The organism is Maribacter sp. HTCC2170 (assembly GCF_000153165.2).
Classification (GTDB): Bacteria; Bacteroidota; Bacteroidia; order Flavobacteriales; family Flavobacteriaceae; genus Maribacter_A.
This window is the reverse complement of record NC_014472.1, coordinates 2,809,044-2,924,386: the sequence shown is the minus strand read 5'-3', so window position 1 is coordinate 2,924,386 and position 115,343 is coordinate 2,809,044. Positions and strand designations below refer to the sequence as shown.

The 115,343-nt window shown below is 36.7% G+C and carries 105 protein-coding genes (2 of these 105 cut by a window edge); 44 read left to right on the top strand and 61 right to left on the bottom strand.

The window, feature by feature from the left end; genetic code table 11:
- Positions 1–39: the 3' end of a hypothetical protein gene (locus FB2170_RS12820; RefSeq protein ID WP_013306996.1), read on the top strand. 1,212 nt of this gene lie to the left of the window's left edge; only the last 39 of its 1,251 coding nucleotides appear in the window; its start codon lies beyond the left edge, outside the window; it ends in the stop codon at positions 37–39.
- A 301-nt stretch (positions 40–340) separates the two neighbouring features.
- On the opposite strand, the gene FB2170_RS12815 is transcribed toward FB2170_RS12820, so the two are convergent.
- From FB2170_RS12815 to FB2170_RS12795, 5 genes are all read right to left on the bottom strand, one after another.
- Positions 341–2,152, bottom strand: coding sequence for a CocE/NonD family hydrolase (locus tag FB2170_RS12815; protein WP_041633224.1), 1,812 nt, complete (start codon positions 2,150–2,152; stop codon positions 341–343).
- A gap of 13 nt (positions 2,153–2,165) precedes the next feature.
- Complete coding sequence (locus FB2170_RS12810; RefSeq protein ID WP_013306994.1) at positions 2,166–2,774, bottom strand: hypothetical protein; 609 nt, start codon at positions 2,772–2,774, stop codon at positions 2,166–2,168.
- Positions 2,775–2,891: 117 nt separating this feature from the next.
- A complete protein-coding gene (locus FB2170_RS12805; protein ID WP_013306993.1) occupies positions 2,892–3,614 on the bottom strand; it encodes a LytR/AlgR family response regulator transcription factor in 723 nt (240 codons plus the stop codon).
- On the bottom strand, positions 3,601–4,692 hold the full coding sequence (locus FB2170_RS12800) for a sensor histidine kinase (protein WP_041632848.1): 1,092 nt from the start codon (positions 4,690–4,692) through the stop codon (positions 3,601–3,603). Before FB2170_RS12800 ends, FB2170_RS12805 begins: the two co-directional genes overlap by 14 nt.
- A 345-nt stretch (positions 4,693–5,037) precedes the next feature.
- Positions 5,038–7,014, bottom strand: a complete 1,977-nt coding sequence (locus FB2170_RS12795; RefSeq protein WP_013306991.1) for a serine hydrolase — start codon at positions 7,012–7,014, stop codon at positions 5,038–5,040.
- 176 nt (positions 7,015–7,190) lie between these two features.
- Between FB2170_RS12795 and FB2170_RS12790 the strand changes: the two genes are divergently transcribed.
- Positions 7,191–8,192 (top strand): sensor histidine kinase, encoded by a 1,002-nt coding sequence (locus FB2170_RS12790; RefSeq protein WP_049782653.1) that lies wholly within the window; start codon positions 7,191–7,193, stop codon positions 8,190–8,192.
- Complete coding sequence (locus FB2170_RS12785) at positions 8,189–8,872, top strand: LytR/AlgR family response regulator transcription factor (protein ID WP_013306990.1); 684 nt, start codon at positions 8,189–8,191, stop codon at positions 8,870–8,872. The genes FB2170_RS12790 and FB2170_RS12785 overlap by 4 nt, the downstream gene beginning before the upstream one ends.
- 207 nt (positions 8,873–9,079) lie before the next feature.
- Here the strand turns inward: FB2170_RS12785 and FB2170_RS12780 are convergent, their stop codons facing one another.
- The 10 genes from FB2170_RS12780 to FB2170_RS12730 form a co-directional block, all read right to left on the bottom strand.
- On the bottom strand, positions 9,080–10,372 hold the full coding sequence (locus FB2170_RS12780) for an alpha/beta hydrolase family protein (protein ID WP_013306989.1): 1,293 nt from the start codon (positions 10,370–10,372) through the stop codon (positions 9,080–9,082).
- 406 nt (positions 10,373–10,778) lie between these two features.
- Positions 10,779–11,129 (bottom strand): hypothetical protein, encoded by a 351-nt coding sequence (locus tag FB2170_RS12770; protein ID WP_013306987.1) that lies wholly within the window; start codon positions 11,127–11,129, stop codon positions 10,779–10,781.
- Positions 11,129–11,575: a GNAT family N-acetyltransferase gene (locus FB2170_RS12765; protein WP_013306986.1), complete on the bottom strand. Its 447-nt coding sequence runs from the start codon at positions 11,573–11,575 to the stop codon at positions 11,129–11,131. Before FB2170_RS12765 ends, FB2170_RS12770 begins: the two co-directional genes overlap by 1 nt.
- 14 nt (positions 11,576–11,589) lie before the next feature.
- Entirely contained in the window at positions 11,590–12,264 is a 675-nt protein-coding gene (locus tag FB2170_RS12760; RefSeq protein WP_148232111.1) for an outer membrane beta-barrel protein, read from the bottom strand.
- A 130-nt stretch (positions 12,265–12,394) separates the two neighbouring features.
- Positions 12,395–13,525 (bottom strand): helix-turn-helix domain-containing protein, encoded by a 1,131-nt coding sequence (locus FB2170_RS12755; RefSeq protein ID WP_013306984.1) that lies wholly within the window; start codon positions 13,523–13,525, stop codon positions 12,395–12,397.
- Positions 13,526–13,856: 331 nt separating this feature from the next.
- Complete coding sequence (locus tag FB2170_RS12750) at positions 13,857–14,657, bottom strand: SOS response-associated peptidase (protein ID WP_013306983.1); 801 nt, start codon at positions 14,655–14,657, stop codon at positions 13,857–13,859.
- A 440-nt stretch (positions 14,658–15,097) separates the two neighbouring features.
- Positions 15,098–16,249, bottom strand: a complete 1,152-nt coding sequence (locus FB2170_RS12745; RefSeq protein WP_013306981.1) for a hypothetical protein — start codon at positions 16,247–16,249, stop codon at positions 15,098–15,100.
- 149 nt (positions 16,250–16,398) lie between these two features.
- Complete coding sequence (locus tag FB2170_RS12740; protein WP_148232110.1) at positions 16,399–17,097, bottom strand: galactosamine-6-phosphate isomerase; 699 nt, start codon at positions 17,095–17,097, stop codon at positions 16,399–16,401.
- Positions 17,084–18,889 (bottom strand): sodium:solute symporter family protein, encoded by a 1,806-nt coding sequence (locus tag FB2170_RS12735; RefSeq protein ID WP_013306979.1) that lies wholly within the window; start codon positions 18,887–18,889, stop codon positions 17,084–17,086. The genes FB2170_RS12740 and FB2170_RS12735 overlap by 14 nt, the downstream gene beginning before the upstream one ends.
- Before the next feature lie 32 nt (positions 18,890–18,921).
- Positions 18,922–20,295, bottom strand: a complete 1,374-nt coding sequence (locus FB2170_RS12730; RefSeq protein WP_013306978.1) for an alpha-glucosidase/alpha-galactosidase — start codon at positions 20,293–20,295, stop codon at positions 18,922–18,924.
- A 114-nt stretch (positions 20,296–20,409) separates the two neighbouring features.
- Here FB2170_RS12730 and FB2170_RS12725 point away from each other — a divergent pair, with 114 nt between their 5' ends.
- Together FB2170_RS12725 and FB2170_RS12720 are read left to right on the top strand one after the other, a co-directional pair.
- A complete protein-coding gene (locus tag FB2170_RS12725; protein ID WP_013306977.1) occupies positions 20,410–21,225 on the top strand; it encodes a helix-turn-helix domain-containing protein in 816 nt (271 codons plus the stop codon).
- 204 nt (positions 21,226–21,429) lie between these two features.
- The gene (locus tag FB2170_RS12720) at positions 21,430–23,457 is read left to right on the top strand and encodes an NADPH-dependent 2,4-dienoyl-CoA reductase (protein ID WP_013306976.1); all 2,028 of its coding nucleotides are present in this window, start codon (positions 21,430–21,432) and stop codon (positions 23,455–23,457) included.
- 32 nt (positions 23,458–23,489) lie between these two features.
- Here the strand turns inward: FB2170_RS12720 and FB2170_RS12715 are convergent, their stop codons facing one another.
- From FB2170_RS12715 to FB2170_RS12705, 3 genes are all read right to left on the bottom strand, one after another.
- Complete coding sequence (locus tag FB2170_RS12715; RefSeq protein ID WP_158306094.1) at positions 23,490–24,098, bottom strand: 2'-5' RNA ligase family protein; 609 nt, start codon at positions 24,096–24,098, stop codon at positions 23,490–23,492.
- Between the two features lie 260 nt (positions 24,099–24,358).
- Positions 24,359–25,456 carry a nickel-binding protein gene (locus FB2170_RS12710; RefSeq protein WP_013306974.1) on the bottom strand — a complete coding sequence of 366 codons (1,098 nt, stop codon included), beginning with the start codon at positions 25,454–25,456 and terminating at the stop codon, positions 24,359–24,361.
- Between the two features lie 84 nt (positions 25,457–25,540).
- The gene (locus FB2170_RS12705) at positions 25,541–25,912 is read right to left on the bottom strand and encodes a DUF4242 domain-containing protein (protein WP_013306973.1); all 372 of its coding nucleotides are present in this window, start codon (positions 25,910–25,912) and stop codon (positions 25,541–25,543) included.
- A gap of 395 nt (positions 25,913–26,307) precedes the next feature.
- On the opposite strand from FB2170_RS12705, the gene FB2170_RS12700 reads away from it, so the two are divergent.
- Positions 26,308–26,574, top strand: coding sequence for a hypothetical protein (locus FB2170_RS12700; RefSeq protein ID WP_013306972.1), 267 nt, complete (start codon positions 26,308–26,310; stop codon positions 26,572–26,574).
- Here FB2170_RS12700 and FB2170_RS12695 read toward each other — a convergent pair.
- Positions 26,566–27,948: a transglutaminase-like domain-containing protein gene (locus FB2170_RS12695; protein WP_041632845.1), complete on the bottom strand. Its 1,383-nt coding sequence runs from the start codon at positions 27,946–27,948 to the stop codon at positions 26,566–26,568. The two genes, FB2170_RS12700 and FB2170_RS12695, sit on opposite strands and share 9 nt — an antisense overlap.
- A gap of 114 nt (positions 27,949–28,062) precedes the next feature.
- Between FB2170_RS12695 and FB2170_RS12690 the strand changes: the two genes are divergently transcribed.
- Complete coding sequence (locus FB2170_RS12690; RefSeq protein WP_013306970.1) at positions 28,063–28,725, top strand: DEAD/DEAH box helicase; 663 nt, start codon at positions 28,063–28,065, stop codon at positions 28,723–28,725.
- Positions 28,726–28,786: 61 nt separating this feature from the next.
- Here the strand turns inward: FB2170_RS12690 and FB2170_RS12685 are convergent, their stop codons facing one another.
- The gene (locus tag FB2170_RS12685; RefSeq protein WP_013306969.1) at positions 28,787–29,200 is read right to left on the bottom strand and encodes a c-type cytochrome; all 414 of its coding nucleotides are present in this window, start codon (positions 29,198–29,200) and stop codon (positions 28,787–28,789) included.
- A gap of 84 nt (positions 29,201–29,284) precedes the next feature.
- Between FB2170_RS12685 and FB2170_RS17070 the strand changes: the two genes are divergently transcribed.
- The gene (locus FB2170_RS17070) at positions 29,285–29,767 is read left to right on the top strand and encodes a heavy metal-binding domain-containing protein (protein WP_013306968.1); all 483 of its coding nucleotides are present in this window, start codon (positions 29,285–29,287) and stop codon (positions 29,765–29,767) included.
- 100 nt (positions 29,768–29,867) lie between these two features.
- On the opposite strand, the gene FB2170_RS12675 is transcribed toward FB2170_RS17070, so the two are convergent.
- From FB2170_RS12675 to FB2170_RS12665, 3 genes are read right to left on the bottom strand one after another with little or no spacing between them, the layout of a single operon-like run.
- Complete coding sequence (locus tag FB2170_RS12675; RefSeq protein ID WP_013306967.1) at positions 29,868–30,638, bottom strand: phosphatidylinositol-specific phospholipase C/glycerophosphodiester phosphodiesterase family protein; 771 nt, start codon at positions 30,636–30,638, stop codon at positions 29,868–29,870.
- Positions 30,639–30,662: 24 nt separating this feature from the next.
- Positions 30,663–33,794 carry a VPS10 domain-containing protein gene (locus tag FB2170_RS12670; RefSeq protein ID WP_041632844.1) on the bottom strand — a complete coding sequence of 1,044 codons (3,132 nt, stop codon included), beginning with the start codon at positions 33,792–33,794 and terminating at the stop codon, positions 30,663–30,665.
- Between the two features lie 23 nt (positions 33,795–33,817).
- The gene (locus tag FB2170_RS12665) at positions 33,818–36,763 is read right to left on the bottom strand and encodes a WD40/YVTN/BNR-like repeat-containing protein (RefSeq protein WP_013306965.1); all 2,946 of its coding nucleotides are present in this window, start codon (positions 36,761–36,763) and stop codon (positions 33,818–33,820) included.
- A gap of 241 nt (positions 36,764–37,004) precedes the next feature.
- On the opposite strand from FB2170_RS12665, the gene FB2170_RS12660 reads away from it, so the two are divergent.
- A complete protein-coding gene (locus tag FB2170_RS12660; protein ID WP_013306964.1) occupies positions 37,005–38,225 on the top strand; it encodes a DUF418 domain-containing protein in 1,221 nt (406 codons plus the stop codon).
- A 3-nt stretch (positions 38,226–38,228) separates the two neighbouring features.
- Here FB2170_RS12660 and FB2170_RS17065 read toward each other — a convergent pair whose 3' ends face one another.
- From FB2170_RS17065 to FB2170_RS12640, 4 genes are read right to left on the bottom strand one after another with little or no spacing between them, the layout of a single operon-like run.
- On the bottom strand, positions 38,229–39,275 hold the full coding sequence (locus tag FB2170_RS17065; protein WP_013306963.1) for an adenylate/guanylate cyclase domain-containing protein: 1,047 nt from the start codon (positions 39,273–39,275) through the stop codon (positions 38,229–38,231).
- Positions 39,272–40,414 carry a P1 family peptidase gene (locus FB2170_RS12650; RefSeq protein WP_041632843.1) on the bottom strand — a complete coding sequence of 381 codons (1,143 nt, stop codon included), beginning with the start codon at positions 40,412–40,414 and terminating at the stop codon, positions 39,272–39,274. Before FB2170_RS12650 ends, FB2170_RS17065 begins: the two co-directional genes overlap by 4 nt.
- A 10-nt stretch (positions 40,415–40,424) precedes the next feature.
- Positions 40,425–41,462: a DUF1611 domain-containing protein gene (locus tag FB2170_RS12645; RefSeq protein ID WP_013306961.1), complete on the bottom strand. Its 1,038-nt coding sequence runs from the start codon at positions 41,460–41,462 to the stop codon at positions 40,425–40,427.
- A 3-nt stretch (positions 41,463–41,465) separates the two neighbouring features.
- Complete coding sequence (locus FB2170_RS12640; protein WP_041632842.1) at positions 41,466–42,512, bottom strand: dipeptide epimerase; 1,047 nt, start codon at positions 42,510–42,512, stop codon at positions 41,466–41,468.
- Between the two features lie 90 nt (positions 42,513–42,602).
- Here FB2170_RS12640 and FB2170_RS12635 point away from each other — a divergent pair, with 90 nt between their 5' ends.
- Positions 42,603–43,193 (top strand): pseudouridine synthase, encoded by a 591-nt coding sequence (locus FB2170_RS12635; RefSeq protein WP_013306960.1) that lies wholly within the window; start codon positions 42,603–42,605, stop codon positions 43,191–43,193.
- A gap of 79 nt (positions 43,194–43,272) precedes the next feature.
- Complete coding sequence (locus tag FB2170_RS12630) at positions 43,273–45,465, top strand: amino acid permease (protein WP_013306959.1); 2,193 nt, start codon at positions 43,273–43,275, stop codon at positions 45,463–45,465.
- Positions 45,466–45,648: 183 nt separating this feature from the next.
- Here FB2170_RS12630 and FB2170_RS12625 read toward each other — a convergent pair whose 3' ends face one another.
- From FB2170_RS12625 to FB2170_RS12615, 3 genes are read right to left on the bottom strand one after another with little or no spacing between them, the layout of a single operon-like run.
- A complete protein-coding gene (locus FB2170_RS12625; RefSeq protein ID WP_041632841.1) occupies positions 45,649–46,878 on the bottom strand; it encodes a M14 family metallopeptidase in 1,230 nt (409 codons plus the stop codon).
- Entirely contained in the window at positions 46,875–47,513 is a 639-nt protein-coding gene (locus FB2170_RS12620; protein WP_049782652.1) for a GNAT family N-acetyltransferase, read from the bottom strand. Before FB2170_RS12620 ends, FB2170_RS12625 begins: the two co-directional genes overlap by 4 nt.
- Positions 47,514–47,538: 25 nt before the next feature.
- Positions 47,539–48,225, bottom strand: a complete 687-nt coding sequence (locus FB2170_RS12615; protein ID WP_013306958.1) for a DUF1080 domain-containing protein — start codon at positions 48,223–48,225, stop codon at positions 47,539–47,541.
- Between the two features lie 151 nt (positions 48,226–48,376).
- Here FB2170_RS12615 and FB2170_RS12610 point away from each other — a divergent pair, with 151 nt between their 5' ends.
- Entirely contained in the window at positions 48,377–49,027 is a 651-nt protein-coding gene (locus tag FB2170_RS12610) for a Crp/Fnr family transcriptional regulator (protein WP_013306957.1), read from the top strand.
- 15 nt (positions 49,028–49,042) lie between these two features.
- Here FB2170_RS12610 and FB2170_RS12605 read toward each other — a convergent pair whose 3' ends face one another.
- The 7 genes from FB2170_RS12605 to FB2170_RS12575 all read right to left on the bottom strand — a co-directional run bounded on the left by FB2170_RS12605 (position 49,043) and on the right by FB2170_RS12575 (position 57,434).
- The gene (locus tag FB2170_RS12605; RefSeq protein WP_013306956.1) at positions 49,043–49,960 is read right to left on the bottom strand and encodes an EamA family transporter; all 918 of its coding nucleotides are present in this window, start codon (positions 49,958–49,960) and stop codon (positions 49,043–49,045) included.
- A gap of 119 nt (positions 49,961–50,079) precedes the next feature.
- Positions 50,080–50,976, bottom strand: a complete 897-nt coding sequence (locus FB2170_RS12600; RefSeq protein WP_013306955.1) for a DUF4382 domain-containing protein — start codon at positions 50,974–50,976, stop codon at positions 50,080–50,082.
- Between the two features lie 183 nt (positions 50,977–51,159).
- Positions 51,160–52,257 carry a hypothetical protein gene (locus tag FB2170_RS12595; protein ID WP_013306954.1) on the bottom strand — a complete coding sequence of 366 codons (1,098 nt, stop codon included), beginning with the start codon at positions 52,255–52,257 and terminating at the stop codon, positions 51,160–51,162.
- A 170-nt stretch (positions 52,258–52,427) separates the two neighbouring features.
- Complete coding sequence (locus FB2170_RS12590) at positions 52,428–53,537, bottom strand: MBL fold metallo-hydrolase (RefSeq protein WP_041633211.1); 1,110 nt, start codon at positions 53,535–53,537, stop codon at positions 52,428–52,430.
- Positions 53,538–53,684: 147 nt separating this feature from the next.
- Positions 53,685–54,614 carry a nuclear transport factor 2 family protein gene (locus FB2170_RS12585; protein WP_013306952.1) on the bottom strand — a complete coding sequence of 310 codons (930 nt, stop codon included), beginning with the start codon at positions 54,612–54,614 and terminating at the stop codon, positions 53,685–53,687.
- Positions 54,615–54,831: 217 nt separating this feature from the next.
- On the bottom strand, positions 54,832–55,287 hold the full coding sequence (locus tag FB2170_RS12580) for a cold-shock protein (RefSeq protein WP_013306951.1): 456 nt from the start codon (positions 55,285–55,287) through the stop codon (positions 54,832–54,834).
- 242 nt (positions 55,288–55,529) lie between these two features.
- Complete coding sequence (locus FB2170_RS12575) at positions 55,530–57,434, bottom strand: cytochrome c family protein (protein ID WP_013306950.1); 1,905 nt, start codon at positions 57,432–57,434, stop codon at positions 55,530–55,532.
- A gap of 161 nt (positions 57,435–57,595) precedes the next feature.
- Here FB2170_RS12575 and FB2170_RS12570 point away from each other — a divergent pair, with 161 nt between their 5' ends.
- The 11 genes from FB2170_RS12570 (at position 57,596) to FB2170_RS12520 (ending at position 67,791) form a co-directional block, all read left to right on the top strand.
- Positions 57,596–59,836 (top strand): molybdopterin-dependent oxidoreductase, encoded by a 2,241-nt coding sequence (locus tag FB2170_RS12570; RefSeq protein WP_041633210.1) that lies wholly within the window; start codon positions 57,596–57,598, stop codon positions 59,834–59,836.
- Positions 59,833–60,366, top strand: coding sequence for a 4Fe-4S dicluster domain-containing protein (locus FB2170_RS12565; protein ID WP_013306948.1), 534 nt, complete (start codon positions 59,833–59,835; stop codon positions 60,364–60,366). Before FB2170_RS12570 ends, FB2170_RS12565 begins: the two co-directional genes overlap by 4 nt.
- Positions 60,367–60,370: 4 nt before the next feature.
- Positions 60,371–61,312, top strand: coding sequence for an NrfD/PsrC family molybdoenzyme membrane anchor subunit (nrfD, locus tag FB2170_RS12560; RefSeq protein WP_013306947.1), 942 nt, complete (start codon positions 60,371–60,373; stop codon positions 61,310–61,312).
- Between the two features lie 10 nt (positions 61,313–61,322).
- On the top strand, positions 61,323–61,853 hold the full coding sequence (locus FB2170_RS12555) for a YeeE/YedE thiosulfate transporter family protein (RefSeq protein ID WP_013306946.1): 531 nt from the start codon (positions 61,323–61,325) through the stop codon (positions 61,851–61,853).
- A 19-nt stretch (positions 61,854–61,872) separates the two neighbouring features.
- On the top strand, positions 61,873–62,463 hold the full coding sequence (locus tag FB2170_RS12550) for a DUF6691 family protein (protein ID WP_013306945.1): 591 nt from the start codon (positions 61,873–61,875) through the stop codon (positions 62,461–62,463).
- A gap of 9 nt (positions 62,464–62,472) precedes the next feature.
- Complete coding sequence (locus FB2170_RS12545; RefSeq protein ID WP_013306944.1) at positions 62,473–63,138, top strand: rhodanese-like domain-containing protein; 666 nt, start codon at positions 62,473–62,475, stop codon at positions 63,136–63,138.
- Positions 63,139–63,148: 10 nt separating this feature from the next.
- A complete protein-coding gene (locus FB2170_RS12540) occupies positions 63,149–63,760 on the top strand; it encodes a rhodanese-like domain-containing protein (protein ID WP_013306943.1) in 612 nt (203 codons plus the stop codon).
- Positions 63,761–63,784: 24 nt separating this feature from the next.
- Positions 63,785–64,432 carry a Crp/Fnr family transcriptional regulator gene (locus FB2170_RS12535; RefSeq protein ID WP_013306942.1) on the top strand — a complete coding sequence of 216 codons (648 nt, stop codon included), beginning with the start codon at positions 63,785–63,787 and terminating at the stop codon, positions 64,430–64,432.
- 289 nt (positions 64,433–64,721) lie between these two features.
- Complete coding sequence (locus FB2170_RS12530) at positions 64,722–65,699, top strand: rhodanese-like domain-containing protein (RefSeq protein ID WP_013306941.1); 978 nt, start codon at positions 64,722–64,724, stop codon at positions 65,697–65,699.
- 28 nt (positions 65,700–65,727) lie between these two features.
- Positions 65,728–66,726, top strand: a complete 999-nt coding sequence (locus tag FB2170_RS17060) for a rhodanese-like domain-containing protein (protein ID WP_013306940.1) — start codon at positions 65,728–65,730, stop codon at positions 66,724–66,726.
- A 21-nt stretch (positions 66,727–66,747) separates the two neighbouring features.
- Complete coding sequence (locus tag FB2170_RS12520; protein ID WP_013306939.1) at positions 66,748–67,791, top strand: porin; 1,044 nt, start codon at positions 66,748–66,750, stop codon at positions 67,789–67,791.
- A gap of 108 nt (positions 67,792–67,899) precedes the next feature.
- Here FB2170_RS12520 and FB2170_RS12515 read toward each other — a convergent pair whose 3' ends face one another.
- The 7 genes from FB2170_RS12515 to FB2170_RS12485 all read right to left on the bottom strand — a co-directional run bounded on the left by FB2170_RS12515 (position 67,900) and on the right by FB2170_RS12485 (position 76,662).
- The gene (locus FB2170_RS12515) at positions 67,900–68,268 is read right to left on the bottom strand and encodes a GerW family sporulation protein (RefSeq protein ID WP_013306938.1); all 369 of its coding nucleotides are present in this window, start codon (positions 68,266–68,268) and stop codon (positions 67,900–67,902) included.
- Between the two features lie 11 nt (positions 68,269–68,279).
- Positions 68,280–68,780, bottom strand: coding sequence for a hypothetical protein (locus FB2170_RS12510; protein WP_013306937.1), 501 nt, complete (start codon positions 68,778–68,780; stop codon positions 68,280–68,282).
- A gap of 921 nt (positions 68,781–69,701) precedes the next feature.
- On the bottom strand, positions 69,702–71,807 hold the full coding sequence (locus FB2170_RS12505; protein WP_013306935.1) for an elongation factor G: 2,106 nt from the start codon (positions 71,805–71,807) through the stop codon (positions 69,702–69,704).
- Between the two features lie 425 nt (positions 71,808–72,232).
- The gene (locus tag FB2170_RS12500) at positions 72,233–72,925 is read right to left on the bottom strand and encodes a DUF2490 domain-containing protein (protein WP_013306933.1); all 693 of its coding nucleotides are present in this window, start codon (positions 72,923–72,925) and stop codon (positions 72,233–72,235) included.
- 18 nt (positions 72,926–72,943) lie between these two features.
- Positions 72,944–73,549, bottom strand: coding sequence for a DUF4956 domain-containing protein (locus FB2170_RS12495; RefSeq protein WP_013306932.1), 606 nt, complete (start codon positions 73,547–73,549; stop codon positions 72,944–72,946).
- Position 73,550: 1 nt separating this feature from the next.
- Positions 73,551–74,306, bottom strand: coding sequence for a polyphosphate polymerase domain-containing protein (locus tag FB2170_RS12490; protein ID WP_013306931.1), 756 nt, complete (start codon positions 74,304–74,306; stop codon positions 73,551–73,553).
- Positions 74,307–74,493: 187 nt separating this feature from the next.
- The gene (locus FB2170_RS12485) at positions 74,494–76,662 is read right to left on the bottom strand and encodes a DUF5916 domain-containing protein (RefSeq protein WP_013306930.1); all 2,169 of its coding nucleotides are present in this window, start codon (positions 76,660–76,662) and stop codon (positions 74,494–74,496) included.
- Positions 76,663–76,825: 163 nt separating this feature from the next.
- On the opposite strand from FB2170_RS12485, the gene FB2170_RS12480 reads away from it, so the two are divergent.
- Positions 76,826–77,458: a GntR family transcriptional regulator gene (locus tag FB2170_RS12480; RefSeq protein WP_013306929.1), complete on the top strand. Its 633-nt coding sequence runs from the start codon at positions 76,826–76,828 to the stop codon at positions 77,456–77,458.
- Positions 77,459–77,467: 9 nt separating this feature from the next.
- On the opposite strand, the gene FB2170_RS12475 is transcribed toward FB2170_RS12480, so the two are convergent.
- The 5 genes from FB2170_RS12475 to FB2170_RS12455 form a co-directional block, all read right to left on the bottom strand.
- Positions 77,468–78,067 (bottom strand): hypothetical protein, encoded by a 600-nt coding sequence (locus tag FB2170_RS12475; protein ID WP_013306928.1) that lies wholly within the window; start codon positions 78,065–78,067, stop codon positions 77,468–77,470.
- Between the two features lie 4 nt (positions 78,068–78,071).
- Entirely contained in the window at positions 78,072–78,560 is a 489-nt protein-coding gene (locus tag FB2170_RS12470) for an RNA polymerase sigma factor (protein ID WP_013306927.1), read from the bottom strand.
- 326 nt (positions 78,561–78,886) lie between these two features.
- Positions 78,887–79,975 (bottom strand): amidohydrolase family protein, encoded by a 1,089-nt coding sequence (locus tag FB2170_RS12465; RefSeq protein ID WP_013306925.1) that lies wholly within the window; start codon positions 79,973–79,975, stop codon positions 78,887–78,889.
- Positions 79,976–80,581, bottom strand: a complete 606-nt coding sequence (locus tag FB2170_RS12460) for a nucleotidyltransferase family protein (RefSeq protein WP_041632840.1) — start codon at positions 80,579–80,581, stop codon at positions 79,976–79,978.
- Positions 80,581–81,591 (bottom strand): XdhC family protein, encoded by a 1,011-nt coding sequence (locus tag FB2170_RS12455; protein ID WP_013306924.1) that lies wholly within the window; start codon positions 81,589–81,591, stop codon positions 80,581–80,583. The genes FB2170_RS12460 and FB2170_RS12455 overlap by 1 nt, the downstream gene beginning before the upstream one ends.
- 215 nt (positions 81,592–81,806) lie before the next feature.
- Between FB2170_RS12455 and FB2170_RS12450 the strand changes: the two genes are divergently transcribed.
- Positions 81,807–82,904: a vWA domain-containing protein gene (locus FB2170_RS12450; RefSeq protein ID WP_013306923.1), complete on the top strand. Its 1,098-nt coding sequence runs from the start codon at positions 81,807–81,809 to the stop codon at positions 82,902–82,904.
- 188 nt (positions 82,905–83,092) lie between these two features.
- The gene (locus FB2170_RS17390) at positions 83,093–83,260 is read left to right on the top strand and encodes a hypothetical protein (RefSeq protein ID WP_013306922.1); all 168 of its coding nucleotides are present in this window, start codon (positions 83,093–83,095) and stop codon (positions 83,258–83,260) included.
- 39 nt (positions 83,261–83,299) lie between these two features.
- On the opposite strand, the gene FB2170_RS12445 is transcribed toward FB2170_RS17390, so the two are convergent.
- From FB2170_RS12445 to FB2170_RS12435, 3 genes are read right to left on the bottom strand one after another with little or no spacing between them, the layout of a single operon-like run.
- Positions 83,300–84,769 (bottom strand): M14 family zinc carboxypeptidase, encoded by a 1,470-nt coding sequence (locus FB2170_RS12445; RefSeq protein WP_041632839.1) that lies wholly within the window; start codon positions 84,767–84,769, stop codon positions 83,300–83,302.
- A 1-nt stretch (position 84,770) separates the two neighbouring features.
- Positions 84,771–85,433: a peptidoglycan recognition family protein gene (locus FB2170_RS12440; RefSeq protein ID WP_013306920.1), complete on the bottom strand. Its 663-nt coding sequence runs from the start codon at positions 85,431–85,433 to the stop codon at positions 84,771–84,773.
- A complete protein-coding gene (locus tag FB2170_RS12435) occupies positions 85,430–85,885 on the bottom strand; it encodes a 3D domain-containing protein (RefSeq protein WP_013306919.1) in 456 nt (151 codons plus the stop codon). The genes FB2170_RS12440 and FB2170_RS12435 overlap by 4 nt, the downstream gene beginning before the upstream one ends.
- Before the next feature lie 129 nt (positions 85,886–86,014).
- Here FB2170_RS12435 and FB2170_RS12430 point away from each other — a divergent pair, with 129 nt between their 5' ends.
- The gene (locus tag FB2170_RS12430) at positions 86,015–87,346 is read left to right on the top strand and encodes a serine hydrolase domain-containing protein (protein WP_013306918.1); all 1,332 of its coding nucleotides are present in this window, start codon (positions 86,015–86,017) and stop codon (positions 87,344–87,346) included.
- A 220-nt stretch (positions 87,347–87,566) separates the two neighbouring features.
- On the opposite strand, the gene FB2170_RS12425 is transcribed toward FB2170_RS12430, so the two are convergent.
- Positions 87,567–88,409, bottom strand: coding sequence for a 1,4-dihydroxy-2-naphthoyl-CoA synthase (locus tag FB2170_RS12425; RefSeq protein ID WP_013306917.1), 843 nt, complete (start codon positions 88,407–88,409; stop codon positions 87,567–87,569).
- A 311-nt stretch (positions 88,410–88,720) separates the two neighbouring features.
- Between FB2170_RS12425 and FB2170_RS12420 the strand changes: the two genes are divergently transcribed.
- The 11 genes from FB2170_RS12420 to FB2170_RS12370 all read left to right on the top strand — a co-directional run bounded on the left by FB2170_RS12420 (position 88,721) and on the right by FB2170_RS12370 (position 103,709).
- Positions 88,721–92,071 (top strand): glycoside hydrolase family 2 TIM barrel-domain containing protein, encoded by a 3,351-nt coding sequence (locus FB2170_RS12420; RefSeq protein ID WP_013306916.1) that lies wholly within the window; start codon positions 88,721–88,723, stop codon positions 92,069–92,071.
- Positions 92,071–93,249, top strand: coding sequence for a PQQ-binding-like beta-propeller repeat protein (locus tag FB2170_RS12415; RefSeq protein WP_013306915.1), 1,179 nt, complete (start codon positions 92,071–92,073; stop codon positions 93,247–93,249). Before FB2170_RS12420 ends, FB2170_RS12415 begins: the two co-directional genes overlap by 1 nt.
- Positions 93,250–93,355: 106 nt before the next feature.
- Positions 93,356–94,549 (top strand): DUF6786 family protein, encoded by a 1,194-nt coding sequence (locus FB2170_RS12410; RefSeq protein ID WP_013306914.1) that lies wholly within the window; start codon positions 93,356–93,358, stop codon positions 94,547–94,549.
- 48 nt (positions 94,550–94,597) lie between these two features.
- Positions 94,598–95,641: a family 43 glycosylhydrolase gene (locus FB2170_RS12405; protein WP_013306913.1), complete on the top strand. Its 1,044-nt coding sequence runs from the start codon at positions 94,598–94,600 to the stop codon at positions 95,639–95,641.
- Between the two features lie 158 nt (positions 95,642–95,799).
- On the top strand, positions 95,800–96,198 hold the full coding sequence (locus FB2170_RS12400; RefSeq protein WP_013306912.1) for a nuclear transport factor 2 family protein: 399 nt from the start codon (positions 95,800–95,802) through the stop codon (positions 96,196–96,198).
- 40 nt (positions 96,199–96,238) lie between these two features.
- A complete protein-coding gene (locus tag FB2170_RS12395; RefSeq protein WP_013306911.1) occupies positions 96,239–98,074 on the top strand; it encodes a phytoene desaturase family protein in 1,836 nt (611 codons plus the stop codon).
- 17 nt (positions 98,075–98,091) lie between these two features.
- Positions 98,092–98,775, top strand: a complete 684-nt coding sequence (locus tag FB2170_RS12390; protein WP_013306910.1) for a DUF4386 domain-containing protein — start codon at positions 98,092–98,094, stop codon at positions 98,773–98,775.
- Positions 98,772–99,533 carry a flavodoxin family protein gene (locus FB2170_RS12385; RefSeq protein ID WP_013306909.1) on the top strand — a complete coding sequence of 254 codons (762 nt, stop codon included), beginning with the start codon at positions 98,772–98,774 and terminating at the stop codon, positions 99,531–99,533. The genes FB2170_RS12390 and FB2170_RS12385 overlap by 4 nt, the downstream gene beginning before the upstream one ends.
- A gap of 65 nt (positions 99,534–99,598) precedes the next feature.
- Positions 99,599–100,225 (top strand): DUF4386 domain-containing protein, encoded by a 627-nt coding sequence (locus FB2170_RS12380; RefSeq protein ID WP_013306908.1) that lies wholly within the window; start codon positions 99,599–99,601, stop codon positions 100,223–100,225.
- Positions 100,226–100,390: 165 nt separating this feature from the next.
- On the top strand, positions 100,391–101,800 hold the full coding sequence (locus FB2170_RS12375) for a hypothetical protein (protein ID WP_013306907.1): 1,410 nt from the start codon (positions 100,391–100,393) through the stop codon (positions 101,798–101,800).
- A gap of 310 nt (positions 101,801–102,110) precedes the next feature.
- Entirely contained in the window at positions 102,111–103,709 is a 1,599-nt protein-coding gene (locus FB2170_RS12370; RefSeq protein ID WP_148232108.1) for a glycoside hydrolase family 32 protein, read from the top strand.
- 99 nt (positions 103,710–103,808) lie between these two features.
- On the opposite strand, the gene FB2170_RS12365 is transcribed toward FB2170_RS12370, so the two are convergent.
- Positions 103,809–104,102: a hypothetical protein gene (locus FB2170_RS12365; RefSeq protein WP_013306905.1), complete on the bottom strand. Its 294-nt coding sequence runs from the start codon at positions 104,100–104,102 to the stop codon at positions 103,809–103,811.
- Between the two features lie 347 nt (positions 104,103–104,449).
- Here FB2170_RS12365 and FB2170_RS12360 point away from each other — a divergent pair, with 347 nt between their 5' ends.
- Positions 104,450–104,776, top strand: coding sequence for an ArsR/SmtB family transcription factor (locus tag FB2170_RS12360; RefSeq protein ID WP_013306904.1), 327 nt, complete (start codon positions 104,450–104,452; stop codon positions 104,774–104,776).
- A gap of 42 nt (positions 104,777–104,818) precedes the next feature.
- Positions 104,819–105,706 carry an arsenite methyltransferase gene (locus tag FB2170_RS12355; protein ID WP_013306903.1) on the top strand — a complete coding sequence of 296 codons (888 nt, stop codon included), beginning with the start codon at positions 104,819–104,821 and terminating at the stop codon, positions 105,704–105,706.
- A gap of 94 nt (positions 105,707–105,800) precedes the next feature.
- Here FB2170_RS12355 and FB2170_RS12350 read toward each other — a convergent pair whose 3' ends face one another.
- Positions 105,801–106,043 (bottom strand): hypothetical protein, encoded by a 243-nt coding sequence (locus FB2170_RS12350; protein ID WP_013306902.1) that lies wholly within the window; start codon positions 106,041–106,043, stop codon positions 105,801–105,803.
- Between the two features lie 249 nt (positions 106,044–106,292).
- On the opposite strand from FB2170_RS12350, the gene FB2170_RS12345 reads away from it, so the two are divergent.
- Entirely contained in the window at positions 106,293–106,514 is a 222-nt protein-coding gene (locus tag FB2170_RS12345; RefSeq protein WP_148232107.1) for a hypothetical protein, read from the top strand.
- Positions 106,515–106,565: 51 nt separating this feature from the next.
- On the opposite strand, the gene FB2170_RS12340 is transcribed toward FB2170_RS12345, so the two are convergent.
- Complete coding sequence (locus FB2170_RS12340) at positions 106,566–106,808, bottom strand: hypothetical protein (RefSeq protein WP_013306900.1); 243 nt, start codon at positions 106,806–106,808, stop codon at positions 106,566–106,568.
- A gap of 159 nt (positions 106,809–106,967) precedes the next feature.
- Between FB2170_RS12340 and FB2170_RS17385 the strand changes: the two genes are divergently transcribed.
- Together FB2170_RS17385 and FB2170_RS12335 are read left to right on the top strand one after the other, a co-directional pair.
- Complete coding sequence (locus tag FB2170_RS17385) at positions 106,968–107,141, top strand: hypothetical protein (protein ID WP_013306899.1); 174 nt, start codon at positions 106,968–106,970, stop codon at positions 107,139–107,141.
- Positions 107,125–108,333, top strand: coding sequence for a winged helix-turn-helix domain-containing protein (locus tag FB2170_RS12335; protein ID WP_013306898.1), 1,209 nt, complete (start codon positions 107,125–107,127; stop codon positions 108,331–108,333). Before FB2170_RS17385 ends, FB2170_RS12335 begins: the two co-directional genes overlap by 17 nt.
- Positions 108,334–108,338: 5 nt before the next feature.
- Here FB2170_RS12335 and FB2170_RS12330 read toward each other — a convergent pair whose 3' ends face one another.
- The 4 genes from FB2170_RS12330 to FB2170_RS12315 form a co-directional block, all read right to left on the bottom strand.
- Positions 108,339–109,580 carry a glycosyltransferase gene (locus FB2170_RS12330; protein WP_013306897.1) on the bottom strand — a complete coding sequence of 414 codons (1,242 nt, stop codon included), beginning with the start codon at positions 109,578–109,580 and terminating at the stop codon, positions 108,339–108,341.
- Positions 109,581–109,664: 84 nt separating this feature from the next.
- The gene (locus FB2170_RS12325) at positions 109,665–111,176 is read right to left on the bottom strand and encodes a DEAD/DEAH box helicase (RefSeq protein WP_041633205.1); all 1,512 of its coding nucleotides are present in this window, start codon (positions 111,174–111,176) and stop codon (positions 109,665–109,667) included.
- 208 nt (positions 111,177–111,384) lie between these two features.
- On the bottom strand, positions 111,385–112,314 hold the full coding sequence (locus FB2170_RS12320; protein ID WP_013306895.1) for a 2-hydroxyacid dehydrogenase: 930 nt from the start codon (positions 112,312–112,314) through the stop codon (positions 111,385–111,387).
- A 9-nt stretch (positions 112,315–112,323) separates the two neighbouring features.
- A complete protein-coding gene (locus FB2170_RS12315; RefSeq protein WP_013306894.1) occupies positions 112,324–112,833 on the bottom strand; it encodes a DUF6155 family protein in 510 nt (169 codons plus the stop codon).
- Between the two features lie 177 nt (positions 112,834–113,010).
- Between FB2170_RS12315 and FB2170_RS12310 the strand changes: the two genes are divergently transcribed.
- On the top strand, positions 113,011–113,874 hold the full coding sequence (locus FB2170_RS12310) for an RNA polymerase sigma factor RpoD/SigA (protein WP_013306893.1): 864 nt from the start codon (positions 113,011–113,013) through the stop codon (positions 113,872–113,874).
- Between the two features lie 518 nt (positions 113,875–114,392).
- On the opposite strand, the gene FB2170_RS12305 is transcribed toward FB2170_RS12310, so the two are convergent.
- A protein-coding gene (locus FB2170_RS12305; RefSeq protein ID WP_013306890.1) for a YaiO family outer membrane beta-barrel protein crosses the window boundary here: on the bottom strand, positions 114,393–115,343 show its 3' portion. It continues 291 nt past the right edge of the window; 951 of the gene's 1,242 nt are visible here — the last part of the coding sequence; the start codon falls outside the window, past its right edge; its stop codon occupies positions 114,393–114,395.

The following is a 115,343-nucleotide window of genomic DNA, read 5'->3' as shown; positions in this document are numbered from 1 at the left end:
TCTGATGTGATTCTTTATGGTAATTATAGAGATAATTAATCTACATAGTAAAATTCTTCCATTGTAATCGAGACAGCAAATATGAGTAAATGAACTTTTAATAATAATCTCATTCCACACACATTACACTCCCCTCCTATCGTCGGCTCGTATAATAAGTGTTCCATTACCTTTTTAAAGAAGATTTAGAAAGAAAAAAAGGGAAGATTGTAACAACTTTCGCTTTTAACCAAAGCTCAAGTTACATAACGCGGAACATTATGGAACAAAATTGTTTCATAATCCAAGGTTATATTAAATGGCGATAAGTTATATGTAATTCAATACTATTTAAAAGAAGTCAATACCTGTTAATTGGAATCGTAATATAACTATCATGATACCATTTAATTAGTAAAGGTTCTTTAGCATCTAAAATAGTTTCCTCACTTACCTCCTTGCCTGTTCCGTAGTTAATTTGTGTAAAAGGATTTTTAATTCCGTTTATTAGAACAATAATTCGACTTCCTTTTTTAATTTTTTTACTGGTCATTCTAAAATTGCGAATGGGTATTGAGGTCTTTTCATTTGGGTTAAGTAATTTTCTGTTTTCTATATCCTTAGATAAACTAGCTCTAGTAGTAAAAGGCAATGTTAAGCTGAAAAATTTTCCATCTGACGTTTGCTCGTAAAGTAATACGTTGCAATCAAAATCTTTTTTATTAATGGAGACATTTAAAACTCCGCTTACAGCACCACTAAGTTCTACATCTTCTTCAAAGGGGTCTGTTACAAAAGAAAATCCTTCTCCCACTGTCAAACTTTCTAGTACTATGCTGCGATCTCCGCTTAAATTCCAAGAAAATCGACCACGATCTGAAAAATCAATTTCTTGTTGAATATAACTCGTAGCGTCTGAATCATTAGACAAACTAAAATGTTCATTAATACCCAAATTCCCAGTATTGTAGGTTGATTTAAATGCTACGCCAGAACGCTGTTTACCAAAATATACCTTTAATGAATCTGTAGCTATTTTATCTAATGATGATACGTGTTTCCAAGTATTTGCTCCCATCACTTGATAATTTATTTTATCCTTTAAAATTGTAGGTTTAGGAGCATCTTTAAAAATATAATCGAACCAATCGAAAATTAAATTGGTAATATTTATTTGCGCTACCGGATCTATGGAATACCCTAAAATGTTTTTTTCAGGAATCTGTTGCGCTCCAAAATGTGAATATGGACCTATCACGAGATAGTGTTCAGCGTTCTTATTGTATTTGTAATGAGATTTTAAGTAGTACATAGATCCAAACTGTCCGCCATCATAATACCCTGTAGTACTTAAGACAGGAATATTAATTTGAGAAAAATCTTCTTTATACAAGGTTATACTTTTCCAATAATCATCAAATGCAGGATGTTCTAATTTTTGATTGAAACCGGGGTTTGGTGTTCCTTCTAAACTATCCAAACGCTTATAAGCTACTCCTTTTTTATACCAATCGAAATACAAATCATTCCAACGTTTGCCATTATAATAAGAAACAGTATCTAAGGTTTTGTTATTGGTTACATAATGCCACCAAGGATAATGAAAGTTTAAATTAACGCCGTTTTCCATGGGCTCGGCAATACCAGGAGCAGCAGCTACAGATGGTACAATAGTTTTTAACGCTGGATGCACTTTATCTTTCATAGAAGCCCATTGCACATAACCTACATAGCTACCACCATACATACCTACTTCATCATTGCTCCACTCCTGCTCTGTAATCCAATTTATGACATCGTACACATCGTTACCTTCATGAACATAAGGAGTTATTTTATTTGGACTTAAGTTTTTACCTCTTGTATAAGATACAACACCTACATATCCTTTCTCTGCAGCTTCAAAGGCTTTATTAATATCTGATTTACGTGTATATATAGTGTGAAATAATATGGCTGGTTGTAGTTCTTTTTTAGCTTTACTTCTAACTATTATTGCAGATATTTTAGCACCGTCTCTAGTTGAAATTAGAATAGAATCTTGCACAAAATACTCTTTGCCTTCTCTACTAACTTTTCTTGGCTCTTGCTGTACTTCTTTTATAGAATTACAAGAAGCCAACGATACAATTAGCAGGAATAAAATGACCTTAAATATTTGAATTGATTTCATTTTAATGATTGCTTTATTTTGAATATTCAATTAATTCCTCGGTATAAGAAAAACCGTCTTGAACTTGAGTCATTTTAATAAAGTTTTTAATTGCTGGAGCGTACAACCAAACTTCATCTGTTTTTGCATTGTAACCTCTAGAATTTGAAACAGTTCCTTTGTATTGAATAGTATAAGCCATAAAGATTCCTGCGCCAACGGTTTCTTCTTTAAAGGATAGCACTTCTACATCTTGACTTTGCGCTCCTGTAGTTCCATCTTGACTTGTCCAATTTTTCTCATATTTCCACTTCTTTCCTACTTCTAAAGGCCATTTGTATTTTGGTGTTTCGCTTTCTTCCGGCTTTACTATGTCTGCTAATGGAATAGTGTCGTTGTCTATTGTCATGCCTAATACACCATCCGAAATCACTATTGCTCTAGTATCTTCTCCGTCTGAACGTATTTCTCCTGCAGTTGTTTCTCCTTTGTATTTCCAAGTCCATTTTTCTCCAATAGTATAGTCGGATAGCGTTGGTTGTTTTGCGATTGCAGCATTATTTTCACAGTAAGAAAATGACAGTGAAATTAGAGTTAAAGAGATAACTTTCGTGAATTGATATGCTATTTTAAAATAATCCATAATATGATTTTTAATTAGTATAGCACAAAGTAAGCGTGTTGGTTTTAATCAAAAAAGGAAAAGTACAGGAGCGTAAATAAAGGCAATTGAGCGTTAGAAATCTAATCGATTATTCCTTTATAAACTATTCCAGTTTTTAAACTTAACAGATTGCCTACTAGATACTTCTACTTTTTCTCCAGTAGTTAATATAATTTGTAATTTATTATTGAAGTATGGGTGGATTTCTTTAATGTAATGTATGTTAATTATTTGGCTTCGATTAACACGGAAAAAAACTTTTGGGTCTAATTTCTCAGCTAATAAATTTAAAGAACGCTTAATCATCGCCTTGTCCAATCCAAAATAAAGCCGTGCATAGTTATCTAAAGATTCAATAAAATGAATATCGGATAGTGGAATAAAATGACAATTTTCACCGTCTTTTATGAATATCTTTTGGTGCATTGATAAGGTTCTAGGTTCTGATGTTACCCTTTTTGATAGTTCTGTCTTTACCTTTTCAATAGTTTTAGAAAAACGTTCATCTCTCAAAGGTTTAACTAAATAATCCAACGCATTCATCTCAAAAGCTTTTACGGCATACTGGTCATATGCTGTTGTAAAAACTACGTTTGGCACTTTTGTTAATTCTTCCAATAAATCAAAACCAGATTTCCCTGGCATGTGAATATCTAAGAACAATATATCGGGCTCTAATTCTTCAATTGCAGCTATGGCTTCATCTACATGACTTGCTTCACCAATAATTTCAAACTCTTGATGTTTTTCTAATGCACGCTTTACTTCTTCTCTCGCCAAACGTTCATCATCAATGATTATGGTTTTATATCTTTTCATTGTCTATGTTCATTGGAATTATTAATTCAGCGCATACAAGGTCATTTTCTTTCTCTGTTAGACTAAAACTAGCCCTTCCTTTATATTGAATCTCTATGCGCTTGTTTAAGTTTTTTAGACCTAACCCAACACTTTCATTATGATTCATAATTCCAGGGCTCTCAACTGAAATTTGAATATTGTTATGATGTTTTTTAATCTTTAGGAAAACTACACCACCACCTACGGTTAAATCGATTCCATGTTTAATCGAATTTTCGACTAGCAATTGAATACTTAAAGTAGGAATCATATAATTTATTACTTCGTCATCAATATTAGTTTTTAGTTGAAGTCGTTCTTCAAAACGCATTTTTTCTAATTCAATGTAATCATAAACTAAAGAAAGTTCATTTTTAATAGGTATTAAACCTTTGTCTTTTTCATATAACGATGAACGTAATAAATCTGATAATAAATCAATAGCTCTTCTAGCAACTTTAGGGTTTTCGATTACTAATGATTTAATAGAGTTTAAAGAGTTGAATAAGAAATGTGGATTTAATTGAGCTGATAAATTATCTAATTGGGTTTGTTTAACTATTAAAGATAACTGTGCATTTTCTTTAGCTGTTACAACTTCTTTTTGATAATAATGATACAAGTGATATGCCAATATCCAAATTGACATTAAACGTAGTCCAGTTAGTAATATTGGATCCCAAAAAAGTATAGATTCTATAAAGTTTTTATCCTCGCCAGCAATAAAAGTCCAGTAAGCATGCCATTTTAAATTGTTCATTAACACATATAGAACAGCTAATAAAAGTATAGTAGGCACTAAACGGAATAGTAATGGTTTAATAGGTAAATTACTCCATTTTGCTTTTAAGGCAAATCGCCTGTAGCTATGTGTCAATACTATACCTATAGAGATGTCTAATATATAATTTAACAACGTATAAAAAACGCCATAACTATCTCTTGTATATACAGTATATGCCCAATACAAAGAAACGATACTCCAGCCTAATAATTGGCATTTCCAATAAAGAGATATTCTAGTATTACTATTATTTGTTTTTTTGATAATATCCATTCTTAGGTAAAACAACGAAATACTTTTAAATAGTGAAAGGAAAAGTACAGGAACGTAAGATATAAGGTTTAGGTGCTTTTTTATATAATGTTATAGATTCTAGCTCAAGAGACAAGAAGATTAAAGAAAACCTAATACCATTTTACTTAAACTTTGCATCCGCATCTCTGCCTTTTTAACAAAAAGAGTATTCCATTAAACCGAAGAAGAAACTTTATAGATGAAAATTATAATGAAAGTGAAGTGTCCTACCGTAACACAGTATGGTACAATTGTTTTAATACATAAACCCGATACAAAATCGGGTTTATGAATGTAATGTTAGGTTTATTGTTTTTATGACAATTATTGTCCTACAAATGCAGGCATGACGGTTTCAAAAATGGGTTTCATTATTTTGTCATCATCCCTGTCGTGACCTGAGATGACAATGGTTAAGTCAAGTTCTTCTACGACCATAACACGTTGTCCGCCACCTCCCCAAGCCAGTGTCATAGTATAACTTCTATTGCCAACCTGAACCGGTGTATAGTACCAAAAATATCCATATAGATAATTCTTGGGCATCCAATCTATAGCCGGTCTTAAAATTCCACTAGTGGCTTTGGCAAGATAGGCTTGGGATATGAGTTGTTCACCGTTTAATTTACCATTATTGAGAACCAAATTACCCAATTTGAGCATGTCGCGAGACATTATACTTGCACGCCAACCTGCTTCTGGCAAACCACTAACATGATTTGACCATTTATATTCTGTAATGCCAAGCTTGTCAAGTAGCTCAGTTTTAATAAATTCTTCAGCCGTTCCTGGAACAACGGCGTCAATAACAGACATTACTAGTATTGGATTATAATTTCCGTACAAATAGGTTTGAGACTCATCAGTAATGGGCTCGGAGTATTCAAGTAAAGTCTGAACCAACCCCTGTCCTTTCAAACGAACAGAATCATTTTCAATTTCTTTCCATTTTTCTCCGTCAATCGTCAATCCACCTTCCATGGTCAATGCCTTATGCAGTGTAATTTTTTCAGCTCCTTGGGTGAATTTATTAGGATCTAATTCTTTCAAGAAATGAATCAAAGGTTTGTTGAGATCTTCCATGGATAGATAACCCATCTGAATTGCTCTACCTAAAACCATACTGGTATATCCTTTAACGGCAGATGCTTGTCCATGAGGCAAGTTAACACGCCCTTTTTTATAATAGGATTCAAAAACTAATTTGTTTTTGTGTGAAATGAGTAGAGCATCATAACTCCCATATTTGCCTTCAAAAATTTCCTGAGCTACTTTGAGAATGGCATTTTGAGCATTGCTATTTACTGATAACGTATCAACTGATATTCCATCTTCTCTGTCGGCTGGTGTTTGACTGATATATGCATTATTGAGATGTGGAATAGACCAGAATGATACCCCTTGGTCATCACTTGAAACATGATTCATCAAGGATGACAACCAAGCGACACCGCGAACTGCTGTCGTAGGAAATGCGGTTCCATGGGTGCCAGTTATCACTTCTTTTAATACCGACAAACCGTTATCTCTTCTATCATTTAATAATTTAATAAACGCATCGATAGGTTCAATCACCTTCTCTTCTTCTAATGAACCATATGTAATAAAAACATTGGCATTAAGGCTCGAATTTTTATTTGACGCCTCGAAAGGTCCAAATTTAGTATTGAGTTCAGTTAAATAATCAACTTCACCTCTAACTGTTGGACTCCCAAGAATGTAATTGTTAAAGGTATCTGGTTGAGACATGAGTATATATGCACCAAATTCACCACCAAGGGAGTATCCAAAATAAGTGCGACTGTTTGGATTAGTTCTATAGGTTGCGTCAACATACTTCATAACATCATTACGAATAAAATCTACATGATTATTCGCTTGCCCCATTTGATATTTTTCTTGAACTTCCGGTTTGCTGTGCTTACTTATCGAGTAATCACGAAACCTACTCACATGGGTTCCTCTTTCGTTTTTTAGCTCCTCATTGATATCTAATTGCCAGGAAATTCCAACTAGAATAACATCTTCTAATAAATATGCTGTAGCACCAGATAGCATTTCGAGATGCCACATTGCATCGGTATAATAAAGGACAGGATACCTTTTATTAGGGTCCTTAGCATAATCTTCGGGTAACTCTATATACAATTCATAGTTTCTTTCTGTTTGGGAGTCTTTTATTGGAACTACCTGGATTTGTGGTAATACTAAGGAAGATATTTCACTATTTTCTTGAGCAAAACCTATATTTATTATGGCAAGAAAAAGGATTACTAGTGATGCTCCTGTTTTGTTTTTCATCGTTTTATTATTTATTAATACAGGATAAAAGTATTGGATAAACCCTATTTTATATAGTAAACAGGATAAGCATAGAAATTAAATGATAAATTCATTTCATCATTGATATAGGCCTTTTATAAGAAATTAAGAAAGTTTGTGTTTGATCGCAGTACTTTTGTCCCTTAACGAAAAGCATGATACAAAAGTTTTTGAAAAATACCATACTCATTAACCTGGGTGCATTTTTGTTGGTGCTACTCCTTGAGCTATTTAGTAATTTGATTATTAAAGACAAATTAGGTTCTGATTATGCGCTATTTGTTCACAGTTTGAGTTATACTGTGCACATCATGGGAATCATTTGGGTCAATCATTTTATTCTCATTCCTTATTTCCTTGACAAGAAACGCTATATATTATTTTCAATACTTCTTATTGCCACCATCTTTGTTGCAATTTCTACCAAAGGTAATTTCAGCTATGACTGGATAACTATTTCTAAATTTTTCTTCTTTTTTTTATACACTACTGGAACTGGAATGGCAGTTTTCTTTTTGAGAAGAAACATACGTATTCAAAGCGAAAATAGTGAAAAGGAAAAATTGCAAAGAGAGCTGGAATTGAACTACCTAAAGGAACAAGTAAATCCTCATTTTTTATTCAATTCATTGAATAGTATTTACGCCCTTTCCAGGCAGCAATCTACCGAAACACCCGAGGTTGTAATGCAACTTTCAGAATTAATGAGATATCAATTAGAAAGTGCTAAAAAAGACTTTGTTTCACTGAAAGAAGAGTTAGAATTTATAGAAAATTATTTACTGCTTGAAGAAAAAAGGTTAAGCAAACGCTGTATGATTGAATTTTTAATTGAAGGAGAATTATCAAATTATAAAATAGCGCCAATGTTGCTCATTCCATTTGTTGAAAATGCGATTAAACATGGTGCACAAGCCACCAATGAACAGAGTACAATTGATGTGAATGTTGCCATTAAAAATACCAAGCTTCATGTTAATGTTGTAAATTCAAAACATACTATTGCGGCCAAATCGACAAGAACAGGAATGGGACTCGAAAATGTGAAGAGACGATTGAATCTATTATATTCGAATGCTCATGTATTAGAGATTAATGATATGGAGAAAGAGTATCATGTGAATTTAACCATTGACATAACAGACTTGGAGAAATGATTAAAATAGCCATAGTTGATGATGAATTGTTAGCACGTGAAGTGTTAGAAGAATATTGTTCTAAAATAGACAACTTTGAATTGGTCCTAAGCACGGGGAATCCTATTGAATTCGTGAATTTTATTCAGCAAAATAAAGTTGACCTCGTTTTTTTGGATATTGAAATGCCGGAACTTAATGGGATGGGGATTTTACGTTCGATGATAAAGTCACCTAAAGTTATTTTAACGACGGCATATTCTGAGTATGCGTTAGAAAGCTATGATTTTGGCGTGGTGGATTACTTATTGAAACCGATAAAACTTGAACGCTTTCTTCAAGCAATAAATAAAGTTTCAACTCTAAAAATATCAGAACCCAAAACGAATAGCAAAAAAGAAGAACTTACCATAAAACATGACGGATTACCGGTAACTGTCCCTTTTAGATCGATTCTCTACATACAAAGTTTCGGAAATTATTTAAAAATATTTACAGATACTAGAATGTATCTTATCTCCGAGACACTTATTAATATCACTACTTTATTATCTAAAAATTTCCAACGTACACATAAATCATACATTGTCAATTTGAATAGAGCTACAAAAGCCACTCGAACGCATTTACTTATTGAAGATAAAAAGGTACCTGTGAGTGCTATGTATAAGGTTGCTGTTTTTGAAAAGTTGGAAGCTTGAAAATACCCGTTCTAATTCTAACCCAATCCACGCACATTACACTTCCCTTCTATCGTAGGCTCGCAAAATAAGTGCTTTTTCACCTTTTAAAAGGAAACTTTTTTGGAAGAACGATTTAAAAATAATGAGCACCATATACTTTATTTTACCAACGCAAAGTATCATAACACAAGACATTATGATACAGATTTATTTATACGAAACCACTTAGTCATACATTGTAATGATCCAATCATTTATAGTCTTAATATACTCTGGATGAATTTTTGACCAGTATGGGAAATCTGATTCCTCATCATAACTCATAGAATGTGAAGTTTTGTCAAGTAGTATAACTTGGTATTCCTTATTTTTTGCCCTTTCCAAATATTTTGAAATTATCTTATAGCTATTCGCAGGAATAATTTCGTCTGACATACCTTGTATTATGAGAACCGGTTGTTTGGTTTTTTCTAAATGAGGTAATGGACTGTAATTTAATTTCTTATCTATCTGTACTTCATCTAGTTTAGGAAGCCAAATCTTAGAAATCCATTTTTTGTGTTTTAAGCGATAAATCTTTTCTTCCAATGTTTTTCGAGGTAATTTTCCTGAAATATGTTCAAAAACGGCTTTTTGGATTTGACTGGCTTCTGTCAAATCATCACCAATCAGTTCTGAATTTCGGTTTTTCCAAAAATTAAGATCACTTTCCAGCAATGAACTACCCGGACAACTTATCATAACGCCATATCTTAAATGAGTTAGTTTATTTAGAATTAAGGGAACCTTGGTTGCACCTTGACTACTACCCATAATTCCTATATTACCCAATGGAATACCTGTCTTGTACGAAAAATGTCTGATAGCTGCGATATCATCTAAGGCCAATTGCTCGATTGAAGTAGGTTCCCACTCCCCTTCTGAATTACCAGTACCTCTTTTATCATAATGAAAAAGGGTATAGCCATTTTTAGCTAAGATTATGGCCTCTGCTCGCGATGCACTTCGGTCTTCATGTCCTGAAGATGTGAGTAGTACCAAGCCCTTTTTTCTCTCTTTCTCAGGATACCAAATACTCCCCTGCAATTGATTGCCGTGTGACTTGAAAACCACTTCTTCTTCCCTAATATCATTTAACTGTATTGGGGACACCTTTCTTAGTTGATATTTTGTAGTATCCGTCTTAACAATTAGACTTCCTTCGACTATGGAATACTCCTTAATCCATTTATTTTTAAAATAATAAGTGTACCGGTCACTCTGTAATAAGAAGCTTATCGAATCTCCAAGTACGGTGACATTTTGAGCAGGAATACGAACTGCCTTCTGCGCTAAACTGCTGAAAAAAACCTTAAATTCATTCGTGTTTCGTTCGATAGTAAATTGAATACTATCAGAGAAATTACCGTGCTTAAATTCTCCTCTGAAAGTACCAGCTTTATTCGGCCTCAAAGTATCATACTTTTTCCCACAGTATAGAAAGCAGAAAGTTATCAGAATCAAGAAGAGTTTACTCATGTGTTTTTTGTTTTTTTAAAACCGTTCCATTGTTTATAAGCTAAAAATCCAATTAAAACTGCAATAGTCGCAATAAGAAGGTATCCGTTCACAGAAAGATTGAATAATTGAAATATTACAATGAGTAAGCTTCCCAAGACCCATGCTACATCTAATAGAATAATAAGGTTGACTAATATATTATTCGTAGTTCGTTTTGAAGAAAAAAACCAAACAAAACAAGAAAATATAATGAGGTTAAGCCCAATAGCATCTAACAAATACCCATTACCTGTCAAATTCAAAAAATTATTTAAGGAACCTGAGAAATGAGCCAAGGATATGCCGGTTACCATGGAAAATACGCTGTTTATTCGTAAGTATATTTTTAGTTCATTCATAATAGTATCAATTATAGAATTTGTCTTTAAAATTGAGGATCAAAGCCTCTTCTTAAAAAGGCTTCCTTTGGTTTATGAACCTTCAGAGCCCTATCTGAAAAAGTTTGCCAGTTTTTTTGAAAGCCAAGAAATCCGAAACTTATCATTCCAGTGGTTCCATGCACATGAACATCCAAAACATAACCACGTTTTACCAACCCGGTTTGGGTAAGGTCCAAAGCATCCCAATCTACTGGTTTGCCAGTCCATCCTTCATACGGGTATTCATGGCCACCTTTTGTTTGGTACAACGATATGATATCCAGAGTCAGGCCAATAATTCCATAGAGGATTACCATCACTCCGATTAATGCAAAAAATAAGGTGAAATATTTCATCACTCTGCGGTATTGGGTTCAACAGTTAGGCGTTGCATACGTATGACCTTCTGATTGGATTCTGCGTGCATGTATTGCCGCATGGTTTTAAACCCATGTTTTATATAAAACGGTTTTCCAATTTTATTTTGGTCGAAGACCTCTACTTCCAACATTTTGTGAAAGCTCTCGACATATTTTAATAAACTAGTTCCAATACCCTTTGATTGAGCATTGGGGTCAACAAACAACCCCCCTATTTCATTGTCCATCATTGCAATAAAACCTAGCACAGTGTCCGTATCTTCAAAAACCCAGGTTTTGGAATTCGGAATGAACATATCTCGCATCATCATCTTTACCATTTGAACAAAGTTTTGACTTAAAAATGGATGTGCTTTTGTTTGTGCATCGTACCAAATGGTCATTACATCTTCTAGATCACTATTTTTATATTCTCGTATCATTGCTTCCTATTTTTTTAGAATTGATAGTTTAATCCAACTGAAAAATCAATTTGGTTTTGGACATCTATATTGGTGATCATATCACCAAAGTTTACGGCGGTAAGCCCGAGCATTGACTTAATTGAAAAATGATGCCAAATGGGCATCTCTAGCCCTATTCCGTACCGCTTGAAATTTTGTTGATCCTCTTGTTGGTCAACGGTTTGATTCTGATTTAGGATGGTGACATCGTAGTTTCTTCTTGCCAATTGACCATAGATATACAGAAGGTAGTTTGTTTGCTTACCCAAGGCTATACCGGCATTAACTCCCAAGCCTGTTTGGATGTTATTCTCATATATGATTAGGCTTTGATTTCTTGGGTCTTCGGTTGTTAAATCACCATCGGTCACCCCAAATAAAAATTCGACCCCTACTACCACCTTGTTTTTCCAAAATTGTTTTCTGAAACCCGGAGTAAAATCCAATGCAAATTTTGATTCTTGAGCTAAGACATCAAGGTCATCGATTAAAGCCCCGCCGAAAAAATTTTGATATCCCAAGTTAAGACCGATGTAGAACCCGTTAAAATGGGTATGGTTAGTTGTACTTTCTTGTTTTATTGCCTGCCCATACGATGTGGAGCAACTAAGAAAAAATGCAAATGCTATTGCGGTTCGTTTTAATTCATAAATGAAGATTGTTTTCATGGTCATGTCATTTTTGTTTTAAGATTACACACCTAATCGGTGCTATTTGATGAAACAAAAATGTGCTCTATTTTGAACTCAGATGCTTCAAATAAGAATTTGGGACTAATTAAAAAAAGGAATATGAACTCTAAATAACAATCTGGGTCTTTTGATATGACAAAGGGGACATACCTACTTGTTGTTTAAAAATTCTATTAAGAGAAGATTTAGAATTGAAACCACTTTCTATACCCATTGCTAGAATCGTGTACTTTTGATGCTTTTCACTTTTCAAAAGTTTCTTCAGATAAGTCACTCTATATTTGTTTACATAATCGTAAAAAGATTGTTTTGCAACGGTATTTATGGTTTGTGAAATTTTATGATTGCCTACCTCTAATCGATTGGCCAAAGTTTCAATTTTTAGCTCTGGTTCTAGATAAATAGTATCATCTGTAAAAAGACTTTCTATTTGTTCGAACAAAGAATTCATCTCCTCAATTGACAACGAAGATGTACCATACTTTTCTTTGGCAGCATCTCTATTCTTTTCATCTGAAACAACACTTGGATTAAAACTAGCAAGGTTATACTGTCTTATTCCGTGAAAACATAGATAGAATAGCGATAAAACCAAAATAAGATGCTCAACAAATAATGGGATGGAAATATCTGAAACTATGCGTAAATCCAACAAAATAAAAAGTAGTAGACTGGCCACATTGACAAATAAGTAGATATAGGCAAAGTTTTTAAACCACTTTAGGTGTATGGTTTCAATTGAAGAGTAATAATTCTTAATGTTCGACTGGAAGTTATTTAACTTTCTTATCAACCAAATAAGAATAGAAACAACAAATATGTACTGACCTTTATATAAAACATTGTAAAATGGTGACACATTCCGAACAAGGTCACTCATCATTTCTGGAGTATCATACTTGGTTATAAACAGAGTATCCAAAATGATAAAGGCAATAAAGGCTATAGCATATGATGCGGTCCACAACCATTTACTTGAGAATTTTTGACCAGAATTTAATAAGGATAACCCATAAATAACCAGTACTGGAAAAATGAAAGAATTAAAAAATAGAAATGAAATATAGCTACCAAGTGTTATATTATTGCTTATTAGTATGCTAGTAATTAGAATTCCCGAAAACAAGAAAATAGTTAACAACAATATATAATCGCTAAGTATCTTATCTTTTTTAGAAACTACAAAAAGTGAAAAAATACCAAGAATGGCCAATCCGATAATATTAACGTAAATCATTGCTTCACCTACCTAAAGTAAAAAGGTCTAACTTAATTAAAAATACGATTTTATCTTCTTTAATGATTTCATTAATACGTTTACCTACCAATTCATAAAGAAATTCTTAGAAGAAATTTGTTAGAAAGAAAAAATCAATGAAGATGATAACAACTTTGCCCGTGCACCAACCCTTGCAAAAAAACAAAAGCTCTACAAAGCCTTCTATTTTCATGCCGTATCCAAAATTCAAGTTACATAACGTAAGACATTATAGTACAATTTTGACTCATAAACCGACCTTATATCAAATAGCGAAATTTGAGACATTCATATAGAGTTTGACTCTATATTAATTGAACAAATCTCTTGGCGGTTCGGGTAAAACTTTACCATCGTAATCAATTTCGACTTCGCCATAGTCTACCTTTTCGATAATGCCAGGATTGTTCGTGTCCACTTTAGTTTTGTACAAATCCCTATTAATGGGATATGCAATTAAATCATCATCTCGTAAATCGTTGTCGATGATTTCTTGCAACTTCTCACGGGGACTGTCATTGTTTAACCAAGTATCAACATCTTTATCCTGAAGTATCACAGGTCGCCTGTTCTTCTTGTTATGAATTTTTGAGAACAAAGGGGTTGCTTCCTTTGTAAGTATTGAGAAGGTTGCCATACCATCATTGGTAAAGTCATAAATTCCCGCAACGTTCATAAATTCATCATCTCGACGGGCAAATCTGAAGGGTACTTTAAATACCGACCCACTGACTATCACATTGGTATGGTGCGGCTCATGAAGACCAGTTAACGGTACGATGCACCTTCTATCCATTGAACTACCAATGTACATATCAGAAGAGAACAGCTTTTCGTTTTTAGCATTTAGACCAGAACCATAACGGATACTATTCTTGTAATATTCCTTATAGTCCTGTTTGGATTCCCAATGAGGAACCAGGCCCCACATTAATGGAGTAACAAATTTTGGATTTTCTTGAGGTATTACTGCAACCAGTGGGTGGGCAAAGCCATTGCCATGATAGAATTGTAGTTCATCAGGAGATAGTCCGTTTGGAATTACCGCCTTCACCTTGAAACGAAACTCCAGTTGCTTTAGCGGTTTGCGCTGTTCTATGGAATAACACATAATTTTTGAGCCTTTGGATTGCGGTTAAGCCATTAATATAAGTAATTTTAAGGCACATTATGACCCAACAACAACAATATTCGAAAATTTGCCAAACCGTACTTCGAAAGCACTACCGGCTCTTCTGCCGTAAGGTTAATGACCCTTTTTTTGTTGATTCGGAACCTCAGGGAAGACAATATTTGACCAAGATGTTATTTGATACAAGAACTGAGGTCCAAGCTACCACCTATATCAATAGGCGCGATATGAACTCGAGACGGATTGCAGAGCGAATACTAAGCGAATACCTTCAAATTGGTAGTAAATATGGAGAACGATATTACAAGCGCTGTCTAAAAATTTTAGAGCACCAATAGCAAAATTTCTATTGTGAATTTCAAATATATTATAGTTAATCCTTGATTTTCAAGGTAGTCGGTTCATAATCGATACTTCGATTATTGACTAATAGCTTTTAAATGAGCATATACAGGATGCCCTTGTACGTTCATTTCTACTTTTCTATCAAAAATCTTAATACCCTTTACTTGATTAAGTTTTCCGTCTGGAGCAAAAGCCTTCACACCATAGAATTCACCATGTACATTTATAGCCTTAACATTGATAATATTTCCCGAACGACTAATACCTTTTACATCCAGTTTTACGTCATCGTTAGTTATTGCTTTAATCTCGTAAATAACACCATTTCTTCCTATAGCGTTAACAGGAGCATATTCATCTGAACTTTCCATTATTTTAACAGGGAGCTCTGCACCTTCAACAATTGCCTTAATATTCATAAAACTGTGCTGTTTGGAATCTTGTGTTGCTTTTACATCAAATGTATTGCCTTCAGCATCAAAAGCTTTTACATCTAGATTTTGACCATCTGCAGTAACGGCCTTTATATTCCAGATAATTCTTTCGAAATCACTTTTATATTCTGTTTTCTTTTTCTTTTTTGTAGAAATTCTAAAGTCATCTTCATTAGCAGCTGGGTGCATTGCTTTCACATGTGCATGGATACCTATACCTTTTAATACCATCTCTCTTTCCCCTCTGGCAATTTTTATTCCTTTGATATCATTTAGTTGTCCGGTTGGTGAAACTGCTTTCACTCCGTAGGAATCCCCCTTTTTAGTAATGGCTTTCACTATGACAATATTTCCAAATCTTGCAACTCCTTTGACATCCAGTTTTTCCCCTTCTGCCGTTATTGCTTTTACATAATACTTAGTTCCTTCATTATTTATAGCTGCAACAGGTACAAATTGATTTTCACTCTCTAACATCTTAACGGGTAATTGCTTACCATCTACAATAGCTTTTACATCTAAGAAGCTATCTTGATCGGAGTTTTGAATTGCCTTTATGTCGAAGGATTTCCCTTCGTTGTCAAAGGCTTTAATAGCTAAACTTTTTCCATCTGGATGAATGGCTTTGACATTCCAATAGATATCGTTAACTGTTGCTATTTCCTCAGTTTCAGTTTTACTCGTCTTATCTTTTTTAGGACCATCATTACAGGACGTTGCTAAAAACAAAAATCCAAGAATAAATACATAATGACCGATAGTTCCAATGAATGGTTGGTTTGAAGTTTTCATATTTAAGTTTTGATTTCGCTAAAATTAAAAAAAGATGATTCGGTTTTTTATGATATTGGTCATAAAAAATAGATTAAATTGATACCAAAACCTTTAGAAATGGGCACGGCATTAACTTCCCTTCCTCGCTTCTATCTCAAAAGGTCCATTTAACGAACCACCAAACAATCTACATTGTCATGCTTCCAGAGAAATGATGCAGGCCATTGTGAGTTAATGCGCCCAGACAATAACTGTTCTTTTGCCTCTTCTTTACCAATTCCTGAGACTAATAACAATATACGTTTTGAGGAGAGGATATCTTGCATGCCCAATGTGATTCCTTGTGTAGGTTTTTTACTTGAACCCAGAATCATTGTATGTTGTTGCGATTGAGTCGTTAAATCAGCAATATGGCAGTGGGGTTTCAATACTTTAGTGGGTTCATTAAAACCGAGGTGTCCATTTTTACCTAGACCCAATATACATAAGTCCAATGGGCCTTGTTTTTTCAGTATCGCCTGTATTCGCAAACATTCCGCCTCAAGATTTTCTGCCAAAGGATTAAAAGGAAAGTAGCGCTCTTTCGAAACTTTTAAAGGCGTTAAAAGATGTTCGTGTATAAATGAATCGCAGGTACCATCAGAAGATGGCAGTCCAATCCATTCATCCAAAGGTAAAATCCGTATCTGTTTAAATAATGTTGTATTTTTTTTCGACTCTTCCCCTAATCGTTGATACAATGGCAGTGGTGAACTTCCGGTTGCCGCACATAGCAATAGCTGGGGGTTATTTGTTACTTCATCTATAACCATAGACGTTGCCTTCTGCCCCATTTTACTTATATCATCAAACTTAATGACCCTCACTTGCTTCTTGTGTTTTAACAGATGTAACCAGTTTTAAGGTAAGCCAACCGCTGCCAATTCCTACCAATAATAGTACAAGGGCTACTTTATACCCTCCCAGAACCGCGTGCCCTACACTGAAAAGAATACTATTTAAAAAGATTACCCCAAACAGGAACCCTAACCATGAATCTCGTGAGGAACTCTTGTCCACTATATCGGGAACTTGCTTGGCAATTGGACCCCACCACCCTTTTGGTCTTACCTTTTTATAAAATTTCAGTAAAGTATAATTATCGACAGGTTTTGTCATAAAGGTAACCAATATGCTTATTGTTGTACAGAGCAACAATAGGATGGTTGCACGAATAAGTGCCACATCTTCATGATACCAACCATTTACAACTTCAAGTACTGGTTCACTCACCCATCCTAAACTATAAAGCCATTTCACCCATAAGAAACCATTTGCAAGAATCAATGCGGAAAGCATACTTGTGATTTCAGACCAGGCGTTTATACGCCACCAAAACCAACGCAACATTAAAATAATAGCAATACCAGAAACGATTTCAATGATATAGATCCATGCCCCTGCAATACTATCCATCTGCCATGCCGCTACCGCCGATAGCAAGAGCAAAAGCACGATACTTACACGTGACACCAGCATATAATGATTATCACTTGCCTTTTCATTTATAAAACGCTTATAAATATCATTGACCATATAGGATCCTCCCCAACAAAGATGTGTATCTACAGTACTCATGAATGCTGCCATGAATGCCGCAACCAAAAGGCCTCTCAGCCCCACCGGTAGCACCTCATTAATCATCATGGGATATGCAAGTTCAGGGTCTGCCAGCAAAGCTTCCGGTGCTCCTGAAATAGGTAGGATCACAATTGAACCCAATCCGACAACAATCCATGGCCAAGTTAGAATAACCACTCCCGCAACGGCAAACCATAGTGAAGCTTTTATGGCATGTCTTTCGTTTTTGGCAGAAAATAAACGCTGTACAATATAACCATCACCTTGAGCCTGCCCTAGCCATAAAACACCTATGAGGCAAACAAAGGCAATCATCTCGGTAACACCAATGTGTGACATATCAGGAAACATGTCCAACACACCCATAGGGGCATCAGTACTAGCAGCCAACTGTTCCCCTAATGCTGTTGGCCCGCCAACCTGTACCAAAACTAAAATCGCCAAAATAATAGTACTGATGGTTCCTGCGGAAAAATGTAACATATCAAGAATAACGACTCCTTTTATTCCAGAAGTCAAAGTATGGATCAATGCAAAAGTGAGTGTAATGCCCAAAGCAAATTCGGCACTCCAACCCAGCATAATATTCGAAAACTTGAGCATGGCGAGCATTATCCACCCTAAAGAAATACAGTTTTTGAAAATCCCAAAGAACGCTGCGGTAAATCCCCTTAAAATTGATGCAGACCTTCCGCTATATCTCAGTTCAATCATTTCGGCATCAGTCAGTATCTCGGCCCTACGCCAGTATTTCGCATAGAAAAAGACCATCATCATGATCCCAGTTCCCAAATACCACCACAACCAATTGCCATAAATACCTTTGGTACGAACCAGGGCCGTTACGGCAAGAGGGGCATCAGTGGCAAACCAAGTGGCAGCAATGGAAGTGCCTAAAAGCCACCAGGGTAAATTACGCCCGGCCACAAAAAAATCTGTGATGTTCTTGGAATCGTGTTTGACCACAAAAACGCCAATACCAATGCTTAAAAGCAAATAGCCAACAATTACCACCCAGTCCAGTAATTCTAATCCCATCTACCTTTGTTTATAATAATTGTTCATTGATCTTATTTAAGTTGGGGCAAGACATCTTCTTGTAAGGTCAGCATTTCGTTACACATATCCACAGCATTGCGATAAGAATTTACCGTTGGCTCAATTAAAATGGCCTGTAGGAGTTTATCTTTGGACTGTTCATTGTACGCTTCAACCAAAAGTTGATGAATGCTTGCGTGCAAACGAATGGTCGCAGCAATACCCTCTGGAATAGGTTTCATTTGCACTGGGTGGATACCGGAAGTATCGCCATAAGCGGGTACTTCAACCACCAAATCATCCGGTAAATTGGGAATTGCACCCTTGTTGGGTACGTTAACCGCTTCTAACCACTCTTTTTTATCGGTTACTACAGATTCCATAATCAACGTAGCAATTTCACCAGAGCTTTTAAAACTTCCATCCTCATTTTCCAATTGTATCTCTTCAGTTGATCCTACAGGTAATAGTTTTTTGCTCCAGTCTTTGGACCATTCCCTTTCATAATCAACACGGTCAACGGTGTACACTCCTTCTGGAATTTGGTTGTTCTCCCACGGGTGACCATCATAAGGGTCATAAAAGAACTGTAATTGCGGTATCACAAATTCTCCCGCCCATCTTAGGTATTCGCCATAATGGTTGGAGGCAGGTGAAGGCCATTGCCCAAATCTTCTAAACAAAATCCTCCCTAGGGCAAGTTCATGCCAATTGGCAAGCCAATCTCCTTTTTGTTCAATTTCCTTTAATTTGGGGTATAAATCCTCGCCTGTTGATTTCTGTATTATTTCTTGAAACCAAGTAAAATGATTAATACCGCAGGCTTTGGTCTGCAAATCGGTTAAAGGCACCCCAAGTAGTTTGGATAATTGCTCCCTCCCCATAAAAACACCATGGCACAACCCAACTGTTTTAATGGAAGTCAAGCGTGTTACTGCTTCACAAATTTTATGTTCGGGGTTAGAAAAGTTGAGTAACATGGCATGGGGGCATAGTTCTTCCATTTTCCTGGCCAAATCCATTATAACCTTGATGTTTCGCAGTGCATGAAAGAGGGACCCCACTCCCCCATTTTCACCGTACACTTGCTCAAAGCCATACTTTCTTGGAATATGAAAATCTTGCGACCAATAAATATTACGGTCCTTTTCAAGGGCACAAATCACAAAATCGGCATCCTTGATAGCTTCATCTCTATTTGTAGTAGCAATTATTTTGGCACTACGCCCCAGCTTTTTATTTACATATTCACCATGTTTTATTACATGTTCCAGATGTGATTTTTCAATATCCATTAAATGGATTTCCAATCCATTTTGCGATAGCGAATTGCTCATTAGTATATCTTGTACTATCAAAGGGCCAAATTGTAGGCTGCCAGCACCTATATATGCAATTTTAATCATAGTATGTTATTTTAGAAACAAGAGCAAATGCTTATAAATTTGATTCTTTTCAAAATTAGCTCGAATTGACATCCCTATTTTGTAAATTTCAACTAATGAATTGTAAAATTTGATATGGCCCTAATGATTGATGAGAATGAAATTCAGCGTGTATCATTTGACTTAAATGACACCCAACCCATAGAAGTAATTATTAGAACCAATGAGGCCATTAAGGACAATTATTTTGATATGCACTATGCACTTGAGGTTGGAGTGCTTATTAAAGGTCGCATGAAGCGAGAATATTTTGATCACCAAATCGAAATTGGACCGGGTGATGTATGGTTTTGTGGGATGTGGGAACCCCACGGATTTGAATTACTTGAAAGGCCCTGTGAAGCTGTTGTTTTTGTAATAAACCCAAAGTACCTGGCCCATAGTCAATTTTTGAACTACAATGCAATTTTACCATTTCAGGTCATTCCAAGCCTAAGACCAAAAGGAAACGAACAAAATAAGCTGCAGCTTATAGAACTAGCTGAAAAAGTTAAAAAAGGGATTACTGCAAAGAAGCAATCAGATTGGATGAAAATACACTTTTTTGAGTTACTATTAATACTGCTGGAAACATGGAAAAAGCCAAAGACACCAACTGGTTTTCAATTGGATGAGAGTATCCATAATGCGTTGAAATTAATGTTCAATAAAAAGAAGCTAATCTCTACATCCGAAGCTGCTATGGTTTGTAATATGTCCACAACTAAATTCAGAGTTGCCTTTAAAAAGTTAATGCGATGTTCTTTTTCCGATTTTGCCCTTAAATACCGTGTGCATGGTGCCCTTTCGCAATTAAAAAACTCAAATGAAACCCAGGAGGCTGTTGCCCTGCATTGGGGCTTCACCGATGCCAGTCACTTGCATAAATGTCTTAAGAAATATGAGTTATAATATACTCATGTCTTATACCTTTCCTCACATCTTTTTCTAGTATTGGATTACTATTTTTTTCCAATGTGACTTATAAGCAATTCAATGTCATTAATTAAACGAGTTATTAGACCTGAAATATTGATGAGCACCTTGTATTGGTAATTGACTTCAAAAAAAACGTATCTTACCAATTATTATGCGTGCATAACAAAAATCATATACATGAACAAGTACAAACATATTTTTGAACCATTGGACTTAGGTTTTACAACACTTAAAAACCGAATTCTAATGGGTTCAATGCATACCGGTTTAGAAGAGGAAAAAAATGGTATCGAGAAAATAGCGACGTATTATGCTGAACGTGCGAAAGGTGGAGTTGGTTTGATTGTTTCTGGCGGTATAGCACCGAATGTTCAGGGATGGACTGCTCCGTTTTCTGCGCGCATGAGTACAAAAAAACATGCTAAACATCATAAAGTAATTACTGATGCAGTACATAAAGAAGGCGGGAAAATATGTATGCAAATTCTACATTCAGGCCGTTACGGTTATCATCCGTTCGCGGTAGGACCTTCGGCAATTAAATCGCCTATTTCCCCTTTTAAGCCATTTAAACTAAAGAAGTCGGGTATTAAACGTACGCTAAGGGATTTTGTGAATTCCGCCAAACTATCAAAATTAGCCGGTTACGATGGTGTGGAAATCATGGGTTCAGAAGGTTATCTGATCAATCAGTTTATAGCGGAAAGAACTAATAAACGGACTGACAATTATGGTGGCAGTTATGAAAACAGAATGCGTTTACCTATAGAATTGGTTAAGCAAACCCGTGAAGCCGTTGGAAAGGATTTTATCATCATCTATCGATTATCAATGCTTGATTTGGTAGAAAAAGGAAGTTCCTGGCAAGAAATAGTGGCCTTAGGTAGAGAAATTGAAAAAGCAGGGGCAACTATCATCAATACTGGTATTGGTTGGCATGAAGCACGAATTCCAACAATTGCAACATCGGTCCCAAGAGCGGCATTTACTTGGGTGACCAAGAAAATGAAAGAGGAGCTTTCGATTCCACTAGTTACCTCGAACAGAATAAACATGCCCGTAACTGCTGAAAAGGTTTTGGCAGAAGGCCATGCAGATATGATATCAATGGCTCGACCATTTTTAGCGGATGCAGAATGGGTAAATAAAGCGAAAGAAAATAAATCGGACGAAATAAACACATGCATTGGTTGTAATCAAGCCTGTTTAGACCACGTTTTTGCACAAAAAGTAGCAAGTTGTTTGGTTAACCCTAGAGCATGCCACGAAACTGAACTAAATTATCTTCAAACTGAAAAAAAGAAGAAAATTGCTGTAGTAGGTGCAGGTCCTGCTGGTCTGGCCGCCTCAACCGTTGCTGCACAACGTGGGCATGATGTAACACTATATGATGCTGATAGCGAAATCGGAGGGCAATTCAACATGGCAAAGCAAATTCCTGGAAAAGAAGAGTTTTATGAGACCATCCGCTATTATAAAAAGCAATTGGAACTACACAAAGTAACGGTAAAATTGAGCACCCGTGTAAATGCAGAAGATTTAAAAGCAGGTGATTTTGATGAAGTGATATTGGCCACTGGTATTAAACCAAGAACACCTAAATTTGAGGGAATTGATCACCCCAAAGTATTAAACTATATTGATGTTTTAAAATTGAAAAAGTCAGTCGGAAAACGTGTTGCTGTCATTGGTGCAGGAGGAATTGGTTTTGATGTCTCAGAATATTTGGCACACGAAGGTGAAAGTACCTCATTGAATATAGATGCTTGGTTAAAAGAATGGGGAATTGATAAAACTATGGAGGCTCGCAGTGGAACTGAAGGTGTAGTAGCTGAAGTTCATCCTTCTCCTAGAGAAATATTTATGTTCAAGCGAAGTAAAGGTAAATTTGGAGGGAAATTGGGCAAAACGACTGGGTGGATCCATCGTTCTACATTAAAAAAGAAAAAAGTTCAATTTATCAACCAAGTGCAGTACTCAAAAATTGATAATGAGGGTTTGCATTATCTTCAAAATGAAACACAAAAAGTATTGGCCGTGGATAATGTCATTATCTGTGCCGGGCAATTACCTTTTAAAGAATTACTTGAACCATTAAAGGCTAAAGGAATAAAAGTACATGTAATTGGAGGAGCGGATGTTGCAGCGGAATTGGATGCGAAACGTGCCATAAACCAAGCAAGTAGATTAGCAGCTGAAATTTAGCGTAAATATAACTATAGCAATAATATGTGGAGTCAACCCATACTGGAATCGAATAATAAATACTCTTCTTCTTCAGAAAGCTTAAATTGATGCTCCCAATCCCAAGTTTTATACTTTAACCTTGAAACAAGGGTCAAATCGCCGACATTCATTTCTTTGGAATAATCATTTTTTTGAAAATGTTGTAGGCTTTCATAAAGCATTTTTTTTTCAGTAGCTTTGGATATAGTCATATAAGGATTATCTGAAATAGAAAATGATTTCAGCCTTCTTTTGAGGTGTTTATCATATAGGGATTTAACCTCTTTATGAATTGTCTTGAGGGCTTTACTATTACCTATGCTTAAGTATAATGTTTTGGACCCTTCCAAAACAGCAAATCTATCTATCTCTAATTTGAAGGATTTATTTTGTGACAACTGGTTTAAAACCTCTAAAAGAAAGCTTTCATGCTTTGAATTCATTTTAAAAGAGGCAATGGTAATATGGGGTTTGGACCTAGAAAGGGGTTGTTTTCCATATAGGAGTTCAAATTGTTTTTTAAACTCCGTCACTTCACTTGAAATAGAATCTGGAGGTACAATTCTAAGATTGTACATCTTTATTTTGGAATTAAAAATGGGTAAACGTAACTGCTTCATAGGATATGATATTAATGTCCCATTCATTCATAATAATAGCCTACTTAAATATAATGATTTTAGCCTGAATTAATTATCATTTGTGTCATTTTAATCAAAACTAAGTTCCAATAAAATGAGCGTTCTTAGCCTCAAGTCATAGTAGTAGTCTAGAAAACTAAGTTACATTGAACACCGATTGGCAAACTGTTATATTAAAGGAACTGATGAAATAGAGGTCAAATTATTTAGAAAACAAATTGACACAACGCTTTTAAATTCTATTTAGATATGATTTTACCGTATTTAGAAGGTAACATCCCATAGGTTTCTTGAAAACACTTTGAAAAATAAGTTGGGCTACTAAAACCAGTTTCATATGCTATTTCGGAGATATTGGTAGTTTGTTTTTCTAATATAGAAAGTGCTTTGTTTAATCTATATTCTTTTAAAAAACCATTTGGTGATTTGCCGATTATAGACATCATTGTCCGGTATAGTTTTGATTTACTAAAGCCTAAATATTTACAAAAATCTAAAGCACTAGTCTTTGTGTCTTTCCACACAGTATTAGTGTAATCGAGTAAATTAGTTACAAATTCCTTTTCAACAACAGTTAATGATTTAACACCTTTTATATTAATCGGATTGTTTTGATTCTCACTTTCATATAAATCTTTTACTTCTGGTGATAGTATTATTTTGCCGTTCATTGTATAGCACAAATAATTAGCTTCTTTTATAGTGTCCTCAAAAATATTTTCATTTTCGGTTACTGGAACACCTGCGCTTATACCTATTTTAAATTCTAAATCCGGAGTAATCACACAATTATACAATTCTTGAATTTTAATGGCACTTTCTACGGCATTTGTAACACAGGTAAATGACATTAAAAATGAATTTGCTTCTTGCTTGACAACACGTCCGTCCTTATTAGTAACAATGTTTATGATTGATTTATTATAACCACGAATTGCAGCACTTAAGGTTTCAATATTTTCAGTTCTTAAAATACGTTTATTGATATTAATAACCATTAATGTTCTGAATGCGGAATCGTTTATAATATTGAGTTTTACATTCTGTGATTTTTTAGGGTCTTCTATACGACCTAAAAAAGATTCAACAAGTGTGTCATTAACTTCAATGATGCGTTGTGGAACAGCTCCATGAGATTTTTCATGAAGTTCTTTGATAGCCTCTTCATTAGGAGCTTCTATTAAGCAAAATGCAGTTTGTCGTTTTTCATCACACCAATACGTTAATCCACGACAATTATATTTATGTTCAATTTTTAAATCAGCTTGATGCATTTCTGCAACGTGCGCTGCGGTAACACCATCTGGTAAATCATGAAAATCCATATATATTGGCATAGATGTTTTTTTTGTAAGATACTTAATTAAAAAAAAGAAGCCATCAATAGTATGGATAGCTTCTTGTTACTAGGTTTCGTATTACTATTGCTCAGCAGTTGCCGGACTTATGACAGTTGCGACTTCGTTTATTGAATTTGCCGGAAATCCACCTTTTTTGGCATGCTCCTTTACCAAATCCTTATTTTCAGCTTTATATACACAATATACTTTGTCGCCGGTAACATAGCTGTGTTGCCATTCAATTTTTGGCCCCATTTCCTTTAATACAGAACAGGAGGTCTGTGAAATTCCTTTTAACTGTTCTGGCGTAAGGTCACCTGCTCCCGGAATACTTCGTTCAATTACATACGTTTTCATTGTTTCCTTGTTTTTATTTGTTAATTCTTTTTCCTGGCCAATGGCATAGGTAGTAGTTAATAATGATAGGATCAAAATAAGTTTAATTGTTTTCATGTTTCATGTTTCATGTTTCATGTTTTAATTATTGATAAACCAAAACTAAAACAACTTAAAACCAATGAATTATGCTTTTGATCCAAAAAATCGCAATTTTGGTTCAGACCATTAAAATTGAAACGCATTACGAATAAGTCGTTTGCCTCTATTCCAATGACAAAGTTTAAGATGGGAATGGGTCAGTCAATAGATAATCATATAGAATAGTAATAAACTCTTCAAATAAGTTTTTATCATAGTTGAAGGAATAACCTGGTTCAACAAACACTTTTTCGATATCACAAATTTTCAACTACTCTAAAAGAGTTTTAATTTAAATTGCTATATTTAATAGAATCAAGTACTTAGCTAACCCTCTACTTGATTTTTTAATTCAAAAAACAATAAAAATTATGAATCGATTTAAAAAACTTAAGTCCATTGCACTGGTAATGCTACTATTTAGTTTTATTGCTGCCAGCTCGTTAAGTTCTTGTAGGGAACAAAAGAAAAAGGAAAGTACTGAACAAGCGGGTGAGCATCCTGAAGGTGAAGAACATCCTACTGAAGAAGGTACTGCCAAGGACGAACATCCTGAAGGCGAAGAACACCCAGCTAAAGATGGTGATGAACACCCAGAAGGTGAAGAACACCCAGCTAAAGATTCCGTATCAGGGTAAGCTTACAATATTTTCCGAGGATTCTTTATCCGCTTTCCTTTTAAATGAAAAAAATGTTTTTGGAAATGCGGGAGTTTTTCCTATTTCCATAACTGGATAAGCTAGGAAGTTTATTGGCCCGGAAGATGGTCCAGGTTCTATAATTAGGTCGCGTCCTTTGGTAAATTCAATACGATTTGCCGGATGACGACCAAAATAGTAGGTAGCTAGCGCTGTGTATTTATTCGCTTCACTAATATCTACTGGCCACCATTTGCCTTCAGCGAAAAATTCTGCCCAGCAATGATAGCCATCGATACCACCTTCGGCTCGATCTGAGGGTATCGATGCCCCAACAGCAAATCGAGAAGGTATTCCTGCTGATCTTGCCAAGGAGATGAATAATGAATGAAATTCTGTACAGTTGCCTGTTAACGCATCGCAAGCGTATACAGCATCACCCGTGCCGTACTTTCCTGCCTTAATATATTTCATGTTGTCTATGATGTAGTCATATAAGGCCCTAGCTTGCATAATGACGCCTTCATTACGTTTTATTCCGATAATGGAATCTGCCAGAACCTGAAATCGGTCGCCAACTGGCATCAATGAACTGGCATCCAAATATCTTGTGGGCGAAGAATCTTCTTCATATGGATTTTTCTCTTGTCGCTTCACGTCATAGACAAGTTCCAGTTTCTTGCCACTATGTTCAGGTGAAAGATCCATATACATTATGGTATTTCCATAGTTTTTCTCTTTTAACATTCGATGTTCCATGGGAGCATCAATTGAAGCTAATTCAACAGTTTGAAAACGATCACTCTGCGGAATGGGAATCCATATTTTCGCTGATTCCTTAATTTCTGGTAAGGTTATTTCATAATTAAATTCAAAGTTGTCTTCCCCCTCAATAACCCCCAACAAATCAGAGGAAGCGTTTTTAATCGGCCTTCTATACCAGGTTTTGTCTTTACGCTGCTTCCAAGTGTAAAAAGGTTTGCCGTTAAGTTTATGCAGGGTCGTTTCGGTAACGGACATATTTCCTGGATCTCCTTCCAAGAAAAAATCCACATCGTAAACATCACCACTTACATCGGCAAGATCTACGCAGGCAAAATGACGCTGAGGACCCAAATTTGAAAGATATTCGGTATGTACACGCACTAATTGCAGGCGAAGTTCTTTACCATCTGAATTCATATGAAAATACCCACCTCCTTCTTTGACCCTTTTGTCTATATTGGCTTTAATGCCAGCCTCTATATCAGCGGTAACTACCTTAGGAATGTTCTTGCTAGCGAGTGTTTTTTCTTCCTTCTTCTTTTCTGGTCTTGTATTGCACGCCATTGCCATAACAAGTGCGAAGAGATAAAATATGCGAGAACGTTTCATTACAATTCAAATTAAGATTTGTATGAATTTACAATAATTCCATCGTTCTCCCAATATCAATATTTAAGGGCCCTTAAAATATGATTTTGGGATTAAAATTGCACAAATTTGTTCATGGCATATTATAGCATAAAAGATATCTTTGTGGTTACTACTAGAAAAAATATGTCTTTTAAAAAATTACATCCGTATTTACAAGAAGTTTTAGAACAACTTTCTATTGACCAAACAACCTCATTTCAAAAGAAAAGTATACCTATAATCAAGAGTGGAGCCAACGTTTTTTGTGTTGCCTCCAAAGACAGTGGTAAAACAACTACTTTAATTCTAACAACTTTACAAAAGCTAAAATGTGAGGCTGAAGGTGATGCACCTAGAGCTGTAATAATTGTTGAAAATAAGAGTAAAGCACTAGAATTATACGATGCATTTTTAACTTATACCAAATATAGCTCTATTAGGGTTTATGCTAGTTATGAGGCCTTACATATAGATGTACAAAAGTCTGAAATCTATATGGGGATAGACATTTTAATTACTACTCCAAAAACCATACGCAAGCTGTTTCTAAATAATGGAGTCAGTATTTCTCAACTTAAAATATTAAGCATAGAAGATGCCGACTTTTTAATTCAAAAAAGTGAATATACCGATTTGCTTACTGCTACCGAGGGTATTAAAAAATGCCAATACGTTATTTATTCTGAAAAATTAAATCCCAAATTAAAGCGATTAGAAGATTATTTTATGGAACATGCAAGAATTGTAAGGGCATAGGTTAATTACATGTAGTTCCCTCTAAAACTTCAATAGTTAATTATGTAGATAGTACATTATTCTAGTTAGCATTCAATTTATCAACATGCAACATATAAGTTTCAATGGCATCAAGTTCAACATCAGAAATATCTCTTAAAAAGCCCTCTATATTTGCCTGCATAATGGCCACTTGTGACGCCGTTGTGTCAACGATAGGTTCTGACTTCCCTTTAAGAAAACTAACAATATCACCACTTTTACCTTTATAAACGGTCATTATCTCAACAACCGATGGACCAATTTTTTTCTGATCAACGGCATGGCAGGTAATACAGGTTTTTTCAGAGAACAATCTATTACCCAAAAAAATTTTGGAATCTTTACTCAATTCTGCCCTGGCAGGCACGCTATTATCTTTGACTTCTTCTGGTTTTTTTGCCCTATTACAGCTACAAATCATTAGCAGCATAATGAAAAATGAAATCAATCGCATTTTATTTGGAATAAGTGATAATATTATTAAATATAAAAAATGAATGGTTAAATAATTAATATTTTTGTTGAAAATTAGATATCCATGAAAACCAAAACAATTTTATTTTCAACTCTTGCTCTAGCCTTCTCATTCGTCTTATTCATCTCCTGCAAAGACCAAAAGGCCAACAAGGAACAAGAATCATATACAGAAATGCACGCATCGGCCGAATTCCAATGTCCTATGGACTGTGAGGATGGTAAAACTTATAAGGAAGCGGGTAGCTGCCCAGTCTGTAAAATGGACCTAAAGGCCAAAGGTGATAGTAAAGCAAAAAAATGTGCAATGCATGAAGGTGGCGATTGCAGTTGTGAGGGAGATAAATGTAAATGTGCGAACTGTAAGGAACATGCTAAAAAAGAGTGCAAAATGCACGAAGGTGGCGATTGTAGTTGTGAGGGAGATAAATGTAAATGCTCAAACTGTAAAGAGCATGCAAAAAAAGAATGTAAAATGCATGAAGGTGGTGAATGTAGTTGTGAGGGTGATGACTGTAAATGTGAAAACTGCACTAAACATTCTTAAAGACCCTTTATTCAATATATTAAAATGCCCCTGAAAGGGGCATTTTTTATTCTAGTCGCTAACTTTGAAGCACTACAAAATCCGTTAGGATTAAATTCCTTTATTTCTTCGGCCGTTCTAAAGACTCAACAAACTTGGTACATTCATAGGGGTCATCTGTATGCAAATAATCCATGCCCAATGCCATAAATGTTTTCCATGCAAGAGGAGTATCTGGGCAGCCCCAAAATCTAAATGGTCTTCCTAATTTATGCGCTTCAGCAATGACGAATGATATTTTTTCTACCTCTTTCTTTGATAAAACCTCCACTCCATTCCAATTTGAAATTGAATTGAAATTCATACTGACCAACGCCACTTTATTTACCACTTCATCAGATATATAATCAAGGCTTTGGTAATCAAATTGTACAAAATCAGGATAAGAAGAGTAATCTTCTGGCGAAGGTCTATTTCCTGAAATAACAAAAGAAAGTTTGTCGTTGTTCAATAATTCTGGATAGTTATTCAATACATTGATAATCTCATTTAAAGTTGGGATAGCTTTCGATTTAATGTCTATCAACAGTTGGATATTTTGTTGATTACCAATTTGAAGATCATAAACCCTCTGCAAAGGCAGTAAATATAAATCTTCCAGTGTATGTTTCTCTTTTATTTCTCTTTTACTATGAGTGGCATACAAAATACCTTCCTTTAAGAAAACATCAACTTCAATTGAGCTTAGCCCATTGTCATAAGCAGTCCAGAAAGGCAATGATTGCAAATAATCGTTGTGCGAGTGAATTTTAACTTCACTGATTTCTTGAGAAGCTAAGTACTGAACAAAGACCAATAAAAGAAAGACGAATATCTTTTTTAAATTCCACATAACATTATTCTTATTTGTAAAATTCTATGGCCAATACAATTCCGGTAGTCCAACTGCCTTTAACTTGCTATTATAGTTAGCAACATCTTTATTTTTAATGCTCTGTAAACTGGATTTCAATATACCCCACTGTTCTGAATAATCTTGAGCGACATCCATGGTTCCTTGCGTTACCGGAAGGTTACCTTTTCCTATACGATTTAAAAAATCTTTGAATTTGATTAAAAGGCGTGCTTCAAACATATAATTACTCTGATAGGTTCGCATTTCTTTTTGAAGAACCGCAGCAATCCAATCATCCATGGTTCGGTTCAGTAGATTACCTTCTTTTTTAAGGTTTTCATCACTGGTCTCACCTAAAATAAAATTCAACTGCTTTTTGATTTTCCGAAGATCACGTACCCCTTTTGCCATCTCCACTGCCCCTGCGAAAATGGATTTTGAAATCTTATCGCGCTCCTCATAAGCGGCTGCAGCATTTTCAATACTGCTTGAGATTCTAGCATCTATTATTATTTCAAAACTCTCCGTTTGTTCAAAATCACCAACTTTTAAACGCACCTTATATTTTCCTGGTTTGGCGTTATATGCCGTTAAATCACGATTGGTAGTGTATAATTCCGTAAGGCAATCAAAACGACCAACTTTCATATTCCATGAATAACGATGAGCTCCTTTTTTACGTTTTAACTGAGGTTTGATCAAAGTATCGCAACCTACCCTGTCCAACCCAGAATATTCTGAATAAATCACTTCATTAGAGCTATTCATAATTTCAATGGACATCGGTGTGCTTTCTGGAACCTCCTTATTCAGCACATAATGGATATGTGCTCCCTGTGGTGGGTTCTCCCCTAACCCACCATCAATACTGTAAGCGACTGAAAGTTCAGCATTAAAATCATTCGGTTTATAGAGGTAATAATCCGATTTGGCGACTTCATTGGAAATTTGATGCAAGGGCGTCAAATCATCCAATATCCATAGAGCCCTACCCTGTGTAGCTACAACCAGATCCTTTCGTTTTACCCGCAAATCTGTAATAGGTACTTCCGGGAGGTTATTTTGCAATGGTAACCATTGGCCGCCATCGTCGAAGGAAACAAAAACCCCAGTTTCAGTTCCTGCATATAACAATCCTTTTCTATCAGGATCTTCACGAACACTCCTGGCAAAGGTGTCTCCTGGAAGGCCATTTACAATTTTAATCCAACTTGCACCATAATTATTGGTTTTGTAGATATGCGGCGTAAAATCATTCATCTTGTATCCTGCAACAGCTATATATGCTGTAGCCGGGTCGTGCGGGGATGGCTCAACCACATTGATGATACTTTCCTTAAGTCCTTTTGGGGTAACATTAACCCATGTTTTACCTCCGTCTTGCGTAACATGTACCAGACCATCATCTGAACCTACCCAAATAACACCCTCCCTCAATGGTGATTCCTCTATATTGAACAGATTGTTGTAGCTCTCTGCTGTTATTTGTTCATTGCTAATGGGTTCTCCCCCCTTACCTTGATGAGCTTTGTTATTTCTTGTTAAATCTTCACTCATTACTTTCCAAGTAACTCCTCTATCCGATGATTTCATAACATATTGGGAACCATAATAAATCACATTCGGATTATGTGGTGACACGATAACAGGACCATTCCAATTGGCGCGATACTTTAAGTTTTTGGGTTGTTCTCCTGTAACCCTTGTTGGATAGGGCATTACCATTCGAGTATTATCAATATCACGATCCCATTCGACAAAATTACTGGCGAAATAAGTAGAGTATACAAATCTAGGGTTATCTGGATCCAATGCAACTGTTGAAGATTCCCCTGCACGCATAACATCCCAATGCATTTCCCCAATACCATCATCAACTACCCTGCTATCAATGGCTATGGTACTATTATCTTGTTGCCCAGAATACACGCGATACGGGTACCCGTTATCAGTAATCAAACGATAAAACTGTCCTGTGGGTTGGTTGTACATGGTCGACCAAGTTTCCCCACCATTAAAAGTAACGGATCCGCCACCATCATTGGCATTAACCATTATATCACTATTTTCAGGATTGATCCATAAATCATGATGATCAACATGACTACCTTTCATTCCTATAAAAGTCTTGCCCCCATCAATTGATTTCATTGCAAAACTGTTCATTACCCAGACTTCATCCTCATCATTGGGATCTGCAATAATGTGCATATAGTACCAAGAACGTGCATAAGTTGTAGCATCGTTGGTCATTTGCTTAAAACTCTCGCCAGCATCGTCTGAACGATAAACACCGGCCTTGTCTCCCATGGCATCAATAGCTATATACACGATATTAGGATTGGCTGGTGAAATGGATACTCCCATTTTACCCTTAAGTTTGGGGAGGCCTTTATTTATTTCCTTCCAATTTTTACCCCCATCGGTAGTTTTGTAAATACGGCAACCAGGCCCACCATTATGAACTACCCATGGCTTCCGCCAGAACTCCCAAGTAGCCACCATCATAAAATTAGGATTGTTTGGATCTACTGTCATATCAACGATTCCAGAGTTTTCGTTCACGTACAGGATTTTTTCAAAGGTTTCTCCCCCATCTTCAGATAGATAAACCCCGCGTTCCTCATTTGGACCCCATGGATTACCTTGCGCGGCCACATAAACTTTGTCCGGATTTTCGGGATGAACATAAACATCACTGATATGGCGCGTTTTTTCCATTCCCATATGTTTCCATGTTTTTCCCGCATCGATGGATTTATAAAGTCCGTCACCATGCGATGTCTTAACTCCGCGAACAGGAGATTCTCCCGTACCAACATATATGATATTGGGGTTCGAAGGTGCGGGGGTAATATCCCCAATACCTGTGGTGTTAAAATACCCATCTGAAATATTACTCCATTTGTTTCCACCATCAGTGGTTTTCCAGACACCACCTCCGGTGGCCCCCATATAGTATGTGAAAATATCATTGAAAACTCCTGATACCGTCGTAGAGCGACCACCGCGAAACGGGCCAATATTGCGATATTTCATCGATTCGTATAGGTGCTCCGTGATGACAGGAACATTGGTTTTCTTCTTGCGCTGTGCAAAGAGTCCCATGCTCATGCTGAGGGTAATGAGCAATGCATAGTGTAATGTTTTCATATCGTAGTTGGTTGATTTATTATTTAGTTCGTAATGGATTTCGATTTTATTTTAAGTTCTTCCGTTCGTCTTAAAAGTTGTTGAACAGCCTTTTGTGTTGGTATCGTGGGCCTGGTATCTGCATTCTGAATGACTACCAAGAGGTATAGTAACTTCTGTTGGAGTCCTACAAGACTTTCATTTTCCAATTCAGTTGTGTCAATACTGCCATACAATGGGTCGCCATTCTCTGGATCACCAGAACCGATAAACTTTATCAAAGTAGATTTTTTTTTAGAACGAAGCCTACCGCTTTCTAGCTTGGATTTCGCAACATCTCTAACGCTCTGTAATTCCTTGTAGGCATTATATACGTTCATGGATAGTTCTGTTTGTAAATTTAAATCTTCTTCTGAAAGCACTGAGCGAGGATCCAATCGTACCTCGATTTCCTTAACTATTTCCTTGTCATCCACATGCAATTTGATTTTATACGTTCCTGGAGCGACAAATGGGCCTACTGGTCCCATTGGAGTATTATGTAGAACAGCGGCTATTGCATAACTACGCTTGGCCCCTGGCGGTTCTGGATATCGCAAATTCCAAATAAACCGTTGATGTCCTTTTTTGGTTGAAGGCTTTACCATTGGCCTTATCCAATAGGTTGGGTGTGCCAACTCTACGGAATCAGGAACAGACATTATATCATTACTACTGAACTTACTGATGCGCTTATTACCACTATCTAGTATTTCAATTGATACTTCTCGTGAATCTTGCGGTAAATAATAATCTATTATAGCGCCATCTGGAGGATTATCCCCAGTAGGCTCTTCGGGAGGAAGAGGCGTATCAGAAAACATGTTGAATCGCACGCGGGTCGCTAAACTGGGTTGGAATAGATATGACTCATTGGATGAAATTTTATTGAGTTCCCGTAACGGGCTAAAATCACCCAATATCCAAATGGAACGGCCATGGGTTCCTATAACCAAATCGTTCTCATGAATAACCAAATCACGAATTGAAGAAGCAGGCATATTCAATCTGAGCGATTGCCAATTAGTACCATCATCAACTGAAAAATAGACTTCACGTTCTGTACCGGCAAACAGTAAGCCTTTGGCGATATGGTCTTCACGAACTGTATTCACTGGACCATTAGGATTCATTCCTTTTGAAATTTCCGTCCAAGTCTTACCAAAATCATGGGTTTTAAAAATTAATGGCCGCATATCATCTTTACGAATGGCATTTACGGCAACGTATGCTGTACCTTCATCAAAATGGCCAGCATCAATTTGGGAGATTTTGTCCCAAGAACCAATTTCTGGAGGAGTTACATTGGTCCAAGTATTACCTCCGTCAGTAGTAATATGTATCAGTCCGTCATCGGTGCCGGCCCAAATAATATCTTTGTCCAAAGGTGAAGGCCCCAATGCATATACTATAGCCCTTTGGGGCATGGCCTTCATTTCTTCAGTAATGAAGTCACCAACGCTCCTTGGTATTTCGGGCTGTTTTCGGGTCAAATCTGGGCTTATTTCTTCCCAAGATTGCCCACCATTCAATGTTTTCCAAACCACATTTGTACCAAATATAAGCAGGTCATCATCTGCTGGATGAAATAGTAATGGCATCGTTCGAAGAAAGCGTACCTTACCTGAACGCAATACTTCTGGAGCTACAACTTGTGATTGCCCAGTTTTTTTATCAAACCTTATTACACGTCCACCATAAACAATATTCGGGTCTTTGGGGTCAGGTGCTACATATGCATATTCATCGGCACCAACACCCATGAATTCCCTAAAAGAAATCTGACCGCCATTACTTCTACTGGCCACAGCAATCGCCCCACTCTCCTGTTGACCACCATACACCCAATACGGAAATTGGTTGTCAGTACTTACATGATACAATTGGGCAGTTGGCTGATTATACCATGAACTCCACGTTTTCCCTTCATTTACAGTTATCACAGCACCTTGATCTGCAGCGAATAACATAATTTCTGGTTGTATTGGATTTATCCAAATACGATGATAGTCATCACCTCCCGGCGCTCCTTTAATAGACATCCAGCTTTTTCCACCATCTTCTGATTTATAGGCTGCAATATTCCCGACAAATATTATGTCTTCATTTTTTGGATGGACTTTTATTTCGGCAAAATCACTTCCCCTGCCCCATAATCTGTAATCGGTATTTATCAATGTCCAACTTTCCCCTCCATCATCACTTTTATAAATACCCCCATTTTTCTTTGCATCGACCGTTGCGTACATTTTACTCGAGTTACTTGGGGCAATGGCAACACCTATTCTACCCAAACCTTGATCGGCAGTTGGTAAACCTTTGGTGACTTTTTTCCAAGTCGCTCCTCCGTCAATCGATTTATACAACCCACTATTTGGGCCTGAGAATTTTGCATTCTCCCAAGGACCCTCCTGGTGTTCCCACATATCTGCAAAAAGAATATTTGGATTGTTTGGGTCAAACTCAACTTGTACAGCACCTGTATTGTGATTAAGGTATAGCGTTTTCTCCCAATGCGCACCACCATCAATTGAGCGAAAGACCCCTCGCATCTCATTCGCGCCATATGGATGTCCCAAACCGGCTACAAAAACAATATCGGGATTTGTCGGATGGACGATTACCCGACTTACCTGTTGAATATCATCTAGCCCAATATGTTTCCACGTTTTACCTCCGTTATCAGTTTTGAACATTCCATCACCCACTGCCAAATCTGGGCGATGTAACCCTTCCCCGGTGCCTACATAAATAATATCAGGATTACTGGGAGAAACGGCCAGGTCACCAACCGATCCAGTTGGTGCATCATCAAATATCGAGTTCCAAGTTCGACCGTAATCATCCGTTTTCCAAACTCCTCCATTGTTATGTCCAATAAAGAAAACATTAGGCTGGGTGGGAATTCCCACTGCCCCTACTGTCCTTCCACCTCGAAAAGGTCCAATCATTCGATATTCCAGATTTTGATAGTGTGTTGGGTCTATTTGTCCGAACGATAATATTGTTACTAGCGATAACAAACAAGTGAAAAAATTACGCATTTTGGAAATTTATAGTGTGTAACTAAAAATAGCATATTTTGGTTTGTTAACCTAAATCCATTTTGAATATTGGAATGAAATAAAAGCGATTTTTTGTAACTTTTTCACCAACGCAAAGTCTATTTAGACAAATGGTAAATCCTTTACAATGGCAGAGACAAAGAAAAAAGAACGAATTGAAATTATTGATGCACTCAGGGGATTTTCGTTGGCGGGAATAGTTATTGTTCATTTTGTTGAGAATTTCATTGGTTCTGCGGTACCTCAAGATGTTCTTGAGGGTTTACATATTGGCCCTTTAGATTATGTCGTCGATGTTTTTATTGGTCTGTTCCTCAGAGGTAAATTTTTCGCATTGTTTTCTTTTCTTTTTGGATTAAGCTTCTTTATCCAAATGGATAATGCCCAACAAAATGGAAGAACATTTGGAGCAAGATTTTTGTGGCGTTTGATTATCCTATTGGTCATTGGCGCTGTTCATCATATGTTCTATCGAGGTGACATCTTAACGATATATGCTCTTTTGGGTATTCTACTCATTCCATTTTATAAGCTAGATAACAAATGGATTCTTGCTTTGACAGCATTACTTTTTCTAGGTGTTGGCCGCTTTTTAATTTTTGGGATTACAGGAGGAGAGTATATGTTCAGTCAAGGAGGTTTAATGCCTGATGAACCTGAAACCCGAGCATATTTCAATACCATTAAGAATGGTAGTTTCCTTGAGGTATTCGAATCAAATTCTACATCCGGTCATTTGAATAAGTTGGAATTTCAGTTAGGTTATTTTGGCCGCGGATACATCACTTTCGCCTTTTTCTTATTAGGGTTGCTTGCGGGAAGAATTGGCTTTTTTAAAACTTTAAATGAACATAAGACATTATTGAAGAAGATATTAATAGGTAGTATTATACTGTTTGTTGTTTCAATTGCCTTAACAGCACTTATCTTTATGCAAATGGGTGAAAATCCTTCCTTTAGTACATGGCCAGCGATGCTGGGGCTAACCGCATATGACCTTAACAATATTGCCATGACATTTATATTAATTGTATTGTTTATAATGTTGTATAAAAAAGTGAAAGGAGAAAAGATGCTAAGAATTTTTGCTCCTTATGGCAGAATGGCGTTGAGTAATTACTTCTTTCAAAGTCTACTGGGTACGTTTATTTTTTTCGGTTGGGGTATGGGTTATTTAGTAGAATTAAGAAACGGTTACACTTTTCTTATAGCTTTGGCTGTAATTGTATTGCAAATGTTTATCAGTAAATGGTGGCTAAGAAAGTTTCATTATGGTCCATTGGAATGGGTGTGGCGTAGTTTGACTTTCTTCAAAATTTTCCCAATGAAAAAGGAAAAGGCACAGTAAGGATTAGTTGGGACCAACAGCCATAACCATAACCTCGTTTGCCTTGCCTTTGAGCGGAATACTACCCAACTGCTCAAATATATAATTGCATGTGTCCAGTTGCCCCATTAAGTGCTCAGAAATAAGTAGTTCTTGATTCAGCTCATTGCATTTCCCTTGAATTCTGGCGGCTGTATTGATAGTATCACCATGATATGCAATCTCTTTCTTGTACTTACCGACTTCTGTGACCGTTACAGTTCCAGAGTTTAATCCTGCCTTGAAAAAGGGTAAACTTCCATAAGAAGTAATATAATGTTCGCTCCTTTTCTCAATTTCATTTTTAAAATTGAAATATGCATCTAAACAATTTTGATTGCGTAAACCATCTTTCAATTTCCATGTAAGAATTACCTCGTCACCAACATATTGATAAATCTCCGCTTCATTTTCAACAACAACCCCTAAATCGTTAAAACAATCCTGAATCATTTTACTATACTTAATGTGCCCCAATGTTTCGGCATGTTGGGTAGATGATTGCAAATCGAGAAACATGAAAATTCGTTCTTCTTCACGTGGTGTGTAAAACTTTCCCCTAAGTAATTTACTGAGATTGTTCTCACCCAACATCAAATTCACCTGTCTTACTATGAGCATTAAAATATCTACAGTGAGAATAAAAAAATAGATGGATGCACTTCCTGGTTCAAAAGCAAATGCAAAGAACCCTTTGGCCTCTCCAAAGAACTCGGTGACCATGAAATAGGATAACAAAACCAAGGAAAAAAGAAAAACCGTGGCATAAACCAGCCTAAAAAACAATAACCGATAAATTGATACCCGCCTATAATACCTTTCCTCGGTAAGTATTTGGACAAATCCCGATATGCTTCCAAAAATTGGCCCGAAAATACATGAGACAACGACTGTTTCCCAAAATTCAAATTGAACGGAACTCAATTCGATAGTCCCAATACCACGTACAATAGAGAGAAAAAGAAAAGCTAAGGTCCAGCCAATTACATAATCCCTAAGTATACCCCATCTTCTTTTTATCCTAAACTTCATTCGTCTGCCTTTTCAAAACCGGGTCTATATTTATTCATGAGTTCCATAATGGTGCTTTTTGGTAAAGCATTAATGCGATGTTCTCGATAACCGTTTATTGATTCAGCCGCGAACAATGAGTTGATAATTGCCTCCTCTGTGGCTTCAATTGTGGCGAGAAATAAGGGTGACATCGATTCGTTCCTCAATGAATAATGATGTTGTAAGATAGAATTATTAGCATAGGGAACTATATTTTCTTCTGCCGTGGAAACCGCAATCACATAATCGCCACTTCCATTTGAAGCAATCCCACCTGTTCGTGCCAACCCCATCATTGCCCTTTTTGCCAAACGCTCCAAATTTCTTGACCCTAAAGGGGCATCAGTCATAATGACCATCATACAGGAACCATCAACATCATATTTGAAGGAACGCGGATAATTATCCAGTAGTTTGGCTACGGGAATACCATCTATTTCCAATACTCCACCAAAATTGGATTGCACCAGAACACCAACAGTATACCCGCCAAATTTTTTGGGAATCACTCTAGAAGAAGTTCCTATTCCTCCTTTATACCCAAAACAGACCGTTCCGGTCCCAGCTCCCACATTACCTTCTTCAACAGATCCAGTTTTCGCATTTTTAATTGCCGATATTACATGCCGTTCAGTTACATGTCTGCCACGTATATCATTTAAATACCCATCGTTCGTTTCACCAACTACCGAATTAACAGAACGTACTTTTTCATTTCCTTTTAACCCTAAAGTATAAGTTATTAATCCGTCAGAAGCAGTTGGAACACTCAAGGTATTGGTGAGTATAATCGGAGTTTCAATATTCCCTAATTCTTTCACTTGTGTGTATCCCGCCAATTTTCCAAAACCGTTACCTATGTAAATAGCTGCAGGTACTTTCTCCTGAAATATATTTTCTGAATGGGGTAAGATAGCCGTAACACCAGTACGAATACTATCTCCAATGTTCAATGTTGTATGACCTACCTTCACCCCTGCAACATCAGTTATAGCATTATGTTTTCCGGTCTTGAGCACCCCAATTTCAATACCATAGTCCCTAGCTCTTTTTTCTTGCGAAAGAACATTGTGTAGAAATATGAAAGTAATAATGAATGTTAGGCTTGCTTTCTTCATAAAATTGATATTATAACAACTTCCTCCCAATTTTTTCAGCTCCAAAGCGCACAACATCGGTAACCGGTAATCCGGTTTCCTTTTCTAATCTTTCAATTAAATCCAAGGTTTCCTTTTCCGATAATTTACTTGAATTCAAAGCAATCCCAACGACCTTGGCTTTTGGAAATACGCCACCAGCATTGGCAACAGCTTCATTCAATCGTATTACTTCTTTAAAAGGAGGGATTTCAATCTCTGTACTGTCCCTAAGTGTCTTCATCTCTGCCCTATGGCATAAAATTAAATGGGTGGGGCAACTTCCCCGCATTAAAGGCAAAGTAGCGGTACTGCCAGGATGCAATAGAGAACCTTGACCTTCAACAAATACGATTTCCTTGTCTTTTGCCTCTAAAACCAAATGTTCCACAGCACCACAAGCCTGATCAACCTTTATGGCATCTAATGGAATACCTTTTCCCATTACTGTTATTCCAATCTGTCCTGTTGGTAAAAAATCGGCATTCTTACCTTTTTCTTTCACCCACTTATATACTTCCAGACCTGCGGTCATTTTACCCGCGGCCATATCAGTACCTACCATAAGAACACGTTTATTGTCCAATTTGCTGGCACGTGCCCTGGCGATCGCATAATCGGTTCTTGGTTTACGAACATCCCAAATAACTTGATCCGAGATTTTGGGGTTCAATAAAGCTGAAAAACGTTCATTCAATAAATCATGTAAGCCATTTACTATGGACATTCCTAATTGCAATGCAGTTTTAACTGCAGGAACCCAACTATCAGGTAATTTACCACCAGAAGGCGCAAGGCCCAACACAAACACCTCTGCCCCTTTTTCATAGGCTTCTTCTACGGTGGACACAATTGGAATATCAAATGGCTGGTCTATGACCTCATTTACCCTTTTTCCGGCAAAATCAGAATCAATTACACAAACTATAGGGTTGTTTGAATACCGCATGACCCCATATCCCATTTTGGCATACATAGAATCCAAATTACCTTCCATATAAATTGCCAGCTTTTTATCCTTTTTAATCATTAGCTATAGATATTCTTCCTTTAATATTGCTCCATGTCCCGGCCTATTGTTGGGCATTATTATTCCGTTGGTCAATTGTGCCCCTGAAAAAGGGTCCGGGTCTAAATTTAGTTGTGAATCCAAATCAACATGGTCTAAAACACCGGTTAATGACGCCCCAGCAGAAATTGATAGTGATGATTCACCCATGCAACCAATCATGGTTTTTAATCCAAAGGCTTTGGCCGTTGCTATTATACGTAATGCTTCGGTGAGGCCACCACATTTCATCAATTTCATATTAACTCCATCTACATAAGTTGCCCATTTGGGAATATCGGTAGAAAAATGACATGATTCATCAACATAGATTGGCAATGGTCGATTTTTGAAGATAGCCGGTAAATCTTCTTCCATACCATGAACCAACGGTTGTTCTACATAATCAACACCCAAATTGGCCAACCATTTCATCATATGAATAGCATTATTAACATCCCATCCTCCATTGGCATCAACACGTAAACCTACATTATATTTTTTGGTACTTTCAACTACTTGTGAAAACATCGCCTTATCGGCTTCGACACCATCTTTAGACCCTAATTTCACTTTTAAATAACGAACACCAGTACCGTCTAAAAGTATAGGCATACGTTCTTTCACCACTTCAGGTGGGTTAATACCAATGGTAACCGATGTTGCCACTTTGGGCAATGGAAAGCCAAATAGCTTGTAAAGCGGGAGATTGGATTCTTTAGCCAATTGATCCCACAATGCAATATCAAGTGCCGCCAATACGCATAATGGTAGGTTAAATTCTTTTCCCCGCTGATAAATTTCTGATATGGATAAATCTGAAATCCCTGTATTATAAAAACCCTCGAGCAGTTGTTTGGCATCTAGAGCGGATTCATTGCCCAAGGTTGATGATGGTGCCATTTCGCCCCAACCTGTGATTCTGTTTTTGGTAACCGAAACAAAGAGGTTATCCGAGCCCGTAACGAGCCCACGGCTTATTCGAAGCGGGAATCTTTTCTTTAGATGAATGATTTTGTATGCTAATTTCATAAACAGACTTAAAAGAGTGAATTTACAATATGAATTGATAGCTTTCAAAAATTTATTTTGAAGTTTTTGCTTTAATTACATTTGTACAAAATGACCTTGAAACACCAGTTACATTTTAAGCTTTATAAACCCTTCGGGATGCTGAGTCAATTAGCGTCCAATGAGGAGCGACAAATTCGTAGTAAACGATTTTTAAGTGAACTGCATGAGTTTCCTGAAGGCACTATGCCTGTTGGCCGTTTGGATGAAAAATCGGAAGGACTTTTGCTAATGACCACTGATGGCAAACTGAGTGACACCATAAATCGCAAAGGAATTGAAAAGGAGTATTATGCGCAATTAGACGGTGATATTTCACCAAAAGCCATTGAAATATTGGCTACAGGAGTCGAAATTGGATTTGAAGGCATACGATATACTACCAAACCTTGTACGGTTCAAAAAATTAATTTTAAACCTAGTCTCCCGGCTCCGGACAAAAGGATTCGATTGGCTCGGCATCGACCCAATTCATGGATTAGCATAGTAATTACTGAAGGTAAGTTTCGTCAAGTACGTAAAATGACGGCAGCTGTTGGTTTTCCTACTCTACGACTCGTACGGGTCCGAATTGGTGCACTTATTCTAGATGATTTGGGTCCGGAAGAAGTAGTTTCAATAGAAAAAATCAACCTTGAGTAGAAAACCATTTCTAAACAATCGTCTAAAACATTAAATTTAAAGCTTCAAAAGGTTTATTTTAAGTGCAGCAACATTACATATGGAAGCCAACCAAAACAACACTAAAAAATTTGGAACTTTTGCAGGGGTCTTCACACCTACTTTATTAACAATACTAGGCGTAATCATGTACCTTAGGATGGGATGGGTAGTTGGTAATGCAGGGTTATTAGGGGCTTGGTTGATAATCATTGTTTCGTTCTTGATTACTTTGACCACAGCGCTTTCAATGTCTGCAATTACAACAAATATTAGAATAGGCGCCGGAGGAGCTTACGCGATTATTTCGCAGGCCTTAGGTCTTGAAGTAGGTGGTAGTTTGGGCATACCTAGGTATATTTCCCAAGGTTTGGCCGTAACCATGTATATTTTTGGTTTTAGAGAAGGATGGTTGGGCATATTCCCTGACCACAATGCTTTTTTGGTGGATATTGCTGTATTCGCGGTTTTGATTACCATAGCGTATATAAGTGCAGACCTTGCAATAAAGACCCAATTCTTGATTATGTTGGTCATTATACTCTCTTTGATTTCAATTGTTATAGCAGCGTATTACGGATCAATGTCTGTACCCACCGAAGATGCCATACGTTGGGGCTCATTCGAAGGTACTTCTAACGGTGACATGGGGGGGTCTGGATTTTGGATTGTTTTCGCCGTCTTCTTTCCTGCCTCAACAGGAATCATGGCCGGGGCAAACATGTCAGGAGAGCTTAAAGATCCTAGAAAGAGCATTCCCACTGGTACATTATGGGCGATAGGCGTAAGTTTTGTGATCTATATGGTACTGGCCTTTTGGTTGGCGCGTTCTGCCAGTCAAGAAGAATTAATAAACAACTATAACATAATTATTGATAAGGCTTATGTTGGGCCTTTGATTATTGCTGGCATATTGGGAGCCACTTTTTCCTCTGCACTTGCCTCAATAGTTGGTTCCTCGAGAATTTTGTTCGCAATGGGTGAGCATAGGGTACTCCCCTATTCTAAATTTCTCGCTGGTCAAAGTGCCAATGGACAACCGAGAAATGCCATGTTGGTAACTGGAATCATGATTTTCATTACCATGTTGTTAAGGGATTTAAATGCGGTTGCTCCTTTGGTTACCTTATTCTTCTTGATAACCTATGCGATGATAAATATTGTGGTGATTATTGAACAAAAACTTGGGTTGATAAGTTATAGACCTATTTTTAAAGTGAATAAATGGGTGCCATGGGTAGGACTCACCTCTTCTGTTTTGGCCATGTTCATTATCAATCCTACCATCAGTCTAGTCTCTATTAGTATTGTTTTTGTAGTCTATTGGTTTTTATCAAGGCAAAATATCGAAACTCCTTTTGAGGATGTTAGATCAGGCTTGTTTGTTTCCTTTGCAGAATGGGCGGCTAAACACACATGGGGCATGAAAAAAATGCAACAAAGAGCATGGAAGCCAAATTTAATGGTCCCAATTCGTGATATTACAGGAGCTAAGGGCAATTTTCAGTTTTTGAGGAACATTGCCAGACCCAAGGGGTCAATTAAACTTTTGGGAATAGAGCCTTCTTCTGAGGATGGAATTCTAGTGAAGGAACTTGAAGTTCTTTCCGAATCATTTCGGACCAAAGATGTTTTCTCATCTTGGACAGTAATCAACAGCAATGATTTTGCTAGAGGCGTAAACTATGGAAACCAAGCTTTACGTGGAGCGTTTTTTAGGCCTAATATCGTATTTCTTAATTTACAACAGCATGATGACTATGAAATGGAAATACGTCCTGTAATTAAGGAGAGTATTAGACTGGAAATAGGTGTATTACTATATTCCTCTCACCCTACAGCCTTATTGGGTAAACGAAATATGATTAATGTTTGGGTGAGCGATCGTACCGATAACTGGCATTTAGGCTGGGATATCGGGAATTTGGATCTCTCAACATTAATAGCATATAAACTAAAAAAGAACTGGGAAGCTACAATTCGACTTATTATCGTCATTAAGAATGAAAAAGAAAAGGAGAATGCTGATAAGTTCCTTAATTCACTGGTTAATCTTGCCCGATTGCCAAAAACCCTGACTGAGGTTCATGTGGGCAATTTTATGGAAATAGTTGGTGACGCTCCTACTGCTGATTTGAACATTTTTGGTATGGACGAAAATCTAAAATTCGAATTCGTTAAAACCATGACCATGAAAACAGAAAGCTCCTGCCTTTTTGTTAAAGACTCAGGACATGAAAGTATTCTGGCGTGAATTAAATAGGTAAATACCGCTTATTTTATACCCAAAATCTTATTGAATAAATTCACTTCACATTTATAAAAATTCTTCAAACGTCTTGCTATTTCTGCTCTACTGTACTTGTTTTTCATGAGATTACTGTTTTGTTTTACTTATTAGTAACCCAACAACCTAAAAAATCACACTTCAAACAAACTATTTTAGTTTAAGGAAATAATCCATCATTGCTTGGGCAGAAACTTCTCCCTTTTGTTTAATGAATTCCCTAGGAGTGTCATCACCTATTTCATACGTTATACCAGTTGCTCCGAATTGCCTATTAAACCAAGCACTTGAAGTTGGTCGCTCCCCTTTTCCCGGACTTTCATTAATATCTTCAATATCCAAAGCCACGCGTATTTGCTCTAACCAAGTTTTTGTAAAATCAGGAATCTTTCTTTTTACGGATTCATGTGGGGTATAATATACATCATAGTATGTACTATGAAAATCCAGTCCCAAAAGCACATTGTTCTTATGTTCTTTCACCTCATTTACCATATGTTGGGTGATTTGAGCAATTTCCGGTTGGTTATATACACTCCAATCCCTGTTTAAATCAACGCCGCCAGTATTATGGCGAAAATGACCTAAATCTGCACCATCTGGGTTCATCAAAGGATATACCATAACTCGATATTTGTCAAAGAACCCGTTCTTGCCACCTTCTTCTATTAAAGTTTCGATAAATGCCTTCATCGCAAAAAAACCAGTTACCTCAGGCGGGTGTTGTCTACTGATTACGATAATGGTTGGTTTATAATCATTGGCTCCTCTAGTGATGTTCATATGTAGCAATGGCCTTTCCTGAGCACTTAAACCGGCCAATCCCAGAGTAACCATTTTATGGTCTTTGAAAGAATCCACCCAACTTTTCACTCGCTTCGTATCCTGAATTTCTTGCGCTGCAACCCACAAAGTATCTTGATCTATGTCAAGTTTAATGATTGCTGAAGTACTATCGGCTCCTCTTTCTATATAAGTGGAATCCAAAGCAATCCAGCGCTCCCCATCTTTACTAATTTTCGGATTATACCGATGCTTGAATTCACCATAATCCAAGTTTACGGATAGTGTTCTCTTTTCTTTGGCCCAAATCTTAAATGCATACCAAGGGCTTGGGTTTATTGGAGAGTTTTCTGATAGAATAGTAGCTTGATATAAACTATCATTTATTCTTTCAAATTTGTTCAATCGCGCAGCCGGAAAGTTAGTACTGGCCCCAACTCCAGCAATCAAAAAGGCCCCTTTCTGCTGATATTCAACAGGTCTTGTACTCGTATCTACAGGTTTTGCATATTTATGTGTCCTAAGTTTATTGTATTGCTTTGGGGAAGAACAAGCACTTATAATAAAGAGTAACAGAATTAGTACTATTTTCTTCATTGCACTTGACTTTTTGTTGGTATCTCTTTTTCCATACGATTATGGTCAATCACAATCGCAAATTGGTTTTTTAATTTTGAAAGGCACTTTTTTGAGACTTCAAACCCAAATTTTTCATATAACCTTTGAGCTTGAGGGTTTTCTATGGAAACATCCAAAACGAAACTTTTTTGTTTGTCAATTTTATTGCTAAGCATCAATTCGTTTATGAGCATTGTTCCTAAACCTTTCCCTCTCATAGATTCATGAATTCCTAGATGACCAATCGCTGCTTCATATTTCCGGGGAGGCTTGATCAAGCTCTCAATCCTTAATCCTCTAGGCATTATACGCAATCCGTTGAATCTATAAAATTTAATGATATTCAAGGCCTCACTCATAGTAAAACCCCACATTTCATTGCCCGTGAAAATCGCACCAGCTCCAACAACACAATCATCCACTACAACAGAATAATGGTTCTGAAAACTGAATTCACCTCCCGGCCTTTGGAATGCATATTTCAAGTAATCCAAGGCCGAATACTCATTCGTTTTAAAAACATAATCAAAGGCAGCAGGACCAGAACTATAAATCAATGGCACCGCTTGCTCGACATCCCCAGGAATAGATTGTCTTATCTTGATATTGTTCATTATTTACTTGAGCTGATTATAAAGATCAATCACTCAATTTGTCGATTGATGTAAGTTCCAATTTTCTAAATTCAACTTCAGAACCTTCTGCTTGTAATGCTATTTGACCATTACTTGCCGTGGCATTATAACCGTGATTGACTAAATCACCATTAACCCATACCTTTAGTTCGTTACCAAGGCATTCAATCCGCATCGAGTTCCATTCTCCAACGGGGTTTTCAGAACCATCTGTTAAATTAAGTATTCGACGTTTCTTACCTTCTGTAATACCCCATTCTTCTTTAGGTCCTCTGCGGTCTAGCATATCCTCTACTTCAATATCCTCAACAATACACCAGAAATCTCCGGCATTTTCATGCATCATTTGTACTTCAATCGATTTTGGAAACATTTTGTATAATGCCCTAGGAGTTGAGGCATAAACCAATACACCACAATTTCCAGGTTTACTTGCAAACCTATACTCTATATCCAAACTGAAATTCTTGTACTTCTTATCGGTAATAATGTGGCCAGCAGGGGTTCCCAAACTAACCAACATTCCATCTCTGACAATAAATGGATTAATTGCATCAGGAATACTATCCATGGCCGGAACATCTATGTGCCAACCGGAAGTATCCTCGCCATTAAAGAGACTAATGCTCTTCTGAGACGTACAACTTTCAAAAATAAATAAGAGGAACAAAATAATAGTCACATTTTTCATGGTAAACTGAATTTAAGTTTACTAAAAGTAACTACTTTCATTTAAAATATCTTCAGAATTCCGTCAAATTATATTTAAATGAATTTTCTAACTATTATCATCTTTTTTAAAGCTAGTCTTAGCTAGCTTTGTCTTTTCTAACCAAGTAATAATGAAAACACAAAACCCTATCCATAAAAAAAAATTGAAAGCAGCTTATAAAACTATTTTTGAAGCAAAATTTATCAATGAGATTTTGGTGGTAAGTGAATATACCCAGCTGAAAAAAGGAGAGTTGCTAATAGATATTGGTGATGAAATGACCCATATTCCACTATTATTATCTGGCGTAGTTAAAATAATACGTAAAGAAAAAAAGAAGGAGCTTTCACTGTACTATCTAAAAAAAGGTGATACCTGTGCCATTTCTTTTGCGAACTGCATCAACAATAAAAAAAGCATTTTTAAAGGTGTTGTTGAGGAAGATGTTGAAATATTTCTTTTGCCAGTGAATAAAATTGATGAATGGTTAATTAAATATGATTCATGGCGTTATTATATTATTGATAGTTATCATTTTAGGCTATTGGAAATGGTTGGGTCAATAGATAATTTGGCTTTTCTAAAAATGAAGGATAGAGTTCTTAACTACCTTATTGGTAAGCTACATACCACAAACCTAACCTCCGTAGATGTTACACATCAAGAAATTGCGAATGATTTGAATACCTCTAGGGTTGTAGTTACAAGATTATTGAAAGAATTAGAACAAGAAGGTGAAATTCTAATGAAAAGACACAAAATAGAAGTATTGGAAAAATAGTTATTCAATCTTTTACTACCTAAAGTACCTTGAAAAAACAACAAACTTGCGTTTGGTGTTAATGAAATAAACACCTGTAAGCAGTACAATTGCAGCTATGATTGACTGAAAGGTAATCTGCTCATCTAGAAAATACCAGCCTAGGAGTATTGCAATAATTGGATTTACATAGGTACTTGTTGCCACCTTCTCGGGAGAAACTACTTTCAATAGATAGTTAAATGAAGTGAAAGCAACTATACTCCCGAAAACAATCAACAAGAGCATTGAATACTTCACAGGAGCACTCCATTCTAATGGAGACGGCCACTTTTCAGAAAAAGCCAAGCTAGCAATTATCAACATAACTCCTCCTGCTAACATTTGATATCCAGTATTTACGAAATAATTTTTTGGTAAATCCGCTTTTCCGACGAAAAGACTACCATATCCCCAACTTAGCATACAAACAAATATCATTATCATTCCCAATACTGAATTTTCCTGATTAATAATCTCTTTTTGGCTTACCAAAAGATAAATTCCAATAAACCCTAAAACCACCCCGATAATTGACATTGTTTGTACTTTCTTGCCCTGTAAAACCCTCATTAGGAGAAGTACAATCAATGGTTGTGCAGATATTTCCAATGCGGCAAAACCACTATCCACAAATTTCAAGGCCCAGACTACGATGCCGTTACCAAAAGTTAAGAATAGGAAACCTGCAACAATTGTATTCTTAAACTGTCGCCAGGTAATACTAACAGTGTTACCTAAAATCTTGGCAATCAAAAAGACCAATATTCCTGCCGTTACAAATCTTATGCCGGCTAAAAGGAATGGAGGTATTTCGCTTACGGCAATCTTGTTAAGTAAATAAGTGGAACCCCATATCACATATATTGAGAAGAACGCAAGGATAATCAATAATGGGTTTTGAGTTTTACTCATTTAGTAATTTCAATATTATTTTAATCCAATATTACCTATATACTAAGATTAAAATAAACCTGGGCAAAAAAAAGGCGAACAATTTTTGTTCGCCTTTTTATGTTTTTACCAATATTTTTTTATGGAATAGGGGTCAATTCAAAATCCTGTAAAGTCTTATTCCCTTTTATTATCTCTATTTCTTCCTCAACTACAGAATCATAGCCCTCTAACTCAACAATAACATCATAGGTTCCTGCCATTAGACCCAGCACCATATATGCCCCTGATTCATCACTAAAAGTTGTAGTGTTCAAAGTGTCAGCGGTGAAAATCTCTATTTGGGCGCCTTCTAAGCCTACATGAACTTCTTCTTGAACAGTACTTACTATTCCGGATAAAGTTCCTGAGGTTGTTTTATTACAGGCCTTAATAACGGGTTTAAAATTAAAACCTGTTATCCCGGAAAAATCATTTCTATTTCCCTTTGGCACAAAAGATTTGCTAACATCAAAATCCAGTAAAAGATCTGCACTTAGACCTCCGCTTACAACTATTCCAGGCTTAATGAATACCTTGATTCCTGTTTGCTGACCACTTGGGACATTTAAATCGAAAGTAGTACCATCTTTGAGAACTATATTGATACCTTTCACATAAATTCTAAGTAAGTCATATGTTCCAACAGAAACATTTGTTTCTACCAATGTCTCTGTAATACCGTTAGTTAAGGATAAAAGGTTCATTTCCATTTCTTCCTCCATTAGTATAATAAAAGAGTCTTCCTCATCCCTATTATTTTCTGTCCCATCCACATTTTCCTCAACATTTTCAATATCTATATGTTTGGAACGTGCCTCGATTTTAAAAATGGTTACATTGGCCTCTGCAACCAAATCGTGCGGAAAGGGAGCATCTGTTATTTGAACAGTTAGTTTTCCAATATCACTATTATTATCATCCCCATCGGTACAGCCGATAAATAGGGTCAATAATATTAGTACCAGTAGTGCGCTTAGTAAGTTTTTGATTTTCATGATTTTAATATTAATTAATGTTAGGTATGGTGCTTATAACCAGAAGTCATAACTTCATCTAAACAATTAGATATACGTATACCCTACCAAAAAAAGACCTTTTTTATAAACTATTCGATGAAATACAACTTTTCAAAATAAAAGAGGGTCAATGACCCTCTTTTATTAACTTTACCTTTAAGACTATGCCTGCGGTAAAGCCTTGATATGAGCAAATACTTTCTGACCGTTTATTTCAGTTTCGAGATTAACTTTGTTTATCTTAACTCCTTTTACATTATTGAGTTCACCATCTGGTGATATTGCCTTTATTCCGTAAAAATCACCATCCTTATTAATTGCTTTGACATGAATCAGGTTACCTTCACGCATAATTCCCTTAACATCCAATTTTCTACCATCAGAGGTTAATGCTTTGATATCTAAAAGCCTACCATCGCCGGTAATAGCTTTTATTGGAATGTTTTTGTCTGTACTAACAATCATTTTAATTGGCAAATATTTATTGTCGTCCACAATGGCCTTAATGTCCATCATACTTCTTTGGTAGGAATCCTGTATGGCCTTAACATCATAAATTTTACCATCGGTATCAAAGGCTTTAATATCCAACAACCTTCCCTCCGGATGAAATGCTTTTATATGCCAGCGTCCATTATTGCTAGCAGCACCAGCTTGAGGCAATGCTTTGATATGGGCATAAACTGCATGACCATTTATGAGAACTTCGGTTTGTTCATCAGTCATTTTAACACCTTTTACATCATTGAGCAGACCTTCTGGGGATATGGCCTTTATACCATAAAAATCCCCTGCTTTATTAATTGCTTTTATATGAATGATATTATTGGTTCTACTGATACCTTTAACATCAAGAATTTCACCTTTTTCGTTAAAGGCTTTTATATCGAGGACACTGCCATCTTCTGCCAATGCCTTGACACGGGTGTATTTATCACCGCTGACCAATACTTTTACAGGTAGTTGCTTGTCATCAACAATCGCTTTAATATCCATGAAACTGGTTTGTCCAGTGTGTTGAAATGACTTTACATCATGTATTTTTCCATCTTTATCAATCGCCTTAACATTCAATAACTGTCCGTCTGGATGGATTGCCTTTATATGCCAAATAATCGTTTCTGGTTTATTGACCTCTGTGCTTTGGGCTGTTTGTTTTGGTTCTTCTGTTGTCTTTTCACAACTACCCGAAACCATAAAAATCGTGAATGCCACTACCATTACTCGGAACAATACTGATAATTTTTTGAATTTTCCCATGGTTAACTATTTTGAATTGATATGTATTGTAGTAAAATTTATTTCTTAATAGATTGATTATTAATTAATCAACCTATCAAAGTTACCATAGGAAAAGATTGAAATAACTGATAAATATCATTTATCGATTTTTATCCAGTCTTAATAGACAAACTGTTACTTAAATGAGATTAATTGTAGCGTTTCCACCATTCATTAGCCTCAAACTTCTGATGTTGTAAAAAGATAGATTCGCCTATTCGAGGTACGATAATCGGTATTTGTAGTTCAGCGGCTTTAGAGGTCAGTCTTTCTACCGGATCGGTCCACTGGTGCATAGCCAGTTTAAATGCTCCCCAATGAATGGGCATGATGAATTTTGCCTTAATATCTATACCTGCCTGCGCTGTTTCCTCAGGCATCATATGTATTTCTTTCCACATCTCATTGTACTGGCCGCATTCCATCATTGCGAAGTCAAAAGGGCCATATTTATCACCAATCTCTTTAAAATGAGGACCGTAACCACTGTCCCCACTAAAAAAAATACTTTCACTTTCAGATTGAATAACCCATGAAGACCAAAGCGTATTTCCGCGATCATTGACACCTCTACCAGAAAAATGCTGAGCTGGGGCACATTTAAAAACCAAATCCTCAAAACTTATTTCTTGCCACCAATCCAATTCAGTAATGCGCTCTTCAGAAATTCCCCATTCCTGTAAATGAACACCCACACCAAGAGGAGTGAAAAAATGATTTGTTTTATTCTTTAACCGCTGAATTGAGCCATAGTCCAAATGATCATAATGGTCATGGGAAAGTACTACAGCATCAATTTGTGGAAGTTGATCTATTTCAATTGGCAATTCGCTACTAAACCTCTTGCCCCCCAACATTGGGTGGGGAGCTGGAACTGCACTAAACATTGGATCAATGAGGATGTTCTTTCCTTTCATTTGTAATAGAAAAGTAGAATGTCCGAACCACACCAATCTTGTACTATCCTTATATTGAGCAATACTAAGGGAATCAACGGTAATTACATCAATATTGGAAGTCGGGGTAGTTTTTGGCCGAGGACTAAAAAATCCAACAAGACTTTTTACAAACTTACTGAAGTCCATGTTCATTTGAACATCACCTATATTTATGAACTTGCCTTCCTTATAATTACTGGATTGCGAATAAAACTCTTTTTGTTCTTTAGTGGCCTTTCCACCAAATTCTGGACTTAGATTTATAAACAGAGTTGCGACAACAACGACAGCAACGATTACCAATGCTATAGCTATTAACATTCGCTTGATGGTTTTAATGATTCTTCGGAACATTTTATTTGAATTTCAAATTCAAGAGACAAAAATAGTGCAAGTGATACTTGGCAATTATCTTGATAACAAAAAAGAGGGCCATTGGCCCTCTTTTACCATTAGTTCACCTAAAGTTTATTTTGCATCCAAAATTTTTGTGCTGATATATGCGCTTGATCCAATTATTTTGCCCTCATCATTGAAATCATGGATGTACAGCGCTGGGATCACGAATTTTTTGCTGTCAGATTTTCTCGTCATTCGAAATTTCCACCAGGACTGTACAACTTTTCCATCCCTTAAATCATATTCAAGATAATCGGGATACCCAACCACATCAATACTATTAAATTCATAAGCTTCCCACATTTTTTCATTTCGTTCTTTGACTTGATCCAATGTCATGGTTTCACCATCGGGCAATTCAAGCGTGTTAAAGCTGCAATCTTCAGCAAAAAAACCATACGCTGTCTCAAAATCAGCATTCTCAAAAGCACCCATCATTCTGCGTACACTGTTTATGTTATCATGATGATTATATAGTTTGCCATTTTCACGGTCAGAGTAACTTCGGCCAATCTCCCAAAACATTCTATTTTCATAATAGTTTATTACAAATTCTATTTTACCATCGTCATTCAATTTGTACAATCTATGAAAAGGCATATCCAATTTTACGCCAGTTTTATTATGAATTGCTTTCATATGATCCCATGTTTGTACCCAAGTATCTCCATCTTTGTATTCAATCGCATCAGGATAAGCTCCTTTTGAGGGTTTTAAGGATATATATGCAAGGTTTTCAGTGATTCGGCCCACTTGGTTCAAAAAGCTTTCCCGTTCCTGTCCTTTTCGGTCTTTGTTGACATTTGAACCAAAATAAGATTTAAAATCATCTGCTAAATAAGTGGCCACTTTTTCTTTGTCACCTGCCATCCAAGCTTGTTGCAAATTGTCCACCGTTTCAAGTGCTGGGTGTTCTAAATAAACATTGCCATTTTTCTTCTTTTGTGAATAACCCATTGCCACAATTAGCAACAGCATAACCAGAATTACATTTTTCATTTTAATATAGTATTAGGTTGATTAAAGTGAATACAACTATTGCATCACTATTTCTATATTAATGAAATGATTTTAGTGAAGATTTTTTGATCAATAAGGACGAAAAGGCACTTATACTGTCCGAATCTACTTGTTTATTTACCTACTGCTAAACATGGGAAGAAACAAAAAAAGACCGCACTAATTGCGGTCTTTTTTTATATGTTTTTAAATCTGGTTAAATCTTTTTAACCCTTACTGCGTTCATTCCACGCATTCCTTTTTCAAGTTCAAAAGAAACCGTATCATTTTCTACAATCTCATCGATTAAACCACTGACGTGCGTAAAATACTTTTGTTGATCAACTGAATCAATGATAAAACCAAACCCTTTTGAAGAATCATAAAAGGAAACCTTACCATTTCTTACTGGGTCAAATTTTTCTTCATCACCTTCTTCTTTTTTAGGAATTCCTAAAACAATATCCTCAGCCTCGATTTCAACCTTCAGCGATGGATCCGGCGGGGTGTCCACTAAATTACCATTAAAATCAACATAAGCCAAGGGTATACCTCCTCCGCTTTCTTTGGCCGCAGCCTTGCGCGCTAGTTTTTTCTTTTGCTTTTCTTCACGTTTTTTTAAACGCTTTTTTTCTTTTTCACTTTTGTTAAATGTCTGTTGAGACTTTGCCATTAACGTACTTTATATTAATTAATTACCTATTAAAGAGATGGTTACAAGTTAATTTGATGTAGTGGTCTTTGAAAAGGAGTACTTTATTTACCTAGGTTCTGAGTCTTAGAACCTTACTTCTATACTATGCCAACTCTTTATTACTGTTGCGAATATAAGAATTGCATTTAAAATATGCCACCCTATTTGTAATTGTCCTTAATCTTGATATTAAAAAAACTGTAAGATTGATGGTAATATTTCTAATATTTTGGAAGTATACATTGTTCACTTAAATTCTTCAGCTGCAAATTAAACTTAGCTGTACTCTTCACCATTACCCCTGAATTCTCATTATGGCACTGTAAACAAGCGCCCACCAATAGTATTCTTTGTTGTTCTTTTATAGTAAAAGGTCTGAAATCATGCCGGGTAGAATTGGTGCCACTTTGGTTTTTATCATTCATGAATCCAATCCAAGCGTCCTCTGGCAGTCCATCGTGTTTATTCTGTGCATAATCTGGTATAAACTGCCAATTTCCTATTCCATTTGTTATTGAATACTTTAATTCTCCCGAGCCATAACCTAATGCAATTGGATTGGTATGGCATGATTTGCAGTCACGAACTTCCCTTGCGGTCGTATGTGGAGCATTAGGGGCATACAATCTATGAAAAGAGATATCCTCACTTTCGCCACCTTTTTCATAGCTACCATTGTCCAATGTCATAATCATACCTGGTATGGCAGGTTCAACCTTTCGCGAATTCCCGGATTCTTTTTCTCTGATTCCTAAAGTAGGATAAGAAACCAGAAAATCAGAGACATATTCGTTCCATTGTCCTATAACTTCTTTTTTATCCAATAGGTCAAACCCTTCAATATCATCTTTATCAAAACTTGTATGACAACCTATACAACGTGGAGCCCATGCAGAATGGCAACTAGAACAACTCATGTCTTTATGTGCATTATCTCTGGAACACACTATTGATTGGGGTTTTATTTCATGTAGTTCACCATTTTTTTTGCCAACAAGAAAAGCTTTGTCACCTTCAACATAGGTATTCACCAAGGGGTTCTTGTCTTTTTTAGTAACCAATATTTCCTTATCCTTATGAACAAAACCTCTATGCCTAAACACTACTTTGGATTCCCTATCAAGTTTATCATAAGCAATAGATTCTGGACTTCCTTTAATAAAATGACAATCCGAACATTGTAGTTTAACGGCATCTTCTTCGTGAGCGTATAGCTGACCGTCTCCCATAACCTCTTGACTAGTATGACAATCAATGCACAACATTCCTTTTTGGTGATGTACATCCTCCGACATTCTTTTATAAACCCTCAAATCATCAAAAACCTTATAGTCCTTGTCACCAACAACTTCCTCTTTATCAAACATCGTTTCATGCCACCCCTCATAATTTGTAGAAATGCGACTAGACCTGCTATGGCAACCAAAACAATGGGTGTCATTCATAAAAATATCCGTTGACGGATGAATTTTGGGAAGTGCTGTCTTGTTAGAACTTATATAGGCATTTAATTCTTTGTTGGCATCATCGGAGTAATTCAAGTGACAGGCGATGCATCCTCCTCCTCTACTGAGTTCAGTTATTTCACCGAACTCTTTTTTTTCGGCTCCTAAATGACAGTTTGCACAAAGATCTCGAAGATGTTTCTCTGAAGCTGTGTTCCCAATGTCTTTTATATGATAATGGTAATCGAGAGAGTCAGCTTCTCCGAATATAAACTTATCAACTGCGACAATACCACTATTAGTGGTCATCAGTGAACCCTCGATATTTTTTAACTCCTCAGAATGGCATTTACCACATGTCTCAGTAGCATTTGATAAGTTTCCCGGGATAAGGACCATTCCTTCATGCGCTTTTTCCTTTGTCGCTTCCAGCCCCTGGCCTAAATGACACCCAACACAGCCAATAAGATGGGGGCTATGGGATGCCGAAAAGCCTTTCGACATTTTATGACACTCTAGACAACTTTTTGATTCTAGTGCAATTTCGGTGTATTGTAATGGCTCAATATATGACTTGCTTCCAAAATCAAAGTACTTGATTGCCACCATAATCCCAAGTACAAGAACAAGCAGGATTGGAATTAAGAATTTTTTTAATGAATCAGCATTATTTTTTTTCATGTGGATTCAAATAGGTCTACAAAAATACAACATAAATGAAGCATATCTTTTCTTAGTCTTATGTAACATTTGTTACACTTAAATTACTGATTTTATGACGTTTATCATGTTTTATAATGCAAGTCACTTGTAATTTGGCTGTTAATTTTGATTCATATTATATGAGTACTTCAAGAAGGAAATTCATTAAGATTTCCGCATTAGGTTTTAGTGGTGTAGCTGCAGCTTCATCTTTGGGTAGTATGGGCATCAATACCTATTTAGATGATCTAATCACTGATAATTCGCTGGCACCTTTAAAACAAATACCAACCTATTGTGAAGTCTGTTTTTGGAAATGTGCTGCATGGGCACATACGGATCAACAAGGCAATATTCAAAAAATAATTGGTAATGAGGTAGATTCACATTGCTATGGTCGATTATGCCCAAGGGGAACTGGCGGTGTAGGTATGTACTCGGACAATGATAGACTTAAAACGCCATTAATCAGAAAAATTATTAATGGCGAAACCACATTTGTAGAAACTAGTTGGGAAGAAGCCTTAACCTTGATTTCCACTAAAATGGCAAGCCTAAAAAATGCACACGGTGCCGAAAGTTTGGCTTTGCTCAAACATGGTTCACCTGGTAAACATTTTGAGCATCTTTTTAAGGCCTTTGGTTCAGATACTATTGCAGAACCAGCATACGCGCAATGCAGAGGGCCTAGAGAAACCGGATTTGGATTAACTTTTGGGTCATGGGTAGGATCTCCCGAACCAACTGATATTAGAGATACAAAATGTTTGGTTTTAATAGGTTCCCATATTGGTGAAAATATGCACAATTCCCAAGTCCAAGAAATGTCAGATGCTATTGACAATGGGGCCACTATAATTGCAGTTGACCCAAGATTATCTACTGCGGCCAGTAAATCCCAACATTGGTTGGCCATAAAACCGTCTACTGATATTGCCTTGTTATTGGCATGGATGCATGTATTGATCACTGAAGAGTTATATGATAAGGATTATGTTGCCAAGTATGCGAGTGGCTTTAAACAATTACGGGAACATGTTCAGGACTATACTCCAGAATGGGCGTATGGCATAACCACAATCAAACCAGAGGAAATAAGAAAAACCGCCAGAATAATGGCAGCGGCGGCCCCTGCGACTATAATTCATCCCGGACGTCACGTTACATGGTACGGTGATGATACCCAACGTGCGAGGGCTATGGCCATTCTAAATGGTCTATTAGGTTCTTGGGGTCGTAGAGGTGGATTTTACTTTAAAGAAAAAATAGATATCCCCAAATTTCCACATCCTCCTTATCCGAAGCCAAAATGGGGTTGGGAAGAAATTGGTGAAAATTATCCATTCGCAGAAATGGGAATTACCAATGAGGTAATCAGAAACACCATCCCATCAAAAGACAACAAATATCCTATCAAGGCTTGGTTTGTTGCCGGTACCAACTTGAACAAATCCATTCCAAATAAAAAATTATTGGAGGAAGCTATAGATGCACTTGATTTCATGGTTGTTGTTGATACAATGCCCATGGAGGTTACAGGATATGCAGATGTGGTCTTACCGGAATGTACATATTTAGAACGTTATGATGCTCTTAGGTCCTCCCCTAATCGAAATCCATCTATTGCCTTACGAATGCCAGTCGCTAAACCAAGGTTCGATTCTAAACCCGCTTGGTGGATGGCAAAACAAATTGGTGATAGACTCGGTTTACATAATCATTTTAAGTACGATGACTACAAAGAGGTAATTGCATGGCAATTAGAACAAATGGGTACTTCATTGGAAGAAATGGAAAAAATAGGAGTAAAAAACTATAAGCGTAAATCCGGACCATTATACCTGACCCAAGGTCAAGACTATGAATTTGGTACAGATAGCGGTAAAATCGAATTTTATTCACCCCAGTTAGCGGCAATGGGCTTTGATCCTATTCCTAAGTATATACCTCATCCCGAACCACAGAATGGTTACTACCGCCTTAACTATGGCAGATCACCGATGCATACATTCAGTAGAACTGCCAATAATCCAAATCTAAATGATCTTAAAAGTGAAAACGATCTTTGGGTCAATCCTAAAGTAGCGCGAATCTTAAATCTTAAAAAAGGCCAATATGTTTGGCTTGAAAATCAAGATGGAATTCAATCCACATTCGCAATACGTGTTCGTGTCACCGAACGTATTCGCTGGGATTCGGTATACATGGTACATGGTTTTGGCCATGATAATAAAAAATTGACCAACGCCCATGGTAAAGGGATAAGTGATACTGAATTGGTCACCAAAGTGGCCATTGATCCTCTAATGGGAGGTACTGGCATGCGCGGAAATTTCGTAAAAATACTGACAGAAGAACCCGCTAAAACAGCTTTAGTATGAGATATGCAATGGTCATAGACACAAAGAAATGTGTAGGTTGTAGCGACTGTGTGGTTGCTTGTCAAACAGAAAATAAAGTGCCAATTGGTTATTGCCGGGATTGGATTACTGAGCGTGTTGAGGGTGTTTATCCCAATATAGAATTGGAGCTTAAATCTGAACGGTGCAACCATTGTGAAAATGCACCTTGTGTACGTTGCTGTCCAACAGGTGCTAGCCATATCGTAGACGGAGGGATAGTTTTAGTAACTGCGGACGAATGTATCGGATGTGGCGCCTGTATTGAGTCTTGCCCATATGATGCTAGATACCAACATCCTGATGGGTATGTTGATAAATGTACTTTTTGTCATCATCGTTTAGAAAAAGGGCAGTTGCCGGCTTGTGTTGAAGTCTGCCCAACCAAGTGTATGTATTTTGGTGACTTGGATAATCCCAACAGCGAAGTTTCACAATTATTGAAAAGAAGAAAACATAAAACGTTGGCGCCAGAAGCAGGAACCAAACCTCATGTGTATTATTTAACCTAATCGTATGGAAGAAGAATTATTTATCAGCGGTAGAAATATTCCAAATATAGATCCATCCCTACAAATTTGGCATTGGCCCATATCAGTATACCTATTTTTAGGTGGATTGGCAGCAGGTTTGTTGTTTTTTGCAGCCTTGTTTACAATCCTAAAAAAAGAAGGAGAAACACCTGCGACGGTTAAATATGCAACGATTGTTGCTCCTATTGCATTGGTTCTGGGATTAATAGCATTGTTTTATGACCTTACAAATAAAATTTACTTCTGGAGGTTATATACCACCATCAGAATAGAATCCCCCATGTCTTGGGGAGCTTGGGTGCTTCTTATTATTACACCATTATCCATAATTTGGGTTTTCAGCTTTTATTCTGATATTTTTCCCAAATGGAACCTAAAATTTGGTTTCCTTAAGAAGTTCCACTCTTTCGTGGTCAAACATCGAATGAACATTGCATATGCATTGATTCCGTTGTCTTTGATCCTTGGCATCTATACCGGAATACTTTTATCGGCATTTAATGCAAGACCTTTATGGAACAATGCCATCTTAGGCCCTTTGTTCCTTGTATCAGGACTATCAACTGCAGCTGCGACCATTATACTGTTCTCAAAATCGCATTATGAAAGAAAGCTTTTCAGCAAAATAGACTTAGGACTTATAATAATTGAGTTGGCATTGATTGTACATATGATTATGGGTTATTGGGCAGGATCAGAAGTACAGTTGGAAGCCATGCAATTATTGACCAACGGGGAGTTCACCATTATGTTTTTTGTGTTTGTTGTAATTCTCGGCTTGATTTTTCCAGCAGTATTGGAAATAATAGAATTGAAAGGATATAAAGTACCAGTTGCAGTTCCTGCCATACTTATTCTAGTAGGAGGACTGGTATTCAGATTTGTAATGGTAGAAGCAGGCCAAATAACACGGTATTTATACTAAAGAAGAATTTATGAAAAAAGTCATTGAAGATAACAGGCATGTATATTGGAACCCATATTTCGGGGGGTTCTTACTCGGTCTCTTAATCATATTCACATTTTATATGACTGGAAGAGGATTGGGTGCCAGTGGGGTAATGAAAAGCAGCGTTGTCACCATTGTTGATCAAGTATCACACGAACATGCCAAGAACAATGCCTATTTCAGCAGGTTTATTGAAGAGGGTAAGTCACCAATGAACAATTGGCTTGTTTTTGAAACTATTGGAATATTGGCCGGGGCTTTTTTATCGGGATCCTTGGCGGGTAGAATTGGTTTTAGGATTCAACATTCGCCCAAAATTACATCAAGACGTAGATTGGTCTTTGCTTTAATTGGAGGTGTTTTGTTCGGATTGGGAGCCCAAATTGCCAGAGGCTGTACCAGCGGCGCGGCACTGAGTGGAATGGCAGTTTTATCAACTGGTGGGTTCATTACCATGTTAGCAATTTTTGGCACTGCCTACCTGTTTGCATATTTCTTTAGAAAAAATTGGATTTAATCACTAAAAAAATAAAACTATGGGACCATTGATACCTAATGAATATCTTTCCTACGAATGGAACATTGTTATCGCTTTGTTGATTGGTTTGGTGTTCGGGTTTATTCTTGAATCATCCGGTTTTTCGTCTTCTAGGAAACTTGCTGGTGTATTTTATGGCTATGACTTTGCAGTCCTAAAAGTGTTTTTTACGGCGGCTATAGTCTCCGTAATCGGTTTATATTATATGGATTATTTAGGGTGGGTAGATATGTCAATGTTATATGTACACCCGACGTATATATGGGGCGCAATAGTTGGTGGAGCAATAATGGGGTTAGGTTTCATAACGGGAGGTTTTTGTCCGGGCACAAGTCTATGTGCTGTTGCCATTGGTAAGTTGGATGCTTGGGTTTATGTGCTTGGCATAATGGTAGGTGTATTGATTTTTTCCGAAGCATTCGGAGGTTTTGAAAGTCTCTACAATGATTCTTACCTAGGTAATATTACACTTGCCGAAAGTCTCGAGCTTCCCGCAAGTTGGATAATATTTGCAGTTACCATTATGGCCCTAGTAGCATTCTTTATCGCTGATATAATTAGGAAACGAGTTAGTAAAATATTCTATTAAAACTACATTATGATCAATAGAAATCTTGCAAAAATATTATCAAAAAGATATATTATCCTGGCTTCAGTTATGTTCATTCTGGCCTTGGGATTATTATTTCTACCTACCTATGAAAAAAATGAAACCATTACTGCCGAAGATCTGTTGGCCCAAGTAATAAATCCTGAACGCTACATCACCTCAGATGTACTTGCTGACAAAATCATTAACAAAGACCCATCAATTGTTTTGGTAGATTTAAGGCAAGAAAAAGAATATAGTAAATACACATTGTCAAATTCAATTAATATTCCTTTTGAAAATATATTGAACGAGGATTATGAGGGGTACTTTGATCAAGATCAGTATGAAATAGTTCTTTTTTCCAACGAAAATTTCACCTCAGATCAAGCATGGTTGTTACTTACGAGATCGGGCTATAAAAACCTTCATGTACTGAAAGGTGGAATTAACGAATGGTATAATACCATACTAAACCCTTCAAAACCTACCGAAGATATGTCAAATGAAGCTTTTGTTCTTAGAGACTTTCGAATCGCAGCAGCGCAGTATTTTGGAGTTGGAATAAAACGTCCTGAGCAAAAAGTAATAAAACCAAAACCCAAAAAGAAAGTGGTGAAAAAGGTAGTGCCTATTAAGAAAAAGAAAAAAAGAAAGCCTGAGGGCGGTTGCTAAATAGTATAAAATGAAAGAACTCGAAAAAACTAAAAGAATATCAATTTCGACAGTATTGTTCATTCTAATCATTGTCATTGGTTTTCTAACCTTTAGAAAACCTACAAATGTCTATGGAAAAACTCAATTGGAAACGCTTGAAATTTTAAAGACAAAGGATTACTTAGTTGCTATTCCAGAATTAAAAAATACTGATAACGTGCTTATTGATGTAAGAAGCAGATTTGATTTTGATAAAAGTCATATAAGCGACGCAATCAATATACCCACTGCAGAAATTTTAGATGCAAAGAACATTGAATTATTCAAAAAATTCAGAGAAAACAACATTCCAGTAATTATCTATGGCAAAGATCCAATTGATGCCAATAGTGCTTGGATGATCCTGTATGAACTTGGTTTTGATAATGCAAAATTGTTAGGTGCGCAAACAGCCTTGGTTGATAATGAGCTAAAGGTCCAAAACTATGAGTTTGAAAAGCCCATAGCCAATTACGTGGATATTTTTAAAAAAGAAGCTCCAAAAAAAACACCCATAGTAAAAAAAGTAGTAAAAAGAACTCCTAAAAAGGTGGTGCCAATAAAGAAAAAGAAGAAAAAGAAACCAGAGGGCGGTTGCTGAAAAAAATAGAAGAAAATCATAGTTATGGAAAATGATAAAATAATACTGAGGGAGAAATTGAATGAACACTATGGTTCTATTTTTGAAGAAGCACTAATCAATGAAATTGCAGAAATCGGAATCCAAAAAAAAATGGAGGAAGGTATTCGTTTTATTGACATAGGAGATGAAATTACCCATATTCCTCTTGTTATCGATGGTGTCATCAAAATTGTTAGAGAAGATGATAATGGTGATGAGATTCTCCTGTATTTTTTGGAACACCAAAGTACGTGTGCCATTTCATTTGCAAATTGTATCCATAAAAAGCGGAGCATTTTTCGGGGAACCGTTGAAAGGGATCTGGACTGCATTTTAGTCCCCGTAGACAAAATTGAAGATTGGTTGATTAAATATGGATCATGGCGTGTTTTTATGATCGATCGCTATAATGAAAGACTTCTGGAAATGGTGGAAGTAATAGAAAATCTTGCATTCAAAAAACTTGATAAGAGAATTTTGAAATATCTCAAATATGAAGCGAAATTGGCGCAGGATAAATTTTTGAACATTACCCATCAAAAAATTGCCCATGATTTAAACACATCAAGAGTGTGTGTTTCAAGAATACTAAAAAAACTTGAGCGAAAAGGCAGAGTTAAGCTTGGTAGAAACATAATAATAGTAGCTTAATTTTAATCTTTTTTCGTTTTTTTCATTTATCCTATTTCAGCAAGTTTAATAACTTCTTTGCCTTGCTTTTGACCCACTTCACTTCTTGTTAAAAAACTTCGTACAGCAGCGCATAAATCATGCGTAAACTCTAGTTTATTACCTATTTTCCGATGTAACAAATGTTACATTCCTTGAACGATTATGTATTGCAAAAAGCTGACAATAGTCATAAAAATAGGAGCGTTCTAACTCTAATTTTATAATCAAATAAGCGTAGATAACGCATTAAATTATAAACACTTACATTATGAAAAAAAAGTCAATACTCATTGTGGCGCTGTTATTTTTTTCGGCAGCAATCTCAAGTAGTTTTAAGAATGCCAATCGTGACAATAATCCTCCTGGGGAATTTGAGATTCTTTTAGAATATTTAGAGACCAATGCCAGTTATTTACAAGGAGATGGATTTCCGATAATTATGGCTGATGAGGTTAGGAAGAATCTTAAGAACCCCAAGCAACATATTATAGATATACGAACTGATAGTTGGTTTGAATATGGCCATATAAAAAATGCAGCTAATGTAGCTTCCTCAGATTTATTGGACTATTTCAAAACGAAAATCAACCCTGAGGAATTTGAACAAATTGTATTGGTATGTTATTCCGGTCAATCTGCAGCCTATTTTACAAGTCTTTTACGATTGGCAGGTTATGATAATGCTTATAGCATGAAATGGGGAATGAGCTCGTGGAGAGAGGACTTCGCCGAGGGTACTTGGTTAAAAAATACAAGCAATGATTTTGCAACCAATTTAGAGGTAGATGAAAAGGTCAAAGAGGAAAAAGGTGAGCACCCTACCCTAAATACGGGTAAGACTGATGCCAAAGAAATTCTAAATGTTCGCCTAGAAGAGTTATTTGCCGTTCCTTATAAAGAATATATCATTAAATCCGAAGACCTATTTGCTGACCCTAGCAATTTCTACATTATCAATTATTGGGATGAGGCAAAATGTGATGGACATATTCCTGGATCCTTGCACTATCACCCTAACGCTTCAATAACAAAAGATCTTATTACACTTCCAATAGATGAAAAGGTTGTGGTTTATGAAGAAACAGGGCAAAAAGCAGCTTATGTTGTAGCCTATCTCAATGTTTTAGGATATGATGCTGGTAACCTTGCCTATGGCGAAAATGGCTTTATGAATACACTGCTTAAGAAAACAGGTGGAGATGCATTTACTAAAAAGGAAATAAACATGTTCCCAGTAATCGAATAAAAAAAGTAATCTAACAAATTAATAAATCATGAAAAAAATATCATTGTACTTAGTTGCACTGTTAATGGTGCCCGCATTATTACTTGTCTCTTGCGATAGAGGTGATGACATTACAGATGAAAATTCAGTTGCCGCCTTTACTCTATTGAAAGACCACATTGTATCCAATGACCTGGATATTGATAATATTCTTACCAACCCTGATGGTGAAAAATTTGTGGTTGCAGCACCAGCGGATGCTGATTTAGATGCATTTCTTTCAAAATACCACATTATTGATATAAGAAAGAATACTGACTTCCTTACCAATCATATTCAAGGCGCCAAGAATGTACCTTTTACTGACATTTTAACGGAGGCTGCTTCAACTTCAAAACCTGTATTGGTTGTATGTTATACAGGACAAACAGCGTGTTATGCTACAGGTTTAATGCGCTTATATGGCTATTCACATACGAGGGCCCTTAAATGGGGAATGAGTGGTTGGAATGGAACAACTTCTGGTCCTTGGAACAATAATATTGGTAATGACGCCGATGGACATTCTAATTGGACTTTTGGAAATGCACCAACTCCAGAGGTATTTGCTGACCCGGTGATTTCAAGTTTTTCCACCGATGGAGCACAAATTCTAATGGAACGTGTTGAACAAGTGGTTGCCGCTGGTTTTAAAACAGTTTCTGGAGGGGAAGTATTGAGTTCTCCAAGTAATTATTTCATCAATAATTATTTTAGTGAAGCTGACTACACTGGCTTTGGCCACATAGATGGGGCTTATAGAATATTACCACTTACGTTTGCAGATGGTGGTCATTCAAATCTTGATCCAGACCCAAACGCACAGGTTGTGACATACTGCTACACGGGCCAGACTTCTGCTGTAATGACAGCCTGTTTAAGAGTTTTGGGGTATGATGCCTATAGCTTAACATTTGGTATGAACGGTATGTTCAACTCAAATCAGGCTTTTACAAAAAACCAGTGGGGCGCAGATAGTAACCCTAAAAGTTTACCTCTTGTCAATTAATCAGGTTTAAAATTGAATGTTATGACAAATAAAATGTTTTATATACTTGTGATTGCATTAATATGCTTTAATAACAATGCATTTTCACAAGGATGCGAAGGTGATCTCCCAGGTTCTGGAAGCGATTCACTAAATGCGAACAAACCGGTCTTATTTGGGTACTTACAGTCCCAATATGACTATACTTTTTCCAACCCGGGTGAAAGTACCTTTAAGTTCAAGAGAGCTAGAATAGGTGTTAGAGGAAGAGCCTATGAGGATTTCTCCTACTATTTTATGCTAGAAACCAGCCCATTTATTGGTAGTTCAGGTGATGCTTACATCATGGATGCATTCATTACTTATGACAAGTATAACTGGGCAAAAATCTCATTAGGTTCATTTAAACAGCCGTTTAGCTTAGAGGTGGCAACAGCTTGCCATAGTCTTACTACTATTGATAGATCTATAGTAGCGGACCAATTGGTCGCACCTCAAAGAGATTTTGGTATCGGATTGTTCGGTGGTAATAAATACACCAAACTCAATTATGCATTAGCCATAATGAATGGAAGAGGTTTAGGTGTTGTCGATAACAATACAAATAAAGATGTTGTTGGTAGAGCTACCTATAAATTAACTGATTTTTTAACACTGGGTGGTAGTTTTAGATATGGTTACCCAAACACAAATGGTGATTCACGAACTACATTTGGTGGTGAAATGGCTTTGAAATTCAATAATTTAAAGGTTCAAGGTGAATATATTTATGATGAGGGTGATTATAACCGAGCTGCTGGCGGTGGTTGTGGGGCTACACCCGTAGAACTTGGTGAAAAGCGCGACGGTGCCTATATTATGGCATCTTATGATACCGAATGGAAGCTACAACCTGTTTTAAAGTATGAGTATTTTGATCCTAATATTGATATTAAGGAAATTGGGTATCAAGAAATGATGACATTTGGATTCAATTACTTTTTAAATGATAAAATAAGGTTGCAAGTAAACTATCAAGCACATATTGAAACACATATCAATATTGATAATGACATGTTACTGGCACAGTTACAAGTAAGATTTTAGTGAGTTTTTGTTTTAGTTGTTTAAGTTGAAAGAAGAAAAGAGGCTTTTTGTAAAAAGCCTCTTTTTTTTGATAACCAACCTAGCACCACTTTAAAACATAAGAAACATTTAAACCGTTGCTTCTTCTTTCATCCTGTTTTTCGAAATTTTTTCTATTAAATCAGGAACTTTCTCGAAAGCAGCAGCTAAACCATGTGATTTGCCTGCTTCAAGGAAAGATATTTGTTCATCTTTGGTAACTAGGAAACCTATTGGTTCTATTCCAACGCCGGCACCGGCCCCTATTCCTTGACCGGTCTTTGCTTTGGCTTCAGTGCCTTCACCTCCACCAGATCCAAATCCCATACCTACTTTTATAACAGGTACACATTTGAACTCACCTAGATCAAATTGCTTACCAACTACTGTTTCCGTGTTGGCTTCAGTTTTCATAAAATCTGTAATCTGTCCTAATAATTCTTCAAAATGTAATTCCATAATTATAAGATTTAAGTGTTAATAATTGTTTTGATGATATTTATGGGTCGGTTTTGCATATGAAGCACTAGTTGATTATTTCCATAAAAATTGATTCTGAAATGCCCTATGTGGTGGTTTAGTGCAGAAAACATAGGGTAAAGTTTAGCATTTGTAATACAATTGCCCGTATCTATATCAATTAAAAACTTATTGACTTTAAATGTCTGCAGTAAGCGTACTATTTTTTTAGATTCAAAGCTTTTTTTCTTTTTAACCGCATGCTTTTTTGATATTTTTTTCTTCCCACTCTTTCCAACATAATCAAATGGATAGATATAGAAATTCATGAATAATGCTTTTATATGCACCCTAACCAATTCTTCTTTATCAGGTTCTATATATGCTTTGGCCAATCCCTTTAACTGAATGTAATATTCGTTATTGGCGGTATCTATAAAGAATACCAGCTTTACGAAAAGAAGATACACGATAACTAAGCATAGCACTACAAGAATAATAAACAGAACCATACAGTATTTTGATACAAATGAAGTCCAATAAATGAATCGCTCCAATGATTTATATCATCTCACTATCTATTTAACAATTATTAAGAAATACGAATAAATTTGCATAAGGTATTGTAGTTCAGCAACATAACAACACTCCTACTACTCTTTTTACATAAACAATTGTTAAATAATATATAAAATAGTACCTTTTTATACATAGTACTGTAACAAAACTAATCCCTTCTCGTCTATTAGTTGTAAGCCAATCAAAAACAATAAAAATGAAAACATTATATCCACATCAAACAAGACCAAGAGTATATTTTCAATTAGGCTTTGGATGGAACACAGATAAACTGTACGACATTAAAAATAAAAACAACGCTAACAATAACTAAAAACATATAATCATGAAAGCATCAATCAGAAGAACAGCAACAGAAACAAGAGTAAACTCATATTTTTCCTCTTTGAAAAGCACAAAAAGGGTTCAATGGGCTGGGTACAGAAACTTTAGCCGCTAACTTAGAACCATATTCATCAATTAAAAAATCAAAAATCATGAAAGCAACAATCAGTAAAACACCGACAGAAGCAAGAAAGTACACTTATTTTTCAAACTTCAAAAACAGTAAAAGAGTACGATGGGCAGAATATAGAACTTATAATCGCTAGCCAATAGTATTAAAAAGTAATTGACAACAACTAAAAACAACATATCATGAGATCAACATTCACACTTCAGACACCAACAGAATCTAGGAAACATTCTTATTTTTCCAATTTCAAAAACAGTAAAAGAGTTCGTTGGGTAGAATATAGGAATTATAGCCATTAATCAGGGCTAGATTATTTGACCAATCCTTAGAGGGGATAGAACAAGAGGGCACACTTTTAATAAGTGTGCCCTCTTTACTTAGGTTGGTTAGGAATTTATTTTTATGTCTGTTTCACCAGCCCTTTCTGAACATTTGATGGGACAGATTGAAATGATGAAAAAACAGATTTAAACGTGGCTCTACCTTGCGTCATTGACCTTAAGTTGGTTGAATACCCATATAGTTCAGCGGCCGGGACCATACATTTTAATATTTGAAAATGCCCATTGGTATCTATGCCTTGAATTATGGATCTTCGAGATTGAAGATCGGTCATAACACTACCCACCATCTCTTCTGGAACTTTAACAGTGAGTTCCTGAACAGGCTCCATTAAATTTGGTTTTGCATTCAAGAATGCTTCTTTAAAAGCGTGGGCACCAGCTATTTTAAAAGAAATATCATTAGAATCCACAGAGTGCATTTTACCATCATAAACCATAACCCGTACATCACGTACATAGGAACCGGTCAAAGGACCTTCTTCCATAACCTCTAATATACCCTTCATTATCGCCGGTAAATAACGGGTGTCAATAACACCCCCAACAATGCAATTATAAAAAACCAGTTTACCTCCCCATGGAAGATCTACTTCTTCTCTACCCCTCAAGTTGAATCCCTCAGGTTTTGGCATGCCTTCATGCCATGGCTCTATCTTCATATGAACTTGGGCAAACTGCCCAGCACCACCTGATTGTTTTTTATGTCTATAACTAGCATTTGAAGAACGTTGAATAGTTTCTCTATATGCAATTTTCGGTTGTTCAAACTTGGCTTCAATCCCATAGACATTCTTTAAAGCCCAATCAACGGTTGCCAAATGTAATTCGCCTTGACAACCTAAAATCAATTGTTTCAATTCCGTCGAATAAGCTATATCCACAGTTGGGTCTTGGCTATGTATTTTCCTTAAAGCTTCACTGAGCTTTTCCTCTTCTTTTTTGTTTACAGCAGAAATTGATTTTCTAGTTCTAGGTTCGGGAAAATCGATAGGTTTTATGGTTATCGGCTTACCTACCTCGTGTAAAGTATCATTTGTCTCAGTGTATTTCAACTTTAAGGTAGCACCAATATCGCCAACTGTAAGTTTAGTGACGGACTCCCGTTTCTTACCATCCATAATAAACAACTGATTCAAAATCTCAGTTTCCTCATTTCTGGAATTGACCAATTTATCATTTTGATTGATTTCACCAGATTTCACTTTGAAAAATGTGATTTGCCCTAAATTTGGTTGGTGTATGGTTTTAAAAACGAAAAGCGCCGTCGGAGCGTCTGTTTTACGTTCTACTATATTACCTTCAACACTCTGTTCAGGTTTTAAATCGGCAGCAGAAGGCGCAACATTATCAATGAACCCCATAAGTCGGCCGCTGCCCATATCATTTAGGCCAGATGTACAGAACACCGGAAAAACCTCATGATTAAGCATCCCAGCTTTTATTCCTTGACGCATTTCATCTTCATTCAACGTGCCTTTATCAAAAAACAACTCCATTAACTCTTCATCGTTTTCTGCAGCCTTTTCCACAAGTTCATTATGCAACAAATCTGCTAATTCTTTTTGATCCTCAGGTATAGGAAATTTCTCTGGTTTGCCACCGTCAGGTCCAAATTTATACATTTTCATTTTCAACACATCAATAATGCATTGGGCACCGTCAACCATAATCGGATATTGCACCTTGATAATGTTACTACCCACAAAATTCTTAAGACTATTGTAACTTTCGTCAAACTTGGCGTTGGGGTGATCTATTTGATTGATTACGAATAAGGTTGGCTTTTGATATTTATCAACGTAGTTCCAAATAATCTCGGTACCTACCTCTACTCCATGCTGGCCATTTATAACGGTTACAATGGTGTCAGCAACCCGAATTGAAGAAATAATTTCACCTATAAAGTCATCAAGTCCTGGGGTATCTATAATATTTATCTTGTACTGCCTCCATTCAGTATGCATTGGAGTCGCAAATACCGAATTGCCCCTGGCGTGCTCTATTTCATGGTAATCAGAAACCGTATTAAAACCTTCAACAGTTCCCCTTCTTTTAATCAAACCAGCCTCGAAGAGCATTGTCTCTGCCAAGGTTGTTTTACCAGAGTTATGGGCTCCTACAAGGACTACATTTTTAATGTGCTTGTCGTCGTATATTTTCATGGAATATTGATTTAAGTTGTAGTTACAAATCTAGAATTACATTACATCGAATAACATGACATTTGTTAGTTTTTAACTGCAAATGTTAGTTTATATTAAGTGCAATTCCATTCTACGCGCTACATCAAAATCCTCAAGATGAGACTTGGAATCGACTTTTGCTTTTTTACAATAGGTAATCTAATTTGGGACAACTATTTATTTGAATTGGCCAAGAATATCAAAGGTCAATATCAAAAAATAAATAAAGGTTCTAAACCATTTAAAGGCAAAACTATCATGATAATAGAATCCTACTAAAAATAGTGAAATGGGATCAAAGTAAAGCTATTTTAAAAAGCTTTTATTGATTAGGTAAAAGGCATGCTATAGGTTTAGGGCTATTTTACAAAAACCAGTAGTGAAGATTATTATGGTAATGGACACTAATCAAAAGTATAACCATATTTTAGGCCGATTATATATATTGACCAACGATCAATCGATTGTATATCTCTCTCCAAGCGATAAAATGCTCCTATTTTACCAGCTCTTTTAATTTTATAGGATGTGCTCAAAGTAATTCTGTACTTGTCAAATTCACTTTCTTCACCTTTTTTAAATCTACTGAAAATTTCCCCTGCAATTTCTGGGTCTAATTTCCAGTTCGGGATATTATATTCAACTCCTAATTTAAGTCGAACACGCTGTATTGGTATATCTCCATCGGCTTCTGAAACCCCTAATTCGTTTTTGTTCTGATAACGAATTCTATAACGGAGAGTTAAATCATGTATATCATGTTTATATGATAAATCTGTATGGAAACGAAAGTGATTTTCAGTCCCTTGTATAGATCCACGATTGTCATTAAAAAAAACATATCGTGCCCCAAGACCTAATTTAAGTCCTTTGACCAGCTTTCGTGTAACCGTTAACTCTGGAAAATATTCATCAAGCTCAGATATATCTTCCTTTAGACGCAACTGACCCTCTAAAGCGAATTCCCAATCTTTGTTGGGTTCATAGCCTATTTTAATCGATGACCAGAAAGCCACATCATTTGCCTCCTGCCCTACAGAAATGTTGGTGACAAAAATGGCCAATATCAAAAGAATAATTGTATTACTGAATTTCATAGAATATACTTTATGGAACTATTTTTTTGCATTAAAATAATAAATTGTGACCACAGCAGTGTCTCTTAGAAAATTAATATTCCCGATGGTCACTTTGTTTATAGTTAGGCCTGTTCGCTCTTCAAGATCGGCCTTTAATAAATCATAATTCTTAGGGTCTATATTTTCTATTTTTTCATAAACTATTTGCTTTGACACCTCATGTTTCAATAGCCAAACGCGCTCGATCATTAGCATGGCAAAAACTATAATTGCATTTGCTGCTAAAATCTCGGCATAGCTCATTTTTTTATTCGCCAAAGAATTGATTACTGATACCCCAATAACAACGAACAAATAGGTCATCTCCTTAATTTCAATGGGATCGGTGCGGTATCTTATAATTCCAAATATGGCAAATAATCCCAAGGCCATTCCAATATCGAGCTCATATTTTTTAAGGGTGAAACAAAGAAAAAATACAATTATACTTATCATATAATATGTAAAAACGTAGTCTTTTCTCTTTGATCCTTTATAGTAGAGAACCCTGATAATCAAGGACAAAAAAGCAATATTGATTACAAAACGAAAGAGCATTTTGTAAAAATCATCATCGAATAAAGGGATGTCTAAAAATTCCATATTACGCGCTTAGGTTTTCAATTTTTAATAATTTCTGTTTAAACTTATTGTACTTGACATTTCTATTAAGACTAGCCATACCAATACAATACTTACTTATCTTATAGGGGTTATTGCCTATTTTCTTTAGAGCAGTTATTATTGGGGATCTACGATTCAATCTTTCCTGCTTAACTTCAATAATTGCAAGATGCTCAAAAGCTTTTTTGTTCTCCTTGGTCTTATAATTCAAATCAAAATCTATGGTAACCCGTTCCTTTGCTTTGTCATTGGCCAATGTAATACGTTTAAACGAATTATTAATCGTCCTTGACAAACTCTTCTTTATGTCAATGGTCTCGTTAATAAAAGACATAGATCTAGGGCTTAATTCATTTTCAAATTCTTCTAACGCTATCTCCGTCCTAAATTTATTTGTTCGTCCTTTTCCATCTTTCTTTTTTATTTCCAGAAAACAAAGATTCGAATCCTTATAAACCCGCTTTCTTACCTTAACCCTACGTACCTTCCCGTTATGATGGTCATGGTAGTAATCATTCATGTCTGTATCAAAATAAACCGTGTTATAGGTCATTATTCGGTTATCCTCAATTTCCAAAGCCCTATAATCTGATTTTACAGCATCTAGTATTTCTGGCAAACGTGAAACATGCAATATGAACTTGGTATCTGTACGTTTCATCAATGCAACACTGTTCAATGCTTCTAAACCTATTGCTTCAAATTTGTGTATTGAGTCTGTTATCGATTGCTGCATGATTGATATAATTGAACAATGAAATTCAAAGTGGGCTAAATTCCTGTTCATTAAGGCAAAGTGCTAAATTTAATCTTAAATTCAATATACTTAACACTCATTTTATTGCAATATTGTAAATTATCTACTCGAAGACAATAATAAGCAACATTAGGAAATAATATAAAAGTGAAAATAATTTAACTCTCTACGGATTAAACCAATAATTCAATTTTAATGTCAATGACCACGTTCTTCCAGAATAGGGAGAAATCAAATGATTATTGGTATAAACAATAAAAAGATCTGATGCGGGTTTATATCTCCATTGAAAACGAGAGTTCAGATTAAAGTTCTTTGATTGTTCATTATACTGAAATAGGGTTGCGAAGAATAGTTTATTGGTAAATGTAACATCTACCTCGGAACCGATCAGCCAAAATTGGTTGGTATTCCAAGGCGCCGGCAATTTAATACGATTGTAATTCAAATTAGCGGTAAGGCTGACATAAGGTTGAAAACGATAACCCAATTCGGTTGTTAGGCTTGTACGGTTTCCACCGGAATAATAACCGCCAAATCTACCATCCAGCGCATAGGTAAACATGCTTTGGGGTTTTGATGCATACATCCACCCAAAAGCATTCCAGTTATGCTTGGTTCCCGTCAGTAGCTCTTCCTTACCCAAACGTGTAGGGTCGAAAGGGGCCAATAGTTCAACATAATCATCGGAGATAAATACATCTAAACCACTCCGATTTCTAAAATCTATCCCATAAAGCATATAGGCTGTATGATCTGTATGTTTAAAACTTTGGTCAAAATAATAATTGGCATTCAAACTTGGTCCATGACTTAAAACCGGGCCTGCCTTTGGAAAGAAAAGATGTCCTAAGCTAGATTTAAAACTTACATAGTCGTTTCTTGGTACAAAACCGACTTCAGCCGTATAATCCTTATCAACCGATTCTTCTTGTATGCGCCAATTCCACTTTCTGCTCTTATACTCTAAATGAGCCGCTTGTGTAATTCCATTACCATCTTTATTGGGAGCAAATGATTTTAATAAAAAAGCCTTTCCGTTCCACAGATTATTCGGTGAGGCCAAATTATACTCCACTCCAATATTTCTATTGAATTTTGTATATTGATTATTAATGGAATCATTTTCAAGCGGATAATTGAAAGATTCTTTATTCACAATCATAAGACCTATACTAGAACGGCTAAAAACTTTTCGCTGCAATGACAATACTCCAAAATTTTGACTGGGAAGACCAGTTTCGTCAACAGCCGCCGTTTGCATATCCATAAGTCCCAATCGCCATTTATCATTAAGGTTACCACTTACACGAGCACCAGCACGTATTGGTACTCCAAGTCCAATTCTTCGTGAAAAGAAGGGACGAATAGTTGGATAACCAAAACTTGCGAATAGGTCACCGTTTTCTAAGAAAAATTGTCTTTTCTCAGGAAAGAACAACTCAAAACGATCTAAGTTCGTCACCTGCCGATCAACTTCAACCTGAGAAAAATCAGGATTCACCGTAAGATCTAAATTCAATGAAGAAGAAAGGCTTACTTTTACATCACCACCTACTTTTTTATCAAAAGTGCTATTACCATCCAAGTCATTATTCACTCCACCGAGCATATAAGGAATCAATGATACATTTCTACCTGCCTTTGGTGGCGCTTCGTCCCAAACCAGTACTCCTGAATAGGCCAAAGTGGATGTTGGAAACTGTCTTGGAACAGGGGTCCAACTCGATTTTTCACTCGCCCTAAGATCTAAGCGACTAAAATTAATGCCCCACTCCTTTACTCCATCTTCATATCTGATGGATTTAAAAGGCAAGGCCATTTCAAAAACCCATTTATCTTCATCACTTTGTACTTTAGAAATCCATTTTGTGTCCCAGTTCAAATCAATATTGTTTCCGCTGAACATGGTACCATCCCATTGAGCGCCTGCGGCATTCGAACCAAAAGAAAAACCAGTGGTTTGATTGTTAAATGGGTCTAAAAAAAGAAGAAAATTATCATTCTTACCAAAAGAAAAATCCCTACGCAATGATTCCACTATATTGGTACCCGATCTTGTATTGTAAAATGTAGCTAGTAGGTATATGTTTTTATCATCATAAGCCATTCTTATTTCCGATTTCTCATTGGATTTACCCTTATCCATCGGTAGCACCATGAAAAAATCATTTGCAACATCAGTTGTCTTCCAACCGGCGTCATCTCCTACTCCATCTATAACTATTGGGGCAGTGATTTTCTTAATATTTAATCTAAAGGATTCATTCTTTTTTTGGGCAGTCAGCGATAAGCAAAACATTGCAATAAAAAAGGCAAGGATGTAGTTCTTCATAATCCAGGCTAAATTACCCAATAAATGGATTTTTTGATAGTATAATGATGCTTATTTTGACCTTTGTTCAAGAGAAACTAAATAAATACTTCCTCTAAATCTGACCGATATACTATTATGCAAAATATTACGTTAAATCGTATACGATATACTATATTGCAGTATGATTTCTAAAATAATTCTTCGCGATCAAGTGCGTGCCCATTTGTTGGATCAAATGACCAATGGACTTCTTGAACCTGGTAAAACAATTAATCTTGCTGCCCTGGCAAGAAAATTGGATGTTAGTGTCACCCCAATCCGCGAAGCTTTGACCCAATTACAGCAATCCAAACTAATAAAGGCCATTCCCAATCGCGGTTTCATTATTGCAGAATTGAATTATATGGAGGCGAAGGATCTTTATGAACTTGTAGCCGATCTTGAAGTGCTCGCATTGGATAATTCTGTTTTTGACGAGGACTCTATCAGTGGTTTAAAGAAGACCCAAAAGACATTCAAAGCTGCCAAAGATACCTTATCACGTATTCACGCTAAACTCGAATTTCATAAGATTCTGACCCAGCATTACAAAAATGCTTTGGCCCAGCAAATATTGGCCGATTTGAAGACACGTATCATCTTTTATGAACGCGCCTTTATGTCCGATGATTCTATCTACTCAAAATCTGATAATCAGCATGATGCGATAATATCAGCAATTGAGGACGATAACGTGCCCACAGCTGCTCTGGTATTGAAAATGAACTGGATGCTCATTCTGGACTATATACAAAAGCAATTGCGTTTTATTTAACTTTACCTCCTATTCAATTTCCTGCAACAGTTCTTCAGCTGAATTAGTTATACGTTTATAACAACCATAACCCCATCTCGCATAGAAGAAAAGAGCAATCAAAGCAACGCTGATACCCAAATAAAACGGTAGGCCTCTAGAGACTGCGAAGAAATCTTTATTGGAGAAGATTCTTGAAGCTACCGGCATCATGGTGAATGCTAGCACAAAACTGGCATAAATACCTACCTGTTGTAAAATCAATAGTCGCTTCTTTTTTGCTGTATACTCAATAAGTGTTTCTTTATACGTTTTGACACCGATTTTTAATCGTTGTACGGCTCGCAATGAATTCAATACCAAAACCGGCATTAGTATCAAAAACCCAAGAGTGAATATACCACAGACAATTTCTAACCACCCCTGTAGTTCATTGAAATTAAATAATATATATATAGCAGCTGCGAAACATATAACAGCTCCGAGGCTTTCGTAAAATGAAACTTTACTGAATTTATTTTTATATCGATCCTGAGTCATTTTCATGATGATTTCATTTGTTAAATGCTTTTGTTTCTCTAATTCTACACTCATCTGTGCCCATGTTGCCTGTATTTCCTCTAGTTCCATAGTTCTATTGCTTTACAATCTGTGATTTTAGTTTGTTCTTGATCCTCGAAATTCTCGTACCTACGTTTGACGACGTTAAACCCGTTATCTCTGCTATTTCATCATACTTTTTTCCTTCCAGCATTAGTAGTATCAATCCTTTTTCAAGCTCATTCAATTGATGAATTTGGGAGTATAATATTTTTATTCGTTCTTCGAACTCGGCGTCATAATAATCTGTTTGCCCCAAAACAACTTTATCAATTGGGACAGAATGCCCTTTACGCTTATTCTTTTTAATTCGTGTCAAAGCAGTGTTCAGAGCAATACGGTACATCCAAGTACTGAATTTTGATTCTGACCTAAATGAGTCAAATGATTTCCATAATTGATATACTATATCTTGGTAAAGATCCTGTTGATCCTCCCTGTTATCGGTATAAACTGTGGTGATTTTAAAGATTATCCCCTCATTTTCCTTAATCACTTGTACAAATTCATGCTCTCGATTCATCTACCGGTCTTGGTTTTTTGTATTAGTATGCATTAGCATGATAAAATCACACTAATCATCACAAAATATTTATTAAGGTTCATATATTATCGACGGATACCAAACGTTAGGAATGTAAGAAGAATTTTGAACCTAACCAGATTGAACAAGTAGCATGAACTATTTATCGCCCCAAATTGAGGCATTTGCAAAACGTAAAAAGCCTATTGAAAGTTCTTTAATCCGAACGGAAAATTCTTGTGGAATCTTTCAGCAGTACAATGAAGAAAAAAAGTCTGAACCGAAAAAGAAAAGTCAATAAGAAAAAACCAAAAAATAATTTGAAGTTATTCAAATAAACTCCTATCCAATCCAGGAATAAGGTTTAAGGCATTTTTATAATAGACTTTCTTTAATACTTCATCAGGTAGATTTAAACCGTACATGGCCCAAAATGCATGGTATTTCTTGTAATAAGGAAAGTATTCATCATCAGTTTCCAAAACCCTGAAATAGGTAGGGAACTCATTGGGTTTCCAACTATCCTTACCAAAAAGAATACGGTCTTGGTATTTTATAAAAAACTTCCTGGCATGTTTTGGTTGCCTGCCCAATTCTGCAATTACAGCAGCTATGCCAACATTCATATTCGGCAAGGCATCCATTAATTCTCCTAATTTATCCAAATTATTAGCATACCAACCCATATGTGCATTGATGAATTTCGTATTTGGGTGTTTCTTGAACATATTGTGTTGTTCCTGTATAATTTGTTCCCAGGGGGCAGGATTGGTGGCAGTACGCTTTCTTCGAGAATGGGTTTTAAGCTCTAACCAACGTTCATTGTCACTGTTCATGTCATCCCAAAATGATTTTGGGTCAGCAGCGTGGATCAATACTGGGACTCCCATCTCGGCACATTTTGCCCAAATCGGGTCTAAACGAGCGTCGTCTATGGCCACTCTTTTTCCATTATTATCTTTGTAGCGAAGACCAAGGCTTTTATAGATTTTCAAGCCTTTCGCTCCATTTTTAATGTCAGTCTCCAGTTGTGAAGCTGCTTTTTCAGACCACCCTTGGGTTCCCACACCATCAAAATCCACATTGGCAAAAACTACAAATCTGTTTGGATAGTTTTCTTGAATACTTTTTATCATGGAATTCACCCGTTCTCCCGAGCCACCACTAAGATTCACCATAATGCCCTCATTGAGCAAATCCATATCCTTAATCAATCTATTCAAGCCGTCGGCTGACATATCTCTTTGATGACTATGTACATCGATAAATGGAAATTTGGACCTTTTCACTTCGTTTACGGGAACGACCAAAGTAGATTTAGGATTATATTCTTCAAAACCCATATCTTGGGCAGAAGTACTTGTCACTGATATTAAAAAAATGATTATTAAAAATGCTTTGTAAGACTGCTTCATTTAAGTAATTGATTTTAAAGCTTGTTCGTATTCTTCTTTCGTATCCAAATCTATCCCCATTCCTTCAGCAAATAATTGTATTACATCATCAGGATTACTTGAAATTAGTTTTTTCGCTCCTGTTTTGCCTTCTAGTTTAGACAATTCCTCAAAGTACTTGTTATGAAAAAGCACCGGAACACCAATACTGTTTGCATGTGTCGTTCCAATAATCCCTTTATCCGAATTCCTAAAAATATCGATTATTCTATTTAAATGCTCCGCACTTATAAATGGTTGATCACATAACATAAACAATACACCATCAAACTTTTTCCCAGAAATTAAAATATGGTTCATTGCACATGCGATTGAAGATCCCATTCCCTCTTCCCATGTTTTGTTTAAAACCCATTCTGCACCAATACCCTCATTCCTTGCTTGGACTTCTGCTGCTTTTGCTCCCAAAACAACATATATTATATCTGCTTCACATTCACCAGCAACATTTATGGCATTGCCCAGTAATGTGGTATCACCCCAAGGGAGCAATTGCTTTAACTCATGCATTCGGGAAGATTCCCCTGCAGCAAGTATGGTTATGGCTATTTTGTGGGAATCAGCCATTAATTATGAATTGGTGTGGATTTATTCTTAAGCATTATGGGTTTCTCTTCTCTTATAACTGCCAATATTTCAGCGATGATCGCAATACTTATTTCCTGAGCAGTTTCTGCTCCAATATTCAGCCCTGCCGGCCCATAAGCAACATCAAAAAAGGAATCATTTACCTCGGGGTGCCGTTCAATCAATTCATTCAAGAGTTTTTCCCGTCGCTTCGCTGGACCCAATATTCCTATATAAGCGGGATTGGTTTCTCTTATTTTCAATAAATACTTCAAGTCCTTAACATAACCATGGGTCATTAACATTACCGCCGTTTGATCATCTATTATTTCCGTTGAAAACTCTTCAGCATTGATACAGAGTAGTTCTTGAGCTCCAGGAAAATCAACTAATTTTTTTTCTTCAGACGGAGAAGCAATAATGGAAACTTCCCAACCAGTAATAGAGGCATAAGATGCCAATTGTACGGCATCATGTTCTGCACCAATAATCAATAATTTAAAGCATGGTTTCATCTCTTGTTTGAAAACATTTAGGCCTTCATCAATTTCAAACGCTTCTTTAAGTGGAAATCTGTTTCCATCAAAAGAAAAAATTGAGCCACAGGATTTATGCTTTCCCTCTGTAGTTGAATAAAAACAAACTATATGAACTGGATTTCGTTTTCTCAAGTTTTCCTTAAAAGCATCGATGAATGCATAACCCGGCTCAAAGGGCTCAATCAAAATGTATAACAAACCCTCACATCCCAAACGATATCTACCATCATAGGTCATCATTTTTGGAATTCCATCCTTTAAAACACTTTGGGCCTGTCTTATTACTTCTTTTTCTACACAGCCACCACTTACAGCCCCAATAGCCTTCCCGTCTTCATGAATCAACATACGAACTCCCGGTCGACGGTATGAGGATCCTTCGAGGGCCACTACAGTGGCCAATACAGATTTTTTATGTTGCTCTTTCGAAGCAAGAAACGCTTCTACAATTTTTTTGAGTTCGTGGATCATTGATTAAATCGATAATACATCAGCATACCGTTAATTCCCATTTTAATATCTAAAATCCTCTAATAAGAATTCGGGTAATGCTTGATTGGAATTTCACTTCTAATTTACTGGATATAATAGCAAGGAATTTTACTTTAACAAGATTTAACAAACTTTTTCTTTTAGGGCATAATTTTAGAATCAAATGAGCGTTCTGTGTGTTGAACCTCAAACGAATGAAAATGAAAAGCAGTTTAAAGTATTTGGGCATTTTTTCGCTACTACTATTAATCTTCTCATGTGGCAATGCCGATGATGATGTGAACCTTGATTTAAACTTTGGCGATGGACTTGGTAAAGGAAAACCTGTTGATGATTGCCTTAATCTTGGTGAAAGTGATTTAGTACTATCTATTCAAGAGGAATACACTACCCTACCCGGAAAAATATCGATATTATTCAAAGTTTCAGATACTGATGGTAGCCCTGTATCTGGACTTGATGCAGATAAATTCACTATCTACGAGCAAGGTCGCAATGATGATTGTTTTAATACCATTTCCAAATCGGAATCAAATGCAAGAATTTCATCGAATTCCCAGGTATTCAGTTCGAATACCATTTTGGTTCTCGATTTAAGTAATAGCGTGCTTAGTAGTAGTCTTGAAGAACTAAAAACGGCATCGGTCAGTTTTGTGAACAATGTAATGCCATTAACTACCGAGGATTCCTATAAAATGGCAATTTATTGGTTCGATGGAGAAGATGAACTACATCTTTTAAATGATCTTACCAGCTCAAAACAGGAACTGGTCTCTGCTATAAACGGAATTACAGATGACATTAGCAATGACCCATCAACGGACTTGTATGGAGCGGTTATAAAGTCAACCGAAATAGCTGAAGAATTATTGGCCGATAGTATAAAAGAGGAAATCATAGGAGCTGCTTCTGTTGTGATTTTCACCGATGGAACCGATCAGGCCTCTAGGTATACAGAACAAACAGCATTGAAGAAAGTAGAGGATGCAGCCGCTAATATATCCTTCTTTTCAATTGGACTTGGAGCTGAAATAGATACACAGGTTTTGACTGATATTGGAAAAACTTTTAGCGTATTTGCAGGAAATGCCGAAGAACTGGAAAATACATTCAACGACATATCAATAAAAATATCAGAACGAGCGAACAGCTTCTATCTTTTTGAGTATTGTAGTCCTAAACGTGATGGAAGTGGTGAAAACAACTTAGCCATACAAGTCATTGATGGCAGTAGACAAGGTGCTGTACAGACCAAATTCGATGCAACCGGATTCACTGCGGGTTGCGAATAAAAGACATTTAGTAAATAGTTTAAAAGGGCATCCACAAAAGGATGCCCTTTTTTTAATCCATTAATTCTACCATAAAATCAAAGTAGGGTTTTTGGCTTTTCAATTGTTCTATTACCAACAACCCCCATTAATATTGAATACCTACATCCTAAAAACTATGATGAAGTTTAATTTAAAGAAAAGAAATCATGGATGTAATCAACGAAATTATTCAAAACAGTGCCATTGGGCCACTTTCTAAAGGATACAAAAGCTTTGTACTTCTTTTATTTTCAACTATTGTTTCAGCTTTGATAACAATGTTCATACTATTACTGATCAATGGTCCTTATATGACAATTCAGTTTGGGTATTGATCATATTCCTTTTACCCAGAGAATACAAATTGGAATAACTTAACGATAAATCATGGCATTTTCAAAATCCCCTTTGCCAGATTCCAAATCAATCAAAAACCCATTGATCACAGCATACTTTGGAACACCCTTTTTCTCCAAAATAAAAGTCGGATTATTGCCTACTTTCAATTGAAAATCAGGCAATTCCGTCTTTGATCCCAACACATTCAATGGAAACGGAGACACTAGTGTCTCATTGGAAATATTAGCAACTCTTACATAGGCGCAACCTTGTTTCAATATATCAATCACATTTAATCCCTTAAGGTCTGAAATGTTGGTCACTACGTTAGGATAAATCTTTCCTTGTTTTACTTCATATCCAGTGGCATCAAAGGTTTCGTAACCATAGTATGTAGATAAATCGCCTTGATCTATGATTCTACTGCTATACCAAAAATCATTGTTACCCTCTTTATCAACTTCCAAACGGTTAATACCCAAATCAAGCACATAGTTCTTTCCTAAAAGATTATAGGTTGCGTTTGTGATTTTAAGATTGAAGAGCTTGCGGTCATTCTCAGGAATCTTTTCATAATCATCAATAGAAATTTCTTTGTAATTCTCTTTGGCAATGGTATAAATGGCCGATAGAATAGAAACATAATTCAGTTTTCGTATTTCCTGCTTTTCAATATCATTGGCATAGCCTCCAGATTCAATCAAAATTGTGCTTGTGCCCCACTTCTGAATGTTGTCCCCAAAGGCCCTAGGTTCAAAATCATCATTATAGCGGCCAACCTGTCCTGGTGCATATTTCTGTATAATGTTGTTCATAAACACAATGATTTTCATGGCGTTGCCACGTTTTTCGCTAATATCCTTTTCATAATTAAATGCAGGTGCCAAATAAGAAATAGTCGCTGGTTTCTCAGTCAATTCAGCATTGTAATACGTACTTTGATCATGAAGGTTAAAACCAAAATCAGCATTCAAACTATCTCGCACATACTTTAAGGTCTTGCTTTCTGGAGATTGCAAACGTAAAGCATCTCGGTTGATATCAACACCCAAAAGGTTTCGTCTTTGAAAACGTTCTGCCCCATCGGGATTCAACATCGGAAGAAAATGCACGGTTAGATTGTCTAAAATTTCTTTTTTCTCGGCCTTGAAATCATCACTTACCATAAAGTTGAAAATATCAAAAATACCCTGGGTAGCTGTTGGTTCATCGCCATGCATCTGGGACCATAGCAGAACATTGGTCTTACCAGAACCAATACTGACCAGGTTCAATGCCCTACCCTCTATTGATTCTCCAACCTTTCTAATGGTAAATGCCTTATTCGCAGCATGCTTACTTATCAAAGACTGAATTTCATAATGCTTTACACGTCGTTTTCTAAGTGTTGGTTCTTTATACTGCTCATAGGTATCATACAGGCTCTCTGTTATATTGCCACTTTGGGCAAGTACCGTATTTGTTGTGATTAAGAGGGCTAAAGGAATGAATAAAAGAAGTTTCATATCAATTGATTTTTTTCGGTAATTCTTTAAAACTAAGTTTTCGAGTCGCATTTCTTACTTTGGACATAAATTCATCCCCTGGATCGGTTTTTGTGGTTCTATACCCATCATCTTTCTCTAGCCAAAGTTCATGACCTTCAAACAAGGTATATTCATGATGCCCTATCACATAGTCAATATCATATTTTTTTGCCAAATATTTCACCAGCCAAATGTTGGCATCTAATTGCGCCTTTGTCAAAGGAGTATCTTTTGTACCACCAACATTTTCTACTCCAATTGCACAATGGTTCAATCCTATAACATGCCTACCCATTGTAGTTTCTGGCATAAGACCATAGATTGTACCATCTTGGTCCACCAAAAAGTGGGTAGACACATTCAACCCACCGGCTTTACTGATATCAGGGCGCCAGTTTGGCAATTTTATGTTGTAAAATGCATCAAAAGAACCTTCAAATGTTGGAATGGCCGTCCAATGCAATACAATCATTTTTGGAACTATTGTGGGTGAATTTTGTTTAAGTCCATAATGCTCATCCAAATATTGCAAAGTCATTTCTATTCGTTCTTCATTAAAAACAATGGGCTTATCAACAATCTTTTTTAATGATGAACAAGAGATGAATAGTATAATTGTAAGAATGATTATTATCTGCTTCATTTTGTTGTAGTAGTTAATGAATTTTGGGTAATTGAGTCCAAACTTTCTTTTAAAACTGCATATTCCATGCACACTTTTCTTCTACCCCATTCAAGTGCCATTTGCCTATCCTTTCCCATATAAATATCTATTCGGTTTCGCCATTTACGGTTCATTTTATCATTGATATAAAATGTATCTGGAAAAGTATCAATACGCACCATAGTACCATGCTTTAACCCTTTTGCAATCAAATCCCTTGAAACAGCAATCGACTTCATCCCTGGAATCAATGAATCTCCCCAAGCCGTAATGTTCGGATTCTCGGAAGTTTGGTACTTGAACGAATTATAGGCTGTAGCGGTTACCTCTAAAGGGATCCATAAGTGCTTTTCCTCAGCTACCTTTATATCTTCCTTGCAGCTTACAGAAACTATGACCAGTATGAATAATGAAAGTAATCTTAACTTCATACAAATGTTGCTCGCAGTTAAACATTAGTATAGCAATTTATAAAATATCCTTTAGCTATGGTTTTAAATCATCACTTATTATAGTTAGAATTATCATTTCTTATACCTTTGAAATAAACCAATTATTGCATGAAATTATTCAAACGCGTCTTGCTCTTAGTGATTTTGATTCTAGCCGGAATCATAATTTTCAATTATCCTAAACTCAACATCATATCAGGGTTTGCTGCCAAAAATATGGCCTCAAGTCAATTTATTTCTGGACGCACTGCTGCCTCGGTAACAACGAACGACCACGATGTACCTATGATTAAGCTAGCGGAGGTTGAAGTGCACGAAGATGAAGTTGCTGCGACCGTTTACGGACTAATGGAACGAAAATCGATCTGCAGTCCTGGTGTGGGATGTGTTTTGATCAATGATGATTTTGATACGGCTGATTTTAATTTCAAACCGAACAGAACGATAAGTAAAAATGATAGTCTTCCATTTCCTTACGGAAGTAATGGCGTAAAAGACACATTGTTCAACAATGTAGATTATACCCAGATTAAAAAAGCCATTGATGATACTTTTGTTGATCCTGAAGTACAAAAAACACGAACCGTACTCGTAGCTTATAAAGGGCAGATTTTAGGTGAAAGATATCTTGAAGGTTTTTCTCATGAAATTCCCATTCTAGGCTGGTCAATGACCAAAAGTGTTTTAGCGACAATGTATGGTATTCTCCAACATCAAGGCAAAATTGACATCAATGCGCCTGCCCCAATTGAATCTTGGCAAAATGATGAAAGAAAAAACATTACTTTGAATCATTTGTTACGAATGCAAAGCAGTTTAGCATGGGAAGAGGATTATTCAGGTATTTCCGATGTTACTGAAATGCTTTTTCTAGATGCCGATATGACCGTGAAACAAGAAAATAAAAAGGCAATCGCAGAACCAACAGAAATATGGAATTATTCTTCAGGCACTTCAAACCTGTTATCCAGAATACTGCGAGATCAATTCAAAACCCATCAAGAGTATTTAGATTTTCCTTACACAGCCTTAATCGATAAGATAGGAATGAGTTCTATGCTTATTGAGGCAGATATGAGTGGGAATTACGTGGGTTCGTCCTATGGGTGGGCAAATACACGTGATTGGGCCAAATTTGGAATTCTCTACATGAATAAGGGCAATTGGAACGGCGAACAGCTTTTTGATGCCTCTTGGGTTGATTATGTTTCTAAACCAACCGCTCTTTCGGAAGGTACTTATGGAGGCCATTTTTGGTTGAACGCCGAAGGAAAATATCCTGATGTACCCAAAGATCTGTATTCTGCCAACGGCTTTCAAGGGCAGTACGTATTCATTATCCCTTCGAAAGATTTGGTAATTGTACGAACCGGACTCGCAGAAAATCCTGATTTTGATGTGAATCACTTTTTAAGTGAAGTGATAAAAGCCATAAACTAAAGCAAACAGGCTGCTGTTCATTGGCTAAATATCTTTTTTTTACGAATTCACAACATAAATGCCTTGTCTTGCAACAATAATTATGTTTAAAACCACTACCTATTTACATTTACAACGTAATAATAAAGCAAACAAAATTTTTCATTTTCATATAGTGTTCTCGTAAAAGAGTCTTGTCCGTTAAGGGTGAGACTCTTTTTAGTTTGAGAGCTAAAGAGAGTTAAGGAATCCAGTTGTTCTTATCAAAATTGGGTTTCCGTTTTTCCAAAAATGCATTACGCCCTTCTTTGGCTTCTTCGGTCATATAGGCCAAACGAGTAGCTTCACCTGCAAAAACCTGCTGACCTACCATACCATCATCGGTAAGGTTCATAGCAAACTTCAACATCTTAATCGAAGTTGGTGACTTCTCCAAAATTTCTTGTGCCCATTCGTAGGCGGTATCCTCTAATTCTTCATGCGGAATCACTGCATTCACCATACCCATTTCGTAAGCGGCCCGAGCGGTATAACTACGCCCCAAAAAGAAGATTTCCCTAGCTTTTTTCTGTCCTACCATTTTTGCCAAATACGCAGAACCGTATCCTCCATCAAAGCTGGTGACATCGGCATCAGTTTGCTTAAAAAGGGCATGTTCCTTACTTGCCAAGGTCAAATCACATACCACATGTAGACTGTGTCCACCTCCGACGGCCCAACCTGGTACCACAGCAATGACCACTTTTGGCATAAATCGGATCAAACGCTGCACCTCAAGAATATTCAAACGATGCATGCCATCTTCTCCGACATAGCCTTTATGTCCCCTAGCCTTTTGATCACCACCACTACAAAATGAATACACGCCGTCTTTAGTAGATGGGCCTTCTGCGGAAAGAAGTACAACTCCAATCGAAGTATCTTCTTGTGCATCATAAAACGCTTTATACAATTCACTTGTGGTTTTTGGTCTAAAGGCATTTCGCACATTAGGCCTATTAAAGGCTATACGTGCAACTCCATTACTTTTCCTATAGGTAATATCTTCAAATTCTATGGCGGTTTTCCAATCAGCTTTTTGCATGTTCCGGGTTTTAAATCTATACTTTTCTAATCTACTGCAAAGTAATACAATTTGTAAAAAGAACTCATTGGAGTTCTAAATCGATTTTGATAAATCAATAATTAATAATTAAGATGTCAAGAACTTTTATTGAAGTTTAAATTGTTAAAAAACTCTGATAAAGCTAAGGCACTAACATTGGTTGGTCACAAAGATTTCGGTTAACTTTACTTTTGGTGATAAATGGTGTGGGCAAAAGGTTTTTAAATGTGCGCAAACACTTTATAAACCAGTTCATTTCATTACTATTTTGTGAATTCAAACAACAACCAATGACCAATCAAAAAAGACTCTTTTACTTATTCTTTACCGCTTCCATACTTTCAGTTTCATTGAATGGACAACAAAAAGACCCAATTTCCGATTACCAATATTTTATTGAAAATGAACAAGTGATCGGTGATAACAAATTGGATGCCCATGCATCCTTCACCTCCTATACTTCTTCAAAAGTGTTGGAAGCTGGCAAACCTCAATTCCATAAATCATTGAACGGAATCTGGAAGTTCAATTGGGTAAGAAATCCTAAGGAACGCCCAACCGGTTTTATGAACACAGGGTTCGACACATCCGAATGGGATGACATCAAAGTTCCTTCTAACTGGGAAGTTGAGGGGTTTGGGATTCCGATCTATGTAAACCACCAGTATGAATTTGCCGATTATAAGGCACCCGTTGCTGAAGACATGGAAATAATCGACAGGGTCTATCCAAAAAACCCTGGTAATGTTCCAGACAACTACAATCCGGTCGGCACCTATGTTAGAGAATTCACAGTTGGGAAAGACTGGAAAGACAAAGAAAGTTTCCTTCATATCGGGGCCATGAAATCTGGGGGATTTGTCTGGATTAATGGGAAATACATAGGATACTCCCAGGGGAGTAAACTACCAGCTGAGTTTAATATTAGCAAAGCGCTGAAATCTGGAAAGAATAGCATTGCGCTGCAAATTTTTAGGTGGACGGACGGTTCTTATCTCGAATGTCAGGATTTTTGGCGCATAAGTGGTATTGAACGTGATGTGTTCATCTATGCGCAGCCCAAAGTTAGAATCAATGATTTTGAAGTGACTTCAGTTTTGGATGGTTCATATACCAAGGGTGAATTCTCACTTGATGTTGATTTGGAGAACCATCTTTCCAAAAACAAGGAAGTTTCGCTATCCTATAAAATTTGGGATAATAACAACGACCTTGCATCAGACAGCGAAACGCTTCAACTTAAAAAATCAGTGAAATCAACATTTTCTTTTAAGGCAACAATTCCAACAGTAAAGCCATGGAGTGCCGAACATCCGAATCTATATACCTTGATTCTGGAAACCAAAGATAAAAAGGGCAATCTCATTGAAACAACAACGAGGAAAATCGGTTTTCGCTCTGTAGAGATAAAAAACGGACTCCTGTTGGTGAACGGGCAACGTATAACCTTAAAAGGTGTGAATGCACAGGAAACGGATCCAGAAACAGGGCATATTATGTCTGAGGAAATGATACTGAAAGATATTCGCCTATGGAAAGAAAACAATATAAACGCAGTACGCTTAAGCCATTACCCCAGAGGTAGACGTTTTTACGAGCTTTGTGACCTTCACGGTATGTACGTGGTCGATGAGGCGAATATTGAATCACACGGAATGTATTATGGTAAATATTCACTGGCGAAAAAACCAGATTGGGAGAAAGCCCATGTAGACCGAATGGTCAGAATGGTTGAACGCGACAAAAACCACCCTTCGGTCATAATATGGTCAATGGGCAATGAGGCTGGCAATGGCGTAAATTTCTTTAAAGCCTATGATGCGATTAAGGCCAATGACATTACCAAACGCCCTGTACAATACGAGCGTCCATATAAAGAACATGACGGTAATTTATTCGATATGGACAGTAATACAGATATTATTGTACCTCAATACCCCAGCCCTGCACGTTTCAGAGAAATTGGGACCTCTATGACAGACCGGCCATTTATTCCCAGTGAATATGCCCACGCTATGGGTAACAGCACAGGAAACTTTCAAGATTATTGGGATATCATTGAACTTTACGATAATCTCCAAGGTGGCTTTATTTGGGACTGGGTTGACCAATCCATTTGGAAAACCAATGAAAATGGGGAACGTTTCTATGCCTATGGTGGGGATTATGGCGAGAACATGCCTACGGACAATTCCTTTCTGAACAATGGAATTGTTTTTCCTGACCGTTCGCCGCAACCAGGTCTATACGAAGTAAAAAAGGCCCATGAGTTCATCAATTTTAAGGAAAAGGGAATTAACAGGAGTAATGAGTTACGGGTACTTATTGAGAACCTTTACGATTTCACCAATCTGGACCAATTCAACTTTACAGCCCAGATAAAAGCTGATGGCAAAGCCTTAAAAACCATTCCTATTGATAATATAGCTATAGAAACACATACCGGAAGGCTCATTCGCATTCCCTTAACAGATATTGATTTTAAGGCCAATACAGAGTATTTTGTTGAAATTTCCGCGACCACAATAAATGATTGGGGCTTGTTGCCTGAAGGCTTTGAGGTTGCCCATGAGCAAATTGCCTTGGCAGGTAAATTCAAAAAAGAAGCAAACCCCAAACTTGAGGAAAAGGCCTTGTCCCTAACCGAATCCAACGGAAAAATAATTATTGACAACGACCAATTGAAATTGGTGTTCAATAAGAAAGAAGGCCGTCTAACTTCCTATGTTTTTCAAGGTGAAGAGCTTTTAAAAGATGGTAAAGGTCCCAAGCCCAACTTTTGGCGTGCCCCTACCGATAATGATTTTGGTAACCAAATGCACATTAAAAACCTGGAATGGAAAAAAGCATCGCTCTTTTCAAAAGTATCCAAGGTCACGCATATCATAATGAAAGACGGTAGCGTACAGTTTGAAGTTACTTACCAACTACCAGGGGTAGAAACCTCATTTACATCGGTTTACACGGTGTATGGTAATGGAGTGGTAGCCATGGAAAACACCTTGAACAGTACCGAGTATATGGCAGATGTCCCCCGTATTGGTATGCGCATGCAATTACCCAAACAGTATGATGCCATGAACTATTTTGGTCGTGGCCCTTGGGAGAATTACCAAGACCGAAGAGCCTCGGCCTTTGTTGATCTTTATACCTCAGAAGTGAAAGACCAGTATGTGCCCTATATTCGGCCACAAGAAAACGGATACAAGACCAATGTCCGTTGGGCCGCCTTTTCCAACCAAAAGAATAAAGGCTTGCTCATCGTTGCTAAAAATCCACAAAAAGGTTTAGGTATTAGTGCCCTACATATGCCCAATGAGGACTTTGATACCACTGCGGGATTGGACTACGGTGGAAATAAAAAAGTAAACAAAACTTATCAAATAGATGGCATACCCGAGGTTAACGGAAGTAAGCATACCACAGATATCAAGGAGCAGGATTTGGTGCAATTAAATATTGACATGGAACAACGCGGCGTTGCCGGTGATGACAGTTGGTACGCCAAACCCCAGGAAAAATACATGATTAAAGGGCAGCAAAATCATTCCTACGGATTCTTCATGATTCCTTTTAACAGTGGATCTCCTCAAGAATTTATTAATCTTGGAAAACTATATGGTAATCTAAAAAGCAAATAATGAATCGATTTCCAACCCTACTCCTCCTAGCTTTTATTTACACGAACCCGATTGCCGCCCAAGAAATGGCATGGCAGTTCAAAACACAAGACCGTGTATATTCTTCAGCTGCCATTGATGAAAATCTAGTATATATAGGCAGTGGTGACCAACATCTATATGCCGTAAATAAGAAAACGGGCAAGGAAGTTTGGAAATACAAAACAGAAGGTGCCGTTCATTCATCCCCCACAGTCTGGAACAATTTAGTTTGTGTGGGCAGTGATGATGGCAATTTATACGCAATTGATAAAACCTCTGGTAAGTTGATTTGGAAATTCGCCTCAGGAGGTGAGAAAATGTACGACTTATGGGATTATTATCGTTCGTCCCCCACTGGAAAAGGCGAAACTATTTATTGGGGAAGCGGAGACGGGAATATGTATGCTATAAATGCCCAAACAGGTGATTTAACATGGAAATACACCACTGACGGAATTATACATGCTTCATCTGTTGTTAAAGATGACAAAGTGTTTATTGGCAGCTATGACGGAAATTTCTATTGTTTGAATGCTAATTCAGGTGAGTTGGAATGGAAATTCAAGACCATTGGAGCACAATACTTTCCAAAAGGGGAAATACAAAAAGCAGCCTTGGTGAAAGACGATGTGGTCTATTTTGGCAGTCGAGATTATAATATTTATGCATTGAATGCCAAAACGGGCATCGGTATCTGGAATATGCGTGAGCCCAGCGGATGGATTATTGCCACTCCTCTAGAATATAAAAACAACATCTATTTTGGCACCTCTGATGCGCATAAATTCTATGCCTTGGAAAAGGCTAACGGAACCACCCAGTGGACGTTCCCACTACATATGCGGGTCTATGGATCTGCAATTGCCCATGACGATACCATTTACTTCGGAACCTTTGATGGCAAGGTTATGGGTGTTGATTATGCCACCGGAAAACAGCAATGGGAGTTCCAAACTAAAAGTAGCAAGGCCAATTATAGTGCTGTTTACAACGCAGCTGGTGAGTTTAAAGAAGGCTTTGAATTGTATGGAAAAGACATGATGGGTTCAGAGAAGGCCATTCACGCCCTTGGTTCTATTCTTTCAACACCGGTGATTGAAAATGAAATCATCTATTTCGGCAGCTCGGACGGTAACATTTATGCTGTGAAACTTTAGTTTTAAAAGGAGAGATAATGTTGTAAGCATAACAAATTATGATTCAAAACAGTACTTGTTTATCGTAACTTAGAACAAGAATACAGCCCAACCAAAACCAACACGAATGACCAACGTTAATTTCATCAAATATTTATTTTTCGCTGGTCTACTGCTCCTGTTTTTAGGCTGTGCTAACGAACATAGTGAAAAAGGAAGTTTTGGTTACGATCTGGATTTCCTTCAAAAATATCAAGAAGTGATTACCTTATCGGAAAATGATGGAAAAAGTCAATTGGTGGTACTGCCCGAGTTACAGGGACGCATCATGACAAGTACTTCCAACGGTTTACAGGGAAATAGTTATGGATGGATGCATTATGATTTAATCGCCTCAGGAAAATTTGAAGAACATATCAACCCCTTTGGCGGGGAAGATCGTTTCTGGATGGGACCCGAAGGCGGCCAGTATTCCATCTTCTTTAAAAAAGGTACTGAATTCACCTTCGATAACTGGTACACTCCAAAAGAATTGGATACTGAAGCTTTTGAGGTGGTCAATGTATCAATTTCAGAGGTTTCTTTCCATAAAAAAATGAACTTAAAGAATTATCAAGATTTCGAATTCACTATCGATGTACATCGCAAAGTGATCCTTTTTGATAAAAGCAGTATAGAACAAAATTTAGCAATGAAGTTGCCTCCTGAAATTGATTATGTCGGCTATCAATCAGAAAATAAAATCGTGAACACAGGAATGCAAGCGTGGTCCAAAGAAACTGGATTATTATCCGTTTGGATTTTGGGTATGTACAATCCTTCAAAAAGTACAACAGTCATAATTCCATACAAAGATTCTTTGTCCTTGAATACGGCATATTTCGGCGACCCACCAGCAGGTAGGCTAACCACTACAGACACCCATATCCTATTTAAGGGTGATGGTACTGCTCGTTTTAAAGTGGGCCTACCACCGCACAACATTCTACCTTTTATTGGCAGTTACGATGCCAAAAAGCAAATACTCACCGTGGTACACTATTCTTTTCATGGAGACACGACCTATGTAAATTCAATGTGGAGCCATCAAGAAAAACCCTATGCCGGTGATGTGGTAAACTCCTATAACGATGGTCCGTTGGACAACGGACAACAATTGGGTCCGTTCTACGAACTTGAGTCCTCTTCGAGTACCAGAGAGTTGCAACCGAATGAATTTATCGAACATACTCATGCCACCTATCATTTTGAGGGTGACTTTGAAGCCTTGAATGCCATATCAAAACAACTATTGTTAAAAGATCTAAGTGAATTGAACTAATCCAATAATCAAAAAAATATCTAGACCACTATATTAACCGAGCATCCTATGAAAACTAAAGTCTTTTTATTTCTAGTTCTAGCACTATTATCCATTCAGTGTAAGAATAAAACCACCGAACCGAAAAAAAACGCAGAGCAGGAACCCAAAAAGATACTCGTTCCCAGACAGGACAATGAATTTGTACGTGTTTACAAGGCTACTGGTGACAAATTCTTTGGTCCAGATACCAAATACTTGGAAGAAGGTAAATGGTACGACGAATGGGTACCTAATGATCATACCTTAGTAAAAGATGACGAAGGCAAATGGCATATTATTGGCATCACGCACCCCTTGGTCGAATCTGATCCATTACAAGACGGTATTCATGATGGGGAATTTGCCTCTTTTCATGCAGTTTCAACGGCGACCAATTTCAAGGATGCGCTCAAAGAACAACACTTTACCGATTTACCCAAAATACTACCGCCTAGTGAACGGCCTGGTGAGGTATTGGCCAATCATGCGCCATATATCATAAAAAAAGACGGACTGTATCAAATGGTGTATGGACATAGTCCCATTCGTTTGGCAGTATCTCCAGATTTAATGATTTGGGAAACCAAAGGCAACCTGTTTGATGAAAACAAAGAAGGTGAAGATGATACCAAATTATTCGGTGATGCCCGTGATCCAAATCTATTATTACACGATGGCACCTATTATATGGTCTACTGTGCTACCAAAGCTGTAGAGTTACGTACCTCGACCGACTTTGTAAATTGGAGCGAACCTAAAACTATTTTTAGAACGGAAACCTTTGACCCTGAGTCACCCTCGCTTATATTTCATAACAATACTTTTTACCTGTTTGTTTGCTCCTGGGATTGGGTTTGGGATCAAAAGGAAATTGTGGGTGCTTACCAAAACAATACCTATGTGTTACAATCCGATAACCCATTGACTTTTGGGACCGATTTTGAGAAACGCGTAACCACCTTAAAATCACATGCTCCGGAGATTTTCCAAGATGAAGATGGGCAATGGTATATTTCTAGTGTGGAATGGCCCCAACGTGGGGTTAATGTAGACATGTTGTATTGGGAATAGCATTATTTTCAACCAATACTTCGCATTTGGTATTGTTGCATTTCTGTTAATGTTTTCGGAATCAAATTATTTCATCCTTAATTCAACCAAGTGACCTAGGTCATTGCGTATCAAATCGTTACGTTTGACCTTTGCATCGAACTCATAAACTTTTCATTATGGATACGATGCAGACTATACACCCCAATATAGCCGTCTTACAACAATTCAACCCCGCGAATATTTCTGGCTCCATCGTTATAATAGCCGAAGATGCCATTTTCCATTATTATAATCCCATGTTGCCAGACATGCAAGGTGATTACCTCGGCAGGCAAGGCTTCGTCGACTTTTTTGGAAAATTGGCAGGCAAAAGTAAAGGAACATTTAAAGTTACTCCCCTATCCATTACGCCAATGGGTAACGAATTGGTGGTTACCCATGTAGAAGACAACATGATTTTAAATGGACAGCAATTGAAAATTGATGCTGTTGTGGTTTGGCGAATTATTGATGGCAAAATAAAAGAAGCTTGGGATATTCCCGCAGTTTATACCGCGGGAATATCAGCAAACTGAGCAACAAGAATACAACAACAACCACTCAAAACACAAGAAAATGAAATACAACACCATAGTTATCGGGGGAGGCTTAGCCGGACTGACCGCTGGAGCCACCCTAGCAAAATTTGGAAAGAAAGTACTCTTATTGGAACAACACCACAAACCTGGTGGTTGCGCAACCACCTTTAAACGAGGTGATTTTATCATTGAAGTAGGTCTGCATGAAATGTGTGGCCTAGATGAAAATGGCGCAGTGTTGAGATTGTTCGACATGCTGGATATAACTAAAAAAATAGAGTTTCTAAAAGTACCTGAGCTATATGCAGTGTTTTCAGGCGAAGAAAAGTTTGTCTTCCCTCACGGTTTTGATGAGGCAACCAAGGCATTGGTCAGTAAATATCCTGAAGATGAAAAAGGAATCAAGCGACTTATGAAATTGCTTTCCGGTATTCGAAGAGAAGGGGTCAAATTGCCGCGTACACCATTAAAACGTAAGTTGATGTATCCGTTTATGCCGTTGCTTTATCCCAATCTTGTAGAAGCATCCCGACATACGGTCGGATCTTGGTTCGATAAGTACATTACCAATGAAAACGCAAAACTCGACCTGTTAGCACATCTTGTTTATTGGAACGATGATCCTTATACATTATCTATGTTTTATTACGGCTTGCCATTTTCTAGTTTTATTGGGAGTGGTGGTTACTTTATAAAAGGTGGCTCACAAAAGCTATCCGATCAACTTGCAGCATACATTGAGCAACATGGCGGCAAGGTTCTATTGGGTAAAAAGGCAGAGAAAATTGTTACCGATAATGGCAAAGTAACCGCAGTCACATTTCGTGATGGTTTTAATGAAAGTTTGGAAGCTGTTACCATTCCTTGTGATAATGTGGTGGCCAATTGTGCCATGCCAATTGTACCTGAAATGCTCGATGAGCCTCATGCAACATCGCTCAAACATCAAATCGCTGATAAAACCAATGCTTGCTCCTTGTTGAATATTTATCTAGGCTTTAAATCTGAATTAGAGGCCTATGGAGTAAAACACTATTCCAATGTTTTAAAGGGAGAGGATGTGAATTCCTTGAAAGACATATACCCTAACAATACGGGCGATTGGTCCAAACGTACTTTTGTCTTTGTAGATTACAACAAAATAGATTCCCAACTGGCACCAAAAGGTAAATCTGTAGGTGTAATCTGCTGTGCCGATTATCTAAAAGACTGGGACGGACTGAGCAAGGAAGACTACAAAGCTAAAAAGGAAGAAGTAGCCCAAATATTATTGGACCGTTTAGAAAAACAATTTCCGGGAATACGTGAAAGTATTGCCTATTACGAAGTCGCAACCTCAAAAACCATTAAACGATTCACCTCAAATACTGCTGGGTCGGTGTATGGCTTTAAGCAATCGAAAGAACAGGCAGGAACCAAACGCCTCCGAAATAATTTCTTGATTCCGAACCTGTATTTTGCATCGGCTTGGGCATTCCCTGGTGGTGGTTTCGAAGGTTCTATCATGGCGGGCTTTTTGGCTGCCTTACAAATGAACCGGGATAAAATATGGTCAGAATGCGATAATGCAGCATATGATGACCAAAGAACGGTTCCACTTACGGAGCGTAAGAAAATCGATGATAAAACCCTCGAATTGAGTTTTGAAAAACCAGCCGATTTTCAGTATAAAAAAGGACAGTATACCGTACTTGATTTAATGGAGCCGAAGGTGACCGAGCTTGATTTAAACTATCGCTGGCTACCCCTTGTTTCTTCTCCAGAAGAAGATGACATACGGTTTCAAGTTGAATTGGATGACAGCAGCTATTCCAAAAGTTGTGAGCTATCCGATATTGGTGACAAGGCTGTTGTATACGGACCCATGGTTTAGTCAAAAAAATAAGTTTTATGTATTCTAATAAGTATATAGCCAAAATTGTAGGACTATTATTTATAGCTGCTACGATTACTTCTTCACTGAGCATCTGGCTTACCGAACCCGTTTTTGAAGCCACTAATTTCCTTGAAATGTTTTCTGATAATTCATTTCAAATTGTGGCAGCTGCCTTTCTCATGCTTATAGATGCAATTTCAGTTGTATTTATCGCGATATTGTTATTCCCTATTCTTAAAAAGAAGAGTGAAAGTTTGGCACTGGGATATGTTGGTATGCGAATCATGGAAGGTATTCTGTTCGCTGCTTATGTTGTGATATTGCTAACTGTTTTGTCCATAAGCAAAGAATATTCAGCCAGTAATGTTCAGGATGCAGGTAACTTCAAACCCATTGGTCAATCCTTATTGATTTTAGCACAATGGGCATTCGATATAGGACTCGGAATTGTATTTACTATTTCTGCCCTGATATTGAATTACATCTTATTCCGATTTACACTCGTTCCTAGATGGTTGTCCGCTTGGGGCATTCTTGGTGCCCTTATAACAATGACCCTAGTGGTATTGAAATTTTACGACATTCAAGTAAATGAAGTTCTGGATTTTACAATAGGAATACAGGAAATGGTGTTTGCCATATGGCTCATTGTTAAGGGCTTAAAATATGAATCGCCAAAAGCAAAAGTTCTATTATGATGACTAAAAAAGTTAAAATACTGGCAATCTGCGGCAGTCCACACAAAGGGAATACCTACAACATACTTTGCATGCTTAAGGAAAGTAATCCTGAAATTGATTTAAAGATTCTTATGCTTTCAGAACTGAACCTTAAAGATTGCCTGGGTTGCTATACGTGTATCAATATCGGGGAAGAAAACTGTCCGTTAAATGATGACCGTGATATGATCATTGAAAAAATGATGGCTGCTGATGGGATCATATTTGCGTCGCCTACCTATGCAAGAATGATCAGTGCATTAATGAAGAAATTTGTAGAGCGAATAAGCTATATCTCCCATCGGCCCATATTTTTTGGTAAATACGCCATGGCACTGGTCACCTGTGCAGGATTTGGTGCAGACCTGGTAAGTACGTATTTAAATGAAAACTTCACCCAAAGCGGATTCAGCTTTGTACCAGCTGTAGAACTAATGGTATCTAAAAAATCGGAAACTGAAACAAACCATAATCGCATAACCGCATTGAAAGCTTATGATAAACTTATCAATGCCATTAATTCCCATAAGATATTTAAGCCCACATTGGGCCAATTGGTGTATTTCAACATTTTCAAAGCAATTTCGGCATTGAACAAAACCAAAGGATGGGCCGATCATAAGTTCTATAAAGACAAGAAAGATTTCTATTATGACATCAAAATCCCATTTGTGAAGAATAAAATGGCCAAATGGATCGCAGGTAGGGAAATCAAGAAGGTAATGGCGAATAAATAGGGTTGCTCATCAGGTTTTAGAAATTGCGATTCTGACAAACATTCAGTAAACCAAAAAAACAGAATATGAAAAATTTCATCACCAATCTAACGATCAGCAAGGCAGCAATGCTGGTAGGTGTTGCGTTTATTACCTCAGCTATTATCGTAACCATAGTTGATGATTTTCTATTGGCCAATTTTGTAATACCGGGAGATACGGCAGCTTTGGCCAACGATATTAAGGCCAACGGTAGGCTCTTTGGTTATGCCGTAGTTGGCTATCTAATCGTACTTGCCCTTGATGCCACTATTGCGCTCGCACTTTATGTGGTTCTTAAACCCGCAAATAAGAAAAGTGCATTGCTAACGGCAGCTCTCAGGTTGCTGTACGCTTTTGTTTTGATATTTAGCTTGTTTGGGCTGGCATTGCAAATTATAGATGTTTACAACTATGCATCACTAAAACTCTTGGGATACGTATTTTTTGCCCTGCACATCTTCGTATTGGGCTATGCGGTCATTAAGTCAGGATATATCCCCAAAAGCCTTGGTATTTTACTGGTGTTTGCCTCTTTTACCTACATCGTCTTCTTTGTAGATTTTAAGTTACCAGAAACACTTGGGATACTTATAATGTCTACAATGGCGGTTGCAGAACTTGCATTAAGTATTTGGCTTATAGTTAAAAGAAATAGCCTGCCTCGAAATTAATTTTTTACTTAAACCACTCCCCCATTTGTAGATAATTTCTGTATAAACTTGTACACTAACTATTGATAGTTTTAACAAATTCAGCTAACTTCGTTAGCAACCGTTAAAAGGAATTAAAACTCATTTTAACTAAGCGTTGGGTGTCATTTACAACTACCAAACAATATGAATAAGAAAAAGGATATACTTTCAATTGGTTTCGAAATCCCTGGTCAATCAGAGAATTATATATATTTTGACTCAAGTAAATCCTTAATGGATGCGGACATAATTATTATTTCACCAGAAGAAATCTCTCCCAATGGAGACCGGATACGTTTTTCATCAGGTGGAGCATGTTACGATACAGAAACAACGAGTAGATATACCAAACATTCTAGTAATTTAAAAAAAGAAGTTTCTGATTCTCTAAAACAAGGAAAAACAGTTTTTTTATTTCTTGCAGAAAAAAAGGAATTTTCATTAGCAACTGGAGTAACACATCCAAGAAAAGGAGAAAATTTATACTCTACAACAACTAAATCTAACTATGACTTTTTACCAATAAATATTGGAAACATCACTTCAGCTTCTGGTAATCGTCTAATATTTAATGGAAATCAAATATTAAGTGACTTCAATAGAAATTTTAAAGATTACTTAAAGTACGAATCTTACATAGAAAATAGTGAAAATGCATTAATAACATATCACGGAAAAGATAAATCAAAAATACTAGGAGCAATTATTAAAGGAAAATCAGGTCATCTTGTAATTTTACCTAAAATAAAATATGATTACAATTCATTTGTGAAATATGATAAAAAGACTGACAAAGAATTTTGGACTGATGAGGCTAAAAAATTTGGAGATAAACTATCTGAAGTCTTAATTGGTATTGACGCAAAGTTATCTTCAAGCTCCGAAAAAACTCCTCCACCGAAATGGTCACTTGATAAAAATTACTTTACCAAAAGATCCTTAAAAATTGAAACTCAAATCAAAAAGAGTTTAGGCGACATAGAAAAACTCAAAAAAAAGATTGAAAATTTTAATCAAGAACTAGAATCTGAGAATCAACTGAAAGATTTATTGTTCGAACAAGGTAAACCACTAGAAGATGCTGTAACTAAAGCACTTGATATTCTTGGATATAAAGCAGAAAACTATGACGACGGAGAATTAGAATTAGACCAAGTAATTATGAGCCCTGAAAAAGTGAGATATATAGGAGAATGTGAAGGAAAAGACGCAAAGGATATAAATATCACCAAATTTCGACAGTTACTTGAATCATTAAATGCAGATTTTGCAAGAGAGGATGTAGAAGAAAAAGCATTTGGAATTTTGTTTGGTAATCCACAAAGACTTGTAGAGCCAGTAAAAAGAAATTTAGATTTTACAAAAAAGTGCAAAACAGGTGCAGAACGAGAAAAAATCGCACTTATAAAAACTGCAGAATTATTTGTTGTGACCAACTTTTTACAGCAAAATAAAAATGCAAAATTTAAGAAAGCGTGCCGAAAAGCGATTTCAGATGGTCTCGGAAAAATTGTGAAATTTCCAACATTACCAAGTAAAAAAAACGACACCTAACAACGTGTATATTTAATTGCTTGTTATATGTGTACTCGGAAAATCCTACGGATTTTCCTCTGGTTCGTTTTCTTTTGCTAACTTAGTTCTTGCCAACGCAACTAACCATACACGAACACGATAACGAAAACTATCCACTTCGTTTCTTAACTCCAAAATCTATAATACGTAAAATTTTTTTGCAGATAAACTAAGTAGAGTCCTGCACGCTATCAGTTGATTCATAAAACAAATTCAGCTAACTTCGTAATCAACCGTTTAAAAGAATTAAAACTCAACTTAACTAAGCGTTGTACGCAATTAATTTGACATGAAGCAGACTATAATTTTAAGAATATCTATGACTCTAATGCTTATTTTCATCTTAGGATGCAATAACAATAAAGGAGAAAAAGAAATGACTACACCAATAGTTCAAAATCTATATCAAGAAACTCATCGTCCTCAATTTCATTTTACCCCTCAGGCAAATTGGATGAATGATCCAAATGGTATGTATTACCATAAAGGAAAGTATCACCTTTTTTACCAGTATTTTCCGGATAGTACAGTTTGGGGTCCAATGCATTGGGGGCATGCTGAATCAACCGATTTGCTTAACTGGAAACATCTTCCAATAGCCTTATTTCCAGATTCATTAGGATGCATCTTCTCTGGCGGGGCTATTGTTGATAACAATAATACCTCAAAGCTTGGAACCAAAGAAAACCCTCCAATAATAGCCACATTTACCCATCATGACTTTGTTGGTGAGAAAGCGAAAACAAATGATTTTCAAAAACAAAGTATTGCCTTTAGTTTAGATGGTGGTTATGAATGGATAAAATATGCAAGCAATCCTGTAATTCCCAATACTGAAAAAATTAAAGACTTTAGAGACCCAAAAGTAGTTTGGCATGAACCATCACAAAAGTGGATATTAGTATTGGCAGCCTATGATCGCGTAAAGTTTTATTCGTCGGCTAATCTTATCGATTGGGAATTTCTTTCAGATTTTGGAATTGAAGCCGATGAACGCTTATGGGAATGTCCTGATTTGTTTCCGATTAAAGTTGAGGGTACAAATGAATATAAATGGGTATTACTTGTCAGTATTCAAAAAAATGCGCCAAACGATGGCACAGCGACTTCTTATTTTATTGGTGATTTTGATGGAACAGTATTTAAAAGTGAAATTGAAAATCAAAAATGGTTAGACTGGGGGACGGACAATTATGCTTTTGTGACTTGGAATAACGTACCGAAAGAAGATGGTCGAATAATTGGTATAGGATGGATGTCCAATTGGCAATATGCTCAAGTTGTTCCAACGGAGAACTGGAGAAGTGCAATGACATTGCCAAGGGAATTAACCTTGGTAAAATCTACATCAGATTATTCTTTATACAGTTTACCTGTAAAGGAATTTAAAACATTAAGAGGAGAATCTACTACCTATAGCCAAATAGATATTCTAGGAGAAAAGGTCTTGGAAGGTTCATTTTCCACTTCGCAAGCTGAATTAGACTTAACAGTGGATTTAAAGAAAACAACAGCCAATTCATTTGGTATTAAACTTCAAAATGAAATAGGAGAGAACGTTTTAATTAAATTTAATAAAAGTGAGAGAAAAATGTTCGTCGATAGAACCAATTCTCAAAAGGATAAGTTTTCCGATGACTTCTTCAAAAGTGTTCATTCTGTACCAATTGATTTTGAAAAGGAAAAAATGAACATACGCATGATTATTGATGCTGCTTCTGTTGAAATTTTCATCAATAATGGGGAATTAAGTTTTACAAGTATATTTTTTCCTTCAAAAGAATTCAATACCATTTCATTATTTACCAATAATAGAACTTTTAGCATCGCAAGTGCAGAAATATATCCCTTGAAAAGTATTTGGCTTGAAAAAGAAGAAGAAAACTGAGTACAACAAGGTGTATAATACATACTTTACGGGACCCCCAACATACAGTAGCCGATAACGAAATTGTGCTCTTGAATAAACACAAATATTAAGAGCGTACTAATAGCGAACCTTGTTCCTATTGCTTCGTATGTCGTACCTTAATTTTTGCCATTTTTGTTTTGTTTCCTTTTGCAATAAAAGAAAGCGGTTTTCCAATTCCGGAGCTCTTGTATTTGTATAAACAAGCAACTCTGGTAGTGATTCAATGCTATTATCGTTTTTTGCTGCAAAAGTTGTAGAGTCAACAATGGTCATTAGTATTGGTTCAACTTTTATGTCTTTGGTAATGTCCTGCGCCTGGGCGGTTATTCCAAAAAAGAAGATAAGGAGGATAGTTGCAATTGCTTTCATATAGACTTGGTTATATAATACTAAGCGTAACAAGTGTATTTTAGATGATTACAATTCGCTGAACGCCCTAATTTATCGGTATTTGGCAAAATCTAGGATAAAGTGCAAAATTACATCGGTCAACAGGAACAGGCCCAAAACAGCTTAACGGTAAAAGCTGCCTTTTGACGGTAAAAAAAACACACTCGTTTTTCCAAAATTGGTAAAAACCTGTACATCTGCACTCTTTTTTGTTCCCGCTGATTGCTTTCCTTTATTACTTTGAAAGATGTTCTTTTAAATTCGTCAAAATTGTTTCTTTATATTCCTATTAATCGTAATATTGCAATGAATATATTTTTAGAGTCATGGGAATTACCAAAACCGAAATATTTACTGAAAGTCAAAATGAGATTGCGCTTATGGCGAAAGCCATAGGACACCCTGCAAGAGTCTCTATTATACAGCATCTATTTAAGCTGAATGCATGTGTCTGTGGAGATTTGGTTGATGAAATAGGTTTGGCCCAACCAACAATTTCCCAACACTTAAAAGAATTGAAACGAATTGGGTTGATCAAAGGAAATATTGATGGCACCAGTGTTTGTTATTGTATTCACAGAGAGAATTGGGCAAAGATGAAGAATGTCATGACCCTTTTTTTAAATCTAGATACCAAAGAGGACTGTTGCTAAAAATTTAGATGCCAGTCCGTAATCATATTAAAATTCAATACAATGAAAGAAGAACAGGAATTAAAAAATATCGTAAAAGAGCGCTACGCAAAAATCGCGGAACAGGGAAAAGCGGAAAACGCTTCCTCTTGTTGTGGTGCCACTACCCCATCGAACAAGGTATATAACATTATGATGGACGATTATACCGAAACTGATGGTTATGTAGAGGATGCTGATTTAGGCTTGGGCTGTGGGCTACCAACAGAGTTTGCAAAAATCAAAAAAGGCGATACAGTAATTGATTTGGGTTCGGGAGCCGGAAATGATTGTTTTGTGGCCCGACATGAAACAGGAAGTGAAGGCAAGGTCCTAGGAATCGACTTTACACCAATAATGATTGAAAAGGCCAGAATAAATGCTGAAAAGTTAGGCTATAATAATGTAGAGTTTAGAGAAGGTGATATTGATGCCATGCCTGTGAGCGATGAAGTGGCCGATGTTATTGTAAGTAACTGTGTATTGAACCTTGTACCAAACAAGAATAAGGTAATTGGTGAAATGTTCAGGGTCTTAAAACCTGGTGGTCATTTTAGTGTTTCAGATATTGTTTTGGTTGGCAACCTGCCTGAAGCTTTAAAAGCCGATGCTGAAATGTATGCGGGTTGTGTTGCGGGAGCTATTCAAAAAGAAGACTATCTAAAGATTATCGAGGATAAAGGGTTCATGAACCTTAAGGTGCAAAAGGAAAAGCCCATCGTAATTCCCAATGACATATTGGAGAAGTACCTATCCCCAGAAGAAACAAAAGCCTTTAACAATGGTGGGACAGGAATTTTCAGTATTACCGCCTATGCCGAGAAACCAGGTGAGAAACAGGAAAAGCCAAAAGTGAACCTTAGCGAATTACAAGATGATTCGTGTTGTTCACCCTCTAGTGGATGTTGCTAACAGGATAAGATAGTAGTTGAACTATCAACTAGTAATAAAAAAACCCAGTACGTTTTGAATGTACTGGGTTTTTTATGAATTCATTTTAAAGGTATTAAGCCATTTTAGCTTTGTTTCTTTTTGTTGTAAAAGAAAGTGCTTTCTTAATTCTAGAGTTTTTGAATTTGTATAAACGTGCAACTTCAGTAGTAGTTTCAGTCTTAACCTCATTTTTTGTTTCTGAAGTCAACACTACAGTCATTTCAATTGTTTCCACTTTTACCTCTTTGGTATTGTTCTGAGCTTGAGCAGTGATTCCGAAGAAGATGATAAAGATGATTGTTACGATTGCTTTCATGACTTGTTTTGTTATATAATGATAACCGCAACAAGTGTATTTTAGGGGGTCATGATTCGCTGAACGCCCCTATTTATCGTTATTTGACAATAATTAGGGTAAAGTGCAAAAAAGCATCGGTGAACGGAAACAACCTCCAAAACCGCTTACCGAAAAAGCATGCCTTTAATCGGTGAAAAACTACGGTCTGAAACTCAAAAAGTGAAATAACTGGGTGTTTTTAGCGTTCTAAACCCAAATATATTCGGAATGAAGTACATGTCCCTTCTTAGAAAAAGAACCTTACAAACTGTTTTTTCATTGTTCAGCAATGAATCGAACACTTCCGAAATTCTTCTACAAACAGAAAGTCACGAAATAAGGAAATACAATGATGGCTTTGTTTTGATTCTTCACCAGGAAAAAGAAACCAACCAAAAGTTATGGTTTTCAGATAAACAACTGTTGGATGTCTACCTTAGAACTTTGTAAACTATTTCATCCCATACTTAGTACTTATTACTTTTTACCCCTTACTATTAATTAAGCCATTTTAGCTTTGTTTCTTTTTGTTGTAAAAGAAAGTGCTTTCTTAATTCTAGAGTTTTTGAATTTGTATAAACGGGCAACTTCAGTAGTAGTTTCAGTCTTAACCTCATTTTTTGTTTCTAAAGTCAACACTACAGTCAATTCAATTGTTACAACTTCTATTTCTTTTACTTCATTATTAGCTTGAGCAGTGATTCCGAAGAAGATGATAAAGATGATTGTTACGATTGCTTTCATGACTTGTTTTGTTATATAATGATAACCGCAACAAGTGTATTTTAGGGGGTCATGATTCGCTGAACGCCCCTATTTATCGTTATTTGACAAAAATTAGGATGAAGTGCAAAAAAGCCTCGGTGAACGGAAACAACCTCCAAAACCGCTTACCGAAAAAGTATGTCGTTTAACGGTGAAAAAGAGGGCGGCAACTTGATTCTTAAGGTGATTTTAGAAGATAAAAGACAATTTAAATTACCATGTTATTATTATTTTAGTGGCATTACAGTTGGCATTTTGCATCAACTGATGAACAAAATGAACATTCCAGTAGACCATGACCAAACCAATTGAATCAATTTCACTTGCCCTGGCCCAAAAAATTGCTTTGCATTCGCAACGTATTCCACCGGCAAAACAAAATGGCACTGGCCTCAATGGTACTCTAGGGGCAATAGAACATTTGGGATATATTCAGATTGATACCATATCAACCATTCAAAGGGCGCACCATCATACCTTATGGAACCGTAATCCTAGATATAGAACCTCGCACTTGGAGCAATTGATGTTCGACAAGAACATTTTTGAATATTGGGCCCATGCCGCAGCCTACCTTCCCATGAAAGATTACCGCTTTAGTTTACCACGAAAAGAGGCAATCGCAAACGGAAAGGATTATCATTGGTACAAACCCAATACCAAGCTCATGAAATTGGTTCGCAAACGAATTGAATCTGAAGGCCCATTGATGGTAAAAGATTTTGAAAACAAGGGCAAAAAATTGGGGGAATGGCAAACCAAACCTACAAAGCAGGCCCTGGAACTGCTGTATATGCAAGGAGAACTGATGGTAAGTACTCGAAAGAACTTTCATAAGGTCTATGATCTGACCGAACGTGTTCTACCTAGCGATGTTGATTTTACAATGCCAACGACAACAGAGCATACCCGGTTTTTAATCACACGCTACCTTAAAGCAAACGGATTGGGACTGGCCGCAGAAATGGCTTATCTGTTGAAGAACACCAAAAAGAATATCATTGCGGCTTTAAATGAGATGGTTTTAAATGGAGAAGTACAACAAATCAAGGTAAAGGATATTGTTTATCATGTTTTACCTTCTTCCCTTGATTTATTGAAAAACCCCCTAAAACGAAACAGCTGTAAAATATTGTCGCCCTTTGACAACTTGATCATCCAACGAAAACGGATTTCACATTTATTTGAATTTGATTATTTGCTGGAGTGTTATGTGCCCGCGGCCAAACGAAAATTCGGTTATTTTGTCCTGCCCATTTTATGGAATGGCAAACTGGTAGCGCGAATGGATTGTAAGGCAGATAGAAAAACCGCTGTAATGCATATTCATCAACTTCATTTGGAACCAACCCTTAAACAAACAGAACGCTTTGCCAATGCCCTCGCAAAAGAATTGGATGCATTTATGCAATTCAACAGCTGTACTAGCTTAAAAGTGCATAAAACCTCTCCCACCGGCTTTAAAACAGCACTATTGGGAAGCGTGGATGGTTATTTCAAATAACTCTGCTATTTCTTGTTCTTTTCCTCAATCCATTTAGACATGTATTTGGTACTTGCCATGGTTTGATGCAACAATAGCGAACCTATGAAGTTTTGGTTTCTATGGTTTTCCGGATTGTTTTGAATAGTTTCAATTTTGTTCAGCAACCTATCGTTCAATTGCCTTTCATCATAGAACGTATTGATGATATCTATTCCGTTTGTTTGGGCTGTATACCATTTTTCCTCATTCAGGTACAAATCAATCGCAGCCGTTGCAATTGCTTCTGCAGAATCCTCAATACTACCATTCCACGGTAACTCTCCGTGCATACCCTCTGCTCCTATTCCAGTCGTTACACTTGGAGTACCGCATTGCATAGCACTTACCAACTTTCCTTTGATTCCCGCACCAAAGCGCAAAGGAGCCAAATTCACGCGACCATTCTGCATTACCTCTTGTACATTTTTTGCCCATCCTTTTACCAGAAAACCCGCTGAAGGTTTATGCATTTGCTGTATGTGTTCCGGCAAATAGGCACCATAAACGTGTAACTCCGCTTTTGGTAGTGCTTTTCTGATCAATGGCCAAATCTCTTTTTTCAACCATTTAATGGCATCAATATTGGGCGCATGTTTACCATTTCCGATGCAGATAAAATTGTTTCGATTTGTAAAAGGAGGCCAAGAATTTTGTTCATCCGCCGTTAATTCTTTCAATTGAAAAGGCAGGTGCACTAAAAAGCGTTCGTCGAGATGCAGTACTTCGGTCAACAATTGCATCTCATAGGTGGAAATGATCAGTGACAGGTCAGAACGATATATAGCAGCTATTTCACGTTTGGTCAAATCATCCTGTAACCAAAGTTCAGCTGTGAACTTTTGTCCGGATTTAAAACATTTTTCACGAACCAGTCTGAGTGAGTGTAAATCCTCAGTATCCAGCATACGCAGGGCATTTGGAACCGATTCCGCCACACGCCACCCAAATTGTTCTTCGGTCAAATACCGGTCGAACAGTATCGCATCAGGATTTAAACCAATTACAAAATCATTAAAAGAAGAATTATTCAGTTCAATAGATTCACTTTGAATTCCCTCTACCTCTAAATCAAGTGAATACTCCGAAGGTCCTGCGGTACTGGCAAAAGTGATTTTAAAGCCCCGCTCCTTGAAAAAACGTATGAGTTGTAACATTCTGTTTCCCGCAGCCGTTGTAGTTGGCTCGGGCCATGTATAGCCGATGATAAGAAGGGATTTTATTTGCATCTTTCAAACCAAAATTAAAGCATATGCGAGTTGCTGTTCCAAGAAACAAGGATTGCAATGCAACGAAGACCAAATCTAAAAGAACTACATTCTTTCAGCAAACATCCGAGAAATGGCAGAACGAAGCTTTCTCTCATAATCTTCCTCCAACCATTCTTTGTAATTCTTGGTATTGTTCATTATGCAATAGGAATATTGACGTACCCTAAAAGATATTTCCTCTTTTAAGGATTTTGCCAGAATTCTCGCATCGAACACATCCTCAGAATTCTCAACACATATTTGCGCATGCTGCAGAATGCTATTCTCCAAAACGATCTTGGATTTTAATCCTTGGGCAAATACCTTTTTGTACTCTGCCTTTATGTCAAATTCAATATTATCTGATTTTGAGAATTCAGACCTAAGGGCCGCAGGCATTTCATAAACAAACTCCCGCTCAATATCCTCATCATTCTTAATATTTTCCAAGTAGAAATCAGGGAAATGGAAAATCTCTTGCCAGTCAATGGGAGCGTCCCATAATCCGAAACGTGCCACATTGTTTCCAAGGTCAACCACGGTAAAATCTTCCTTTTTTGGTAAAACCCTTGACCCACGACCAATCATTTGAAAGTACAAGGTCAAAGAGCGTGTAGCCCTGTTGAGCATAATGGTTTCTACCGTAGGTTCATCAAAACCCGTGGTCAAAATACTAACAGAAGTTAGGATGGCATCAGGAGTTTCAGAAAACCACTGTAAAATCTCTTTTCGCTCGGACGCACTGTTCTTATTATCTAAATGACGAATTGGGAGTCCCGCTTTTTTAAAGGTTTCATACACATAAATAGAGGTGTTGATACCATTATTGAAAATCAAGGTTTTCTTTCCTTTGGAGATCTCGTTATAAGCATTTAGCAACTTGCCCAACATACTTTGGTTACCGTAAAGTTCATCGGATGATTTAACGGTGTAATCGCCATTGATACCCAATTTTAAACTCTGAAGGCTAACATCATAATTGTACATGTTCGCCTTGGATAAAAACCTTTTTTTAATCAATGCGGAGATTGACTCACCCACAATTAATTTCTGGTAATTATCCTTCATTGGAAGTTTAATGTTGGAACTTAACGGTGTGGCCGTAACCCCAAGAATCACAGCATTCTCAAAATATTTAAAAAGCTTACGGAATGAGTTATAATGGGCCTCATCAATGATTACCAAACCAATATTGTTGATCTCTACCTTTTCTTCCTGCAGTCTGTTGTTCAAGGTCTCTACCATAGCAACGAAACACATGAACTCATCTTGATCCTTGAGTTCTTTGACCTCACTGTTGATGACCATATTCTTGACCCCAAAACCACTCAACATCTTAGAGGTTTGTTGGCTTAGCTCTATCCTATGTGTAAGCACGACCACTTTCTTATTGGTCTTTGATATATATCTTTTCGCGATTTCAGAGAAAACGACGGTTTTACCTCCACCAGTAGGCAATTGGTACAATAGATTTAAATTATCAGGAGATTCCTCCAAGCAATTGAATATCTTATTAAGATCTTCTAATTGATAGTCGTAAAGTGTCTTTTCAGAGGTGTTATTTTGTATTTCCAAGCAGGTTATTTTGTGCTGTTTTACAATTCTTTTCTTTTTGGCTTCGCTTGTGCCCAATTTTGCAAAATTAGCAGAAATAAAACCCTGTACGAAATTTAAAAGAAGAAATCCTTAAAAATTATGAACATTAATGTGAAAGATAAACGTCTGATACTCGAATGAAAGCCGGCCTTTCTTCGCATTGTTCAATTCGAATAAAACAGGAAAATCAATACCCTTTGGTCTTAGAGACCTGGTTCAGCAATTCCTCCCCATTTACCAATCTTCTATAATTCTCGATAATTTGGGGCACAACCGAATCTGTATCCGAAACGCTGGCATAATGGGGTGTCATATGCACTTTGGGATGCTCCCAGAATGGGTGTTCTGTAGAAAGTGGCTCCTGATGATATACGTCCAAACTTGCACCTGAAAGATGACTTTTATCCAACATTTCCAAAAGATCTTCATCTATCAAATGTCCGCCACGCGCAACATTAACAACATGAGCGCCCTTTGGTAATTGTTTAAATAATTCTTTATTGAGTATGCCAAAAGTATTTTCTGTAAGCGGCAATAAACAAATCAAAATTTCAGTGGATTTCAAGAAATCCACTTGCCCTTCTTCACCTTCAAAAGTTCGAACACCATCTATGTTCTTTTTAGAGCCTGACCAGCCTTGTACAGTAAATCCAAATCTTATTAAATCTTTGGCCAATACTTTTCCCAATGCACCTAATCCCATAATACCAATGGTCAAATCTTCTATTCTTTGGTAATCAATGGGTTTCCAGACCTTATTGAATTGATCTAATTTATATTGATTCAGGTTTTTCAGATGACTGAAAATCAAGGCAATCACATGTTCTGACATATCTTTTGCCAAGTATTCATCAACCACCCGAGTGATAGGTAAATGCTTTGGAAGGTCCTTATCCTCAAACAAAAAATCGACCCCTGCCCCACTGGATCCAATACATTCGAGATTAGGATATTGATTGAAGGCTCCCATTGGTGGTTTCCAAACCACTGCCATCTTCACACTTTCCTTGGGATGCTCCTCAAAATGACTGTAAATGGGAATATCTGGAGCAGCTTTTTTTAAAGCTTGTATCCAATTTTCAATTTTATCGTCTTGTCGTATAATTACTATTCCCATAATGTGCTGTTAATCCAATATATCCAACGCTCTAGAAAATCCCTCTTGAAAGCTCCAGTCATTTTCTTGTGTAATATTATATGCTTTTACTATGCGCTCCTTAAAATTAGGTAGCAAGGCATTTAAAGACACAAATTGCACCATCTCATTGAACGAATTCAACATACTCTTGTAAAAAGCCTCGGGTACGTTCCTATCCATCGAAAAGGCCTGCGCTACTTCAAGGTTGTACAACATAATATCTGCAATCAAATGTGGTTCGACCCCAAGTTTTATAAAATGCTTAATATATTTCTGGGCAACTGAACGTCTTGCCTTTGGTCTTCTCCGTTTTAAAGGAAAATATTCGTTAGAGATCCTTGCTTTGGCCTCTTGTACCATTTTATCCTCTTTTGGATTGAAGATAAAATCATAGTATTCTTTCACGACCGGAAACCGAGTATATAGGTCCATCAGCTGCGCCTCGAGTTCCTTCTTTCTTAATTCCGCTAAATACTTTTTAAGAGCCCTTTTACTCATACTATTTCGTTAGAATTCAAAAATACAATTTGCAAGTAGAAATCACTAAATCATTAGGCTTTATCCTAAATTGCTCATAAAATGTGAATAACAATCCTATTATCCTTTGGAAAAGACAGAATATTAATGTATTATGAACTCTTGTAGAATGTAGAACTCAAAACACTAATTACACATATGAGGCAACTTAAGATAATCAAGCAGGTAACCAATAGAGAATCAAAATCGTTGGACAAGTACCTGCAGGATATCAGTAAAATTGAATTAATAAACGCACAAGAAGAAGTAGAATTAGCGCAACGCATACGAGCCGGGGACCAAGTTGCACTTGAAAAATTGACCACTGCGAATTTAAGATTCGTGGTTTCGGTAGCAAAACAATATCAAAACCAAGGTTTAAAACTACCTGATTTGATCAATGAAGGTAATTTAGGGCTTGTTAAGGCCGCTAAACGATTTGATGAGACACGAGGGTTCAAGTTCATTTCTTATGCCGTATGGTGGATTCGTCAGAGTATACTACAGGCATTGGCGGAACAATCAAGAGTGGTTCGTCTGCCTTTGAACAAAATTGGGTCTATAAACAAAATCAAGAAAACTTTCTCTTATTTGGAACAGGCACACGAACGCCCACCATCTGCAGAGGAAATTGCGAAGGAGCTTGAAATGACAGTTACCGAGGTTAAACAGTCTCTTAAGAATACAGGGAGGCATGTATCTATGGACGCACCATTAAGACAAGGGGAAGACTCGAATCTTTATGATGTACTTCGTTCAGGGGAATCCCCAAGACCGGATAAGATTTTATTACAGCAGTCCTTGAACACGGAAATCAATCGTGCATTGGAAACTTTGTCACCCAGAGAGGCTGACGTAGTTAAGCTTTATTATGGTATAGGAGATCAACAATCCATGACCTTGGCTGAAATAGGACAGACCTTTGATCTTACACGCGAACGTGTACGACAGATCAGGGAAAAGGCAATTCGGAAATTACGCCACAACTCTAGAAGCAAGTTGTTAAAAACATATTTGGGATAAAGTTTAAGTGTATTCCAACAAAAAGAGCCCTGACGTTACGTCAGGGCTCTTTTGTTTTATTTAACCAACGACTATTAAGAAAAATTTAGTCTGTTGATATTGATGTCCACTAAAATCTCATTTAAATCTTCAATAAAATTTAAGTAAGCTGCATTGTCTGGATTTTGATTTGCCATAATAAGGGGTTTTTTGGGGTTTTGATTAATAATAGACTACATATAGTCCAATTCAACCAATTCGTTTAAGCTCAATATTTCATTTAAATCTTGTAGGAACGCTAAATATTCCTCACCGTAGGTGTCGTAAAGCATATAGGTTTAGGTTAAGGTTTAATACTAATTTGGGACTCAAATTTCATATAGTAAACATATAGATAACGGTGAGTTGACACAATAAATTGTGGTGTAACCTAGAAATTATGTTGTCAAAGGTCATTTTTAAATGGGATACCATAAAATCAAGGGAAATGGCATGTACAGTTCATCGATATATTATGCAAAACGTCCAGTACGACCAACTTAAAACTTAATGTGGTATACGAAACCGGCGGTCAAAGACCAGTAGAAATTGCCCGAATCATAGGCCAATTCTTGCCTTGCAACACCCACATTAGCTCTATATAAGTGTGGTTGTTTCTTGCCCGAGAATTGATATTCAAATCGTACGTGCTGGGACTCAATAAACAGTAAGGTTTCTGCCAATACTTGATCCCCGTCTCGTAATTGTTTTAAATCTGACGCAAAGCCATACCCCGCTATGATACCAAAATAATTCTCGCCATCTTTTAAGTACTTTCGACCTGTTAATGTTCCGGATATTCCTAAAGGTCTCCCTTTTGAAGGTGTTATATAAGGCCTAGCTGAGAAATAATAGTTTCCTTTATATATACCTAAACTCCCCGTAAAAATATTGACTTGCTTCTCATTGAAATTCATATAACGGGTACCTGCGGAAACTTCAATAGATTTTGGCAGATTTACATATAACTCTGCCCCTGCCCTATGATTTGGGTATATTGGTGAATCTGAAAAACCATAATTCAAATACCCATAGATTTTTTCAGAAAACTTGGGGTAAGCATCCAATTCATATTGAATTCCATTGATCTTAAAGCGATTGCTATAATTGATTCTTGGTATAATACTACCCAATTTAGTTTCACGCTTATATTCTACACTAGTATAGATCATTGGATCATAGGCAATATCAAAAACCTCATAGGCATTTGTAATTGCAATGTTATTTTTATACTCTTTATCCTCCTTATCCAATGCTTTCTCCAAATTATTGTCGGAAACCTCATTTTGGCTTGCAGGCGATTCCTTAATTAATTTCAGGACTTCAATCCGGAGTTTATTCAAATGTTCATCATCCTCAACGTAGTTTATTGCCTTATTGGCCAACCCCAGAGCAATATAATATTCCTTGGCATAGATTTCATTCTTAATGGCGGCAACCCACGTTTCTTT

Coding starts and splice junctions, on each gene's coding strand:
- FB2170_RS12450 (WP_013306923.1), top strand. CDS start 81,807: ATGAAAATGAAAAGCAGTTTAAAGTATTTGGGCATTTTTTCGCTACTA.
- FB2170_RS12480 (WP_013306929.1), top strand. CDS start 76,826: ATGATTTCTAAAATAATTCTTCGCGATCAAGTGCGTGCCCATTTGTTG.
- FB2170_RS12505 (WP_013306935.1), bottom strand. CDS start 71,807: ATGAAAATATACGACGACAAGCACATTAAAAATGTAGTCCTTGTAGGA.
- FB2170_RS12335 (WP_013306898.1), top strand. CDS start 107,125: ATGACCAAACCAATTGAATCAATTTCACTTGCCCTGGCCCAAAAAATT.
- FB2170_RS12465 (WP_013306925.1), bottom strand. CDS start 79,975: ATGAAGCAGTCTTACAAAGCATTTTTAATAATCATTTTTTTAATATCA.
- FB2170_RS12475 (WP_013306928.1), bottom strand. CDS start 78,067: ATGGAACTAGAGGAAATACAGGCAACATGGGCACAGATGAGTGTAGAA.
- FB2170_RS12575 (WP_013306950.1), bottom strand. CDS start 57,434: ATGAAAAAAAATAATGCTGATTCATTAAAAAAATTCTTAATTCCAATC.
- FB2170_RS12445 (WP_041632839.1), bottom strand. CDS start 84,769: ATGAAACTTCTTTTATTCATTCCTTTAGCCCTCTTAATCACAACAAAT.
- FB2170_RS12580 (WP_013306951.1), bottom strand. CDS start 55,287: ATGGCAAAGTCTCAACAGACATTTAACAAAAGTGAAAAAGAAAAAAAG.
- FB2170_RS12730 (WP_013306978.1), bottom strand. CDS start 20,295: ATGATTAAAATTGCATATATAGGTGCTGGCAGCCTACAATTTGGCCCT.
- FB2170_RS12570 (WP_041633210.1), top strand. CDS start 57,596: ATGAGTACTTCAAGAAGGAAATTCATTAAGATTTCCGCATTAGGTTTT.
- FB2170_RS12665 (WP_013306965.1), bottom strand. CDS start 36,763: ATGATTGGACCTTTTCGAGGTGGAAGGACAGTAGGGGCAGTGGGAATT.
- FB2170_RS12725 (WP_013306977.1), top strand. CDS start 20,410: ATGGCCCTAATGATTGATGAGAATGAAATTCAGCGTGTATCATTTGAC.
- FB2170_RS12565 (WP_013306948.1), top strand. CDS start 59,833: ATGAGATATGCAATGGTCATAGACACAAAGAAATGTGTAGGTTGTAGC.
- FB2170_RS12645 (WP_013306961.1), bottom strand. CDS start 41,462: ATGATTAAAAAGGATAAAAAGCTGGCAATTTATATGGAAGGTAATTTG.
- FB2170_RS12690 (WP_013306970.1), top strand. CDS start 28,063: ATGGCATATTATAGCATAAAAGATATCTTTGTGGTTACTACTAGAAAA.
- FB2170_RS12430 (WP_013306918.1), top strand. CDS start 86,015: ATGAAATTATTCAAACGCGTCTTGCTCTTAGTGATTTTGATTCTAGCC.
- FB2170_RS12545 (WP_013306944.1), top strand. CDS start 62,473: ATGATCAATAGAAATCTTGCAAAAATATTATCAAAAAGATATATTATC.
- FB2170_RS12440 (WP_013306920.1), bottom strand. CDS start 85,433: ATGAAGCAGATAATAATCATTCTTACAATTATACTATTCATCTCTTGT.
- FB2170_RS12695 (WP_041632845.1), bottom strand. CDS start 27,948: ATGAAACGTTCTCGCATATTTTATCTCTTCGCACTTGTTATGGCAATG.
- FB2170_RS12745 (WP_013306981.1), bottom strand. CDS start 16,249: ATGAAAACTTCAAACCAACCATTCATTGGAACTATCGGTCATTATGTA.
- FB2170_RS12385 (WP_013306909.1), top strand. CDS start 98,772: ATGATGACTAAAAAAGTTAAAATACTGGCAATCTGCGGCAGTCCACAC.
- FB2170_RS12715 (WP_158306094.1), bottom strand. CDS start 24,098: ATGAAGCAGTTACGTTTACCCATTTTTAATTCCAAAATAAAGATGTAC.
- FB2170_RS12535 (WP_013306942.1), top strand. CDS start 63,785: ATGGAAAATGATAAAATAATACTGAGGGAGAAATTGAATGAACACTAT.
- FB2170_RS12615 (WP_013306958.1), bottom strand. CDS start 48,225: ATGAAAAATGTGACTATTATTTTGTTCCTCTTATTTATTTTTGAAAGT.
- FB2170_RS12630 (WP_013306959.1), top strand. CDS start 43,273: ATGGAAGCCAACCAAAACAACACTAAAAAATTTGGAACTTTTGCAGGG.
- FB2170_RS12785 (WP_013306990.1), top strand. CDS start 8,189: ATGATTAAAATAGCCATAGTTGATGATGAATTGTTAGCACGTGAAGTG.
- FB2170_RS12795 (WP_013306991.1), bottom strand. CDS start 7,014: ATGAAAAACAAAACAGGAGCATCACTAGTAATCCTTTTTCTTGCCATA.
- FB2170_RS12360 (WP_013306904.1), top strand. CDS start 104,450: ATGGGAATTACCAAAACCGAAATATTTACTGAAAGTCAAAATGAGATT.
- FB2170_RS12700 (WP_013306972.1), top strand. CDS start 26,308: ATGAATCGATTTAAAAAACTTAAGTCCATTGCACTGGTAATGCTACTA.
- FB2170_RS12375 (WP_013306907.1), top strand. CDS start 100,391: ATGAATAAGAAAAAGGATATACTTTCAATTGGTTTCGAAATCCCTGGT.
- FB2170_RS12410 (WP_013306914.1), top strand. CDS start 93,356: ATGACCAACGTTAATTTCATCAAATATTTATTTTTCGCTGGTCTACTG.
- FB2170_RS12415 (WP_013306915.1), top strand. CDS start 92,071: ATGAATCGATTTCCAACCCTACTCCTCCTAGCTTTTATTTACACGAAC.
- FB2170_RS12765 (WP_013306986.1), bottom strand. CDS start 11,575: ATGATACGAGAATATAAAAATAGTGATCTAGAAGATGTAATGACCATT.
- FB2170_RS12625 (WP_041632841.1), bottom strand. CDS start 46,878: ATGAAGAAAATAGTACTAATTCTGTTACTCTTTATTATAAGTGCTTGT.
- FB2170_RS12685 (WP_013306969.1), bottom strand. CDS start 29,200: ATGCGATTGATTTCATTTTTCATTATGCTGCTAATGATTTGTAGCTGT.
- FB2170_RS12540 (WP_013306943.1), top strand. CDS start 63,149: ATGAAAGAACTCGAAAAAACTAAAAGAATATCAATTTCGACAGTATTG.
- FB2170_RS12815 (WP_041633224.1), bottom strand. CDS start 2,152: ATGAAATCAATTCAAATATTTAAGGTCATTTTATTCCTGCTAATTGTA.
- FB2170_RS12310 (WP_013306893.1), top strand. CDS start 113,011: ATGAGGCAACTTAAGATAATCAAGCAGGTAACCAATAGAGAATCAAAA.
- FB2170_RS12735 (WP_013306979.1), bottom strand. CDS start 18,889: ATGGGATTAGAATTACTGGACTGGGTGGTAATTGTTGGCTATTTGCTT.
- FB2170_RS12640 (WP_041632842.1), bottom strand. CDS start 42,512: ATGAAATTAGCATACAAAATCATTCATCTAAAGAAAAGATTCCCGCTT.
- FB2170_RS12405 (WP_013306913.1), top strand. CDS start 94,598: ATGAAAACTAAAGTCTTTTTATTTCTAGTTCTAGCACTATTATCCATT.
- FB2170_RS12490 (WP_013306931.1), bottom strand. CDS start 74,306: ATGCAGCAATCGATAACAGACTCAATACACAAATTTGAAGCAATAGGT.
- FB2170_RS12330 (WP_013306897.1), bottom strand. CDS start 109,580: ATGCAAATAAAATCCCTTCTTATCATCGGCTATACATGGCCCGAGCCA.
- FB2170_RS12340 (WP_013306900.1), bottom strand. CDS start 106,808: ATGAAAGCAATCGTAACAATCATCTTTATCATCTTCTTCGGAATCACT.
- FB2170_RS12710 (WP_013306974.1), bottom strand. CDS start 25,456: ATGCCAATATATATGGATTTTCATGATTTACCAGATGGTGTTACCGCA.
- FB2170_RS12800 (WP_041632848.1), bottom strand. CDS start 4,692: ATGGATATTATCAAAAAAACAAATAATAGTAATACTAGAATATCTCTT.
- FB2170_RS17065 (WP_013306963.1), bottom strand. CDS start 39,275: ATGAAGTTTAGGATAAAAAGAAGATGGGGTATACTTAGGGATTATGTA.
- FB2170_RS12500 (WP_013306933.1), bottom strand. CDS start 72,925: ATGAAATTCAGTAATACAATTATTCTTTTGATATTGGCCATTTTTGTC.
- FB2170_RS12750 (WP_013306983.1), bottom strand. CDS start 14,657: ATGTGTTATTCCATAGAACAGCGCAAACCGCTAAAGCAACTGGAGTTT.
- FB2170_RS12455 (WP_013306924.1), bottom strand. CDS start 81,591: ATGATCCACGAACTCAAAAAAATTGTAGAAGCGTTTCTTGCTTCGAAA.
- FB2170_RS12705 (WP_013306973.1), bottom strand. CDS start 25,912: ATGAAAACAATTAAACTTATTTTGATCCTATCATTATTAACTACTACC.
- FB2170_RS12555 (WP_013306946.1), top strand. CDS start 61,323: ATGAAAAAAGTCATTGAAGATAACAGGCATGTATATTGGAACCCATAT.
- FB2170_RS12520 (WP_013306939.1), top strand. CDS start 66,748: ATGACAAATAAAATGTTTTATATACTTGTGATTGCATTAATATGCTTT.
- FB2170_RS12675 (WP_013306967.1), bottom strand. CDS start 30,638: ATGTGGAATTTAAAAAAGATATTCGTCTTTCTTTTATTGGTCTTTGTT.
- FB2170_RS12620 (WP_049782652.1), bottom strand. CDS start 47,513: ATGAACAATATCAAGATAAGACAATCTATTCCTGGGGATGTCGAGCAA.
- FB2170_RS12365 (WP_013306905.1), bottom strand. CDS start 104,102: ATGAAAGCAATTGCAACTATCCTCCTTATCTTCTTTTTTGGAATAACC.
- FB2170_RS12395 (WP_013306911.1), top strand. CDS start 96,239: ATGAAATACAACACCATAGTTATCGGGGGAGGCTTAGCCGGACTGACC.
- FB2170_RS17060 (WP_013306940.1), top strand. CDS start 65,728: ATGAAAAAAATATCATTGTACTTAGTTGCACTGTTAATGGTGCCCGCA.
- FB2170_RS12670 (WP_041632844.1), bottom strand. CDS start 33,794: ATGAAAACATTACACTATGCATTGCTCATTACCCTCAGCATGAGCATG.
- FB2170_RS12420 (WP_013306916.1), top strand. CDS start 88,721: ATGACCAATCAAAAAAGACTCTTTTACTTATTCTTTACCGCTTCCATA.
- FB2170_RS17385 (WP_013306899.1), top strand. CDS start 106,968: ATGTCGTTTAACGGTGAAAAAGAGGGCGGCAACTTGATTCTTAAGGTG.
- FB2170_RS12515 (WP_013306938.1), bottom strand. CDS start 68,268: ATGGAATTACATTTTGAAGAATTATTAGGACAGATTACAGATTTTATG.
- FB2170_RS12605 (WP_013306956.1), bottom strand. CDS start 49,960: ATGAGTAAAACTCAAAACCCATTATTGATTATCCTTGCGTTCTTCTCA.
- FB2170_RS12780 (WP_013306989.1), bottom strand. CDS start 10,372: ATGAGTAAACTCTTCTTGATTCTGATAACTTTCTGCTTTCTATACTGT.
- FB2170_RS12315 (WP_013306894.1), bottom strand. CDS start 112,833: ATGAGTAAAAGGGCTCTTAAAAAGTATTTAGCGGAATTAAGAAAGAAG.
- FB2170_RS12595 (WP_013306954.1), bottom strand. CDS start 52,257: ATGGGAAAATTCAAAAAATTATCAGTATTGTTCCGAGTAATGGTAGTG.
- FB2170_RS12485 (WP_013306930.1), bottom strand. CDS start 76,662: ATGAAGAACTACATCCTTGCCTTTTTTATTGCAATGTTTTGCTTATCG.
- nrfD (WP_013306947.1), top strand. CDS start 60,371: ATGGAAGAAGAATTATTTATCAGCGGTAGAAATATTCCAAATATAGAT.
- FB2170_RS12435 (WP_013306919.1), bottom strand. CDS start 85,885: ATGAAGTTAAGATTACTTTCATTATTCATACTGGTCATAGTTTCTGTA.
- FB2170_RS12550 (WP_013306945.1), top strand. CDS start 61,873: ATGGGACCATTGATACCTAATGAATATCTTTCCTACGAATGGAACATT.
- FB2170_RS12720 (WP_013306976.1), top strand. CDS start 21,430: ATGAACAAGTACAAACATATTTTTGAACCATTGGACTTAGGTTTTACA.
- FB2170_RS12320 (WP_013306895.1), bottom strand. CDS start 112,314: ATGGGAATAGTAATTATACGACAAGACGATAAAATTGAAAATTGGATA.
- FB2170_RS17070 (WP_013306968.1), top strand. CDS start 29,285: ATGAAAACCAAAACAATTTTATTTTCAACTCTTGCTCTAGCCTTCTCA.
- FB2170_RS12770 (WP_013306987.1), bottom strand. CDS start 11,129: ATGAAATATTTCACCTTATTTTTTGCATTAATCGGAGTGATGGTAATC.
- FB2170_RS12370 (WP_148232108.1), top strand. CDS start 102,111: ATGAAGCAGACTATAATTTTAAGAATATCTATGACTCTAATGCTTATT.
- FB2170_RS12790 (WP_049782653.1), top strand. CDS start 7,191: ATGATACAAAAGTTTTTGAAAAATACCATACTCATTAACCTGGGTGCA.
- FB2170_RS12585 (WP_013306952.1), bottom strand. CDS start 54,614: ATGAAAAATGTAATTCTGGTTATGCTGTTGCTAATTGTGGCAATGGGT.
- FB2170_RS12650 (WP_041632843.1), bottom strand. CDS start 40,414: ATGAAGAAAGCAAGCCTAACATTCATTATTACTTTCATATTTCTACAC.
- FB2170_RS12755 (WP_013306984.1), bottom strand. CDS start 13,525: ATGATTTACGTTAATATTATCGGATTGGCCATTCTTGGTATTTTTTCA.
- FB2170_RS12610 (WP_013306957.1), top strand. CDS start 48,377: ATGAAAACACAAAACCCTATCCATAAAAAAAAATTGAAAGCAGCTTAT.
- FB2170_RS12530 (WP_013306941.1), top strand. CDS start 64,722: ATGAAAAAAAAGTCAATACTCATTGTGGCGCTGTTATTTTTTTCGGCA.
- FB2170_RS12635 (WP_013306960.1), top strand. CDS start 42,603: ATGACCTTGAAACACCAGTTACATTTTAAGCTTTATAAACCCTTCGGG.
- FB2170_RS12350 (WP_013306902.1), bottom strand. CDS start 106,043: ATGAAAGCAATCGTAACAATCATCTTTATCATCTTCTTCGGAATCACT.
- FB2170_RS12460 (WP_041632840.1), bottom strand. CDS start 80,581: ATGGCTGATTCCCACAAAATAGCCATAACCATACTTGCTGCAGGGGAA.
- FB2170_RS12355 (WP_013306903.1), top strand. CDS start 104,819: ATGAAAGAAGAACAGGAATTAAAAAATATCGTAAAAGAGCGCTACGCA.
- FB2170_RS12470 (WP_013306927.1), bottom strand. CDS start 78,560: ATGAATCGAGAGCATGAATTTGTACAAGTGATTAAGGAAAATGAGGGG.
- FB2170_RS12425 (WP_013306917.1), bottom strand. CDS start 88,409: ATGCAAAAAGCTGATTGGAAAACCGCCATAGAATTTGAAGATATTACC.
- FB2170_RS12805 (WP_013306993.1), bottom strand. CDS start 3,614: ATGAAAAGATATAAAACCATAATCATTGATGATGAACGTTTGGCGAGA.
- FB2170_RS12495 (WP_013306932.1), bottom strand. CDS start 73,549: ATGGAATTTTTAGACATCCCTTTATTCGATGATGATTTTTACAAAATG.
- FB2170_RS12600 (WP_013306955.1), bottom strand. CDS start 50,976: ATGAAAATCAAAAACTTACTAAGCGCACTACTGGTACTAATATTATTG.
- FB2170_RS17390 (WP_013306922.1), top strand. CDS start 83,093: ATGGATGTAATCAACGAAATTATTCAAAACAGTGCCATTGGGCCACTT.
- FB2170_RS12590 (WP_041633211.1), bottom strand. CDS start 53,537: ATGTTAATAGCTATAGCATTGGTAATCGTTGCTGTCGTTGTTGTCGCA.
- FB2170_RS12810 (WP_013306994.1), bottom strand. CDS start 2,774: ATGGATTATTTTAAAATAGCATATCAATTCACGAAAGTTATCTCTTTA.
- FB2170_RS12660 (WP_013306964.1), top strand. CDS start 37,005: ATGGCAGAGACAAAGAAAAAAGAACGAATTGAAATTATTGATGCACTC.
- FB2170_RS12390 (WP_013306910.1), top strand. CDS start 98,092: ATGTATTCTAATAAGTATATAGCCAAAATTGTAGGACTATTATTTATA.
- FB2170_RS12380 (WP_013306908.1), top strand. CDS start 99,599: ATGAAAAATTTCATCACCAATCTAACGATCAGCAAGGCAGCAATGCTG.
- FB2170_RS12400 (WP_013306912.1), top strand. CDS start 95,800: ATGGATACGATGCAGACTATACACCCCAATATAGCCGTCTTACAACAA.
- FB2170_RS12760 (WP_148232111.1), bottom strand. CDS start 12,264: ATGAAAACAATCTTCATTTATGAATTAAAACGAACCGCAATAGCATTT.
- FB2170_RS12345 (WP_148232107.1), top strand. CDS start 106,293: ATGAAGTACATGTCCCTTCTTAGAAAAAGAACCTTACAAACTGTTTTT.
- FB2170_RS12510 (WP_013306937.1), bottom strand. CDS start 68,780: ATGGTTCTGTTTATTATTCTTGTAGTGCTATGCTTAGTTATCGTGTAT.